The following is a 115,343-nucleotide window of genomic DNA, read 5'->3' on the forward strand; positions in this document are numbered from 1 at the left end:
ATATCCATGATCATCCCAAGGATCAGCAAGATCACGTTGATCATGAGCAAGATCATGATTGGATTGTCTGAAATCGTAACCAGCGCATTGCTGAGCCGCGTGGGGACTTGGTACAGCGCAAGCAGGTAAGCGAATGAGCTGGCGAAGGCGATCAAGATCATCACCATCGACGTCGTGCGGACGGTGCCTGTCAGTGCCTTGATAAACGATTCCCAACTGAGACTGCGGTAAAAGAATGTCGTCAGCAAGATCGCGTAGATCGCGCCAAACGCACCAGATTCTGTGACCGTGAATATGCCAGACAATGTTCCGCCAACGATGATAACCGCTGTCAAAAAGCCGGGGATCGCATCGCCTGCGCTGCGGCCAACTTCACCCCAACCGGGGAATGGTTCGGCTGGGTAGTTGTGTTTGACTGACAGAACATAGGCCGCGATCGCAAGACTGACGCACATGATCATGCCGGGCACAACGCCCGCGAGGAACAGTTTAGATACGGAAAGCCCGCCACCAGCAGCCACGGCAAAGATGATCATGTTGTGGCTCGGCGGGATCACAATCCCGGCGATGGATGATGTAACGGTCACGTTCACCGCAAAATCCGGGCGGTAGCCGCGCTCTTTCATAACAGGCACGAGGATCGAGCCGAGCGCCGAAATATCCGCAACGGCAGAGCCGGAAATGCCGCCAAACAACATGCTTGAGAAAATGTTCACCATCGCAAGGCCACCTTTGACATGACCAACAAGCGCAGAGGCAAGTTTCACCAAGCGCACTGCGATCCCGCCGTGCAACATGATTTCGCCCGCGAGGACAAAGAATGGGATCGCAAGCAATGAGAAGACTGAAACACCAGCGGTCGCGCGCTGGAAGGTGATCAGCATCGGAAAGCCTTCGTACCAGAACGCCGAGGCCGCAGCGATACCCATCGCAAAAGCCACCGGCATGCCGACAACAACGCCAACACCAAATACGAGCAATAGAATAGTCAGGCCCATATCAGGACTCCTGTTTTTCGGGGTGCGGATGCCAGTTGGCATAGGTCAGCAGGCGAATAATGCCGCGGCTGCCTGCGTGAACGACGATAAGCGCGCCACACAGGGTAATTGCAAGGGTCCGGAAACTCTCGGGAACATTAAGCATGGGGATCAGAGAATCCCATCCAAAGCGCATCAATCCAACACCCGCAAAACACATAATGCCGCCGAAAGCTGCGAGGATAAAATCAATCGCGACCATGATAACTTTTTGGACCGAGAAAGGCGCGAGATCGCGAAACAAGGACACGCCAAGATGCGTATCATCACGCACACCCGCAGCGGCACCAAGAAAGGCAATATAGCAAATCAGGATGAGGGCGAGCTGTTCAACCCATGTCGGGGTCACGTTCAGAACATAGCGCCCGAACACCAACCACCCGAAGGTGACGATCAGGACGACCAAGGCTATAGATGCCGTGAAGATGCTGAGCCACTGGACACCCGCCAGAACGGTTTCGCATCGATCAATTATGGATTTGCGATCACTCATGCGCGCGCCTCGCGTTTATTGTTGATTGGTAAGGGTATACAAAACGGCCCGCGTCGATACCGACGCGGGCCGCTTGTGTTTCTCAGTGGCTGTTAGCTGCCGTTACGGATCAGGTTCACCAGATCTGTAAGGTCAGGGTTCGCTTCAAGGAAGCCGTCGTATACTGGCGCCATTGCATCTTGGAATGGCCCTTTGTCAGCGATCGTATTCACGACTGTGCCGCCAGCTTGAACGATTTCCATAGAAGCCGCTTCACGCGCCTGCCACAGTTCACGCTGCAAGATTGCAGAGTTGTGACCAGCTTCTTTCAGGATTTCTTGCTGCTCAGCTGTCAGACCGTCGAAGGTAATCTTGGACATGCACAGACACTCAGGAATGATCAGGTGCTCTGTCAAAGAATAGTAAGATGCAACTTCAAAGTGGCTTGTTGATTCATATGATGGCGGGTTGTTTTCCGCACCATCAACAACGCCAGTCTGGATTGACTGATACACTTCGGCGAATGCCATTGGTGTCGCGTTGCCGTCCATTGATTCAACCATCTGAACGAACAGATCGTTGCTCATCACGCGGATTTTCAGACCTTCTACGTCTGCTGGCGTGTTGATTGGACGTACAGAGTTATAGAAAGACCGTGCGCCAGCATCGTACCAACCGAGCGGCTCAACGCCACGGGCGCGCATGCCTTCAGAGATCGCTTCGCCAACTTCACCGTCCATCATTTCATACATCGCTGGAATGGATGGGAAGATGAATGGCAGTGAAACAACGTTGGCTTCTGGCACTGATGTGCCAAACGGGCCGAGGCTGAATTCGCCAAAGTCGATGACGCCAAGGCGCAGTTGCTCAATCGCGTCAGGCTGGCTACCCAAAACGCCGTTGTGGAATGTTTTTGCGGTCAATTCACCGCCGGTGCGTTCTGCAACTTCGGCTGCGAATGATTCCATCGCGATAGAAACCGGATAGTCTTCAACGTGGATGTTCCAGCCGCGCAGCTCTTCGGCTGAGGCCGCAGTTGCTGCAAGTGCAATGCAGCTGCCAAGAACGGCACTGCGAAGTGTGAATGATGTCGTCATGTGATCCTCCCAGATACAAATATGGTTTGCGCCCCCCACCGAACGGAAAAGAATCCGCCCGATTGCGCCAACAGGTATACTAGTATGCCCTTAGTGAAGCGGTGTCAAACAAACCGTTGCAAAAAAGCGGATTCGCAGCGAAAACCCTTGCTATGCGGTGCCGCGTGCGGGGCGATCGTTCACTTTGGTAAAGATCATTCCATCAAGAAGTTCCGCTAAATCGGGGCGCGCAGAAGGGCCGTTCGAGATCGCAACAATCACAAGGCTACCGTCTGGACGAATCACAAAGACGCCCGGTTCAGCAAAGCGGCGATCCGTTTCGCCGCTTGACAACGGGTCAGACATATAGACGCCAAGCTGCGTCATCTGGGCTTCTGATAGGTCATATCCGATATCAAATGCCCAGCCGAATTCGGCTTGATCAGTCGTAGCTTTTTCAAGTGGGTCGGCTGACACAACCGCGATATCAAACCCTGCATCGGCCCAAGCACCGCGCATGTCGTTCAATGTGTTCAGGTATTTTTTGCAGCGTCCGCAATGCTTGCCACGGTAAACGATAAACAGCGTCCAGTTCTCACGCGGGTCACCAACTGTAAGCGTGCCGCCACCAAGTTTAGAAAATGACATTGGCGCAAGGGTGCTACCCGCGGTTGGCTTTGGTGTTGGCATTTTGATCTACTCCCCGTTTTTCTGATCACTATGCTGAGCCTAGCGAGTCAGTCTCTGGGATACCAGTTCACAAATCCGATCAAAATTCACATTCGCGTTTAGGGCTCAAAATAGTCGGGCTTATCTTTAAAAATCGCATCGATTGTCGCATCAAGCCGTGCCAGGTGAATGCGCCCGATTGCGACAGCCCCTTCGGCATCACCTGCGGATACGTGCTCAGCGATTTTCGTATGATCCTCAAGCAATTCAGGCATCCGATCCTCTTTTGACAGGCTCAGCATACACAGGCGATCAACGTTAGCTTTTTCGGCCGAGATAAGCTCAAACGCAAAGTCGACCTTAGCCGTTTTGCACAGGATGTTATGGAAGGCATAATCAAGCTTGCCAAATTTTTCGTAGCTTCCAGCCTCAACCGCTAGCGCCTGTTGCGCAAGATTCGCGTCAAGCGCCGTCTTCGTGGCGGCTGTGGCATTTTGCGCGGCACGGCGCATGACTTCAGATTCAACGCTCATGCGCACAAACCGCGATTTCGCGATTTCGCGGCGCGAGAAACGTTTCACCTCGGTTGCTTTCTGTGGCTGGATCAGCAACAGCCCCAAATTTGCCAACCGGCTAAACGCATCGCGCACCGGCTGACGTGATACGCCAAATTGGGCCGCGATTTCCGCTTCAGAAATTTTATCTCCGGGCAACATCTCAAGATTGTTGATTGCACTATAGAGCGTCTCGAAGACGACATCGACACTCGTCTTGCGTTCTTTGGTGCGGGCTGTTGCTGTCATCGTCTTGTCCTCCGGTTCGGAAAGGGAATAACTTGAGTTTTAACGATTGGCCAGAGTTTCGCAGGCAGCCACATGCAAAGAAGCGCATATTAACCTACCATTTCGATACCTAGCACAAATATCGCGCACCTCTGGATGCGGGCCTAGTGCAGCCGTTACTTTTTGCTAACTCCAAAATTCCCTCCCAAGAATTTGCGGAGCGGTTGCACCTGACAATCGCCCACACAGCGATACTAGTATGTCACACAATCAAAAGCGAGCCTTCTGTTTTTATGTGCAAAGCTGGAATCGAAAGCGACATTGTTTTGTTACACAAGTTTCATATCTGGGGACGAGAAATTGTTTGACTCACGCTCTGTAATTCCAATATTCATGAAATATGGAATCACTACTTACAGATCGTCTTTCGACCCTCAGCCATCCACAGCGCATGGCGGTATTTCGGTTGCTGATGCGTCGATGTCCAGATGCTTTGCCTGCGGGTGAAATCGCAGCGGTGCTTGACCTCAAACCGAGCACGGCATCGGTCTATCTTTCGGCGTTGACGCAAACACAACTGATCACGCAGCAGCGCAAAGGGACGCAACTGCTTTACTCCGTCAATCTGGCAACGGCACGCGATGTTGTTGCCTGCCTTTTCTTCGATTGCTGTCGCGGGCGGGCAGATCTTTGCCCGCCATCATACTCAGATCTTCTAAATGGGCTTCCCAAAATGACTGACAAAAAATTTAACGTGTTGTTCGTGTGTACGGGCAACTCAGCGCGATCCATCTTTGCCGAAACCATTCTGCGGGATATGGCTGGCGATCGATTCACAGCCTATTCGGCTGGCACGATACATCGGTCTGAACTGAACCCGCTTGCGGTAGAAATGCTTCAGGCGAAAGGTCATGATGTTTTGTCGCTTCGGTCTAAAAATGTAAGCGAATTTCAACAAGACGACGCCCCGCAGATGGATTTTGTTTTTACAGTCTGTGATCAGGCTGCCAACGAAGAATGCCCCACATGGCCCGGTCAACCAATATCAGGGCATTGGGGTATGCCCGACCCGGTAAAGGCTGAAGGCACCGAAGCCGAGAAACGGCTGGTGTTCCATCAGACCTATGGCGCGCTGCATAATCGGTTGCAGTCTTTCACTGCATTGTCACTAGACCTATTGGATCGCGCCGCATTGCAAAAACAAGTCGATGACATCGGCAAACTTGAACAAGAATAGGGCGATCAAAATGGTAACTTACGCGTTAAACGGACTTGGCCGCATGGGCAAGCTGGCCTTGCGCCCGCTGATTGAAAGCGGCGCAGAGATCGCATTTATTAACGATGCGGTGGGCGATCCGGCGATGCACGCGCATTTGTTGGAATTCGATTCAGTGCATGGGCGTTGGCCCGCAAAATTTGCAACAGATGACGGCGCAATCACCATCGACGGCACGCGTATTCCAGTCACAAGCACCCGCAATTTGACCGATCTGCCGCTTGACGGTGTGGATGTGGTGATTGACTGCACCGGCGCATTTAAGACAGAGGCCAAGCTCGCCCCATATTTCGCCGCTGGCGTAAAAAAGGTCGTGGTTTCCGCCCCAGTCAAAGATGGCCCAACCGCGAATATTGTCTATGGCGTCAATGACGACAGCTATGATCCCGCGACCCATAAAATCGTCACCGCCGCAAGCTGCACCACCAACTGTCTTGCGCCAGTGGTAAAAGTACTGCTGGAAGGGATCGGGATCAAACACGGGTCGATCACGACGATCCATGATGTGACGAACACCCAGACCATCGTTGATCGGCCCGCAAAAGATATGCGGCGTGCCCGATCGGCCTTAACCAACCTGATCCCAACTACCACCGGGTCAGCGACTGCAATCACACTGATTTACCCAGAGTTGGCCGGCAAATTAAACGGCCACGCTGTGCGTGTGCCCCTGTTGAATGCATCTATTACTGACTGTGTGTTTGAAATGGCGCGTGAAACCACAGCAGAAGAGGTGAATGCTTTGTTCAAAGCTGCCGCTGAAGGCCCGTTGCAAGGAGTTTTGGGCTATGAAACGCGACCTTTAGTGTCATCGGACTATACCAATGACAAACGCAGCAGCATCATTGATGCGCCATCCACAATGGTGGTGAATGGCACGCAACTGAAAATCTATGCTTGGTATGACAATGAATATGGCTACGCACACCGATTGATTGATGTGGCGCTTATGGTCGGTAGCAAGCTGTGACACGCCCCACCGGATTTGCCGCCTATATGGTTGTGACCGCTGCTTATTGGGCGTTCATGCTGACCGATGGCGCGTTGCGGATGTTGGTGCTTTTGCATTTTCATACGCTCGGATTTTCGCCCGTGCAGCTGGCCTATTTATTCGTGCTGTATGAAATCGCTGGGGTTGTGACCAACCTGTCTGCGGGCTGGATCGCCGCACGGTTTGGGCTGACGGCGACGCTTTATGCGGGTCTAACATTGCAGGTTTTGGCGCTGTTGATGCTGGCGCAGCTGAATCCAGCATGGGGGATCACCGCATCTGTTGTGTTCGTTATGTTGGTTCAAGGCCTCTCTGGCGTCGCCAAAGATCTTGCCAAGATGAGCTCAAAAAGTGCTGTGAAGATCTTGGCACCCAGCGAAGGCGCTGGGCTGTTTCGCTGGGTCGCTGTGCTGACCGGGTCCAAGAACGCGGTGAAAGGTGCGGGGTTTTTGCTGGGCGCTGCGGTGCTGGGGCTATTTGGCTTTGTGCCATCTGTGCTGGTCATGGCGGCAATCTTGTTTGTGATCTTGATCGGTGCTGTGATCGGAATGCCCACAGGCCTGCCCGTTGGGCGAAAAGATGCGAAATTCACCGAAGTTTGGTCCAAAAATCGCAATATCAACTGGCTGAGCGTCGCGCGGATGTTCTTATTCGGCGCGCGCGATGTCTGGTTTGTCGTGGGTATTCCGATCTATTTCTATGCTGTTCTGTCTGACGGCAGCCATGACGGGAACCGCAATGCCTTCTTTATGATCGGCACATTTATGGCAGTTTGGACGATCCTTTACGGGCTTGTCCAAGGGGTTGCACCGCGCATTTTGCGCGCGGCAACAAGGTCTGAAAGCGAAATGCTGGCGCTGGCCAAGCGTTGGGTGGCGATGTTGATCGTGGTTCCCACGCTCTTGGCAGCAATGGTCTGGATCACGCCTACACCATCCAACCCGCTTACCGCGACGATCATCTTGGGCCTGCTGGTATTTGGTGCGATCTTTGCGGTGAATTCATCGCTACATTCTTATCTGATCCTGAATTTCACCGACGCAAAACGTGTCACGATGGACGTCGGATTTTACTATATGGCGAATGCTGCCGGGCGGTTGATCGGAACGGTTTTGTCAGGGCTGACCTATCAAACCGGCGGATTGCCATTGTGTCTTGGCGCCGCCGCCGCAATGATCGGCCTAAGCTGGCTTGGCGTTGCCCAATTGCGCCCCACCCATACCCAAGAGGCGCAAGCATGAATATCTTTGAAAAATACCTGTCGGTCTGGATCGGCTTGGCCATGGTCGGTGGGATTATTCTGGGCAATATCGCGCCGGGTTTGGTCAGCGCGGTCGCGGCGGCAGAATTTGCCAGCGTGAACCTTGTCGTTGCGGTGCTGATCTGGGCGATGGTCTATCCGATGATGGTCGGGGTTGATCCAAAATCGCTACGCGATGTCGCCAAGCAACCGCGCGGGCTATTCATCACCCTCGTGGTCAATTGGCTGATCAAACCGTTCACGATGGCCTTGTTGGCGGTATTGTTTTTCAAAAATATCTTTGCGCCTTGGATCCCAGAAGAAGACGCGATGCAATATATCGCGGGATTGATCTTGTTGGGCGCAGCCCCCTGTACCGCGATGGTTTTTGTCTGGTCGCAACTCACCAAAGGCGATGAGACATATACGCTGCTGCAAGTATCCGTGAACGACCTGATCATGGTCATCGCATTTGCGCCGATTGTTGCGTTCTTGCTGGGGGTAACTGACATCACGGTACCTTGGTCAACGCTGGTCCTGTCCGTTGTACTCTTTATCGCACTTCCACTTATTGCCGGATTGATCACGCGCGCGCGATTGAAATCCGAAACGGCAATCGAAGCGTTTCAAGCCAAGGTGAAACCATATTCCATCGTTGGCTTGATCGTGACAGTGATGATCTTGTTTGGGCTGCAAGGGCAAGTGATCATTGCGAAACCGCTGATCATCGTGCTGATCGCAGTGCCGATTATTCTGCAAAGCTACGGCATTTTTGCGATTGCTTATGCCGCCGCTTTCGCGATGAAAGTCCCGCACCGTATCGCAGCGCCTTGCGCATTGATCGGCACATCAAACTTCTTTGAGCTCGCGGTTGCGGTCGCGATCAGCCTGTTTGGGCTACATTCCGGTGCGGCGCTTGCAACGGTTGTAGGCGTGCTTGTCGAAGTTCCGGTCATGTTAACGCTTGTCGCTTTTGCAAACAGAACCCGCACACGGTTCGCAGCCTGATTTAATTAAAGCTGCCACTATACGTAACGATTTGAGGCCGCGCCTATCTGTGCAACCTCAGCATCGAGCCCATTCTTTTTGTGTGATTCTATCGGTATACTTTTAAATATACTTACGAATACCTTCATCCTAAGTGTGTATTTATTATTATATAATTGAATTCCATTAATCCCTTTTGTAGTTAAAAAATTCGACACTGTATATATTTAAGTCACTGTAATATATACGTGATATTATATTTAGTGACTGCATTATCCATAGAGATACGCCTACTTAAAGTTGTAAAAATTTTTGTTGAGCGATTAGCCTAACTGATATACTAGTATGACATTCAGGCCTTGGGAGGGGGATTGAAATGTCAGCGCAAATCGCCAATCCACCTATGGATATGCCAAGCGCACCGCGCTTGCAGGATTTGCTTGATGGTGTGGCACTTGATGCAACCAAACCGTTGGCCACGCAAATCTATGAATTGCTGCGTGACTTCATTATTTCAATGAAACTCACCCCCGGCTGCGCCCTGTCCGAAAAGGAGATCGGTGCGCTGCTGAACGCCAGTAAAACGCCCGTACGCGAAGCCATCATTCGGCTGGAAGGCACAGGGCTGGTCAATATTGTGCCGCAAAGCGGCACCTATGTCGCACCGCTGAATGTTGAAGGGTATCTTTCAGCCTGCTTCACACGCCTGCACCTTGAAATCGGCGCGGTGCGCGCGGCTGCTGCATCGGAAGGGCGGCACGCATTCGTGCCGATTTTTGACAGCCTTCTGGCCCAACAGCAAACTGCCTGGGACAACGACGACTTTGAAGCGTTCTTTCATCTCGATGAGGCATTGCACAAAGAATTCTTTCGCGCCGCAAAGGTTCCCGAAGTTTGGGAAACCATGCGTCGCACGCAGACAGATGTTTACCGCGTGCGCCATCTGCGACGCATTCGTAATATCCGCAATGGCGCAAAGGTTATCGCGGATCACAAGGCGATTATCGGCGCGATTTTGGACGGCGATGCGGACCGTGCGCAAGCGGCACTGGTAGGACATATTGGTTCGCTTGAAGCGAAGATCAAATCATTGACCGATCAGCCAGAGCTGATGCGCACCATAGAAACACTAAACACAGCGCGCCCGCGTTCGCGGCGCAAAAAAACGAACCTGTCGGGCTCCGAACAGGTCACGGAGGAAGCATGTCAGGCGTCGTACTAGAAAAAATCGTCAAGAAATATGGCGCATTTGAAGTTGTCCATGGAATCGACTTGGAGATCGCATCGCAAGAATTTGTGGTTTTGGTCGGGCCATCGGGCTGCGGCAAATCAACAACCTTACGGATGATCGCTGGGCTTGAAGAGATTTCTGGCGGCACCCTGACAATTGGTGACCGTGTGATGAACCGCGTCGCCCCCAAAGATCGCGATGTCGCGATGGTGTTCCAAAACTATGCGCTTTACCCGCATTTGTCTGTTTCCGAAAACATCGCCTTTGGCCTACGCATTCGCAAAGTCAAAAAGGAAGCGATCGCAGAATCCGTGTCAGATGTTGCGGGCATCTTGGGATTGACTGACTACCTTGATCGTCGCCCGGCCGATCTATCTGGCGGCCAACGTCAACGCGTTGCCATGGGCCGTGCAATCGTTCGCCACCCCGAAGTCTTTTTGTTCGACGAACCACTGTCCAACCTTGATGCCAAGTTGCGTACGCAGATGCGTGCTGAGATCAAACGCCTTCACAAGCGTTTGGGCGTCACCAGCGTTTACGTGACCCATGATCAGGTCGAAGCCATGACATTGGCTGATCGGATTGTCGTCATGTGCGACGGTCGGATCGAGCAAATCGGCACGCCGATGGATCTGTTTAACAACCCGATCAATACTTTTGTCGCGGGCTTTATCGGCTCTCCGCCGATGAACCAAATTGATGCAACGCTGGCCTATGATGCCAACGGACCCTTGGCTGAAATCGATGGTGTCTCTGTCCGGCTACCAGCCATTCCAGGTCTAGAACACAGCGAAGGTCGCAAAATTGTTGTAGGCATGCGCCCCGAACACATGTCGATTGCCCCGATTGATGGCGGCTCAGAATTACCTGTGACGCTTGATCTGATCGAGACACTAGGATCCGAGGCGCTGCTACATACGATGGTGTCTGACAAACCCTTTGTCGCGAAGGCAGAAACCAACGGCAAAGCGATGGAACTCGAAGATGTCACCACGCTGAGCATCGCGGCAAGCGACATCAAAGTCTTTGACGGCGAAACGGGCATGGCCTTTGGCCACCCGGGCCCAGCATAAGGCGGCCCGGATATGGCAGATCACACCAAGAGAATGACCCGGATCGTGGACCATCTACGCGCCAATTGGCAAATTTACGTGCTGTTGGCGCCGACAATTATCTGGTTCTTAGTCTTCTTGTATCGCCCTATGTATGGGCTGCAAATTGCGTTCAAGGACTACAGCGTTTTTCGCGGGATCGAGGGTAGCCCTTGGATTGGGTTTGAACATTTTCACACTTTGTTTGGTAGTGATCAGTTTATTCGGGCGTTAAAAAACACGGTAATTATCAGCATGCTGACGTTGGTGTTTGGATTTCCGATGCCAATCATCTTGGCGCTGATGTTTAACGAGGTTCTGAACCAAACCTACAAGAAGACAGTGCAGACGGTTGTTTACCTGCCGCACTTTATCTCGACCGTGATTATTTCAGGCATTGTGATTACTGCATTTTCGCCGTCTTCGGGCGTGGTCAACACGGTGCTTGATTGGCTGGGTTTTGATAAGATCTATTTCTTGACGAAACCCGAATGGTTCCGTCCGATCTTTATCGGATCGGGAATTTGGCAAGAGGCTGGATTTAGCTCCATCGTGTTTTTGGCCGCCATCGCCGGGGTGAACCCGTCACTGTATGAAAGTGCTGTGGTAGACGGTGCGTCGCGCTGGCAGATGATGTGGAAAATCACCATTCCATCGATCATGCCGACGATCATCATTATGCTGATCATTCGCATCGGTAACCTGCTTGAGGTTGGGTTCGAGCTGATCATTTTGCTGTACCAGCCCGCCACCTACCAAACCGCCGATGTCGTGAACACCTACATCTACCGGCAAGGTTTGCAGGTCGGTCAATATGATCTGGCCGCTGCGGCGGGTCTGTTTAACGCCGTTGTTGCCTTTGTTCTGGTGATGACCGCGAACACAATTTCCAAGCGCTATTCGCGCACATCACTGTGGTAGGGGAATAGAAAATGGCGAACATGAATCTCTATTCGCGCGGTGACAAAGGCTTTGTCATAGCCAACATGATCTTGATCGGGTTGTTCGCGCTGTCAACGCTGTACCCGTTCATCTACATCGCGTCGCTATCGCTTAGCTCTGGGTTTGCGGCGCAGGCGGGAACCGTGGTTTTGACACCGGTTGATGTGACCTTTGCCGCCTATGGCAAGGTTCTGTCAGAACCACAGTTCTGGATATCGTATCGCAATACGTTCATCTACACGATTGGCGGTACAGTGATGAGCCTGATCATCATCATTCCGGGTGCTTATGCGCTATCGCGCCCCCAACTTTACGGTCGCCGTTTTTGGAACCTGATGGTGGCATTCACCATGTGGTTTAACGCGGGACTGATCCCGTTTTTCTTGAACATGCGTGACCTGCACCTGCTGGACAGCTATTTCGGGATCATCATCGCCTTTGCCTGTAACGCGTTTAATATCATCTTGCTGCGGAACTTTTTCGAAAGCATTCCAAGTTCGTTTGAAGAAGCAGCACGCATGGATGGCGCGAACGATTTTCAGGTGCTGCGCAAGGTTTACATCCCGCTGTCTAAACCCGCGATTGCGACCGTCACGCTGTTTTGTATCGTGGCACGCTGGAACGGGTTCTTTTGGGCGATGGTTCTTTTGCAAGACGAACAGAAGATCCCACTACAGGTCTATCTACGCCACGTCATTACTGAACTTTCAGATGACGAACAATTTGCGGCAACACTGATCGACGCACCTTATTCGGTTGATACCGTCACGGCCGCGATTGTTGTCTGCTCCATCATTCCGGTTCTGCTGATCTATCCCTTTGTTCAGAAGTATTTCAATAAAGGCATCCTTTTGGGAGGGGTGAAAGAGTGATCCGGATAACGACGTCCAACGAAACTGCATAATGGGAGGTAACTATGCGTAAAATGAAACTGGCTTCGGCCATCTTGATGACCACGGCGATTGCGCCAGTGGCACATGCAGACGGGCATCTGCAAATTGTGGATGAACCGCTCGAGCTGACGATCCACATGCACTGGCCGCGCGCACAGGGCTATAACGAAGAATACGCCGTTGAATTGGCTGCCCGAGAAATGACGGGGATTCACCTGATTGACGCGACTTCAGGCAAGAACACAACTGACCACAACGAAGCAATCAACCTGCTATTGGCGACTGGCGATCTGCCTGACATCGTTGGCGGCCACCGGATCAAAGATCCTGTAAACCAATACGGTCCTGAAGGCGCGTTTGTGCCGCTGAATGATCTCATCGAAGAACACGCCCCGCACATCAAAGCATTCTTTGACGCGCGCCCTGACATCGCCCAAGCGATTTCGTCGTGGGATGGCAACATGTACTACATCCCTTATCTGCCGGATGGTAAATTCGGCCGCGCTTACTTCATCCGTCAAGACTGGTTGGACACGCTTGGCCTAGAACAGCCGCAGGACGTGAACGAACTTTATGACGTGCTTGTTGCGTTCCGCGACAATGATCCAAACGGCAATGGCCTAAAGGATGAAATCCCTATTTTTCAGCGTCAATGGGAAGAGCTGATCCGCTATGTGACCCTATGGGATGGCCGTTCTAGTGGCTCTGACACCTATCATGACTTTATGGTTGTCGACGGTCAGTTGCAGCACCCTTACGCGACCGAGGGCTACCGCGACGGCATGGCGCATTTGGCAAAATGGTATGCAGAAGGTCTGATCGATCCAGAAATCTTTACGCGTGGGTCCAGTTCACGTGATTATCTGTTGTCTGAAAACCTTGGTGGCATGACCCACGATTGGTTCGCGTCAACTTCAGGTTACAACGCGTCGCTTGAAGGTACGGTCGAAGGCTTTAACTTTGTGCCTTACCTGCCGCCTGCATCTATCAGCGGTGTGCGTATGGAAGAACACCGCCGCATTCCGTTCAAACCCGACGGTTGGGCGATCAGCCACACCAATGAAAACGTCGTTGAGACAATCAAATACTTTGATTTCTTCTTCACTGAAGAAGGCCGTTTGCTGTCGAACTTTGGTGTTGAAGGCGACACATGGAACATGGTCGACGGCGAGCCCGTCTTTACTGACGAAGTTCTGAATGGTGGCATCGCCGTAAACACGCAGATGTACGAAGTCGGCGCACAAATCCAGCGTGGCTACTGGCAGGACTACCGCTATGAGTGGCAATGGACTGCAGAAGCCGCCCGTGAAGGGATTGAGCTTTACGACGCGAATGATCTGCTGATCGACCAGTTCTTGGGCGTGGCGTTCAACGAAGATGAACAGCGCGTCTATGACCGTAACTGGACCCAAATCCAAACCTACATGCTGGAGCGCCAGCAGGCGTGGATCCTGGGTACTGGCGACATCGAATCTGACTGGGATGACTATGTCGCTCAGCTAGACCGCATGGGCTACAACGACGTGATCGAAGTGATGCAAGCCGCGTACACACGTCAATACGGCAACTAAAAACGTTTCCTCCCGGACTGTCCGCCACATGTTGGCGGGCAGTCTAAACCCTCAGAAGACTAGGACGAATTTCGATGGCTACGCGCACCACCCAGGCAGCATATTTGGACGAACCCCGTGCTGGACGGCTCAACATTCAATACGCGCCCGATGGGCAAAGCGTGACCGAAAACCCGCCCCGGTTTACTTGGCTGCCCGTCGTTGCTGACGAGGCACATTATGTCTTGCGTGTCTCTGCTGACCCGACCTTTCCTGCCGCGAAAACCCAGGTATTTACGAATATCGCCTTGAACTTTCTGACCCCAGACACCGTATTCGCACCGGGTAAATATTACTGGTCTTATGCCGTATGGGATGCCGATTCTGAATCCGCGGTCACACAATGGAGCACATCACGCAGTTTCGACGTCGCCCCTGATCTACCTGAAACCGCATTGCCAAACCGGACCGACCGCTATGCGCATGCCGATATGGCCCACCCGCGTCTGTGGCAAAGCCCGTCCGCGCTGAAAGATTTTAAAAAGGCGGTCGCAAAAGATGCAGACCACTGCACATGGTCAACCTTCTATGAAAAATCTGTCCTACCGTGGATGGACCGCCCTGTGATGAAAGAACCCGCAGGTTACCCCAATCATCAACGTGTCGCGCCCATTTGGCGTCAAACCTATATCGACTGCCAAGAATTGATTTATGCGATCCGCCATTTGGCGATTGGCGGGCATGTGACGGATAACCCCGAAATGGTTGCCCGCGCAAAGGAATGGCTGCTTGAGGTCGCAAGCTGGGATCCTGCTGGCGTCACATCGCGCGGCTATACGGATGAATGGGCGTTCCGCGTGACCGATGCTTTGGCTTGGGGGTATGACTGGCTGTATAATGATATGTCTGCGGATGAACGCGATAAGGTGCGCGCTGCGCTGTTGATCCGTACCCGCGAAATTGCCGATCACATCATCAAACACGCGAATATCCATCTGTTCCCATACGATAGCCACGCTGTACGGGCGGTGTCTGCGGTGTTGATCCCCGCAGCGATCGCATTGCTGGACGAAGAACCAGAGGCCCGCGACTGGTTGGATTATTCGATTGAATTCCTATTCACCGTCTATTCGCCTTGGGGAGATGCCGATGGTGGCTGGGCTGAAGGCCCGCACTACTGGATGACAGGTATGGCCTACCTGACCGAGGCGGCAAACCTACTGAAACTGTTCACAGGGATTAACCTTTATAACCGTCCGTTCTTTCAGCACACCGGTGACATGCCGCTTTACACCAAAGCACCTGACACGCGCCGTGCAACGTTCGGCGACGACAGCACGATGGGCGACCTGCCTTGTCTAAAAATCGGCTATAATCTGCGTCAGTTCGCTGGGGTCACGGGCAATGGTGCCTACCAATGGTACTATGACGAAATCAAGCGTAACGATCAGGGCACCGAAATGGCGTTCTATAACTACGGTTGGTGGGATTTCAATTTTGACGAAATGCTGTACCGGACCGATTGGCCCGTTGTTGATGCCGTGCCGCCGTCTGATATTGATAAGCTAAAATTCTTTGAAGGCATTGGTTGGACAGCGATCCAACACCGGATGGATGACCCGGCGCAGCATATCCAGTTCGTGATGAAATCATCGCCATTCGGATCGATCAGCCACAGCCACGGCGATCAAAACGCATTCTGTCTGGCGGCCTACGGCGAAGATCTGGCGGTACAGTCCGGCTATTACGTCGCCTTTAACAGCACCATGCACCAAGAATGGCGCAAACAAACTGTGTCCAAGAATGCGATCTTGATCAACGGTCAGGGGCAATACGCGGGCCGTGATAAAGCCTTACAAATGCAATCCACCGGAAAAATCCTCGCAGCAGAAGAGCGCGAAGATCACATCTATATCAAAGGCGATGCGACACCAGCCTATAAGCTGATCACACCAGAGGTCACCAAGGTCGAACGCGAAGTCTATTTTGTGCGCGACAGCTATTTTGTGATTGTCGATAGCGTTGATGCCTCTGAAGAGGTCGAAATCGAGTGGCGCTTGCATGCCAACAATACCTTTGAAGTGGGCGCAAATTCTTTCCGTAACACGGGCGAACGGGCAGGATTCTACGGGCAGGTCATCTGGTCGGAAGGGACCACGCCAACGATTACCCAAACCACGGGATATCCGGGTGTGGATATGTCCGAAATCAAGGATCAGCACGTTGGCTCCTTTCTTAGCGTAAACTACACAAAATCGCGTCGGCACCGGGTGGCAACATTGCTTGTGCCCTACGCAAATGACGACCCAAAACGGATTTTCCATTTCTTGGATGACCAAGGGTACGACTGCGATCTGTATTTCACCGACGCGGACGAAAATTCGTTCAAAGTCGTCATGAAAAAACTTGCTAGCACGGGCATATAACCCCAAAGGCAGCAGCATAGCGCGGCGTTTCTGGTTTTCAGGAATGCCGCTAATATTTTGAAACTGGAGAGAAAAATGAAACTTCAAGGCAAAACGGCAATCGTCACTGGTGGCGGTCGTGATATCGGGCGCGCATGCGCGCTGGAACTTGCGGCGCAGGGCGCGAATGTTGCGATCAACTACCATTCCAGCTCTGAGGGTGCGGATTCCGCCGTTGCTGAAATTAAGGCTGCGGGCGGCAATGCATTTGCCCTGCAAGGCGACATGACAAGCGAGGCAGACGTCAAAGCACTGGTCGCGAAAACCGTCGCTGAATTTGGCAAGATCGACACCCTGATGCACGTCACAGGCGGCATCGTTGCACGCGTTCAAATGCATGAAATGACGCTCGAGCACTGGAACAAAGTCATGACGTTGAACACCACGTCGTTCATGTTAGCTATTCGCGAATGCCTTCCACATATGGGTGCCGGGTCTTCGATCGTAGCAATGGCGTCCCAAGCTGGTCGTGACGGCGGCGGGCCGGGCTCTAGCGCTTATGCCGCATCAAAAGGTGCGGTCATGACTTTGACGCGCAGCATGGCCAAAGAATTGGGGCCAAACATCCGCGTCAACTCGCTTTGCCCTGGCATGATCGACACTGATTTCCACAATGTGTTTACCAAGCCAGAAGTCCGCACGCATGTTGCAAACGTTACCCCGCTGAAGCGCGAAGGCCTTTCCGAAGACGTCGCCAAAGCTGCTGTGTTCCTCGCATCTGACGAAGCTGCGTTCATTACCGGCACAAACGTTGATATCAACGGCGGAATGCTGTTCTCTTAAGAACGCCACAAACGATTAAAACAGCCCCGTTGCATGGGGCTGTTTTCACCACAGCGGGCCATAGGGCCCTTGGATCTCACTGCAATGCAGTCGCTCACACCCAGTACAGGCACGATCTTGCAGATGGCTTGGCCACTGACGCTAAAGGCGATGATGCTGCACGGCATTATCGTGATTGACGCCTATTTAGTGTCTGGTTTGGGTGAACAGGCGCTTGCGGCAATGGGGTTGGCCGCATCACTCGGGGGGCTGCTGCTCGGCGTGCTTTTTGCCTTTTCAAGTGCGACGCAAATCCGATTGGCGCAAGCCTTTGGGTCGGGCAGGCCGGTGGCGCTCAAGACAGGATTTTACGCAGGTATCATCATTAACCTTGTGATGGCGTCGATTGGGTTGGTCTTGGTGCTGGTCTTTGGTGATCGAATTATCATTGCGTTTGCCCACACCCCAGACATCGCGGCCCAAGCCCAAGCCTATTTGCACGTCTTTCTATTGGTGGTTTTGATAGAAGCCATCGGCCAGTGTCTGGGCAGTTTTTTCAACGGTTGCGGCAATACAAAGGCACCATTCTATAGCTATTTGATCGCCCTTCCTGTGAACGTGGTCGTCAGCGTGGTTCTGATCCATGGGCTTTACGGGTTGCCCGAACTCGGTGTCGTCGGCGCGGCCGTTGGGACCGTCGTTGCCGCTATCGCTCGCACCATTTTTATGGGGGCGCATTTTTTCAATGACACCCGCGGATACCGTGATGTGGCGGGGTGGTTACACGCAACCTTATTGATTTCACTCAAACGGCATCTGAAATTTGCCGCCCCAATTGCGGGCACCTTTGTCAGCATGACGCTGGCGACCAATGTCTGCGCGCTGATCTATGCGAAGATGAGCATCAACGCCTTTGCTGCGATGACGCTTATTGCACCTTGGGTTCAGGTTGCGGGCACCTTTGGGATCGCATGGGCGCAAGCAACGGGCATCACCGTCGCTCAATTGCTTGCCAAAGACACACCAAGCGACGCGCTCGACGAATTTCTAAGCCGCGCGTGGCGCATGGCCTTTGTCGCAGCGGGCGTCGTCTCTATCACTTACCTCATCTTGTGCCTCGCATCTGATCGCATCTATGCAGACCTCCAAGACGAAACCCGCGCGGCCCTATTCAACTTTCTACCTATTTTGCTCGTCTTACCCTTTCCCAAAGGATCAAACGCGATCTGCGGGCAATCGCTGCGGGCGGGCGGCGATACCCTGTATGTGATGCATATTTTCATTGTCGGATCATGGTTGTGCAAAGTGCCGCTAACGGTGCTTTTTGTTGTTTACCTTGAATTACCTGTTTTCTGGGTCTTTTCATTATTCCTCGCCGAAGAGCTCGTCAAATTTCCTTTGTTCCATCTGCGGTTTTACAGCGGCAAATGGAAACTAGGCGGGAAAGACGACTAAGATTTAGAAGCTGCCCTCGGGCCAAGATGGCGTTTACGCAAATTTCATTCTGGCGCTGTAGGTTCATCTCATAGCATGTGCACGCTGTCTGCGCCTGTTCTGTGAATTGGATGCAAGGGACGGATTCTTGAATGCTTACTCTTTCGTCCACGGGCAATCGGGCCGGAACAGCGGTTTGAGGATACAATGTTTCATTACGTAGATCATTCAACGCGCATGCAAACACCCTACGTTCTTTTACTACAAGGGCCGGTCGGTCCCTTTTTCCGCGATCTCCAAAAGGAACTAAATGCGCAGGGGTTTCGGGCCAAGCATGTCACGTTTAACGCAGGTGACGAACTGTTTTCGGCAAGCCAGACGACCCAGCCATTTTCAGGATCACGTGATAACTGGGCGCAATTTCTTGACGCCGAAATGCGTCAGAATTTGCCGGATTTCATTGTGATGTTTGGGTCCATGCGGCCAGCCCATCATATCGCGCGGCAAGTTGCCGCGACCTACGGTGTCCGGGTTATTTGTCTGGAAGAAGGGTATTTAAGGTCCGGATATGTGACATGCGAAATTGGTGGCAACAATGGTAGTTCGCTTTTGTGCCAATGGGCACCCGGTCAAGACTGCGCGGGCGATCATCGCACGCCAGAAACGCCCAGCCACGCCTATCTTAAAATGTGTTTTTGGGCCGCGCTCTATTACCTGCGCCGTGATTTTCGGGCAACCCAGTGCCAGCAATCACTTTTTCATCGCAACCGCGAAGGGGTGTTCCGCCTTGCATACACATGGGCCAGCCATGCCGTGATGCGTGGCATCGCGCGCCAAACCAGTGGCCGTTTGTTACGCAGCCTTCGGGGAAGGCTACGCAAGAATTTCGTATTGGTCATTCTGCAAGTCCCGAGCGATAGCCAGCTTTTGTTCGCAGCACGCGGTTGGTCAAACGAAAAACTAATCCAAGAGACGCTCTCCGTTTTCCGACTCACGCACACCTCAGAAACCCTGATTTTTAAGGTTCATCCACTGGATCGGGAAGCGCAGCAAACCCAACGGCTCATTCAAAGAACTGCACGGGGTCTGGGGATAGAAAGTCAGGTACGCATCCTCAAATCTGGCGCAATTGGCGATATTGCAGCCCATGCGTCGGGCATGATCGTGATCAATTCCACCTCCGCATTTTCGGCATTGCGTCACAATATCCCAATTCTCGCGATGGGCGATGCCATCTATCGTCATGACGCCGTGGTGACAGTGGGAAACAGCCCATATGACATTTGGGAATTCCTGAATGACCGCAGTGTAAAGCCCGCAGATAATGTCGCGATGTTTTTGCGGGCGGTGAAAGCCACGGCCCTTTTACCCGGCGACTTTTATTGCATTACCGGTCGCCATGTCGCGGCCGCCGCGATTGCAGACAAACTCAAACAGGAATTGCAGCAAACATCGCGACCGATACCGGCGGCCATTCGATCAGGCGCGGCCTAATGGGCATCGGCGCAAAATATCACAGGGGCGGCAACGACAACGGTTGTCACCACCGAAATCGACATGACCGCCTTTGCAGTATCGCGGGCGCACAAAATCTAAGGAACTGAATGTCGTACATTGCGAGACCTGATCAAGAAACCACGCCGGGCAACCTTTTTGACGTTGTCCATAAGGCATTAGAAATCGAAGCATCTGCGCTACTAGCCTTGCGCCGATCTCCTCCTCCGCAGCTTTGTGACGCGGCGCGGATGATTCATGCTGTGCGCGGTCCGCTTGTGATCGCCGGTGTCGGTAAAAGCGGCCATATAGGTCAAAAGATATCAGCGACATTTCGATCACTGGGCAAGCAATCCATCTTCCTACACGCCGCCGAAGCGAGCCATGGTGATCTCGGCGCCATTGACGCTGACAGCGTTGTCTTAGTGATCTCAAATTCGGGTGAGACCGCGGAATTGGGCGACTTGCTTGCTTATTGTCACAAATACCGCGTACCGGTGATCGGCATCACCGCAAACGCGCAAAGCACCTTGGGCAAGGCCAGCCAAATTGCGATCCCGCACGGCAATTTGAAAGAGGCTTGTTTGCACGGGCTTGCCCCGACAACATCAACCACTGTGGCTTTAGCTATCGGCGATGCGTTGGCGGTGGGTGTCAGCCACCTGTCCAATATTGCGCCACATGATTTTCACAGGTACCACCCCGGCGGCAAGCTGGGCACGCAATTGCTTAAGGCCGAAGATATTATGCATCGCGGTGACGCCCTGCCGATCGTCGCACCCGATACACAGATGCAAGACGTCGTCATCACAATGTCTAGCAAGGGGTTTGGTGCTGCGATTGTCTGCGAAGGTGATGTACTGATCGGCCTCATTACTGACGGTGATATGCGCCGCAATGTGAACCGGCTCTGGCAATCATGTGCCAAAGATCTGGTTCTTGGTATGCCAATGACAGTTTCGCCGGATATCCCTGCCTCAGCAGCGCTCGCGCTGATGAGCAAACAAGCGATTACAGCGATCTTGGTGGTCGATAGCGCGTCTAAATTATTGGGGCTGCTTCATATTCACGATTGCGTCCGCGCTGACGCCAGCGGGTGATCCGTCATTGTCTTCGCGTTCAGCGACGCCCGGTTGCATAGTGGAATCCATAAATGTTGCGAGCGTGCTTAGGATCGTCTGAGGGTCATTTTGGGGCATCATGAGTTTGAGCCCGCGCGCCATCGCGATCATACCCATCGCAAGTTGACGTGCTGGCGCGCGCAGCTTCAGTTGACGCGCATCAGCGGATTTTTGGACGATATGTGCCATCTTATCCGCTTGTTCATCAAGCAATGCATAGTAGCTTTCTGCAAAAGCCGGATCGCGCAATGCATGTAGACTAATCTCGGCTTCGAGCTGCGCCTTTTCGCTTGATCCACAAATTTCGCGCAACCATTCTGACGCCTCGGTGATCATTTCTGTGGTCGATTTTGAGGTATCTCTGCTCAGAACTTCCATTGACGCGTAAGCGTATTGGAACTGGCTGCGCATGATCTCAAGAACAAGGTCATCTTTGCTTTGAAAATTTGAATAGAAGGCTCCTTGCGTGAACCCCGCCCGCGCGGCGATATCGCGCACGGAAGCGCCAGAGAATCCGTTTTGCGCAATCAATGCGGCGCCAGCCTGAGTAAGGGCGTCGCGTGTTTGTTGTTGCGATATGGCGCGTTTGGATTGCTCTGTCATGGGCGGTCAGATAGCAGTTGTAATCTGAATGATCCAGCGCTATATCGGCCAAATAGCAATTGCTATCTGATGCAGATTGTCGCGCGGATTGCAAAGACCGTGATGATGAAATGGACATACCTATGCGCCGTATTCCAGTATTTGCTTTGTTTGCAGGGCTGTTTTTCACAGCCCCACTTGCCGCAGAAGAACCGCTAATCGTTTCGGTCGTCACCACGCAATCCTCTGTTTCGACCCGAAACATTGCCCTCACAGGCGAGATTGTTGCGCGCGATGCACTTGCCTTGTCATTCCCAAGCGGCGGACGCATCGACAGTATTGATGTGCGCGAAGGCGATGTTGTCGAAGCTGGCGCAATCTTGGTGCGCATTACATCCATTCAGCAAGAACAGGCCCTGCGCGCCGCGCGTGCAGGCGTTTCAACAGCAACAGCAGATCGGGATCAGGCAGACGAAGATTTACGGCGCCAAGAAGCGCTACTCGAACGGGGGGCCACGACCCGCGTGGCCCGTGATGCCGCAGCCGATCAAACCCGCGTCAAAGAGGGCGTACTTGCCCAAGCGCAAGCAGACCTAGAGCTAGCAGAAAAGGCGCTGGAAGATGCCACGATTGTCGCACCGCAAGCGGCCACAGTGACTGCCCGGCTTGCGGAACCCGGACAGGTCGTGGGCGCGGTTCAGCCGGTGGTGGAATTGGCTCTGGGTGGCGCTGTTGATGCCGTGTTTGAAGTGCCCGAAAGCCTCTTTACGGGCACGACCTCGATCAGGGGTGTGTCCCTTGCCCCATTGGATCACCCTGATCAGATTTTTTCTGGCACCGTTCGCGAAGTCTCGCCATTGGTTGACCCTGCGACTGGAACCGTCGCGGTGAAAGTGCAGATCGACGAAAAGCCATCAGGTGTCGAATATGGTGACCCTGTCCGCGGCACCACAACGGAAGCAATTTCCGACCGTATCGTGCTGCCATATCGCGCGATGTCCGCGTCCCAGCTTGGCCCCGCCGTTTGGGTGGTTGATCCTGAAACCAAGCGCGTTTCGTTGCAGCAAATTACGGTGGATCGGTTTGAAACAGGCAATATCCTTGTTTCAGATGGATTGGATAACGGTGTTTTGGTCGTCACGGCGGGCGCGCAGCTTTTGTACCCTGGCCGGCTGGTGCAGGCCCAAGCGGAGACAAGCCAATGAAACGATTAGCACTGTTGATCACATTTGCCGCCCACCCAATGTTCGCAGAAACTGCACCCGCAGCGTCAGATATCGTGTCCGATGTACCGCGCCCGGTGGTGTCGATGCATGTGGGTAACGGCAGCGTCCAAGAGACAGCCTATATCGGCACCGTCGCAGCCGGAAATGAGGTCGCGCTGGGTTTCCCAATTAGCGGCACATTGGTCGAACGCCGTGTAGATTTAGGCGCATTGGTGACCAAAGACGAAATCCTTGCGTCACTTGACCCCAAAGACCTGCAAGCTGAGGTCCGCAGTGCCGAGGCTGGCGTGCTGGTCGCACAGACAAACTTGGGTTCCGCAGAACAGGCATGGGACCGTGCGGTTGAACTTGCCGAACGCGGCGTCGATTCCGAAACCCGCCAAGAGGACGCGCAGCGTACACTTGTTGCCGCGCAAGCCGGGCTTGAACAAGCACAGGCCAACCTTGCGGGTGTACAGGATAAACTTGATCTTGCGGTCCTGCGCGCGCCCCAAGACGGGGTTATAACAGGCGCTTACCAAGAGGTCGGTGCATCGGTGTCACCGGGGCTTGAGGTTTTGCGCCTCGCAAATACGGACGAACGCGAAATTGTCGTGGACATTAGCGAACAAGGCCTCGCAACGCTTGAAATTGGCACAGTTTTTGACGTGGCGCTTGTGGCCAATCCTGAACTGACCACCACTGCGCACCTGACCCGTGTTGATCCCGTCGCGGAAAGCCTCACCCGGAATCGCCGCGCGCATTTGGTGTTGTCAGATGCGCCCGCCGGGTTCCGGTTTGGCGCGCTTGTCCAAGTCCAAGCAATCGGTGACGGCGCGACGCTTATTTCGTTGCCCCTGAGCGCGGTTCTGCATCCTGACGCGGATGCCGCCGTATGGATCGTCGACCGCGACCAGAATGTCGTGAACCTGCGCCAGATCAGTTTAGGCGCGCAATTTGGCGATCACGTCAGGGTGGTATCAGGTATCGAACCCGGCGATGAGGTCGTTTTACGCGGCATTCATTCTTTGCATGAAAATCAAACCATCGGGCGGAGTGTATCGCAATGAACCGTTTTAACCTGTCCGATTGGGCACTATCGCACCGGTCTTTTGTTTGGTTTTTGATGATTGTTTCGGTCGTTGCCGGGGCGATGTCATATGTGAATATTGGCCGTGAAGAAGACCCCAACTTTGCAATCAAAACCATGATTGTTTCTGCCGTATTGCCCGGCGCGGACGTGGAACAGACGCTATCGCAAGTTACCGACCGCATTGAAAAAAAGCTCGAGGAATTGCCAGAGCTTGACTACACGCGCTCGGTGACTGCGGCGGGGCAAGCGATTGTTTACGTTGAACTTCTTGCGTCGACTGATGCCGAAGAATTGCCACGCATTTGGCAACGTGTCCGAAGTATGATGAGCGACATCACTGGTGATTTCCCCGAAGAATTCCTTGGCTTCCAATTCAACGATGACTTTGGCGATGTGTTCGGGAATCTTTATGCCTTCACCTATGACGGTTTCACCCCGCGCGAAGTCCGTGACTATGTCGAATTGGTGCGCCGCGAAATTCAAGGTCTTGATGACGCAGGTAAGGTCGAAATCTACGGGGTGCGCGACGAAGTCATCTATCTCGAAATTTCAACAGAACGGATGGCAGCACTTGGTATTACCCAAGAAACAGTGCAAGCGACGCTTGCTGCGCAAAACGCGATTTTGCCTTCAGGTGTGATCAAGGCCGGGCCTGAACAGGTGCTCGTGCGGATCGACGGGCAATTTGATGACGCCCAAAGCATCGCTGACATTAACCTGCGCGTCGGGGACCAATTTTTCCCGCTCACTGATATTGCCGATATCCACCGTGGATACGAGGACCCGCCCACTGAGCTGTTCCGCTACGAAGGCCAAGAAGCGATTGGTCTGGCCGTCGGCATGCGCGTCGGCGCGAATATTGTCGAATTTGGTGGGGAACTGGACGCGGTGATGGCCCATGCGATCACGCAACTGCCAATAGGGATTGATATCCACCAAGTCGCCAACCAACCCCATGTTGTGAATGGGGCGGTGAACCACTTCCTACAAGCCCTGCTTGAAGCGGTTTTGATCGTCCTCGCCGTTAGCTTTGTCAGCCTTGGTATGCGCGCCGGTTTCGTGGTCGCGCTGACCATTCCATTGGTGCTGGCGATTACATTTGTGATCATGGAATACACCGGCTTTACGTTGCAGCGGATTTCGCTAGGGGCGTTGATCATCGCGTTGGGCTTGCTGGTGGACGACGCCATGATTGCCATTGAAACGATGATGTCACGGCTAGAAAAGGGAGAAAGCCTCGTTAAATCCGCGTCTTACGCCTGGACGTCGATTGCCTTCCCGATGTTGACGGGTACCTTGATCACGATGGCGGGCTTCATTCCGATTGGTCTGAACACCTCAGCGGCGGGCGAATTTACATTTTCGCTCTTTGTTGTGATTTCGGTATCTTTGTCGATCTCATGGGTGGTTGCAGTGCTGTTTGCGCCACTGATTGGCGTAACGTTGTTGAAAGAAAACCTCGGGCATCACGAAGTCAAGCCCGGCCGTTTCCGCCGCGCTTTCCACGTTCTTTTGCGTAGTGCGATGCGGTTCCGCTGGGTCACGATTATCGTGACAATCATCGTGTTCGGCGGATCGATTTATGGGATGCGCTTTGTTGAGCAACAGTTTTTCCCGAACTCAGACAGACCTGAACTGTTGATTGATATGGCCCTGCCGCAAAACACCGCCATCAGCGAAACCCAAGCCCAGCTTGATCGCATTGAATCCTATCTGGAAGATGATGAAAACGTATTGTTCTGGACTTCTTATGTTGGTCGCGGCGCACCACGGTTTATTCTCGCCTTTGACGTGCCGACACCTGGCCCGCACACCGGGCAGATCGTGATCCAAACCCCATCCGTCGAAGCCCGCGACGCGCTACGCGCTAAGATGCAAACCATCGCCGAGACCGAATTTCCCGGCGCTGATATCTTTGTGAAACTTCTTGAAATTGGCCCGCCCGTTGGTCGCCCCGTGCAATATCGGCTGAGCGGTCCAGACCTAGATGTATTGCGTGACCACGCACGCGATTTGGCCGCGGTGTTGGCAACAGATGACCGTTTGACCGGGATTGTGCTTGATTGGAACGAACCTGCACGGGTCGTTCGGATCAATATTTTGCAAGACAAAGCCCGCCAACTTGGGTTGTCGTCAAGCGATATCGCTCAGTCGCTCTACACCATCTATGATGGGAACACAGTTACAGCGCTGCGCGATGATGACTATTTGGTTGATGTCCGCGTACGCGGGAACGCGGCTGATCGGCAATCGGTCGAGGCATTGTCAAACCTGCAATTGTCCACGCCTAGCGGTACAGCGATTCCGTTGCGGTCGATTGCGACCTTTAGTTATGAAACCGAACAGCCCGTGATCCACCAACGCGACCGGATGCCGACAATCACCGTCAAAGCAGCGATTGCCACCAACGACCAACCCGCAACGATTGTCACGCAACTTACGGACCAAATCGCGACCTATAACGATGCGCTCCCGCTTGGCTATAACGCTGTGGTTGGCGGCACCGTCGAAAGCAGCGCTGAAAGCCAAGCCCCAATCGCGGCGGTTGTGCCGATCATGCTGCTGATTATGTTGACGTTGATCATGGTGCAAATGCAGGGATTTCGTTTGGCATTTATCGTGTTCTGTGTCGCGCCTTTGGGACTGATTGGGGTGGTTGCGGCGCTTGTGCCATCTGGTGCCCCGCTTGGCTTTGTCGCGATCTTGGGCGTGTTGGCACTCATGGGGATTTTGATCCGCAACTCGATCATCCTCGTGTCTGAAATCGAAGTTCTGCGCGACAAAGGGCGCAGTGCATGGGACGCGGTATTCGAGGCGAGCGATTCACGGGCACGTCCAATTCTGCTGACGGCCGCCGCAGCCAGCCTCGCGTTGATCCCGATTTCACGCCAAATTTTCTGGGGGCCAATGGCCTATGCGATGATGGGCGGGATCATTGCCGGGACAGTCATTACCCTGGTCTTTGTACCTGCGCTTTATTTGGCGGTATTCCGGGTGAAACGGTAATTTCGCCTGCGACATCACAAGCCTTTCATGCGTTTCAAAACCATGATCTAAAAATGCGCGGGGCGGCGATTTCGCGCCGCGCATTTAGCCAAGGATGACCAGAGATGACCGCGACATTCGTGCAACCCGATACAATTCGCGCTGACTTTTCGGCGGCGATGTCCGCGATGTATCGTTCAGAGGTTCCGGCCTACGGCGACCTGCTTGAAATTGTGCAGGACACCAATTCCGCGACGCTGGATAGCCCTGCCGCTGACATTTTGAACCTGACACCAGACGAAGACACCACACGTATTTCCCAAGAACGCCATGGCGCGATCCGTTTGGGCACAGCGCAAGAATTGGCGATGATGGCGCGGGTTTTTGCGGTGATGGGCATGTTTCCGGTCGGGTATTACGATCTGTCTTCCGCAGCGGTTCCTGTCCATTCGACGGCCTTTCGCCCCAAGACGCGCGCGGCATTGGCCGCCAATCCGTTTCGCGTATTCACATCGCTATTGCGGCTTGAGTTGATCACGGATGAAACCCTGCGCGCGCAGGTCAAAGAGATTTTGGCAAAGCGACAGATTTTCACCAAAGATGCGATTGCCCTGACTGAAAAAGCCGAAGCCAATGGCGGCTTAACCCCGGCAGACGCCACCCAATTTGTTGCCGAGGTGCTGGAAACATTCCGCTGGCATGCGGATGCTTGTGTAGACATCGCAACCTTTGACCAGCTGAACGCGGCGCACCGTTTGATTGCCGATGTTGTGTCGTTCAAGGGACCCCATATTAACCATCTGACCCCGCGCACGCTGGACATTGACGCAGCGCAGTCAGGCATGGTTGCGCGCGGCCTGCCCGCAAAAGCCATCATCGAAGGTCCACCCCGCCGCAAGTGCCCGATTTTGCTGCGCCAGACTTCATTCAAGGCGCTCGAAGAGGTGGTGAATTTCCCTGCTACTGACGGCGGTGCAGCCGTTGGCAGCCATACCGCCCGCTTTGGTGAAATCGAACAGCGCGGCGTTGCGCTGACCCCCAAGGGGCGCGCGCTTTATGATGCAACGCTGGCGTCCGTCCGGGCGCAGATTTTACCTGCTGGCGACGGGTCGAACGCACAGGCCTATATGGATGCGCTTGCAACAGGTTTTGAGGTGTTTCCTGACGATTGGCGGGGGTTGTATGATCAGGGGCTGGCCTATTTCAAATTCATCGTCACAAAACCAGAAGCAAATAAAGACGATCATAGCCCTGCGGCACTTTTGGATGCAGATATTTTGACGCTTAGCCCGATCATCTACGAAGATTTCCTCCCGGTCAGTGCTGCAGGGATTTTCCAATCGAACCTTGGCGATGACGCCGACCAAGACAGCCACAGCGCGTCGAGCCAAGCCACGTTTGAGACCGCGCTTGGTACAGCCGTCGCGGATGAATTTGCGCTCTATCAACAGATCGCAGATGCATCGCTTGCGGATTGTCTGAACCGTTTAAATTAAGTCACACGTCTGCGCACCTGTGCCGGGCGGCCTGGTAAATTCAAGGTCGCATCGCCACGGGGGCTGCGCGCGATAACTTTGCCCTTAGCAACCACCGCAAGCCGGGCAGGGCGCAGACGTAACGCTTCGATCGGGTTTGCAGCATCTAAGACGACCAGCGACGCGACTGCGCCCTTGTGTAACCCGTAATCCTTTAGACCAATAATCGCGGCGTTGGTTTCCGTCACCATCATAAAACAGCGGGCCATTTCGTCAGGGTGGCTCATCTGTGCGACGTGAAGCCCCATAAACGCCACATCAAGCATATCCGCCGTGCCAAGACTGTACCAAGGGTCCAGCACGCAATCTTGCCCCCAGCCAACGCGAATGCCCATCGCCTGCATTTCCTTTACCCGTGTCAGGCCACGCCGTTTGGGAAATGTATCGTGTCGCCCTTGCAGCATGATGTTGATCAGCGGGTTAGGTATCGCGGCAATTTCGGCTTCGGCGATAAGCGGTAACAGCTTAGAAACATAGTAGTTATCCATCGAATGCATGGATGTCAGATGCGAACCGGCGACGCGGCCCTCTAGCCCTAGTCGGGTGGTTTCGAACGCGAGCGTTTCGATATGGCGCGAATTGGGATCATCTGTTTCATCGCAATGAATATCGACCATCAAACCGCGCTCGGCGGCGATTTCGCAAAGATCTTGCAGGCTATCCGCGCCGTCTTGCATGGTGCGTTCAAAATGGGGGATGCCGCCGACGACCTCAACACCCATATCCAACGCACGGATCAGATTTTCGCGGCCATTTGGGGCGCGGTATAACCCGTCTTGTGGAAAGGCGACCAGCTGTAGGTCAATGTAGTCCTTCACCGCGTCTTTCACGGCCAGCATGGCAGTGACGGTGTTCAGGTGGTCGGGGGTGGTATCGACATGACTGCGAATGGCCAGCAACCCCATCGAGGCGGCCCAATCGCAATAGCGCAAGGCACGGGCGATCATTTCGTCCACGGTTGCGATGTCGCGCAGTTCACCCCATAGATTGATGCCCTCTAGCAATGTCCCCGATGCGTTCACCCGTGGTGTCCCATAAGAGAGCGTCGCATCCATATGGAAATGCGGATCAACAAATGGCGGTGATACGAGATCACCGGTCGCATCAATCGTTTCAGCGGCGTCAGCGGTGATATTTGGCGCAATTTCGGCGATCCGGTCGCCGCTAATCGCGATGTCAGACACGGTACCGTCGGGCAGGGTGCCGCCCTTAATCAGTAGATCGAACATTAGCGCTCTCCTTTGTTGAACGGTACCATGAGCGCCGCAGGAACTTCGGCGCGGCGCGACATCACGATCAGCGCGATGATGGACAGAATATAGGGCATCATCAGGAAGACTTGATAGGGTACAACAGCGCCAATGCCCGTTTGTTGCAGACGAATTTGCAGCGCATCAAAGGCTGCAAACAAGATCGCGCCGAACAGGGCCTTGCCCGGGCGCCATGCACCAAAAACCACCAGCGCAATGCAAATCCAACCGCGCCCATTCACCATGTCGAAAAAGAAGCTGTCAAAGGCGGACATGGTAAGAAATGCGCCCCCTACGGCCATACACCCGCTGCCGACCATGACCGCACCCATACGGATGGCTGTGACCGACAGGCCTTGTGCGGCAACCGCAGCGGGGCTTTCGCCTGCCGCGCGCACGGCCAAGCCGAGCGGCGTGCGGTACAATGTAAAAGAGACGACCGCGACCAAAATGAATGCCAAATAGGTCAACGCGGTTTGTTGAAACAACGCAGGGCCAAAGAACGGAATTTCTGAAAGAAATGGGATGTGAAACGGTTGAAATGCGTCAATTTTCGGGGGCGTCGATACCTCTGGTAGCATCACACGATAGGTGTAAAACGTCGCTGACGTGGCAAGCAGCGTCAAACCAATGCCAACCACATGTTGCGACAATCCGAATGGCACAGATAGGATCGAATGGATGCCGCCGAGACCGACGCCGACCAAAAATGCGACACTAACACCGCCCCAAAGCGGTAATCCGGCCCAAACGGCGATCCAGCCAGCAAATGCGCCCGCCACCATAATCCCTTCAATGCCAAGGTTCAAAACACCCGCGCGTTCACAGATTAGTTCGCCCATAGTTGCGAAAATCAGCGGCGATGCGATACGAATAGCCGCTGCCCAAAACGCGGCTGAGGTCAGGATTTCGAACAGCTCCATCAGTCTCTCCGCACACGAAATTTAGTCAGTAAAATAGCAAGCACCATGCATAAGAGCGCAGTGGCGAGCATGATATCGGCAAGGTAGCTGGGCACGCCAATTGCGCGGCTCATACTGTCAGCGCCCACAAAAATCGCGGCGACGAACAGGGCGGCGACGACAACCCCCAGCGGATGCAAAAGCGCGAGCATCGCAACGACGATCCCGGTGTAACCAAACCCCGGCGATAGATCGAGCGTGAGCGAACCTTTCAATCCCGCGACTTCAGAAAACCCAGCGAGCGCGGCCAAGCCACCCGATAGCAACGCTGTTTTTAGGATAACTTTGGTGACGGGAATACCCGCAAATCGCGCGGCCTCGGCGTTTTGACCGACGGCCCGCATTTCAAAACCAAGCGTGGTTTTTGCATCAATAATCCAAACGATGGCCGCCGCAATCAACGCCAATGCAAATCCCCAATGCAGGCGCAGCCCATCAACGATACGCGGCAGCCGCGCTTCTGGGGTCAGCCGTGCGGATTTGGGCCACCCCATGCCCATCGGGTCTTTGAGCGGTCCTTCAAGAAGATAGGACACAAACAGCAAAAAGATGAAGTTGAACAAGAGCGTGGTCACGACCTCATCGACGCCCAATCGGGTCTTGAGCAGGGCGGGGACCAAGAGCAAGAACGCGCCAGCCATCATCGCAGCAAGCGCCATAATCGTTAACAATGCTGGTGCAGGCAGTTGCAACGCGCCTGTGCCCAGAACCGCAACGACAACAGCGCCCGCGTATAATTGCGCCTCTGCGCCGATGTTCCACAGCTTTGCACGAAAGGCGACGGCGATCGCAAGCCCGGTGAAGATAAGCGGTGTGGCGCGATTTAGCGTCTCTAATAAGGCGAATTTTGATCCGAATGCGCCGACCAAGATTTGTCCTAACACAGCCATTGGGTTGCCTCCGGCAATCATGGCGAGCAGCGATGCGATCAAAATCGTGGCGGCAATTGCGAGTGCAGGTAGGGTTAATCGCCGCGCGAGGCTTGGGTTTGCAATCGGTTCAAGCCGCATGGTCGCACCCTTCAAACCCGTCGCCCGCCATCCACACGCCAAGCTGTTCTGGCTGCATGGTCCCGCGTGCGAATTCAGGGCTGAGCCGCCCATCGCTGATCACATGGATCACGTCTGACAGGCGCATAATTTCGTCAAGGTCCTCAGAGATAAGCAAGACCGCAGCCCCAGCATCGCGTGCGGCCGCCAACCGTCCGTGGACATAGTTTACCGCGCCAATATCCAGCCCGCGCACGGGTTGATTGGCAAGAATAATGCGCGGTGCGTTTTCTAACACCCGCCCCAAGATCAGCTTTTGCATATTCCCGCCAGACAGCAGCCGAATGCGTGAATCGGGGCCGGAACACCGCACATCATATGTTTCAATCAAACTTTCCGCATGGGCTTTGGCCTTGCGCCAATTCATCCAGCCGCGTTTTGAAAATTGGGTCGCGTAGGTCTCTAAGATGGTATTTTCGGTCAGATCGAAATCTGCAATCGTCCCGGTCTTGTGGCGATCTTCAGGGATACGCGCGATCCCTTGGCCGATGGCGTTGCGCGGTGACCATGTGGCGACCGTGTTGCCGGCGATTTCAAACTGACCAGATTGCGGCGTCACCAAACCTGAAATCAAATCCGAAAGCGCGGCTTGCCCATTCCCTGAGACGCCTGCCAGTCCGGTGATTTGTCCGGCCCGCAGCGCAAGGTTCGCGTGGCGCAATCCCGGAGCGGTGCCGATGGATGGTGTCGAGAGATCAGAAAGCGTTAATAAAGCCGCGCCTGGCGTTGCAGGGGCAAGATCTGGGGCGCTGGTTTCTGCGCCAACCATCAATGCTGATAATTCAGCACGATCAGTGTCTAATGTTGCCCTTTCGGCGACCAATTTGCCGTGTCGCAAGACCAATACCCGGTTTGAGATGGCCATCACCTCATGCAGTTTGTGCGAAATGAACACGATAGAGAGTCCAAGATTGATTGCGGTCCGCAAGGTCGCAAACAGCGCGTCAGTTTCTTGCGGAGTCAGCACTGCGGTGGGTTCGTCCAAAATCAGAATACGGGCGTCACGGTAGAGCGCTTTGAGGATTTCAACGCGCTGACGTTCACCAACCGTCAATGCCCCGATCTTGGCGTCTGGGTCGACCTTCAGTTGGAACTCTTCGGATAGGGCGCGAATTTTTGCCTTAGCCGCTCCTGCACGCAATCGGGGGGCATGGAGCGGTTGTGCGCCCAACACGATATTTTCCCAAACTGTCAGATTCTCAGCGAGCGTGAAATGCTGGTGAACCATGCCCACGCCTGCATCCAGCGCCGCGCGCGGGTTGCCGGGTGGTAACAGGTTGCCAAAGACCGTGACGGTGCCTTCGTCGGCGGTATATTGGCCAAATAGGATATTCATCAACGTGGTTTTACCCGCGCCGTTTTCGCCCAAAAGTGCGATAACCTCGCCCTTGGCGAGATCAAAAGTCACCGCCTCATTGGCGGTGACTGACCCAAATCGTTTGGTGATATTTTGCAGGCGCAGAACGGGTTGCGCCGATTCTACGCCTGACATTTATGACGACTTTGGCTCTTCGTCGTTGATCACGACGGTATATGATCCGTCTTTGATCCCCGCTTCGCGCGCGGCCACCAGATCAAGTGCTTCTTGCGGAATTTTACCTTCGAAAGTGCCGAATGGGGCCAAGTAGCAACCACCCATATTCATGAACGAATAGGTGCCATAGTCGGCAGCGGTGAATGTGCCTGCCTGCACAGCCGCAATTGCGGCATCCATTGTGGGTCCAAAGTCCCAAATCGCCGAGGCAACGACCGTTTCAGGATAGTCAGCTTGCGTGTCGATGACATTCCCAATCGCAAGCACGCCTTTTTCCTGTGCCGCGTCCGACACGCCAAAGCGTTCCGCGTAAAGCATATCAGCGCCGTTTTCGATCATTGCAAAGGCGGTCTCTTTCGCCTTGGGTGGATCAAACCATGATCCGATGAAGGACACTTGGAAAGTGACGTCAGGGTTCATTTCAGCGGCGCCAGCCATGAATGCGTGCATCAGACGGTTTACTTCGGGGATCGGGAAGCCGCCAACCATGCCGATATTGCCGGTTTCAGACATGGCACCTGCGACGATGCCAGACAGGTAAGCAGCGTCTTGGATGTAGTTATCAAAGACCGACAGGTTTGGCAGGGCTGGGTCTTCTTTGAACGATGACCCCATCAAGAATGCGACGTTAGGGTATTCGGCAGCAACTTCGCGCGCTTCGGCTTCGGCGCCAAAGATTTCGCCGACGATCATGTCATAACCCGCTTCGGCGTATTCACGCATGACGCGCGGATAGTCGGTGTTGGCGGTGTTTTCAGAATAGGTGTATTCGATGTCGCCGCGATCTTGGGCGGCAAGGGCAGCGACATGGATGCGGCTGACCCATTGTTGTTCGACTGGAACGGTGTAGATGCCAGCGACCTTAATCGGGTCTTGGGCAAACAAGGCGGTTGGCGCAGAGAGTGCGGAAACCGACAGAGCGCCCAGCGCCGTTGTGGTTAGAAACCGGCGGCGCGTTGGCTGCGGCACTTTGACGTGGCTCGTCATGATAAATGTCCCTTTTGATGCGAAAATTTCTAGACCAATTGGTCAAAATGAAGGTCCATTGGTCAAACGCAAACATGGCACACGCATTTAGGATATGAGTCAATGATTAATCGTTGAGCATAAATATGGGATCTGCCACTAATTGTTGCAGTTCGCTCGATTGACCTCACAACCTACGCTGGTGCGCATTGGCTTCAATCAATTCTGGATGGGTGTCACGAACCTGTGCGAGCACCTTCAAAATCCGCGCGAGATGCTTGCGCAATTCCTTTTCGGCGCGGTCGGCATCACGGTTTCTGATGCAATCCATAATCTCGACGTGGTCGTCCAGCGCGGATTGCGCCCCAATCGTCAGCGAAAGATATCGCAGCCGATCAAGGTGGACCTTTTGGTCGTGGATAATCACCCAAGCTTTGGGGTGCCCGGCGATGTCGCAAATAAGCTCGTGAAAACTGTCATCAAGTCGGTGAAACTCGATTTTGTCATTGGTTTGAAGGGCTTCATCTTGCGCCGCAACAAGCGCGTTGAGTTTTGCAATATCATCATCGGTCACGCGATCAATGGCCGTGCGCAAGCATTCGACCTCTAATGCACAACGAATGAACCGCGCGTCAAAGAGCGCTTGGGGTGAAATATAGGTGACCGTCGTGGCACGCTGTGGTCGGATCAGCATAAAACCTAGTTCTGAAAGACGGTAGAATGCGTCACGGACCGGCTGGCGCGACACCCCAAGGCTGCGTGCGATTTCAGCCTCGGATACTTTGGCGCCCGGCGCCAATTCCAGCGTGACGATCTTCGAATAAAGCGCATGAAAAACCTGATCAGTCGCAGTGGCCGCGGGCGTGAGAGTTAGTGAATTGTGCGCGCTCATCTCATATTCCAGTTTGACCTATCTGCCAGACTAGCATATTAGAAGATCAGAGGTATCTCAAGACCTTTCGGGAGGACTCCATATGCCATTGACCGACCCAGACCGCCTGTTTCCGGTGGAGCCTTCGGTGCGCAAACACGCACGCGACCTATACGAAGGCATCGCGGCTTTGCCGATTATCAGCCCACACGGCCATTGTGATCCCAGCTGGTTTGCTAAAAACGACCCCTTTCCGGATCCAGCGCAATTGCTTGTTGTACCGGACCACTATGTTTTTCGGATGCTCGTATCCCAAGGTGTTCCCATGGGTGATTTGGGCGTGCCACGCGCAGATAGCGCTGTAATAGAGACTGATCCGCGTCAAATCTGGCGCCGTTTCGCGCAGAACTATCACTTGCTGCGCGGCACCCCGTCGGCAATGTGGTTGGACCATTCGTTTGAACATGTCTTTGGCATTGATGAACGGCTGAACGCAGATACAGCGGATAGCTATTACGATCACATCGATGCGCAACTGGCGCAAGACAGCTTTCGGCCCCGTGCCTTGTTTGATCGTTTCGGGATTGAAGTTTTGGCGACCACCGAAAGCGCGCTTGATGACTTGAACTGGCACAAAATGACAGCAGACAGCGATTGGAACGGGCGGGTAGTGACAACCTATCGCCCTGACAATGTGGTTGATCCGGACTTCGAAGGTTTTGCGGAAAACGTCGCGCAGCTTGGTGGGCTCACGGGTGAAGACACGTCTACATGGGATGGGTATTTGCGCGCCCACCGCGCGCGGCGCGCCTTTTTCAAAGCACATGGCGCGACTGCGAGCGACCACGGCCATGCGACAGCCCGGACCGAAGACTTACCGCAAGCGCAGGCCGCAGCGTTATTTGCAAAGACCCTTGCCGGGACATGTACCACTGACGAGGCAGACGCATTCCGTGGTCAGATGCTGACTGAAATGGCCCGGATGAGCCTTGATGACGGGTTGGTTTTGCAGATCCATCCAGGATCGTTCCGTAACCACTCCGCTGACGTCTTCGCAAATTTTGGCCGCGACAAGGGCTTCGATATCCCAACCCAAACAAATTACGTGCAGGCGCTTAAACCGCTTTTGGACGCGGTTGGGATGGAACCGAGCCTGACCATCATAATTTTCACGCTTGATGAAACCAGCTATAGCCGCGAGCTCGCGCCGCTTGCGGGGGCTTATCCGGCGTTGCGCCTTGGTCCGCCCTGGTGGTTCCATGACAGTTATGAAGGCATCAAACGGTTCCGCGAAGCCACCACCGAAACCGCCGGGTTCTATAACACCGTCGGCTTCAACGACGATACCCGCGCGTTCTGCTCCATTCCCGCCCGCCATGATGTCGCTCGCCGGTCTGATTGCGCCTATTTGGCCAATTTGGTTGTCACCGGGCGGATCAATTTGGCCGATGCGCATGAGGTCGCACACGACCTTGCCTACGGCCTTGCCAAACACGCTTACAAGCTTTGAAGGAGATCAAAATGATCAAGAGTTTCCCAATTATCCAAGCCGACACGGGTGTTACCCGTCAGGTGCTTTCTGACAGTCCCGAATTGATGATTGTTGCTTTTACGTTTGATGAAGGTGGCGAAGGCAAGCTTCATAACCACCCGCATGTACAATCCACATATGTGGAAAGCGGCGAGTTCATGTTCTCCGTTGATGGGGTCGAGACCAAGGTTGGCCCCGGCGATAGCTTTGTGATCCCAACACAGGCGGTTCACGGTTGTCGCTGCCTCTCTGCGGGCCGTCTGATCGATGCGTTCACCCCACGCCGCGACGATTTTCTCTAATTTAGGACGGTCCCCATGCTCAAAACTGAAACACGTTATGCAATTGACCCGGTCGCGGCCAAAAGCTTTGGTACCGAAGCGCTCCGCAATCATTTTCGCGTCGGCGATCTGTTCGCCGATGATGAAATTCGCATGATCTATACCCATTATGACCGCTTAATCGTCGGCTCTGCCGTGCCAACCAATGGCCCTCTCACGCTGACCGCGATGGCTGAAACAGGCACTAAAGCGTTTCTTGAACGGCGTGAAATAGGTGTTTTGAACGTCGGTGCTGCGGGTGATGTCACGGTAGATGGGGAAACCTATACCCTTGAAAAAGGCGAAATTCTTTACATCGGCATGGGCAGCGGTGCGGTGACGTTTTCTGGCGCCGGGCGTTTCTATATCTTGTCTGCACCCGCCCATCGCAGCTTCCCGACCACACATATCAAAGAATCAGACGCCCGCCGGATCGAATTGGGATCGCCCGAGCAGGCAAATGAACGCGTGATTATTCAACTGCTGCACCCTGACGTTTGCAAAAGCTGCCAGCTGCTGATGGGTTACACAAAGTTCAAACAAGGCTCTGTCTGGAACACAATGCCAACCCACGTGCATGACCGCCGGATGGAAGCCTATCTTTATTTCGACGTCGACGCTGATCAGCGCATTTTTCACATCATGGGCGAACCGGACGAAACCCGCCACATGGTGATCGCCAATGAAGAAGCCATCATTTCGCCACCGTGGTCTGTCCACTGCGGTGTTGGCACCGGGTCGTATTCTTTCTGCTGGGCGATGGCGGGCGACAACGTTGATTTCACCGACATGGATATGGTCGCGATGGGGGATTTGCGGTGAACCCGTTTGATCTGACAGGCAAACGCGCACTTGTGACAGGTGCCAATACCGGCATTGGACAAGCGATTGCCATCGCCTTGGGCAACGCTGGCGCCAAAGTGATCTGCGCGGGCAGGTCCGGCATGGATGAAACTTTAGCGCAGGTCCCAAACGGAACGGCGTTGCAGCTTGATTTCGCAGATCCGATGGCCGCCCGGGATGTATTCACTGATCAACATATCGATATCTTAGTGAATAACGCTGGCATCATCCGCCGCGATGATAGTGTCGACTTTTCCGAAACCGATTGGGATGACGTCATGGACGTAAACCTTAAGGCCGTGTTTTTCACCTGTCAGGCCTTTGCCAAAGCGGCACTTTCGCGCGGAACCGGCGGTAAGATCGTCAACATTGCATCATTGCTGTCATTCCAAGGGGGCATTCGTGTGCCGTCCTATACCGCGTCCAAACATGGCGTTGCGGGTCTAACAAAATTGATGGCGAACGAATGGGCCGCAAAAGGGATCAACGTGAACGCATTGGCACCCGGCTATATCGCGACCAATAATACTGCCGCGCTGCGCGCCGACAACGACCGCAACAAAGCGATTCTTGATCGGATTCCAGCAGGGCAATGGGGCGATCCATCTGACATGGGGGGTGCTGCCGTGTTCCTAGCTTCTTCCGCCGCGAATTATGTGCACGGTGCCGTTCTTAACGTCGATGGAGGCTGGCTTGCCCGCTAATCCGACCCTGATAAGATCAAACGCCCCCCGGCCCAAGGTTGGCATAGTCCATCTTGGGCCGGGTGCGTTTTTTCGTGCCTTTGGCGCGCCCTTCACATCAGAGGCGGTTGCGCAATCGGGTGGTGATTGGGGCATCCTGACGGTCAGCCTGCGCAGCCCCGACATCCGCGACAGGTTAAAGCCGCAGGATTGCGCCTATACTTCGGTGACGCTCGCGCCGGATGGGGCAGAATATGCAGTGGTCGAAGTGATCAACGACATTCTGGTTGCCCCTGAAAACCCACCTGCTGTTTTGGACGCGATGGCGGACCCGGCGGTGAAAATCGTCTCGCTAACAATCACCGAAAAGGGCTATTGCTCTAACCCTGCTACTGGCGGTCTGCTGCTGGATCACCCCGATATTGCGCATGATTTGGCGCACCCAAGCACCCCGAAATCCGCAATTGGTTATATCTTCCATGCGCTGAACCTGCGCCGTTTGGCGGGCGTCGCGCCATTCACGGTGTTGTCTTGCGATAATCTTCCCAATAACGGCCCGCTGACCCGCGCAGTTGTGCTTGATTTCGCGCGCGCATTTGACACTGATCTTGCCCGTTGGATCGCCATAAATTGTCGTTTCCCGGCCACCATGGTTGACCGGATTACCCCCGCAACGACCCAAGCGGACATTGATGCATTGGCTGCGGCCCAAGGGTATGTGGACAACGCTTGCGTGATGCATGAACCGTTTCGCCAATGGGTGATCACAGACGATTTTGTCGATGGTGAACGCCCTGATTGGGGGGCCGTCGGTGCGCAATTGGTCAGCGATGTTGAAACGTTTGAATTGATGAAGCTGCGCTGCCTGAATGGCACACATTCCGCGCTGGCTTATCTGGGGTATCTCGCGGGGCATGAAACGATTTCAGAAACCGTGGCCGACCCTGACTTTGCGCGTTTTATCAAGACCCTCTGGGAGGATGAAATCATCCCAACCTTACCCCAACCCGAGGGCGAAGACCTAAACGCATATGCGCAAAGCCTTCTGACGCGCTATCAAAACCCAGCCATTCGTCACAAGACGTGGCAGATTGCAATGGATGGCTCGCAAAAGCTTCCGCAACGGTTGCTTGGCACAATCGCGGATAATTTGGATGCTGGGCGTGATATTGCAGGGCTTTCTTTGGCGGTTGCCGGGTGGATGCGTTATGTCGGGGGCGTCGACGAAAAGGGCGCGCCGATTGACGTCAAAGACCCGCTGGTCGCGCAATTGCGTGCGGCTTATGAAGGTCATGACACCCCTGAATCTAAAGTCGCGGCACTTTTGGCAATCCGTGATGTTTTCCCAGCCGATCTGGCCAAGAATGCGACCTTCCGCGCGGCAGTGACGGGGGCATTCACGCAGCTTAGCGCAAATGGCGCGCGCGCAACCGTCCAAGGAATGGTCTGATGCAAGAGACGTGGCGCTGGTACGGGGCACTTGATAAAATCACACTGGCTGATGTGGCGCAAACGGCCGCGACAGGCATTGTGAATGCCTTGCATGAAATCCCTTATGGTGAGGTCTGGAAAGCAGAGCAAATCAGTGCGCGCGCGGGCGAAATTCGCGCTGCCGGATTTGATTGGTCTGTTGTGGAAAGCCTGCCCATTCACGAACGGATCAAACGTGGCGAAGGCGACCTGACGCAGCTTTTCGCGAATTACCGACAATCCATGGCCAATCTGGCCGCCGCTGGTGTGCAGGTGGTTTGCTACAACTTCATGCCGCTTTTGGACTGGACGCGCACCGATCTAGCGGCACCAGTCGCGCGCGGCGGGACATGTCTGCGGTTTGAAGCCTACCGCATGGCCGCGTTTGAAATTCATATGTTGGGCCGCACCGCTGCCGAAGACGATTATCCAGAAGACGTACGCAAACGTGCCGCCATATGGTTCCAGAGGTCCAGCCACGCCGACCGGGATTCACTGTTACACGCAATCATGTCGGGGCTTCCCGGTGCCTATGACCGCTATGATGTCGATGGGCTGAAACAGGCACTAACGCTGTATGATGGGTTTGATCGTGCGGCATTGCGGGCGAACTACAAACGGTTCCTTGACGAAGTAATTCCCGCCGCCGAAGAACTGGGCATGCGGTTTTGCGTACACCCTGATGATCCGCCACGCGATATTTTGGGTCTGCCGCGTATTGTATCTAATGCGGATGATATTGATTGGATCATGTCCTCGGTGGACAGCAATGCCAATGGTCTGACGCTTTGTTCGGGATCGTTAGGCGCGAACCCGGCCAACGATGTGCCTGCAATTGCGGCGGCCCACGCCGACCGCATCCACTTTGCGCACTTGCGTAACGTGCGCAAAGACCCTGACGGCGCATTTGAAGAGGCCGCGCATTTGGAAGGCGACACCGATATGGTCGCGTTGATCAAGGTGCTGCTATCCGAAGAAAATCGGCGTCGTAACGCAGGCCTTTCCGACCATAATATCCCATTTCGCCCAGATCATGGACATGAGCTATTGACGGATATCGGGCAAGGCGCCTTTCCCGGCTATCCGATGATTGGACGGTTACGTGGGCTTGCAGAGCTGCGCGGCGTCATCTCGGCGCTGTCGCATGGTGTTTAGCTGCGAGCAGCGCTAAAAGGACCTGACTGTGGGCAAAAAACGCCCGCGCCCTTAATGAATATGAGGTCTCAGGTGACAGCTACCAGCTCATCCGGCGCAGAGTTGCGCGGTGCAAAAATTGCGATTGTTGGCGTAGGTAAAATCGCCGTTGATCAACATATTCCAGCCATCGCTGGTCTTGAGGCCTTTGAACTTGCCGCGACGGCCAGCCGCGCAGGCGGCGTTGAAGGCATTGAAAACTATGCCGATATCACGGGGCTTTTGGCGGCCCATCCCGATATTCCCGCCCTGTCACTGTGTATTCCACCGGTTCCGCGTTACGACATCGCAGTAAAATCGCTGATGGCGGGCAAGCATACGATGCTTGAAAAACCGCCGGGTGCGACCGTGAGCGAAGTGCGCAAGCTTGAAAAGCTTGCGCAGGCCAAAGGCGTCACATTGTTTGCTACATGGCATTCGCGCTATGCAGACGGGGTTGCTGCCGCACGCGCATGGTTGTCCGACCGCAAGATCACATCGGTGCAGATTGATTGGAAAGAAGACGTGCGCCGCTGGCATCCAGGCCAAGAATGGGTCTGGCAGCCCGGCGGTTTGGGTGTGTTTGATCCGGGCATTAATGCGCTTTCGATCATGACTGAAATATTGCCGAACCCGGTACATCTAACTGCGGCTGAGCTATTTTTTCCCAAAAATCGCGCCACGCCAATTGCCGCAAACCTGAATTTCGTTGGCCCCGCTGGAATGGCGGTCAAGGCTGATTTTGATTGGCGCCAAGAAGGTGAACAATCGTGGAATATCACGGTTGAAACCACCGAAGGTCTGCTACGGCTCACCGATGGTGGGGCTAAACTATCAATCAATGGTGTGGATCAAACCTTGCCGGATGTCGGTGAATACCCCGGCCTATATCACAGATTTGCGGAACTGATCGAAACCGGAAAGTCTGATGTCGATATCAGCCCGCTGTTGCATGTCGCAGACGCGTTCATGGTGGGTGATCGCAAAACGGTTGATGCTTTTCACGACTAATCAAAGCCATATGGCTTCGATCTGACCGGTACGAAACCCGAATAAATCTATTGCCTACATGTGCATGCGGTTCTTACAATCGTTTTATAGACTCAATTAATTATACGCATCTCATTGGATTTGGAAATCAGCATGAATAGATCACGCCTTGCCGCTTTCGCGGCCTTCTTATGCATGGCCGCTACAGTAGCCGCAGCACAATCACCATGTCATTTGACCAAACCAGATCGTCTTGCGGGTTTTTCTTCATTGGACGCAATGATGTTTGTGGACCTTCCCGACCCAATTGCAACCCGCGCAACATCCACAGTCGAAAGCAGTTTTGTGGACCAAGTTACCCGCGAGGAAATTTCCGCATTTTCGAAAACTTGGTGCGAAATCGGCCTACAAACGATGGTCGTCGACTTTGAAGTACCGGTCGAAGACGACGCCGTAAAAAGCATCCTGACACGTGCCGTTTATATTTGGGATACACAGATGGACCCGGTCGGTTGGCGTCTAGATGCTTTAGGCGAACGGCAGCTTTGTGCGCGGGGCGACGATCCTTTTGCCGAAATTTGTCCTTAAGAAAACACAGCACTGGAACCATTTTATGATTACGCAACATTTCTTCCGCGCGTCACGTAACGCGTATTCAATTCTATTTTTGGCAACACCAACGTTCGCCCAAGACGTTTTAGCCCAACCCTTGATGTCAGAGCCTTATGTGGCCGAAAACGCCCAAACCGCGATGGATGAAATCAAGGGGCGCTGGGACGCGGCACAGCAAGAACAACAAGACAGATTTGCCGCATTTTCGGGTGACTATACTGATTTTGTGCGGTCTGATCCCATCCTACAGAATGTAACTTGGCCCTATGAAGAATGTACGGATCTGATCAGCTTGATCCCGCCCCCATTAGAGGGTTGGGGGGTACGCAGTGACGCCCCGTTTACCAAAAACCCCATCGAGGATGAGCGCGCCGAATTTGGCCTCGTGACTTATAATGCGGATATCCCGACGAATGCTCCTGCGTTTTTTGGCAGCGAAGACAGCGTGTCAATTTCGCTCAGCGCATCTGCGGACAATCTGGTAATGTGGAACATGATGTACGGCGAACCCGCAATGCGCGAGACGATGTATGTGCCCGGCCCTTACAACTATCCGGTTAGCAACATGGATGGGAGCGTCCTGCTTGGCGACGTTTTGGTGCGGATCTCTGCGACGGATGAAACCGACGCGCAACTGTATCTTGAGACGATGATTGGCTGCGCAATTTCGGGTGGGATGATCGCAGAAGGGATCGATGTCGCAACACTACGCGACCTGCCATAGCAGCGCGATTAGACCAAGTGCACTGTAGGTTGGGTCGCGGCGAGCATTTGCTGCAATTGTGTTGCGGCCTGTATTTCCAGCGGGCAGTCGCCCGGTAGAACCAAGTCAAATACGGGCGCGATCACCTGGCTAGAATCACCATTGCGCCCAGCGCTGTGGTAGAGTTTAGCCAAATCGATTGCAGCCCGTATTTCCCAAAGCGTGCCGCCGCCTAACTGTGCCAACGTGATCGCCGTTTTAAGGTGATCTTCTGCGCGCTCCATATCGTGTTCGGCAATCGCAAAGCTGGCACGCAAGCGATGTATATCGGGCAACCAGCTTTTCTCTCCGGTTTCGTTCATCAAGCTTTCAGCGTCATCGGCAAGTCCCTTTGCATCTTCCACAAGGCCAAGCGCCAGTGCGCGCCGTGCGGCGACCACACGATTGCCCGGGACCAGTAGGCGGATACCGACATCAAGCATTTTTGCTTCGGCTTTGCGGAAAGCATCAAGCCCCATCACGTCCCCATCTACCATCCTTAACAATGCATATGTCGCTTCGGCCCACAGGTGCGAGGACGCGACGTTGTGTTCATTGATAAGCGGTCGCAAGATGCTCAAATGGCGCCTTTCAGCGGTGACATCATTGGCCACATGGGCGCAAATTACAAAAAGACCAAGCATGGCACAGGTTGTGTTCGTATGCCCTATAATCCGTGCCCGATCTTCTGCGTTCGCACGATAGACGTTGGCACGTTGGGTTTGGCCCCGAAACGTCGCCCCGAGTGATTGATAGATTTGCAGCCCAACAATCGGGTCATGACCAAAGCGGGCCGCAAGGTTTTCGCTCGCGACTTGTTCGCTCAGTGCTTCGGCTTCATCGAGATAAGGTTGCGCGTCTATAAAACGTCCCATCTTAAGGCGACCGATCGCAGCTAACCTTTTCGCGACAAGAAGCTGCGCGGTATCCCCGGATACTTCGGCCAATCCCTTAAGCTCATCCGCCCGGGCAACACTCGTTTCAAGCCGGCCTCGGAAATAGCTGCTCATCAAGAGGCCGTAGATAATATCCCCACGCAGGGGCGTTTCGCCAACTTTGTCGGCCATGTCCAATGCTTCTTCGAGTGTCGCGACGGCCTCGTCTGACCAAAGGCCTTTGCCAGGAGAAAGCGCTACAAACAACTGCACTTTGAGCGCAATCGCGGTTGTCAACGCTGCCTTATCGTTTTTCGCGGCCTTAGGCGCATTCAACGCGATCGCGCGGCGCACATGCGTCTCGCCTTCTTTATAGGCTGGGCGCGAAATGGCGGCTTTCCCCGCAGCCTGCCAGAGCGTGATGGCGCGATCAGTGAGCCGCGCAGCTTCAGCGTGGGTCGCTAAAAGCTCGGGGGCTGTGTCGGGTTCTGCCTCGAGTGCCGTAAGAATGCGTTTATGAAACACTGTTCGGCGTTCTTTGACTAGACTTTCATAGGCTGCGTCGCGCACCAACGCGTGTTTGAATATATATTGCGCCTGCGGAGCAATCCCACGTCGGTGGATCAACTCTGCGGCGACCAACTGGTCGAACGCATCGTCTAATTCAACCTCAGGAACTTCGCAGATTTGGGTCATCAGTTGATGGCTGAACGCGCGCCCGACACAAGCGGCGATTTGCGCAATTTCTTTAATTGGGGTCAGGCGATCAAGCCGCGCCATCAAACTGTCTTGAAGCGTCGCAGGTATCGCAAAATCACCAAGTGAATCGTTGACCTGATAGCCACTTTCATCTTCCGTGAGCGCCCCGGATTCAAGAATTGCCTTTGTAAGTTCTTCAATAAACAAGGGCACGCCATCAGTGCGGCGCACGATAATATTCATGATCTTTTCTGGCAGGGGTTTCTCGCCGGTCAGCTTTGCCACAATCGCGTAGGTCATTCCCTTGGTCAGGCGGTTAAGCTGTAGCCGCGTTATATTGGGAACGGGTCCAAAATCATGGTCGAACGGGGGGCGGGCGGTAGCCAAGATCATAATGCGTTGGCCCGGCAGCGCAGCAAGAATAAAGTCCAACAACTCTAGCGATGTTGGATCAATCCAATGCATGTCTTCGAAAATCAATAGCACCGGCTTTCTTCGGGCCATGCGCAGCAGTATTTCGACCAAAGCCTGCATCATGTGGGCGCGTTGCTGCGCCGGTGTTCCGTCGGTTTCGCCATAACGCGCGCTTCCGTCGAGCCCAAGAAGAAGTGCGATCACCCCATGGGTCGTCGGGGAACCGTTAAAGAGCGCTTCAATCTTATCAAGGCGATCTTCGGTGGTGTCCTCTGCTGTGAACCCCGCTGCGTCGCTAAGCTGTTGGACAAATGGGTAAAATGCACTTTCGGTGTGATACGGCGAGCATTGATAAATCAGCCGTGTGTGATCATCTGCAAGGCTCGCGTCCATTACCGCTTGGACAGTGCGCGATTTGCCGATACCGGCCTCACCGCTCAACAGGACCATTTGCCCCTGCCCAGTCTGCGCATGTGCCCAGCCCTTCAAGACGGTTTCAATCTCGTTTTCGCGCCCAACAATTGGGATCAGCGATCCGGTTCTGCGCGCTTCAAACCTACTTTTCGCGCTGGTTTCGCCTTCCACTACAAACGCCTCGATTGGGCGACCGATTCCCTTCAGGTCATGTGCGCCAAGCGACGTAATTTTGAAAGTTGCGCCCAAAAGCGGCAGCATTTCACCGGGTATCACCAGCTGATTGGGTTCGGCCACTGATTGCAATCGCGCCGCCAAATTGGGGGTTTCTCCAATCGCTGCAGCCTCTTGCCGCGCGCCGCCCCCGGTGAGGTCGCCGACAACAACGACCCCGGACGCGATACCCACCCGCGACGCAAGCGCCGCACCATCAGGGGTGGTGATTTGTTTAGTTGCCTCGATGATCGCCAGGCCCGCGCGCACAGCCCTGTCTGTGTCGTCTTCGTTCGCATGGGGCCAGCCAAAATAGCACAGCATGCCATCCCCCAAAAGAGTGGCAACAAACCCCGCATATGCGTCAACGACGCTCGCAACGGCTTGCTGATATTGGGTGATGACCTCGCGCATATCTTCGGCGTCCAACCGCATGACCATTTCAGTCGACCCGACAAGATCAACGAACATAACGGTCAGGTGCCGTCGCTCGGCAGAAGTGGCGAGCGGTATTTTAGCGTCTTCGCGCAATTGATTTGGTTGACTTACGACGGCGGCCCGAGTGATCGCACCCCAGATTTTTCGGCGGGGGCCTAAGGGCAGGCCAAGTTCTTTGAGGTCTCCTTCAAGCAGTTCAGGCAAAGTGTCGACATCGATCTCTGCCTCTTCAAAGACCTTCGCATATCTCTGCAGCCCAATGTCAGCCAACCAATTTTCAATGCCTGACATCGCAGTCAATTCTCCAAAGCACTATTGGTCTTACCCACATAGGCCATTTTCTAAGTACCTCTTGGTTTCCTAACACATGGAAGATACGCAAACTAGTTTTCTGATAGCGCTCACGGTCAAGAATTGACGGCGCCTTCAAAACGCGAACGATCATGATGCATTGTTGCGAAATCGCGCTCGCTGAGAGTTTGACCAAAACGTTAATTTGTGCAAGGCTTTGCGCAACAAAGTAATTATTTGGGAACCATTATGACTGATAACAACGATACAAAAAGCCTTGAGATGCGTGTCTCCGATTTGGAAGACAAGTTAGGCTGCGGAAACTTCACCGAAGCAGAGCTTGCAGCATACCACAAGGTTGCTGCCGCATTGGGAGCATGTATGACATCTGCGAACGCGTGCATGGGGGCGTGTATGCCTGCCGCAGGCGCTTGCATGGGGTCTGGCGCGTGTATGAACACGGCTTGCATGCCTGCCTCTGGCGCATGCATGGGTGCCGGGGCATGTATGACATCAGGAGCGTGCATGCCGGCAGCTGGCGCATGTATGGGATCGGGCGCGTGTATGACCTCTTCTGTAGGCGCATGTATGAACATGGCTTGCATGCCTGCCTCTGGCGCTTGCATGGGTGCCGGGGCATGTATGACATCTGCCAACGCTTGTATGGGGGCATGTATGCCTGCCGCTGGCGCGTGTATGGGTGCTTGCATGCCCGCCACAGGTCCCGCTGACGATAAAAAATCAGACGACGATTAATCTTCATCGCCGTATTGCATCAAACTTGGCCTGCTGATTTCAGCGGGCCAAAATATGTGAGGCGCTGTTCATTCTAGGCCTAAAAGATTTGATGCGGGGCAAGAAATAAATGCAGCTTCACAAACCTATGCTGCCAGCGTGTTTTTTGCATTGGACAGACCCGGCGCGCACAAATGATGATGACGTCTTTCGGATTGTGTCATGGCGGCGTAACTTGACGCTCAAGGGGAAGTCGTTTCAAGCCTTCGAGGAGAGTGTTTTACCGCTGCTGACCGGCGCGTTCACCGTTGATCAGATATGCGAAAAAGTTGCTCATGTGTTTCAAAAGGATGATGTTGTGGCATCACTCAATATGCTTGCTGCGCAAGGGATTGTAGTAGAAGGGGACGACCATCAGCCACACCAGGCGCCGCAACTTGGTTGGCTTGGCGAAGCCGCCCCAGCAGGCCGCGCAGCCCAGCACAAATTGACTGATGCGCATGTGGTGATCGTGGGGGCCGGATCACACGGGGCGGTGACCGCGCGGGCGCTGGTCGCGGCGGGTATTGGCAGGCTAACAATTGTCGATCCTGCGCCTGTTGCCACGGCTGATCTATATTTTTCTGGCAGCTACAAGCCCGACGACATTGGTGAAAACCGCGCAGAAACGCTGGCATCGGCGTTGGCACAAAACGATGGCACGACCACGTTGACCGCCGTTGGATCCCGCCCCGCCGACGTCACCGCGATGAAGCAGCACGTTGAGGGCGCGTCGCTGGTCCTATGCTGCGTTGAATCGGGAGAACTGAACCTCGCGCTTCTGCTCAACCTTGCATGCAGGGAATCGCGAGTGCCGTGGATAGCCGCAGCGCTTGAAGGCACCGAACTCGTTGTTGGACCGGGGTTTTTCCACACCGCAAATGCGCCGTGCTATATGTGTTGGCGGCTGCGCGAAATTGCCGGGGCGACGAACCCGCAATCGCGATTTGCCGTTGAACAATATCTTGACCGTTTGCGCACAGACCTGTCTGGGCGGCGCGAAAACCTTGCACCCTCTGCAGATATTGTTGGCGGCATGCTATCCGCCGAAGCCTTGACTTGGTTGACTGGGGTCAGTGCGCCGAACCTTGATGGGCGCTTTATCGTGGTTGGCTTGCCCGGCCTGCGGATGGAAAAACACATGGTGTTACGCAAGCCCGGCTGCCCCGTTTGCAGTGGCGATCAGGGCGGCACGCAATGAATGATCGCGTTGATGCTGCAAAGTTGACCGAAGCATTGGCGAGCCGCCGTTGCGGGATCGTAACCGACCTATCCCCACAAGCACGTGGCCCCGAAGAACCCAGCCCGCCGCATCTGTGGAACGCGACACTCACAAATTACAATTTTCAGACTGTGCCGCTCGCGATGCGCCTCACCGGGGGCAAAGGGTTGACCGAAGAGGCTGCGAAACTTGCCGCGCTGGGCGAAGCGATGGAACGCTATTCGGCCTTTCACTGGGACCCATCCCGCCTGCATGTTAGGCCAGCGTCAGACACTGCGATTACCCCGCCGGAATCTGTGCTGTATTCTGCCGATCAATACGCTGCCGGGTTGCCCTATCAACCGTGGTCACCGACAAGTCAAACAAGCTGGATCACGGGAACGGAGCTCCCCTCTGGCGCTGCGGTCGACATGCCCGCATCGCTGGTTTATTTGGTAGGTCCGCCGCCAAATCCAGCGGATTATTTCACCGCTGTGACGTCAAATGGGCTGGCTGCGGGTCGGGATTTACCCCATGCGATCTTGGGCGGGCTGAACGAGGTGATCGAGCGCGATGCGTTTATGATCACGTGGTTGAACCGGCTCTCGGCCACCACAATCGAAACCCCGCAAAGCGGTTGCAACGCCGCGCAAATCATCCGCCATTATGATCGGTTCGGGGTCAAAGTCAGGCTCTTGTCGCTTTATACCGACCAAGCCCCCTATGTGATCATGGCCATCGCAGAAGAGCCAAGCGGCTACCGTTTGGTGGGGTTAGGCTGTGATATCGACCCGGCAGCGGCCGTTGATAAAGCAATGTTTGAGCTGTGCCAACTGCGCCCCGGAATGGCCGCGCGGATGCATGGGAACGATTATCAAACCCGGCTAAAATCCTATACAGATGTGCAAACCATTGATGACCACCCGCTTTTTCACGCAATCCCTGCCCACGCGGATGAATTTGATTTTCTGACCCAAGCGGGCGCAACCGTGACGTTAGACGCCCTGCCGCGACCTTCGTACGCGACAAACCAAGAGGCGCTTACGTTAACAGTAGACACCGCCGTGAAAACGGGTGCACGCGTGGCCTATGCCGATATTACGGCGCCCGATATTGCGCCACTTGGGCCACGGGTTGTGCGGGTGATCGCGACCGGGATGCAGCCCATCCACTTTGGGCACGACCAAGGCAGGTTTGGGGGCGCGCGTCTGTACGATGCGCCTGTGACTTGGGGGTTGCGTGATACCCCACTGACCGAAGCCGAGCTTAACCCATGCCCGCATCCGTTGGCCTAGCATGTGAGCAGTGACATTAACGATACCACCGGTCTTTCGCGCTTGTTTCACCTGAATTCGGAGCCATGGGTCAACGAAAATCTGCGCCCAAACGCGCCGTTTTCGCAAGAGACCAAAAACGACCCAAACGCTGCGCGCATTGCCTTGCCGGATACCGCTGCTGGGACCATTGATCGACTTGCCTCCGCACGTAGATCAACGCGCGCCTTTGCCGATACGCCGCTTGCCTTGCATGATTTCGCGGCATTGCTGCGCGCCGGGTACAAAACGCTTGGGCCCGATAAAATGGAGGGTGGCATGCAAGCCCTGCGGCGCCCGGTGCCATCGGCGGGCGGGTTATATCCGCTAGAGATTTATGCGCTGGTTCGGAACGTCGACGGGCTTGCCAAGGGAATTTACCACTACGACAGCAAGGCGGACGATCTTGAGATCGTGCACGAGGGGCCATGGGAAAGTCAGGCGCGTGATGCGTTCTTGACGTGGTCATTTGTCGCCGAAGCACCCGTTGTTTTGTGCATTGGGGCCGTGTTCGCGCGGACGCAGCGCAAATACGGACCACGCGGATACCGGTATATCCTGATCGAAGCCGGGCATGTCACCCAAAACCTGTGTTTAGCCGCGACAGATATGACGCTATCAAGCCTCTGCTTAGGCGGATATTCCGATAGCGTGCTGAATGATCTCATTGGTTTGGATGGCCTGACAGAGGCAATCATCTACGCGGTCGGGCTCGGGGCCGCCGCGCATAGCGACTAGCGATAGTGCCCTCTGGATAAGCTGTCGCAGGTTTGCAACGGTTGTCAATTTGCTGATTTCCCTCTCTTGCAGGTGTAATGATCTTGATGAATTGGATGCCGTACCAAGGCAGCTACGCATTCGCTCAGCCCCCTAAATTGCCACCTAGGGGAATGAGTAATGAAAAACCTGAGATTAACGACGTGTATTTTGCTTGGCATGGGGCCTGCCAGCCTTTCTGCCCAAGATACAGCAGCAACTGACAATGCTTCAGACGCGCCATTTATGCTGGGCCGCATTTTGCTATCAACAGCATTGAACCCGGAAGCAGAAGACGGCGTGTCCGTCACCAGCGAGGGCCTCGCGCTCGCGAATCCAGCCGATCTATCTGAACTTTTTGTGGCAGAACCAACGCTAGCTGTCGGTAGTTCAATTCCGATGTCACAAAAACTGTATGTGAACGGCATCGAAGAAAACAACCTTGCGATATCGATTGATGGCGCGCGCCAAAACAACCGTGTGTTCCACCACAACACAACGACCCTAATTGATCCGTCACTGCTACAAGCAGTCAGCATTGATCCGGGCGTAGCCCCTGCAGACGCAGGCCCCGGCGCGCTTGCTGGTGCGCTCGACTATGAAACACGCGATGTTTCCGATCTATTGGATACAGGCGACAATTTTGGCGGTGCATACAAACTTGAATATGCATCTAACGGTGACATCCTTACCAACAGCCTGACGCTACTTGGCCGTGAAGGCGGTCTCGAAGTGCTTGCGTTCGCGCGCTACGCGACGGGTGACAACCGTGTCGATGGTAACGGCGACGAGATCGTGGGTTCCAGCACCGAACTCCTGAGCCTGTTGGGCAAAGTTGCTTACGAGAGCGAAGAAGGGCACCGCTTCGAATTCTCGATGGAGGATATCGGCGATGACGCCGCGCGCCCTTACCGGGCAAATATCGGTGCGATCGTTGGCGACACGCGTCCAGAAACACGGACCTATGACCTGACACGCACAAATTACAGCATTGAATACACAAACACCCGCGCGACAGGGCTTTGGGATCCATACGTCCGCTTGTCATACAGTGGCACGGAGCTGATCAATGATGAATATGATCTATCTACAGAGCAATACGCGTATGGTGAAACCACGAGCGTGAACGGCGAGATTTCAAATAAATTTGCCCTGGCGAATGGCGACGTGAACGTCGGCGTCGACTTCTTTAGTGATGAGGCGTCATACGAATTCCTCTACGCGCTCTACCCATCTTACGATGATGCTGGGCAAGAAGAACTGGTGAATGTTGGGCTGTTTGCACAGCTTCGCCTGGAGCCGACAGATCGGACCCGTTTGTCAACTGGGTTTCGTGCCGATTTTCAAGACTTCACTGGTATTGATGGATCAACCCAATCTACCGAAGGCCTTTCTTTCAATGCCTCAGGTGAGGTTGATTTGAACGACCGTCTGACAATTGGCGCAGGATACTCACAGGTTTGGGGCGGAATCGCGCTCGCTGAAAACTACATCATGAATTCGGCATGGGACTATTCAACCGACGACATCGAAGATGTCACTTCTGAAAACCTATATGTTGCCGCGACTTACGCAACAGACAGATGGGCGATCGACGGTAAAGTATTCTCAACCGATATTGATGATTCTCGCGCGGCGACATGGGGTGGCGGCCCTGCGCTGACGGCAGATGTATCATCGACTGGCTATGAAATTGGGTTTTCAACGAATTGGGATAGCGGTTTCTTCCGGATTGGTTATGCAAATATCGAAACAGAGGTGAATGATGAAGCCGCGGATTCCTACACTGGGAACTACCTGACAATCCCGATGGGCGAAATTATCTCGTTGCAGACAGCACATGAATTCGCAAATGGCGTTGTATTTGGTGGCGATGCGGAAATCGCGCTTGACTACAGCGGTGCTGCTTCGGGCGTAACGATTGCTGGATATACGGTTGTAAACACGTTCGTTGAATACGAACCGGAACGTATCGAAGGGCTCAGCCTGCGTGCGGAGATCAACAACCTGTTTGATGAGCAATATGTTGCGCGGGCAACGTACGGGCAGGATTTCGATACTGTCGAGCCGCTCTATGAAACAGGCCAATCCCTAAGATTGTCTGCAGAACTGACGTTCTAAACCAAACGAACGCCCTTTTTGCACCATAATGGTGCGAGAAGGGCACAACTCGCGCCGGAAATACATTGAAAACCTAGCTTTTGCAGGTACGTTCTTAGCGTGGATTGACAATTCTGACTATTTCACTAAGAAAATAGCTGAACCTACTGCATCGACAGTCAGTTCCAAAGACAGACACACCCATACGCAGGGGCGACAGGATGCAAAAAAGTAGACCTGATACAGATTTCACACCGGGCCCTTATCCTCAGGTAACGCGGCAGCGGGTCAATGCGTTTGAAATTCTAGACGCGGCATATGTCGCGGATGGGATGCCCATTGAATGGATCTTGGATCATGCAAAACGATGCAAAGAGTCCAGCAAATGAATGCACCGGTAACCCCCACGGATTTAAAATCATTGCCAACATACGCCGCGCGTGAACTCACCGCCGGTGGGGATTTGGCGCAGATTGTGCTCGACACACAGGTGTATACCCTGCGGATTACCCGTGCTGGCAAATTGATCTTAACGAAATAGCCGTCGGTCTCCGCACCTATTTCTGCGATGCCATTTGCGGCAACACAAACGGTATTTTGTCAGTTGCCTGCGGCGCAGTATTTACCCTAACGTTGCAGTTATAGGCATAAGACAGGTGATCCGCGTTTAAGACAGTTGCGGGATCGTCTTGGACAAGCGCTTTGCCGTCTTTCATCAGCAGGACGCTATCAGCGAACATGGCTGTCAGGTTAAGATCATGCATGACGACAACCACACTGCCGCCCGCATCCGCGAACTGGCGTGCGATAGTCATCACATCTAACTGATGCCCAATATCAAGCGCCGACACAGGTTCATCCAAAAACAGCCATGATGCCGTCCCGTCGCGGATCGGTTCCCAGACTTGCACCAAAACCCGTGCAAGCTGACAGCGCTGTTGTTCGCCCCCAGATAAGGCGTGATAAAACCGCCCTTCGAAACCCGACAATCCCACATAGTCCAACGCGCGATTGGGCAATGTTTCATCGGCTGCGTCCAGCCCTGCCAGCAGGCCAAGGCGCACGACCTCTAGCACGGTAAACGGAAACGCAAGACCTGCCGATTGCGATAGCACTGCGCGGCGGGCGGCAAGTACCTGTGCCGGAATCTGCGCCACATCTTGGCCGTCGATGCTGACCTGACCCTCATAGCTTAGCTCTCCGGTCATCGCCTTAAGCAGCGTCGTTTTGCCAGACCCGTTTGGCCCAACAATCGCCGTCACCTGCCCCGCCGCTGCGGTAAAGTTAACGCCTTTGAGAATGGGTGTTTTGCCCATTTCGATGTGAATATTCGTCGCGATTAACATCGTTACATATCCAAGATGTTGCGGTTGCGGAGCAAGATGAACAAAAAGAACGGCCCGCCGATCGTTGCGGTCACGATCCCGATTGGCAGCTCGCTTGGCGCGACGATGGTGCGCGATATGATATCTGCCCCGAGAAGCAATGCGCCCCCCAACAAGGCTGAGGCTGGCAGCAGGTATCTGTGGCTTGGCCCGATCAACAACCGCAAAAGATGCGGCACCACAATCCCGACAAAGCCGATCCCGCCAGATACGGCCACCGCCGCGCCCGTTGCACCCGCAACGGTCAAAATTGCGATGTTTTTCATCCGTTGCACGGGAATACCCAGATGTCCGGCAGTGGCCTCTCCCAAGGTCAGCGCATCAAGCCCGCGTGTCAGAAATGGCAATGCAGCCATTGATAATACGATCAGCGGCCCGGCGATCATAAGCTTGTTCCACGTCGCCCCGGCCAATGACCCCAGCCCCCAAAAAGTCAGATCGCGCAGCTGTTGATCGTCCGCGAGATAGATCATCATACCGGAAATGGCGCCAGCTAACGCGCCCATCGCAATACCCGCCAAAAGCATCACCGCAACCGATGTACGGCCACCCGATGTCGCGACCCGGTACAATAGGATTGTGGTCAGCCACCCACCGATAAAGGCGGCAATCGACACGGTGTAATTACCCGTCATCGCGGCGAGCGCCGGGGGCAACAGCCCACCCAGAACAATTGCAAGAATGGCGCCCAAGCTGGCCCCAGCGCTGACGCCGACCAGCCCCGGATCAGCAAGCGGGTTGCGGAACAGCCCTTGCATCACCGCGCCGGACACCGCCAAAGACGCCCCAATCAACGCACCTAAGACGGTGCGTGGTGCACGGATATCAAACAAGATAATATGATCGCGCGCACTGATGGTCTCGCCAGATGCCCATGACACTAGGGCCTTGAGCAACGATGTGCCCGAGGCACCGAACGTCAGGCTTGCGACCATCATCAAACCTAGTGCGGCCGCACAAAACCATATGACAGCGATTGCGCGCGACCGACGATCACCGGCGTGGCGTGGCGCATGTGATCGCGCGGATTCTGAATTCACATCGATGGCGACCATGATTTAGCTAGCCCCGTAAATCTCATCATGCAGCAAGACCGCCGCTTCGGGGGTGCGTGGCCCAAACCCCAACAAAAGCAGCCCATCAATTCGCACAATTGATTGGGTTTGCGCGGCGGGTGTGGTGGAAATCGCCGGGTGCGCCCAAAGTTCGGCATCCAACGCCGCGTGATCGCCCTCGCGGTCCATCATGACAATGACATCAGGGTTGGCGAGGGTGATGGCCTCGTCTGTGAGGGGCTTGTAGCCTTCAAAGGCCGAGATTGCGTTCACGCCACCAGCCAATTTAATGATCCCATCTGCCGCGGTGTTCCCACCAGAGGCCGTGATCCGCCCGCCCTGCATGGACAAAATGAACATAACACGGGCTGGCGTCTCTGTTTCGGTTTCCAAAGCCGCGAATTGCGCATCGGTATCAGCGGCCAAAGCGGCCCCCTTTTCGGGAACGCCAAGTGCTTGGGCGACGGCAAGGATTTTGGTGCTGACTGCGGCGCGATCAAACCCATCTGGGATCGTGATAAACGGGATATTGGCGCCGCGCATGACATCAATGGTTTCGACTGGCCCGCTGCCTTCTTCTGCGATGATCAATGTGGGATCGACGGATAAAATTCCTTCTGGTGATAATGCACGCATGTAACCAACATTGGGCAATGCTTCTGCACTGCTTGGGTAGCTCGACGTTGTGTCGCGCGCGATCAGGCGGTCCTGTTCACCAAGTTCATAGATGATTTCGGTGATAGAACCACCGATCGACAAGACACGTTCATCAGCGTGACCGGCAAGAGGGAGCGCGCAGATCAAAGCGGCATGTACGGTGAGCTTTTTAAAGTGTGACAACATGTTTTATGCGTCCTCTGTGTGGAGCTTTGGCAAGGTCTGAATCAAATCAAGGAAAGCCCCTGTGTGATCGACCTTGTCGCTCTCTTTGCGGCGACCAAACATCTGCAAGATCAATGCGCCTTCTTCGTCAAAAGCCTCGATAGAAATTGCCGGGCCACGTTTGGTCGGTTTTTCGACGGCCCAAACTTCGGCCACGTGATCCGTGCGCAGATGAAGATTAAAGCCCGGATCCAAGATGTTTTGCCACGGGCCCATTGGTTTGATCTTGTTGATCTGACCTGTGTGGATCTGGATGCAACCTTGGTTGCCAACAAACAGCATGATTTCCGTGTCGCTATCGCCCAATGCGACAATCGCATCATTCAATGCCCAAGGCGCGAGCGGCGTGACAAATGGTGCGCCAGCAACACGGTAAGCGCCAAGGCGGTTCATCCCCATCTTTGAGACAAGCCGCAAAAACTGGTGCGTATCCGTTAGTTTTGCCCACTCAGTTCTAAGCGCTTCTGCTTTGGACTGGTTGATTTTAGCGGCTTCGGCGGGTCCGCGTGCCTGCAAGTCGAGCGTTTCGACCGGGTCACCTTTTGACAGGTTCTTTACCAATGCCTCCCACGCTGTCAGATCAGTGTCTTCGCGCGCGTAAACCTTGTGAACAGCATCCCCAGCGGCATCAAAGAACTGCAAGGACCGGCGTACGCCAGATTCTGTTTCGGTCACATCAGCGAACCCGTGGAACCAATGGCGTCCAAACATGCGCATATCAATATCATCATTGATCACCATCGACGCATGCGGCCCGCCGCGATAGTTTTCATAGATACCTGTCTTTTCATGCACTGCGCTGGCGTTGCGCGTTAACGCCATTACGGCGCCAACAGTATTAAGCGCTGGCATGACCTCGTCCAAATTCGCAGAGATTGGTGTCGCGCCTTGGGCGGCCAGCAATGCCGCCTCGCCTATCCCAAGCATATTTGAAATATCGCGCGCGCGTTTTTTTGGATGTTCAGCAAGATGAGATCGAATCGCGTCAGGCGACATTTGCATAGCCATGTTCATAGGACAGGTCCTTTGTAGAGCAGAATTATAAAGGGGTTTGCTGGCGATCACGGCTGGCAAGAGTGCTCAAAATATTTGCGCACGCTGTTACTTGACTGTTTTTATCAGATTAAATAGAAGCGGCAAGAGAATACAACACTTTCTAGCAAGCCATCGAAATTTCCTCGGCCAGCAACTGAAAAATTGCAACTTTGTTGATCGGGAAACGAACATGACGCTCTCTACGCGCGCCCTTATGGGTGCTACAATTATATCCTCTCTTGCACATCCGGCGTTGGCTCAGACAACGTCAGACGAAAACGTCACCGCGCTAAGCACAATTGTTTTGGGTGCCGGTTTGGTCGATGGTGTCGCCATCGATACGCCGCAAGCTGTTACGGTCGTCACGCAAGAAGAAATTGACCGCGCACAAGCAACGACCGTTGGCGAACTTTTTGATCTCGTGCCGGGCGTGCAAGCAATTGGGTCAGGCCGGGTCGCGGGTGAATCGTTCAACATCCGCGGAATCGGTGAATTGGCATCCTCTGATGAATCGCGCATCATCACGACAGTCGACGGCGCGATCAAATTCTACGAGCAATACCGCCTAGGATCGTTCTTTTCTGACCCCGCACTTTACCGTCAGGTCGAAGTTCTGCGCGGGCCAGCGTCTTCAACCCTGTACGGTTCGGGTGCTCTGGGCGGTGTGATCAACTTTGAAACAAAAGACGCGTCAGATTTCTTGGAAAACACCGACCAAGCCCTGCGAACACAACTTTCATACAGCAGTAACGCTGAAGAAATGATGGCTTCTGCCATCTTCGCAAAACGGTTCACTGAGAACTTTGAAACGCTATTTGCTCTGAACTACCGCACCGCAGGGAACTATTCCGACGGCGACGGGAATGAGATTGCGGGGTCCGAATTTGATGCTATTTCCGGGCTTGTAAAATCACGTCTGACCTTTGGTGATGACGGCGCGCAGGCGTTGACGATGTCATATACACGTTGGGACAGTGATCTTGATGATACGGAATACTCGCAAACCGGCACCTCTGGGTTTGGGACAGTCGACCGGGAAATCATCGATGATACGCTTGCTATTCGGTATGAAAATCCCGTCTTGGGGAATGACCTTATCAATCTAGACGTCGTATTAAGCTATTCGAACACGCAAGTTGAGCAATCAGATTCATCCGCACCGTTCGGGCCTTGCGTCACAGCATCATTGTTCTGTGATTCAGAATACGGCTACGAAACAACAAGCCTAAAAGTCGAAAACACAGCGACACTTGGTGGTGCAAGTTACGATGCATATATCACCACAGGCGTGCAGTTATCGCATCTTGAACGTGTTGCAACAACTGTTGCAGGCGATCTGGGGTATCACCCAGAAGGCACAGACGACAAAATTGGTGTCTACGCCCAAGGTGAATTCATCTTCAATGATCGCCTGACAATCATCCCCGGTATGCGCGCGGACTTCATTGCGCTCGAAGCCTCCAGCGATTTGGGGTCTACCGACGCGGACGAGGTTGCTGTCTCTCCTAAATTGGCAGCGCACTATGAAATCAACGACACTTATGCGGTCTTTGGGTCCATTGCCCACACAGAACGCGCGCCAACAATCGATGAGATTTTTTCGTATGATGATAGCGATGGCGAAACTTACAGTCTCGACCTGACCACTGAAACAGCAAACAGTGCGGAATTCGGCGTCAGCGCTTCGTATCGTGATCTGTTCGGCGGTGCGAATGCAATGGATGTAAAAGCCACGTTCTTCTATTCAGAAATAGATGATCTAATTGCGCGCGATAGCACTGCTGGAACGCCGTATTACGAAAACATCGATTCATCCAAGATTTATGGGCTTGAGCTCGAGGTCGCATTTGAAGCGGATCGCATGTTTATGCGTGCTGCATATTCCGATGTGCGCGGCGAAGACCAATCAACTGGCGAAACGCTGACTTCTATTCCAGCACGCAACTTGAACCTGATGGTCGGCGGCCGCGATCAAAGCCGTGGCATTGAATACGGCTGGAATGGCGGGTTCTTCGACGAAATTAGCTATGGCGCGGGCGACGATTATGCCAGCTACGCAGTTCACGATCTATTTTTTGACTGGAGCCCCCAACACGGTGCCCTGCAAGGCGTCAAAGCTGGCCTGCGCGTCAACAATGTTCTCGATACCCAATACGAAAATTCACTGGCCGGAGATCCGGGCGAAGGCCGGTCATATGAAATTAGCTTGGCCCGTACATTTGAGTTTTAGATGAATACAAAACTTTCCAAACTTGGACCTGCTTTGGCTGCTGCTTTCCTCGTGGTGACGCCAGATATGGTCCTTGGACAAGAGGGGGCTGCCCAAGCAGCCCCCTCAATTTCCGTTGAAATGAACCAAATCCAGCAACACGAAGGTGCGTGTCAGTTAACCTTTATGCTGCGCAATACCTTGGAGACGAACATCGCGACGCTGGTGTTCGAAACGGTGCTGCTGACCAAAGACGGGGCAGTTAACCGTCTGACCCTTTTTGATATGCGTGATGTTCCATCTGGCACACCACGCGTGCGTCAGTTCAATGTGCCAGCTTTGGCCTGTGACGATCTTGGGCAAGTCCTGATCAACGGTGTTGCGGAATGCTCTGGCAGCGAACTCGACGCACAAACCTGCGCGCAGGCATTGCGGTTTTCGTCCCGTATTGAGGTGGAGATTTTAGGGTGAATATTGTGGAACTCATGACGGTCCAAATCAGCGCAATCTACGAATTGGGTGGGCCCGTTGTTATCTTAATGATGGTTCTATCCGTGTTGTCGCTGGCGGTCATCTTGTGGAAACTTTGGCAATTTACGCGCCTCGGCGTGGGACGGAATGTACAGATTTCCCAAGCCATTATTTCGTGGGATGCCGGCGATGAAGACAACGCCGCGCAAGCCCTATCAAAAAGCAAAAACGCATTGGCGGATGTCCTGAAAACGCGGCAGGTCAACGGGCCAAAAACACGCGTCGAAGCCAAGGCAAGCGCGCATTTGGCGCGGCTCGAATCTGGCTTCCGTATTCTGGATAGTATCGCGCAAATTGCACCACTTTTAGGTTTGTTCGGGACTGTTTTGGGTATGATCAACGCGTTTCAGGCCCTGCAAGAAGCTGGCAATTCGGTCGATCCCTCTTTGCTCGCCGGTGGTATCTGGGTTGCCCTTCTCACCACAGCGGCGGGTCTTGCTGTCGCGATGCCGACGTCGCTTGTGCTGACGTTTTTTGACAGCCGTGTCGCGCGTGAACGGGTGCTGGCCGAAAGCGCAATCGAGTCAAAATTTGCGGCGCGGGCTGCGTAATTTGTTATGGCAATCAGCGGAACAAAAACACGTCGAAAACACATCTCGATGACGTCATTGATTGATGTGATCTTCTTGTTGCTGTTGTTTTTCATGCTCAGCTCAACCTTTACCCGGTTTGCTGAAATTCCATTGACAGGCGCATCTGCGGGTCAAGGTGCTGCCTCGGCAGAAACGCCGCCACTGTTTGTACGCCTTTTCGAAGAACAGGTCGAATTGAACGGGACATCCTATGCAATTGACGAATTTAGCGCACAGATTTCTCAAATGGAAATTAAAAAGGGACAACAGCTTTTGATCGCCCTAGATGATACTGTCACATCCCAACGGCTTGTTGACCTGCTTGTCGTTTTGGCCGCGCAACCCGACCTGACCGTCGTTGTGCTCGAGTAACTGATGCCCCTATCAGCCAAGCCCCGTCGCGCGCAATCAGAGCCAACAATCGCCTTGATCAACATCGTCTTTTTGATGCTGATCTTTTTTATGATTGCGGGTGCATTGGCACCAACGCTGGATGATGAAATCAAATTGATTGCGACGGATAATCTGGACGGGCGCGCGCCGCCGAATACGGCAGTTCTGCGCGAAGATGGGGCGCTGTATTTACGCGGTGAAGCCGTGACGGTTGAACAGGCTGTTGCCGCATCTGAAGCGGGCGAAAACGGGCGCGATATTCGGTTGGTTGCAGATCGCGCCGTGCCAGCAAACCTATTGATGGAACGGGTCGGGGAATTGCGGGCAGCGGGCGCAACCTCGGTCTGGCTTGTCACCGAACGAGGGCTTGAATGATGTCGCCGCGGATCTCTGCCCTAGTCTTTTTGTTGGTGTCTGCGGGTGTTCACCTTGGGTCAATGCAAGCCATTGCTGTGCCCGATGCAACCCTGTCGGCAGCCAGTCCGCCCGCGGCACTTGTATCATACGGGAACAGTTTTGCCGATATGGTGATGGGCAGCCCCGAAACCACCCCAGAGGTCATCGATGCAATAGAAGCGGAACAGACCGAAAGCCCGGCGCCCGCCGAGCCGACCGAACCCCTACAACCAGAGGCAAACGAAGCAACAGCCGAGCCGTTAACCCCAGATGCGCCCATCCTTGACCCGGTCGAGGTCACAACTGGCCCAGTTGATATACGCGTCGCTGTCGCCCCATCGACAGTGACAGCAGCCCCAGCCGCTGTGCCAATCACACTTAGCGCGATAGAGCCGGTCGAGATTACAAATTCGCAGCCAGAGCTTTTGGAAGCATTGCCAGATGTCCAAGTTAACGACGCAAGTCTAGCGACAACGCGCCCAACCCCACGTCCAAGCGATCTTGGTCAAGCAGTCGCATCCGGAAATGCCAACCAAGACGCGCGCCGTGGTGCTGACACCGGAACCGAACAAGTCAGCCAGCAAGTCCAACACAGCGGCCAAGGACAACAAGTTGACGAAGTCGCCATCCAAGCCGCCCGAGAAGCAGCGGCAAATTACGGAAACACCGTCATGCGCAAGATCAGTCGTACGCGGCAGGAAAGAATACGCGCACGCGGAACGGCAATTGTTCAGTTTCACATCGCGGCATCAGGGCAGCTTGGATCGATAGGGATCGCGCAAAGCTCTGGGGACGCAAGCTTAGACAGCGCCGCTTTGAACCACATCCGCCGCTCCGCCCCGTTTCCGACCCCGCCAGCTGGGGCCGGAACGTCATTTACGATCCCGATCGAATGGCGTTAGCGCTAACCAGTTTTTTAACCTTGACGCACCTCCACAAACCTTTCAGAAAAACCGCGATGGTTTCCAGCCGTCGAACATGCGGCTGGAATGAAAAGGGAATACGGTGAGGAAGAGCGAAAACGCGCTGAATCCGTGACTGCCCCCGCAACTGTGAGCGGTGAGTGACCCCGATGAACACCACTGAGCCTATGGCTCGGGAAGGTTCGGGAAAACGCTGACCCGCAAGTCAGGAGACCTGCCATCAGGCGGCATTAAGCCGTTACTGCAACTCAACCCGGACGGGGTGTCTGGAACGGAGACTATGATGGCAACACGGAAAACCCCGTGCTTTAAAACATGTCTGCCCCGCGCCCTGCATATGCGCGGAGGGCGATATGAACGTGCGTCAAAGCCGTAGCGGCCATTTACCTGCGACTTCTCTTCAGATCATTCGAAAATTAACCGTTTTATATGAATGCGTTACCGGTTTCATTAAGGCCGTTGGATATGTTGTTTTTGTAGACAACCTAATTCGGAGCCGTCGCGTATTGCCAATTGCAACAGATCAACATATGAAAATTGTTATATTATCACGTATTCAATCAGATGCTGAACTGGAGACGTTCCATGCGACCCACAAAAATCGACCTCACCCATTATGAAACCGGCTAGTCTTGCCGTAAATGAGGTAAGTTGGGCACCTCATAAATCGGATCAGCCAGTGCTGCACCCCACCTCATTCAGTGTGGATGCAGGGCGCGTGTTGGGGGTTGTCGGGCCGAATGGGGCGGGTAAATCGACCCTATTGCGGCTTTTATACCGTTTCCAAAAACCGCAAATGGGGCAAGTGCGCGTTGGCGGCCAAGATATTTGGGCAATGAATGCCCGAGACAGCGCGAAACAAGTCGCAGCCGTTCTACAAGAGCAAGCCTCTGCCTTTGGGTTGACTGTCCGCGAGATTGTCCGCCTTGGCCGTACACCGCATCGGTCGGGTTTTGCGGCATCTGGGGCGGGGGATGAACAGATCGTTCATGCCGTCTTAGAAAAGCTGAGCTTGCATCCTTTGGCAGATCGCAATTTTGGCACCCTGTCAGGCGGAGAACGGCAACGGGTGATGGTGGCACGGGCCTTGGCCCAAGAGCCGCAGGTCTTGATCCTTGATGAGCCAACAAACCATCTGGATGTGCGTCACCAACTAGAGGTGGTGTCACTGATCCAAAACCTTGGCCTCACCATTGTGGTGTCCTTGCACGATCTCAATATGGCGGCCGGGGTGTGCGACGATGTTTTGGTGCTCAAAGACGGGCATCCGCAGGGCTTTGGCCCACCGCAAACGCTTTTGACAGACGCCCTTGTCTCTCACACGTTTCGTGTTGCTGCGCAGCGCGAACAGCTTGCCCCGAGTGGGGCATCACATTTTTCATTTTCACTTCCCAACGAAACAGAACCTCAATGATGAAACTCACTCTTACCACTTTGGCAGCACTTTCCATAGCTGGTGCCGCAGCGGCACAAACGACGGTGCAAAGCTGCAACCGCGAAGTCACATTTGACGCGCCGCCACAGGCTGCCATTTCCAATGACGTCAACCTGACTGAAATGATGCTGGTGCTTGGGCTGGCAGATCGCATGGTCGGCTACACCGGTATTTCCGGCTGGAAAACGCTGAATGAAAACATGACCGCTGGCATCGAAGAACTGCCCGAGCTTTCATCACAATACCCGTCCAAAGAAGTTCTGATTGGCGCTGATGCTGATTTCTATTTTGCGGGTTGGAACTATGGCATGAAGGTCGGCGGCGAAGTGACGCCCGAAACATTGGAACCTTTTGGCATTCAAGTTTATGAGCTGACCGAAAGCTGCATTCACATCGGTGAAAAAGACGCGGCCTCTATGGACGATATGTACAACGATCTGCGCAATCTCGGTGCGATCTTTGATGTTTCAAATCGCGCAGAGGTCTTGATCGAAAACTACCAGATCGATCTTGAAGACTTTCTATCCGATCAACCCGTTTTGGACGAAGCCCCACGGGTGTTTGTCTATGACAGCGGCGAAGATGTGCCATTTACGGCGGGGCAATACGCCATGCCAAACGCGCTGATCGAAGCGGCTGGCGGGACCAACATTATGAATGACCTTGATAAAAGCTGGGCAACTGTGGGCTGGGAAGCTGTCGTTGAACGCAACCCCGAAATCATCGTGATCGTGAACTATGGCGAAGTCACAGCGGACCAGAAACGCGCATTCATGATGTCGAATCCTGCCTTTGCGGATATCGACGCTGTGCGCAACGACCGCTTTGTTGTGCTTGAATATGTCGAAGCAACACCCGGCCCACGCAACATCGCAGCCGTCAAGACGCTTGCCGCAGCGTTCCGCGCGGAATGATCTGAGATGATGACGACGCAGCAATCGCCCGCCAATCCGTCACAATCTTATGGGCCGTGGATTATCGGTCTTATGGGGGTTTTGATCCTGATTGGATCATTGGCGACTGCTGTGAGCGTCGGAGCGATTGCCGTTCCGCTTGAAACGGTTTGGGGCGTTTTGATCAATAAGATAACCCCAGACACAATTCCCCAAGACTGGTCGCGGGGCCGTGAAGCCATCGTGTGGGATATTCGGTTCCCACGGGCAATCCTCGCGAGCTTTGTCGGTGCGGGTTTAGCGATGGTCGGTGCAAGCCTGCAAGCCGTCACACGCAATCCGCTCGCTGATCCGCATTTGCTGGGGATCTCGGCTGGCGGGGCATTCGGCGCGATTTTAGCGCTACTACATACAGGGTTGTTTTTTGGCTTGCTGACGGTGCCGCTCTTGGCCTTCGCAGGGTCGCTTGGGGCGACATTGATTGTTCTGGCCGTCTCGCAATTTGCTTCCGCCACCAGCGCCGACCGATTGGTATTGGCCGGCGTTGCGGTGTCATTCATCGTGATGTCTGCGGCAAATGTATTGATTTTCTTAGGCGATCCACGGGCCACGCATACCGTGGTGTTTTGGATGTTGGGGGGGCTTGGTCTCGCTCAATGGGATCAGCTGATCTATCCGGCAGTGATTCTATTTGGCTGCGGGGCGTATCTGTGGCTAAAATCCGATACGCTTAACGCGATGACCATCGGTGATGAAACTGCGACGACATTGGGTATTCCGGTTGCGCGCTTTCGGTTGACGGTCTTTGTCATCGGGGCTTTGATCACGGGGGTCATGGTCGCGTTTTCGGGCATTATTGGGTTCGTAGGCCTTATGGTTCCGCATATCGTTCGCCTTTTGGTGGGCGGCGATTATCGGCGGCTTTTGCCTATTTCAGCGCTATGTGGTGCCGTATTTCTTGTCTGGGCGGACATTATCGCGCGCACGATCATGGCCCCAGACGATATGCCGATTGGGATCGTCACTGGATTAATCGGCGGGCTTTTCTTTGTCTGGCTGCTGCGACGACGGACCTAAAAAGCGCCGAGTGGATTTCTTCCAGATAGTGTGTAGCCTATACACAGGATGCAGTCAGCTAGGGGCAAAGACCACCATGCAAGCAAGCTTTACCGTGAACGGCACAGTGCGATCTGTGGATGTTCCAGAGGATATGCCGCTCTTGTGGATACTTCGTGACGAAATTGGGCTGATGGGCACAAAATACGGCTGTGGCATTGCGCAATGCGGCGCCTGTACCGTGCATCTGGATGGGATGGCCGTGCGATCCTGTCAGGTGCGCGCCTACGAATTAGACGGGGCTGAAATCACCACGATTGAGGGCTTGGGCACGCCCGAAGCGCAGCATCCGGTGCAAGAAGCATGGATCGAAACACAAGTGGCGCAATGTGGTTACTGCCAATCAGGGCAGATTATGCAAGCCGCGTCGATGTTGGCGAACAACCCAAACCCAAGCGATGATGAAATCGATGCTGTGATGTCGGGGAACCTGTGTCGCTGCGGGACGTACCCGCGCATCCGCGAAGCGATCCGGCTGGCCATTCAAAAGCAGGGGGCTTGATCGATGGGTAAACTGCGCACGCTTACACGCCGCACGTTTTTGGTTGGATCAACTGCAGTTGCTGGCGGCGTCGCCTTTGGCATTTACCGCGCCAAAGCGCCTTTTGAAAATCCGAATCTTGCAGGGCTGCCCGAAGGCGCCGCGAGCTTTAATCCATGGGTCATTATCGACGCTGAAAAAATAACGCTCATCGCGCCGCACGCCGATAAGGGTCAAGGTGTCTTTTCCGCGCAAGCGGCGATGATTGTCGAAGAATTGGATATTGAACTGGATCAGGTCGAAATCAGTTTTGGCACACCTGACAAAGCCTATATGAATGGCGCGCTTACCGACGCTATGGTGCCGTTTCCGCAATATGATTATGGGAAAGTCGCCGAAGGGGCGCGGCGTTTTGCAGGCGGTGTCGTGCGTGCTGCCTTGCCGATCATGGGAACTGGCGGGTCCTCGGCCATGCCTGATAGCTACGATAAACTGCGCGAAGCGGGTGCCGTCGCACGTGAAACGCTTAAAGCCGCAGCATCGCAACAGGCTGGCGTGCCAATTGAAGGTTTGCGAACAGAAAATGGGGCGGTTTGGCTACCCGACGGCACGGCGCTAACCTACACATCGCTTTCGGCTGCCGCTGCCCAAATAGAGCCCGTCACAAATGTAACGCTACGCGATCCATCGCAATGGCGTATTCTGGGCAAACCGATGGAACGGGTTGATATTGTTGCCAAGTCAACGGGCACATTGCCTTACGGTGTCGACCATAAAACGGACGGGATGCTATTTGCGACGGTCAAGGTAAACCCCCGTCAAGGCGGCGTATTAATCAGTCACGACGCCACTGCGGCGCTTGCGATGGAGGGCGTTGTCGACGTCTTTGAAATCACAGGCGGCATTTCTGTCGTCGCCAATAATACATGGACGGCCATACAAGCCGCCAATGCGATCACCTGTGAATGGGGCGAAGCGACCTACCCGCCAGAACAAGACGCGCATTGGACTGCGCTTTCGGCGAGTTTCACGGATGATAGGCTGAACGCCGAAGCCCGCAATGTTGGCGATGTTGACGCAGCGCCAGGCGCAGAGGTGATCGCGGAATACAGATCCCCATACGTCGCCCATGCGCCGTTAGAGCCGTTGAACGCCACGATTCTCGTGTCTGATGATCGCGTTGACGTCTGGACCGGGCACCAATTACAAATGTTTGCGGTAGATATGGTCGCCAAAATCACTGGCGTGGACAGGGACAACGTGCATCTACACAATCAGTTCATCGGCGGCAGCTTTGGGCATCGGTTGGAATTCGATTATCTGAAACAAGCGGCAGAAATTGCTATGAAAATGCGCGGCACACCTGTCAAAATGACCTACTCCCGCGAAGAAGATTTCGCCCATGATTTTCCGCGCCATATCACGATGGGCCGCGGGATTGGGAAACACGAGAACGGCAAAGTCACCGCGCTTGATGTGCAAATTGCGGGGCAGTCGGTGATGACTTCGCAGATGTCACGCATTGGATTCAGCCTACCCGGCCCGGATACGCAATTGCATGAAGGGGCGTGGGATTACCCCAACCTGAATCTGCCCAATATTCGGGTACGGTCGTATAAAGAAACCGGGCTTGCGCCCGTATCGTCATGGCGGTCGGTTGGCGCAGCGCCAAACGGTTTTATCTATGACACGCTGCTTGATGAAACGATCCACGCTGCGGGTGCTGACCCGCTGATGGAACGGATCCGGCTGATGGGACATGATGTATCGGTCAAAGTGCTCGAAACCGTGGGCGAAATGTGTGGCTGGAATGGGCATGACTTGGGCGCTGGGCGCGGGCGCGGCGTTGCCTATGTGTTTTCCTTTGGGGTTCCCGTCGCAACGGTTGTTGAGGTCACGCAAACAGAACGAGGTATCCGTTTGGATGAAGTTTGGGTTGCCGCTGATGTTGGTCAGGTGATTGACCCGGTTAACCTTGAAAACCTTGCGCAGGGTGGCACATTGTTTGGTCTGGGGCATGCAATGAATTGCGAAATAACTTATTCTGACGGGATGGCGCAGCAAAGCAACTATCACGCACATGAGTCGATGCGCCTGTATCAAGCACCCAAAGTCAATTTCACCGCGTTAGAGAACAATCCGAAAATCAAAGGTTTTGGTGAACCGCCCGTTCCCCCAGCGGCCCCGGCGTTGGGCAATGCGATTTTTGCAGCGACTGGGCAGCGGATACGTGAATTGCCGTTCAATAAACATATTGATTTCGTCTAAGGAGCCCCCAAAATGCAGACTCTATTCCGCGTTTTTGTGACTGTTTTTGTGTGTATTCTCGGCACGATATCTTGGGCTGATGGCGATGCACCTGCGACAATTTCTGCGCCTGCGGCTGGCTCTGTCACACTAGCCGAAGGGCTTGCCGCGTTTGATCGCGTCTACGAGGTCGTGAACCATCCGCGTTGCGCCAATTGCCATACGGGGCCAGATAATGTTCCGATGTGGTATGGCGGCAGCGAAGGCCCAGCGCGACCCCATGGGATGAATATCAACGCAGGCCAAAGCCGCATTGGTGTCGAAACTTTGATCTGTTCGACCTGTCACCGCACATCTACAGACCTGCGCAGCGCGCCACATGCCCCGCCGCGTGCTGGGTTGGATTGGCAGCTTGCGCCGGTTGAATTCGAATGGTTTGGCAAAACACCGGCCGAGGTCTGCGCCCAATTGTCAGACCCTGACCGAAATGGCGGGCGCGATTGGATGGGCCTCGCGGAACATTTGGTTGATGACGCGGGACATTACGGTTTTGTGCTTTGGGGGTGGAACCCGGGCGGCGGGCGTGACCCAGCGCCTTATTCACTGCAAGCGCATGTGGACGACGTTCTGATCTGGGGCGTCGCCGGTCAACCCTGCCCCGCAGAATAAGGATGTGACATGACACGACAGGAACGCAAATACACTGCGGCGGCCGCCCTGCTGTTCGCTTCCGCTGCGCTGCACCTTCCCATAGCAGGGATCGATTTTGGCGCATTCGGCATACAAATGATTGTTGCCGCGCTGCTTTGGACTGTTCTGGGCTTGGGCCTGCTACGCTATTGGCGTTGGTGCGCTTATATTGCGCTTTTTGGTATGTTATATGGTGTCTCCGCCGCGCTTTTTGGCGCCATGGATGCGATAGGGTTAGTGTCGATCTTGTTTTGGGCCATTGTCGCCATCGACGCGCTTGCCGCGGCAATCTTGTTTGGCTTGCTATGGGCCCCGCACCCTAAGAGACCAACCTAGCCACGTACGAATTGGACATGGTGGCTCGTAGGTACAAATTGATTTGTTAACTTTTGATCTGTACTCTGCGCCGATCAGGCCAAGAAGCGTGGTCAGTCACACTTTGGCCAAGTTCTTCGATAATAGACGCTCTTTAAATGACGTGGGTTTGTGAATCACCAACGGGCCACGTCCTTGCGCGTTCAACGAACGTTGGTAATTTGGGAGGTATTGAATGAAATTGGTTCTAGTGGCGGGCGTTGTCGCATTGACGGGGCTGACCTTTTTTTCGGCTACACAGACGTTGCCCTTGGCAGATAGTCCTGACCTATCAGAGGCGTTGCAAACCGAAAGCGAAGCGCTTGAAGCGGCGCGCGTGGCGCTTGATGAACAATCGGAAATGTTCGAAAATGCGCTTTCCGATCTATCAGCCGAAAACCTCGCTTTGGCGGCTGCAAACGGTGACCTGACTGACCGCATGACGGCTTTGGATGCGCAAATGCAAGATGCGGTCGCGTCGCAAATGACAATTGCGTCCCTTGAAAGCGCAAACGCCGACGTGACCCATCGGATCACTGATCTAGAAACGCGTTTAGCCCAGTCGGATTCAGAACTTGTTGCGGCTAACGAACAGGTCGCACAACTGCTTGAGGCCGAGAGCACGGGTGACGTCGCAAGCGCGATCGCAGAGCTTGAAAGTCGGGTATCCGCTTTGACAAGCGAAAACACCGACCTCAGCGATGCGCTTGTGAAGCGCGACGATGTGATTTCCGGCTTGATGGCGAGTGCAGATCCGTCAGGTATGAGCGTCGTGACAACCTGTCAAGAACAGACAGATGCGCTGCTTGCAGACACTCGGGTCAGTTTTGAAACCGGCACCACATTCACCGAAGATTCAGTCTTGCTGCTTGAACAAATCGCGATGGTTGCAATTGACTGTGCGGGCGATGGTCTGATGCTAGGGATTGAAGGGCACACTGATGGCGCGGATGATTTTGCGAGCAACCTGTTGCTCAGTGATGCTCAGGCCAAAGCCGTGGTTGATTTCCTCGCAGAGCGCGGCGTGCCGACGCTGGCCATGCGCTCAGTTGGTTTTGGCGACCGCGAGCCTAGCACGGGCGAAGAGCAAACCCAAAATCAACGGATTCTCTTTGACTGGAAGCAAGGTTAACCCCCGCTCAACAACGCTATTTTAAGTTTGGAAAACGCATGTTCACACCTATGATCCAAATACTTCTCTACCTTTCAGCCACGTTTGTTTTGGGCTTCGCTTTGGGTTGGCTTCTTTGGAAGTTCAGCAACACAGAGCAAGCAGATGCACAATCGACGGAAACGGAATACTGGATGGATCGTCTTGATCAGGCGCGCAACGAGCGCGACCTTCTCGAGACAAAAATCGCAGCTCTTTCGCGCGAAAAAGAAAACCTGACAAAACGCCTGAAAGCTGCTGGATAGAAGCGACCGCGGCTATTATGAATTGGCGCGTTTGTCTGCTTGATGTTCGTCTTCGATCAGCCCAATTTTCCAGTACCCAGAGATATAGGTATCTTCTTTGGGTACGCCGCGCCCGTTGATGATTTCCGCGCGTAGGGCTTTGATCATGCCACTTTCCCCGGCGATGCATGTTTGAACCCGGCCCGTGAAATCCGGTAGCGATGCAATGCGATCAACACATTGCGTCACCGGCTGATGTGGATCGGGGTGGGTAATCCAATGCACGGCGACCCCATCCGGTGCATCCACTTCTTGGCGGTCGTCGTCTGACGTGATTTCCAAAAAGGCCAAACCTGTCGCATCACGCGGCATAGCTTCAAGGGTTGCTGCGGCAACGGGTAAAGCCGACATGTCAGCCGCGATCACGTAAGTGTCGGCATAGAATTCCTTCAGCTTAATTGGGCCAGGCCCTGCAAATCCTGCGACATCCCCAACCACACAGCGCCGCGCCCAAGCTGATGCGGGCCCGGCATCACCGTGATCCACGAAATCGATATCAATTTCCTTCAATTCGGGGCGCAGATGACGAATCGTATAGGTGCGCACCGTGGGTCGTGGGCCTACTTCCAGCTGATTTACAAATGCATCTTCGGCTTGGCCAACTTCAGGGATGAACAGCTTAAAATGTGCGCCTTCGATCCCGGCCTCAAGACCTTGCATCCAATCAGACGTACAAGTAACGCGGATCATATTTGGGGTAATCCAGGATTTTGCAGAAACATGCATAACGCGCGGGGTGCGCTTAGGAGGCGTGGTCATTGCTGTTCTTTCTTAATGGGCTGGGCTTAATGCCAGTTATTCCGAGCAATCGGCTCGGCCCGCAATAACTGACAGATTTTATCAGAAAAGAAAAGAGGCACCGGGTGATCAACTTGCAACGTTTTTGCAAGGTGTTTACCTAGGTATGGAGAACAGTTGGCGGATTTATCATTTCACATTAAAGGCCGATCAACGTAACGCAGCTTTGTTGCACTCATGTGGAATTTCTATGAAAAACGATGCGCAAGTAGTTTCAGACATTTACGGCTTTTCGCTTTGGTCGGATGGACTGGTAGATGTCACAGACAGAGGTGATCTGGCCCTGCGCAACCCAAGTGATGACACGCCGCCTGTATCGCTTCCGCAGGTTATGGATGCGCTTGCGCAGCGGGGTATTTCTGCACCGATTCAACTGCGTGTACAGCCGTTTTTAGATCGTTCGCTTGCTCGGCTACATGACGCGTTTTCTGATGCCTTCCGAGAGACCAAATACCGCGGCGTCTACCGCGGGGTATTCCCTGTTAAGGTCAACCAACAATCCGATGTCATTGAACGACTTACCGAAGCAGGGCGCGCCTATCATTTTGGTCTTGAGGTCGGTTCAAAACCCGAGTTGCTGATCGCACTTGCCCAATCACTTTCACCCGAGGCTTTGTTGATTTGCAACGGGGCCAAAGATGCGGCGTTTATCCATTTGGCGATTTTGTCGCAAAAACTGGGGTTCAACACGATTATCGTGCTCGAAAGCCTGTACGAGTTTGAGATCGTGTATCGGATTGCGCAGGAATTGGACGTGCGCCCAACGCTGGGCGTGCGGATCAAACTGACCGAGACCGTGACGGGCAAATGGCAGGCATCATCCGGCGACCGATCCGTATTCGGGCTGAGCGCGCTGGACGTGGTCAAGCTGACAGCCCGCCTAGAAGAAACCGGATTTATGGATTGCCTGGTGTTGCAGCACACGCATTTGGGCTCGCAGGTGCCAAATATTATGGATGTGCGCCGCGCCGCCACCGAAGCCTGCCGGTTTTATGTTGAATTGTCACGCATGGGCGCGCCGTTACAACATCTTGATTTGGGCGGCGGATTGGGGATCGATTATACAGGCGAACGGCGCCCGGATGAAAATTCGGTCAACTACACAGTCAATGAATACTGCGCCAATCTGGTCGAAACCGTTCGCTATGCGATGGATGACGCGGGAATTGAGCACCCAACCATTGTCACCGAAAGCGGACGGTTTGTCGTCGCGCAATCGGCGATATTTGTGTTCAATATTTTGGGTGCAACGCTTTATGACAATTTGGAAAAAGTCGAAGTCCAAGAAGGCGACCACCATCTGCTCAGCGATCTATTGGCCGTTGAAGCGTATATCGATGGGCCACGCCTGCAAGAAGCGCTGAACGACGCGATTTATTACCGCGACGAAATCCGCGCGCTGTTCCGACGCGGGCAGATTGACCTGCAACTTCTGGCACGGGCCGAACAAGCATTCCTCTATCTGTTGTCCCGCTTCAAAGCTGCTTCAAAGCTTGAAGAAAATGCCGGACAGATTGATGAGCAACTGACCGGGTTCGTCGATTATTATCATGGCAATTTCTCGTTGTTCCAATCGTTACCGGATGTCTGGGCGATTGACCAACTGCATCCAATCATGCCGCTGCAGCGTTTGGACGAAGAGCCTACGCGTAGTGCCATTTTGACCGATATCACCTGTGATAGTGACGGGAAAATTGATCAATTCGTGCTGGCGGACGGAACCGCAGGGGCGCTGCCCGTTCACGAACTGCGCGACGGTGAAGATTACTATATTGGTGTCTTTTTTGTCGGAGCCTATCAGGAAACCCTAGGTGATTTGCACAACCTGTTTGGGGACCCGAACGTTGTGACCATTTCGCTTGATGGCGAGGGTGGCTTTGACATTGAACATGAAACCGAAGGCGACACCATTGCGCAAGTCTTGTCCTATGTGGAATATGACCCGCAAGATTGCCTTTCTACGTTCCGCAAGACTGTTGAAAAAGCGGTGAAGGCGGGCAAGGTGAACGCGGCAGAGCGCCGCACGATGATTGCCGCATATAAAGATAGCCTTGCCGGGTCGACCTATTTCGGCACCGACAGTTGAAGATAGCAAAGGATCAAAACATGGAAAAAGTTCTGGTTGTGGGCGCGGGCGGTGTTGGTGCCGTAGCCGTTGTCAAAATGGCGATGCACCCTGAGATATTCAAAGAAATCACATTGGCCAGTCGGACCAAATCCAAATGTGACGACATCGCTGCAAACGTCAAAACCCGCACAGGCGTGACGATTAAGACCGCAGCACTTGATGCAATGGATGTAGCCGCCACTGTTGCGCTTATCAAAGAAACAGGCGCAGAACTGGTCGTGAACCTTGCGTTGCCTTATCAGGATTTGGTCTTGATGGATGCTTGCCTTGAGGCAGGTGTGCACTATCTGGACACAGCAAACTACGAACCCGAGGATGAAGCCAAGTTCGAATACCATTGGCAATGGGCCTATCAGGAACGCTTTGAAAAAGCGGGTCTAACTGCCGTGTTAGGGTCTGGTTTTGATCCGGGCGTGACCTCTATCTTTGCGACATGGATCCGCAAGCACAAGCTGGACGGCATTCGTCTGATTGATGTTTTGGATTGCAACGGTGGCGATAATGGCAAGGCGTTTGCAACCAACTTTAACCCCGAAATCAACATTCGCGAAGTGACCGCTGTCGCGCGCCACTGGGAAAACGGTGATTGGGTCGAAACCGCCGCGATGTCGCATAAGGTTGCGTTCGATTTCCCCGCTGTGGGCGAAAAGAACATGTATCTGATGTACCACGAAGAACTGGAAAGCATGAAAACGCATTTCCCCGAAGTGGAACGCGCGCGGTTCTGGATGACCTTTGGCGATGCTTACATTAACCACGTTACTGTGCTGCAAAACATTGGCATGACCCGGATTGATCCGGTGACCTATGAAGGCCAAGAAATCATCCCGCTACAATTCCTAAAGGCGGTTTTGCCTGATCCCAGCGATCTGGGTGCGCTGACCAAGGGCAAAACATGTATCGGTGACATCATCACCGGCCCATCCGGCGACGGTGAAAGGACCTATTACATCTATAACATCTGCGACCACGAAGAGTGTTTCGCCGAAGTCGGCAGTCAAGCCGTGGCTTATACCACGGGCGTGCCTGCGATGATCGGGGCTGCGATGATGTTGAAAGGTATTTGGCTCAAGCCCGGCGTATGGAACACCGAACAGCTCGACCCGGATGCATTTATGGAAATGCTCACCAGCAATGGTCTGCCTTGGCAGATTGTTGAACTTGACGGGCACCCAGAGTTCTAGGCTGACAATGGATATCGAAAAGCTTTCGCGTGCGAGTTTTGCGCAGTTTGACCTGACACGCGTGCCATCGCCTTGCTTTGTGGTGGACGCGGTCGCGATTGAACGCAACCTGCGCATTCTTGCGGATGTCGCGGAGCAATCGGGTGCGCATATTCTCTTGGCGCTCAAGGCTTTTTCGATGTTTGCGACGGCACCGTTGGTGGATAAATACCTCTCGGGCGTTTGCGCGTCGGGCCTTTACGAGGCCCGGCTTGGGCGCGAAAAATATATGGGTGCGGTAACCACCTATTGCGCGGGATTCAAAGCACAGGATCTTGATGAAATCATTCATCTATCCGACCACCTGATCTTTAACACACCCAGCCAACACCAACGGTTCGCAGGGCAGGTGCAAGCCGCGCGCGCAGCGGGCGAGACGATTAGCCTTGGCTTGCGTATCAACCCTGAACATTCCGAAGGCTGGACCGCAAAATATGACCCGGCTGCGCCATGTTCGCGGCTCGGCACCCCGATATCACAGATGACGGCGGCTGATCTTGATGGCATCGACGGCTTGCATATGCATACGCTGTGCGAACAGGGGTTTGCGCCACTCAAACGGACGTGGGACGCGGTCGAAGAGCGCCTTGGCCCTTGGTTAAAGGGGATGAAATGGCTGAACCTAGGTGGCGGGCATCACATTACCAAGCCCGATTATGACCGGGCCGGGTTGATCGCTTTGGTCAAGCATATCAAAGAAATCTACGACATTGATGTCTATCTTGAACCCGGCGAGGCCTGCGCGCTGCACGCTGGGATTCTTGTGGGTGAAGTGCTGGATGTCACCGAAAATGACATGCCTTTGGCAATTGTTGATATTTCGGCCACTTGTCATATGCCCGACGTAATCGAAGCACCGTATCGGCCCGAGTTACTGGGCGAGGTCACAGATGGCGTCACCTATCGCCTTGGTGGGCCATCGTGTTTAGCGGGCGACGTGATCGGCGATTACGCCCCCGCACATCCGCTCAGCCCCGGTGACCGGATCGCGTTTCTGGATCAAGCACATTATTCGATGGTCAAAACCAACACATTTAACGGTGTGCCGTTGCCTGCAATTGCGCTTTGGAATTCGGACACGGATGACCTGCGCATGATCCGTGAATTTACGTATGATGATTTTGTGGAGCGGCTGTCATGACATATTTTTTGGAAGGTGAGCTATCCGCGTCTGAGCGCGACCCACAGACCGCCAAATTCCGGGTGATCCCGGTGCCGCTGGAACGGACTGTATCCTATGGGGCAGGGACCGCAGACGGACCTGATGCGATATTGGAAGCCAGCGTCGAATTAGAACGCCTGTTTCGCAACGCAGAACCCTGCAAACACGGGATCGTCACCGATGATTATGTTGACTGTACTGGCCCCTTGCCCGACGTGATGGAACGCATTGCGGGACGGACCGAAATGGCCGTGAAAGCTGGCGCTGTGCCCGTTACATTGGGCGGAGAACATGCGCTTTCATATGGTGCGGTGCGCGGTGTTGTGCGTGGATTGGGCCGCGATGTTGGCATTGTGCAAATCGATGCGCATGCAGATCTGCGTAAAGCTTACCAAGGTGAACGACATTCGCATGCATCCGTCATGCAGCTCTTGGCCGAGGAAGACGGGATACGGATCGCCCAGTTTGGCGTGCGTGCGCTTTGTACCGAAGAGGCAAACCGGCGCGCCGATTGCGGCATCTTCTACCGTGACGCCGAAGAGCTGGTGACGCAAAACATCAGCGCAGTCGACCTGCCCGCTGATTTCCCGCAAGATATTTACGTCAGCTTTGATGTGGACGGGCTGGACCCGTCGATCTTGCCCGCGACAGGCACACCCGTGCCCGGTGGGCTCGGTTATTACCAAGCGCTAAATTTGGTGCGTCACGCGTTGAAAGGGCGGCGGCTGGTTGGCTTTGACGTGGTCGAACTCGCCCCACGCAAAGACAGCGCCGTATCCGATTTCACGACAGCGCAGATCACATATGCCATCATGGAAATGGCGGATAGTTGAATTGCGTTCGTGACCCTCGCCAACTCGCGGGCATATGTTAAGGTAGCAAGCATGACCCCTGACGTATTTGGGGACACCTATTAGGCTGGCGAGGTTACAAATGGTGCAGAAGGAACGCCGCGTTTTTCAAAGGGAAACTGCAGATGCGCGCAGGCAGTCGCTGATAGAAGCAACGTTAGATGTGATCGGTGACCTTGGCTTTAATGGCGCGACGGTCCGTGAAATCACCAAACGTGCGAACGTCACCCAAGGCCTTGTGAGGCATCATTTCTCGTCTAAAGATCAGCTTCTGAATGCGGCTTATGCCTATCATATGTCGCAGATGACCGAACTGTCTTTGTATCCGGAAGTGCCTGAAGAGGCCACCGCAGTTTCCCGTTTAGCTGCGACCGTGCACGCCAGTTTGACCGCTCCAGTAATGAGCGAGCGCAACCTGACGCTTTGGGCGTCATTTCTAGGCAAGCTACGTAAAGAAACCTATATCCGTGAAACACACGAACGGACCTATCTCCAATTTTGCGATGGGCTGTCCGCACAAATTGCAGCGGCCCTACAAGAGGTAAACCGCTCCCCCGATCCGACCCGCTGCCGACAATTGGCCATCAGCTGTAACGCGATGATTGACGGCTTGTGGATCGAAGGTGCTGCGCTGCACTCAAGGTTTGAACCCGAGGAGGTCGTTAAATTGGGCCTACATAACATCGGTGTGTTGCTGGGTTTAGATTTAGAGGCGGCACTAACGTCATAGACGTTTTGTTTGTTTGTTGTTTCCGAAATGGTCACATAATGGAATTATGCTCAATTAGTGGGCGGTTTGAATTTCGACTGAAAGCCGTACTCTAATGTGATTGTTGCAACTTTAGATGACTGGATGACCTGCGGAAGACGGTATGTAAGCGATTGTAAGTTAATGGTTAAAATCATCAATGGGCTCGAATTACGGCACTCAATTTTGTTACAATTACTTAAAATACAAGCATTCGCTTCGTGCAGACGATTGATCCCGAAACACCTTATCAGTTGTTATTTTTCAAAACCCTATACTATACGTTTGTATAACACTTGAAACAGACGCCGAACACGCACGATGGAGAGAGAGTATGGTATCTGATGGGGCTGCGGTGCCTAAGGCGATTATGGTCAATGACCTACATAAATCGTTTGGCACGTTAGAAGTTCTGAAGGGCGTCTCGCTGGTTGCTGAGAAAGGCGATGTCGTTGCGATTATTGGTGGGAGTGGATCGGGAAAATCGACGATGCTACGCTGCATCAACTTCCTTGAGACACCTTCATCGGGTGAAATTTCGATTACTGGCGAAGTGATTGAAATGAAGCCTGATGGATCACCACACAATCAAAAACAAATCGAAAAGATGCGCAGTCGCGTGGCCATGGTTTTCCAGTCCTTTAATCTTTGGTCGCATCGCACAATTCTAGAGAACATGATCGAAGTACCTGTTCATGTTCTGAAGGTCCCCAAAGCTGAAGCCATCGCAAAGGCGCGCGAGCTGCTGGCGCGCGTTGGACTGGCAGACAAAGAGGATTCCTATCCAGCATTTCTATCTGGGGGACAACAACAGCGCGCTGCGATAGCCCGCGCATTGGCTGTCGACCCCGAAGTGATGTTATTTGATGAACCAACTAGTGCGCTCGACCCTGAATTAGTCGGCGAGGTGTTGGGCGTGATCCGTGATCTTGCCGCCGAAGGGCGCACCATGATCCTTGTCACCCATGAGATGAAGTTTGCCCGCGAGGTCGCGAACAAAATCGTCTATCTTTACGAAGGCCGGATCGAAGAACACGGCACCCCTGCAGAAATATTCGGCGCACCTAAATCAGAGCGGCTTAAGCAGTTTTTGCAATCTGTCACTTAAGCCCCAACGACATTCAACAAGGAGAAAACAATGAAACTGAATACGATTTTTACCTCTGGCGCACTGGCCTTTGGCATCACAGTTTTGGCTGGTTCTGTTACGGCTGAAACAATCAAAGTTGGCATTGCCGCAGAACCATACCCACCCTTCGCATCGTTGAATTCTGCGGGCGAATGGGAAGGTTGGGAAATCGAAATGATCGGTGCGATTTGCACTGCGGCAGAACTGGATTGCGAAATCACACCTGTCTCCTGGGACGGCATTATCCCATCCCTTACAGGTCAACAGATCGATGCCATCATGGCGTCCATGTCCATCACCGAAGAGCGTATGCAGGTCATCGATTTCAGCGATAAATACTACAACACACCGGCTGTGATCATGGCCGATAGCTCATTGGATATCGAACCGACTGCAGAAGGTTTGGCCGGAAAAATCTTGGGTGTTCAAGCCTCGACCATTCACCAAACTTACGCACAGGCACATTTCCCGGATACGGAACTGCGCATTTACCAAACCCAAGACGAAGCCAATCAAGACCTTTTCTCAGGTCGGATCGACGCGACCCAAGCGGATAGCATCGCGCTGGATGCATTTTTGTCAGAATCGGGCGGATCATGCTGCACAATCATCGGTGCAGTTGCGCCAGACGATGAAATTCTTGGGCTGGGCGCGGGCGTTGGTTTGCGCCAGGGCGAAGATGAGCTGAAAGCAGCCTTTAACGCAGGCATCGCGAAAGTCCTCGAAGACGGGACATATGAAGAAATCACCGCACGGTATTTCGCAAGTTCAATCTACTAAGCTGAGGGTTTCGGACGTTGGAGACTGTTATTGATGCATTGGGATTGACTGACAGTTTCCAACTTCTGTCGCTTTCGCCGCCGGGGTGGGGCATGAACCTGCTCCGGGGGCTCGCTAATTCTGTCAAGATCGCGGTCGGCGCCTATCTACTTGGCCTTGTGATTGGGCTGTTTGGCGCCTACGGCAAGCTGAATGGTGGGCCGATAACGCGTGATTTACTGGCAATCTACACAACCGTCGTGCGGGCGGTTCCCGAACTTGTTTTGATCTTAATCCTCTACTTTGTAGGCACTGATTTGATCAATAAGGCTTCCAGCGCCTTGGGCTATGGGCGCGTTGAAATCAGCGGCGTTGCGGCGGGTATCGGTGTTTTAGGTGTTGTGCAGGGCGCATATGCGACTGAAATTTTGCGCGGCGCGATTAAAGCTATTCCTGTCGGTCAAATAGAGGCGGCCCGCGCCTTTGGTATGCCGGCGATGATGATGATGCGGCGGGTCACAATCCCTGCGATGTTGTCTTTTGCCATCCCCGGCCTCGCAAACCTTTGGCTAATCGCTACCAAAGATACCGCGCTTTTGGCGGTTGTGGGTTTCAGTGAACTGACCCTCGAAACCCGTCAAGCCGCAAGCAGTACCCGCGCATATATGACCTTCTTTTTGGCGGCCGGCGGTCTTTATTTGATTATGACACTGATTTCGACGTTCGCATTTTCACGCATTGAAAAATGGGCAAGACGCGGCGAACGTCCGATGAGCGGGGATGCGAAATGAACAGCCTGCGATCACTATTGGTGCCGCACCGTATCGTGATGATGGTGCTATTTGCAGCGTTTGTCCTGTGGTGCGCGCTGTCCATGCGCTGGGATTGGTTGCCGAAATATCTGCCTCTTGCGATCGAAGGTATCGGCAACACGTTGTTGTTGCTTGCTGTATCCTTGGTCGTTGGGTTTCTACTGGCGGTCCCCATCGGCTTTGCTCAAGCATTTGGCCCGTTCTATCTGGCATGGCCTGCCCGCATTTTTTGCACTGTTATTCGCGGCACACCGCTATTGTTGCAAATTTGGCTGATTTACTACGGGCTCGGATCCTTGTTCCCGCAAATTGAAGGCATTCGCGATAGCGTGTTCTGGCCCTATCTGCGGTCCGCATGGCCCTATGCGTTTGTAGCTTTGACGCTATCAGTTGCAGGCTATGAAGGTGAGGTCATGCGCGGCGCGCTCAAGGGTGTGAACCGCGGGCAATTAGAAGCAGCGCGCGCCTTTGGCATGCCGCGCTTTATGTTGTTCCGGCGGGTTTGGTTGCCATTAGCCATCCGCGACGTTTTGCCAACATTAGGTGGTGAAGCTGTCTTGCAGCTTAAGGCGACCCCCTTGGTTGCAACGATCACAATTGTCGAAATCTATTCAGTCGCTTCACGGGTCCGCCAAGATACGTTTATCGTGTATGAGCCGCTGTTGCTGCTAGCCGTGGTCTATATGATTATAGCTGCAATCCTATCGTCGGCGTTTAAGTTCGTAGAAAACCAAGTCCCTTCACGCCGCTAAATACCTACTCTTTCAAAAGGACTGCCCACCGTGCCTATCATCAACAGGATCGCCGAATTCGCCGCGGATATGACCGCTTGGCGCAGGCATCTGCACGCGCACCCCGAATTGGGCCTAGAATGTCATGAAACGGCAAAGTTCGTCGTGGATCGTTTACGTGAGTTTGGCGTCGATGAAATACACGAAGGCATCGCAACTTCCGGCTTGGTCGCCATTATCAACGGGCGTGAAGATGGCAGGACTATTGGACTGCGTGCCGATATGGATGCTTTGCCCATGGATGAACATACTGGGCTTGATTACGCATCGACAATTCCGGGCCGGATGCACGCCTGCGGCCATGATGGGCATACTACAATGCTATTGGGCGCTGCGCGGTACCTTGCAGAAACAAGGAACTTTAAGGGCCGCGTCGCCCTGATTTTCCAACCTGCTGAGGAAGATCAGGGCGGCGGCGAAATCATGGTCAATGAAGGCATGATGGACCGGTTTTCGATTGCCGAGGTTTACGCGCTTCATTGTGCCCCGGGCATGGATATCGGTGCATTTGAAACAACACCCGGGCCAATCATGGCGGCCGTAGATACCTTACACATTTATATCAAAGGGAAGGGCGGCCATGGGGCGATGCCACATGAAACGGCTGACCCTGTTGTTGCTGCCGTTGGGATTGCGAATGCGATCCAAACTATTGTCAGCCGCAATCACCATGCAAATCAAGATTTGGTTGTTTCTGTCACGCAGATCCACACAGGATCCGCCGATAACATTATTCCCGACACGGCCTATATCAATGGCACCGTGCGTAGCTTCGATACGGATGTGCAGCAGATGGTCGCTCGCCGGCTGCAAACCATCGTAGACGGCCATGCCGCTGCATACGAAGTCGAAGCCACATTGGAATTCGAACTGGGCTATCCGGCGACAATTAACGACCCGGATCGGGCCGCCTTTGCCGCAGACGTCGCCCGCGAGATCGCAGTTTCCGTGAATGACCAACGCCCCCGCGATATGGGCGCAGAGGATTTTTCTTATATGCTGCGCGAACGCCCCGGCGCCTATCTGTTTGTAGGCAACGGAAATAGCGCCGCTTGGCACCATTCCGAATTCAATTTTGATGACACGGCATCCCCTTATGGGGCGTCGTTTTTCGCGCGGCTGATCGAACGGGCTTTGCCGATCGGGTAAATCTGCCCTTTAAAACCGGAGCGACAGGCAGGACATACCGCCGTCCAGCTTGGCGCATTCGGAATTGTTGATTTCGACAACTTTATACCCGTTTTCTTGCAGCATGGTGGCGGTTTTCGGAAAACCAGCGGGCATCAGCACAAGTTCATTGAACCGGATCGTATTGGCGGCGGCGTCTTCGCCGGCGGCTGTATTCAGGACGTTGTACCCATCAAAACAGCCTGAATCTTCAAGCCGCTTTGTCGATAGGATCGTTTCGCCGTCCAGCAAAGAACAATCAGATTTGAAATGCAGCACACCGTTAGGCGTGACGACTTCGGTCAGCTTGTGGCCCCAAGGATCCACAATCGCCCGCAGTTCCGCGATGCCCATGGCGTCGGTGCGGTCGGACCGCCCCACAAAAATTTCGCGCGGAGTCACCAGAATATCACCACCATCGGCATGACCTTTGCTGATCTCACGCATGTCATCATAGCAGGCGCGCAACACAGGGGCCATTTCAACAGTTTCTCCCATGCGCGATGGTGCGCCAGGTCGCATCAACACGGCCCCTTGTGGCAGGCAAAGCGCGGTATCTTCGACAAAAACACCATCTGGATAGTCAGCAAGCGGGTCCAGTTCGATCACCTCTGCGCCAGTACTTTTAAGCGTTGCGACGTAATGGGCGTGATCGCGCAACATCTGGTCCAGATCCGGCGTGCCGATATCTGTCGCCCGCAGACCTTCGGTGATACTGGCAGAGGGGCGTCGCGTAATCGCACGGCTAAATTCGTAGGTCGGGTTTTTCATCGTCATCTTTGTTTGTGGTGGTGATTGATCTTGAATTGCATACTATACACTTGTATAGCAAAGTCAATATTCTCATAGAAATGCTAGCCTATCATGACCCAGAAAAAAACAATCGGTGAAGTTCTTGTGGATTTGCTTGAACGGCGTGGTGTCGATACGATATTTGGCATCCCCGGTGTGCATACGGTCGAAATGTACCGCGGTCTTGAACGGTCCAGTATTAGACATATTACACCGCGCCACGAAATAAGCGCTGGGTTCATGGCCGACGGCTATGCGCGCGCTTCGGGCAAACCGGGTGTGTGTTTACTGATTACAGGGCCGGGTCTAACCAATGCAATTTCTGCAATGGCACAGGCGCGTGCAGATTCGATTCCAATGTTGATCATTTCTGGTGTGAACCCTGTGGCAACGCATGGCCAAGAGCTCGGGCATTTGCACGAATTGCCGGACCAAATCGGCATGATGCGCAGCATCGCACTGTTTACCCAGACGGTTCATTCTGGCGGCGATCTAGAGCCTGTTTTGGATCGTGCATTTGCCGCAATGACAGCCGGACGTCCTGGTCCCGTGCATATTGAAATCCCGTTGGACGTGATGTCAGAAATAGTCGCGGTCCCGAAACCAAGGGTCGTACAGGTGTCCCGGCGCTTGCCGTTGCCAGAGGATATCGCGCGCGCCGCCGACATCTTAAAAGAGGCAAAGCGGCCCATTCTGTTGGTTGGTGGTGGGGCAGTTGCAGCAGAATCGTCGGTTCAAACACTTGCAGAACAATTGGATGCGCCTGTTGTCACAACAATAAATGGACGCGGTATTCTGGGTGGCCACCCGCTTGAGGTGCCCGCAAGCCCCAGTTTGGCACCTGTGCGGGAAATGTTGGCGGATGCTGATGTCGTTTTGGCCATTGGTACGCAGTTTGGGCCAACAGATTATGACTTGAACTGCGACGGGGGCTTGCCCGCACTTCAGAAAGTCATCCGTGTCGATGTTGACCCGTTGCAAGCCACACGCGGTGCCCTGCCGGATCTGACTGTTATTGGCGATGCAAGCGCCGCATTAACCGCAATCACCGCGGAAATTGAAACACCTAAAGACTGCGACGGCGTGGCCCGCGCAAAATCGGCACGCACCGCAGCGCTGACCAGTCTTGGGCCTGCGTACCAAACCGGGGTCGCCTTGATCAAATCCATCGGTGACGCGTTGCCCGGTTGCTTGCTTGTCGGGGATTCAACGCAGCTGGTGTACGCCGGGAACTGCTATGCCGATATCGCCAAACCGCGTGGATGGTTCAATTCATCTGTCGGCTATGGGTCGCTTGGCTATGGGCCACCTGCGGCCATTGGTGCCAGCCTTGCGCAGCCTGACGCCCCAGTCGTTTGCATCACGGGCGATGGTGGGTTTCAGTTTTGCCTGTCTGAACTGGGCACTGCGATGGATGAAAATACACCAGTCATTTTCCTTGTCTGGAACAATGGCGGCTATCAAGAAATCGAAAGCTACATGGTCAGCGCGGATGTCGCGCCCATTGGTGTCACCCCGACCCCGCCAGATTTTGTGACATTGGCTGCTGCTTATGGCATGGGTGCCGAAACCATCACCGATATTGCGGATTTAGTCCCTGCCATCAAACGCGCACATGCCTTAGGCCAGCCGTATCTGATCGACTTCAAAACCCCGTAACGCCACCGCTGACCACCGAAAGAACTTATCATGAAATACGCTAGCATCACCAAACGGCTCGAAGGTCTGGGCGGGGCGAAATGGCAGGTCCACCTCGACGCAAAAAAGCTGGCGGATGCGGGGCAGGACATCATTCTGATGACCATCGGCGAACCCGATGTCGATGTCCCTGTGGAACTGCGCAGTGCCGCGATTGATGGCATCCACGCGGGCCGCACTAAATACTCAGATGGGCAGGGCGAAGAAACCCTGCGCGAGGCGCTTGGTGAATATTACACAAAACGCAGCAAGGCGCCGATTGGACCGGAAAACATTCTATGTGTTCCGGGCACACAAACCGCGCTGTACACTGCATTCGCCGGTCTTGTTGAGGCTGGGGATGAGGTTCTGGTCGGCGATCCGATGTATGCAACTTACGAAGCTGTCGTGCGGGCCAGCGGGGCCGACATGGTGCCCGTTCCATTGCGGCCAGAGCACGGGTTTCGGATGCAAGCCACCGATATAGCCGCATGTATTACCCCACGCACCCGTGCGGTTTTATTGACAACCCCGCATAACCCAACAGGCGCGATTCTAACCCGTGATGACATCGCCGCCATCGGGGCTTTGGCCCAGCAGCATGATTTCTGGATTATTTCGGATGAGGTCTACTCCGAAATGATTTTCGAAGGTGAAACCTTTGCCTCGCCCTTGGATTTTGCGGATCTACGCGAAAGGGTCGTTGCGGTTTCTTCTATCTCTAAGTCGCACGCGGCCCCCGGATTCCGTAGCGGGTGGTGCGTGGCCAGCGCCAAAACAATTTCAGCCATCTTGCCCGTGGCAGAGGCCATGCTTTTCGGCAATCAACCATTCATCGCAGACATGACCGTGCACGCCGTGCGCGAAGGGTCATCTGTCGCGGCGGGCATGCGGACACGTTTTGCCGCAAGGGCCGCGCGGATGGACGAAGTTTTGGGGAATAACCAAACTTGCCTCAAGGTCCACCGCCCGCAGGCCGGAATGTTTGGCATGATCGATGTGTCGGGAACAGGGTTTGACGGAGAGGCCTTCGCACTGGCCCTGCTGGATGCACAAGGGGTGGCCGTCATGCCCGGAAGCTCCTTTGGGGATAGCTTGCAAGATTGGGTCCGGGTTGCTTTGACCATTGACGACGAAACGTTCGAAACAGCCTTACAGCGCATCAAGGCTTTTGTTTCCGGTTAAGGGTTTCCCCGAAACCTAGGCACATAAGGTAAGAACTTTGACGTTATCACTGGCAAATATTAGAAGTTTTTAAAAAATTTCATGAAACTGGTGTTATCGGTGGGTCAGCGAGGCTTGAACGGAGTCGCTTTTTGGTATACCGCCGCATACAAATAGCGTGCGCGGTCGAAACATGTCCCATTTTGCCGCCCAAGCACCCAACAGATATGATAGGATAGCCAATGAGCTTGTATAGCGATTACCTAGCTGAAATCGAAACCCGCAAAGAGCAAGGGCTGCACCCGAAACCAATTGATGACGCGGCTTTGACGCTAGAAATTATCGCGCAGATCAAAGATGTCGATCACGCGCATCGCGCCGATTCATTGCACTATTTCATCTACAACACACTGCCCGGCACCACGAACGCGGCTGGCGCAAAGGCGCAATTCCTCAAAGAGATCATTCTGGGGCAGGCAGCGGTTGCCGAAATCACCCCAACCTATGCATTTGAGCTGCTGTCACACATGAAGGGCGGCCCTTCTGTTGAGGTCTTGATCGATCTCGCCCTTGGCGATGATCTGGATTTGGCTGGACAAGCTGCTGACGTGCTGAAGACACAAGTGTTCCTTTACGAGGCTGACACCGACCGTCTGAAAGCTGCGCATGAGGCGCAAAACCCCATCGCGACTGACATCATCAAAAGCTACCTACAAGCCGAGTTCTTTACAAAGTTGCCCGAGATTGATGAAGAAGTAAAAGTTGTCACCTATGTTGCAGCAGAGGGCGATATTTCGACAGACCTTTTGTCGCCGGGCAACCAAGCACACTCGCGTGCGGACCGTGAATTGCACGGCAAATGCCTGATCGACGAAGCTGCGCAAAAGCACATCGAAGAACTGAAAGTGCAGCACCCTGACGCGCGCGTCATGCTGATCGCTGAAAAAGGCACAATGGGTGTTGGCTCGTCGCGGATGTCTGGTGTGAACAACGTGGCCCTTTGGACCGGGAAACAGGCGTCACCCTATGTGCCATTTGTGAATTATGCCCCCGTTGTTGCAGGGACCAACGGTATTTCACCGATCTTCCTGACAACTGTTGGCGTGACCGGTGGTATCGGTGTGGATCTGAAAAACTGGGTCAAGAAAGTTGATGAAGACGGTAACCCTGTTCTGAATAACGATGGCGACGCCATTCTTGAGCAAAAATATTCGGTCGACACAGGCACTGTTCTGAAAATCAACACCAAAGAAAAAGCGCTTTATAGTGAAGATGGGGAAAAACTGGTCGATATGGCCGCGTCATTTACCCCGCAAAAGATGGAGTTCATGAAGGCTGGCAGTTCATATGCCATCGTCTTTGGTAAGAAGCTTCAGACATTTGCTGCTGAAACGCTTGGTGTCGAAGCACCGCTGGTCTTTGCACCGTCCAAAGAAATCAGCAATGATGACCAAGGTCTTACCGCCGTTGAAAAGATCTTTAACGCAAACGCGCGCGGCGTGACGCCGGGTGCTGTTTTGCACGCAGGTTCGGATGTGCGCGTTGGCGTGAATATCGTGGGTTCGCAAGACACCACCGGCCTGATGACGATGCAAGAGCTCGAAGCGATGGCCGCGATGACCGTGTCACCATCTGTTGACGGGGCCTATCAGTCGGGCTGCCACACGGCGTCAGTCTGGGATATCAAAGCGCAGGAAAACACCCCACGTCTGATGAAATTCATGAACGATTTTGGTCTGGTCACTGGGCGTGATCCCAAAGGGGTCTATCACGCGATGACCGACGTGATCCACAAGGTGCTGAACGATCTAACGGTTAGCGATTGGGATGTGATCATCGGCGGTGACAGCCACACACGTATGTCTAAGGGCGTCGCTTTTGGTGCTGATTCTGGCACTGTTGCGCTGGCGCTAGCGACAGGTGAATCCTCTATGCCGATCCCAGAATCGGTGAAGGTGACATTCAAAGGCGCAATGGCCGACCACATGGATTTCCGCGATGTTGTGCACGCGACGCAAGCGCAGATGTTGGAACAACACGGCGATAACGTCTTCCAAGGCCGCGTGATCGAGGTCCACATCGGCACATTGCTGGCAGACCAAGCGTTCACCTTTACGGATTGGACCGCTGAAATGAAAGCGAAAGCCTCTGTCTGTATCTCTGATGATGATACGCTGATCGGCTCATTGGAGCTGGCGAAATCACGTATCCAAATCATGATCGACAAAGGTATGGAGCATGAAAATGGCATGCTGGCCGGGCTGATCGCAAAGGCGGATCAACGGATTGCAGAAATCCGTTCTGGTGAAAAACCTGCGCTGCAACCTGACAGTAACGCAAAATACTTTGCCGAAGTTGTGGTTGATCTGGATGCGATCGTTGAGCCAATGATCGCGGATCCTGATGTCAATAACATCGACGTTTCCAAGCGCTATACGCACGACACGATCCGCCCGATTTCCTACTATAAGGCTGAAAAAGAGGTCGATCTTGGCTTTGTCGGGTCTTGCATGGTTCACAAAGGCGACATCAAAATTGTCGCGCAAATGCTCCGCAACCTCGAAGCAGAGCAAGGCAAGGTTGCCTTTCAAGCGCCGCTTGTTGTGGCCGCACCAACCTACAACATCATTGATGAGTTGAAGGAAGAAGGCGACTGGGAAATCCTGCAAAAATACAGTGGGTTCGAATTCGACGACGCCGCGCCAAAGGTTACGGCCCGCACGGATTACGAAAACATTCTGTATCTTGAACGCCCCGGCTGTAACCTGTGCATGGGGAACCAAGAAAAAGCGGCGAAAGGGGATACAGTCCTCGCGACATCGACGCGCTTGTTCCAAGGCCGGGTTGTTGCTGATTCAACTGAGAAAAAAGGTGAATCACTGCTCGCGTCTACTCCGGTTGTTGTGCTTTCCGCGATCTTGGGCCGCACCCCGACATTGGCAGAGTATAAAACCGCTGTGGCAGGCATCGATCTGACAAAGTTCGCACCACCTAAGAAGGCGCCACTCGACGCGCTTTCAGCGCACTTCTAAAGGCGCTGCACCTTATATCCAACAAAGAAAGGGCCCCGCTTATTTAGCGGGGCTTTTTTATGATCTGGCGGATAACGCTGATTTTAACATGCTGGACGCAAGAAACGTTAGCGCGGCGACACAAACGATTGACGGCCCAGCTGGCGTATCCAGCACATAGGCTGCGCGTAATCCAACGACCGTCGACAGCATACCGATTGCGCCCGCGGCAACAGCCATACCTTCGGGCGTTCGCGACAACGGTCTTGCCGCGGCGGCTGGGATGATCAGTAACGCCGCGATCAGCAACACCCCGACGACTTTAATCGCGACGGCAACCGTAATCGCCAAGGCTACAGTCAACACAAGCTGTTCGCGTTTGGGATTAATTTCACTGGCATAGGCCAAGTCTTCGTTCAGCGTCGATGTGAGCAAGGCAGACCAGCGCCACCCGATCAGCAGCACGACAAGCAAAGCACCGCTCCAGATCACGCTAAGATCGCCACGCGAAACCGCAAGGATATCACCAAACAGATAGGACATCAGATCAATGCGTATGCCCGATAAAAACGACACCGCGACCAAACCGAACGCAAGGGCCGAATGCGCCAAGACGCCCAAAAGCGTATCCATCGCATAGCCGCGCCCGGACAGCAGGTTGACGGTTAAGGCCATTATCAATGCAACTGCCATTGCGCCTATGAAAACAGACATTGAAAACGCCAATGATAGCGCCACACCAAGAATGGCTGCATGCGCGGTTGCATCGCCAAAATAGGCCATGCGCCGCCAGACCACAAAACATCCCAACGGTGCAGCCGCAATCGCGACGCCGATACCCGCAAGGGCCGCGCGGACCATAAAATCATCAAGCATTATTCGGCGGCCTCTGCGTGGTCATGGTTATGATCGTGGTCATGCTGATAAAGCGCCAATGCGCCCCTGGTCCCTGTCCCGAACAGCGCCCGGTATTCGGGGGCAGAGGCAACCACCGCAGGGGTTCCTTCGCAGCAGACGTGCCCGTTCAGGCAAATCACCCGGTCAGAGGCGCTCATGACCACGTGCAATTCGTGGCTAATCATCAAAACGGCGCAGCCGGTTTCCTGCCTTACAGCTTCGATCTGTTGGTAAAATGACGCCGACCCGCGTTGATCCAGCCCCTGCGTCGCCTCGTCCAAGAGTAACAAATCAGGATTCCCAATCAGGGCGCGCGCCAGCAAGACCCGTTGAAACTGCCCGCCTGAAAGCTGTGAAAGTTGCGATTTGGACAGGTTTGGCACGCCCGCTTGTGTTAGGGCAGCCTCGATATCTTGGGCCGTAACGCTGTGTGGGAGATTAAGAAACCGCGTCACCGTCATCGGCAGGGTTTCGTCAATATGCAGCTTTTGCGGCACATAGCCGATTTTGACATCAGCCCCACGAGACACTTTGCCCTGCGCAGGTTTTACCGCACCGATGATTGCGCGTAAAAGGCTTGTTTTCCCAGACCCGTTTGGACCAACAATCGTGACGATTTCGCCCTTCGCAACACCAAGCGAAACATGCGACAAAACCGTTCGGGCGCCGTAGCGGACGCTCAGACCTTCAACGTTTACAAGGTTCATCGCTAGTCAGCCTTTTCGACACAGGCGGGGCAAATCCCCTCGGCTTCGACCGTGGTATGTTCGATTTGAAACCCGGTCGTGCGAGCGGCATCTTCAAGCGCGCCCTTCGCAGGCGAAGACTGTGTTTCAGCCACGGCATCGCACAGCCGGCATATCATAAACGCAGGTGTATGCGCATGTTCAGGGTCTGTGCAGGCGGTAAATGCGTTCATCCGTTCAATTTTATGGGCAAACCCGTGCAGCACAAGAAAATCCAACGCACGGTAGGCGACGGGGGGCTGCGACCCAAACCCATCTTCTTTCAGGCGATCAAGAATCGCATATGCGCCAAGTGCGCGGTGTTCTTGTAGCAAGATTTCGAGCACTTTACGCCGCACAGGGGTAAAACGCAGCGCTTCCTGCTTACAGCGTGCTTCGGCGACAGCCAGCGCATCGCTCACACATATAGTATGATCGTGATCTGAAAAACCTGAGGGGTCACCATATGTGCCGCTCTGCGCGGGCTCTCTTGTCATGCTATAACATTTCATTTACGTGGATGATTAATGTAATAAAATCACACGGAGACCCCGATGTCCAGAAAGCTTCTTTCTCTCTCACTCACTGCCGCGTTGATGGGCGGAACGGCATATGCTGATGTTCCCAAAGTTGCCGTTGATATCGCACCGGTGCATTCACTGGTCTCTCGGGTCATGGATGGTGTCGGCGCTCCTAACCTCGTGGTTCAACTGGGTGCAAGCCCGCATGAATACAGCCTGCGCCCATCCGAAGCGCGCGCATTGCAAGAAGCTGATGTCGTGTTTTGGGTCAGCGCAGGGCTGACACCCTGGCTGGCGGACACAATCGAAACGCTCTCGTCGGACGCTTCTGTTACAGAACTGCTGGAAACCGACGGTACGGTTGAGCTGGAATTCCGTGAAAACGCGCTGTTTGAGAAACACGATCACAGCGACCATGATGAGCATGAAGAAGAACATGACGATCATGATGATCACGACGAGCATGAGGAAGAGCATGACGACCACGATGATCACGACGAACATGAGGAAGAGCATGACGACCACGATGATCACGACGAGCATGAAGAAGAACATGACGGCCACGATGATCACGACGAGCATGAAGAAGAACATGACGGCCACGATGACCATGATGATCACGGCCATGGTGCTCATGATCCGCATGCATGGCTATCGCCAAACAATGCTATGAACTGGCTGAATGTAATCGCAGGTCAGCTCTCTGCAGCGGACCCAGAAAACGCTGGCGAGTATTTTGCAAATGCGGCTGCGGGTCGTGCGGAAATCGAAGCCGTCATAGGCGAAGTAAATGCAACGCTTGCCCCTGTGCGCGGCGAAAAATTCATCGTGTTCCATGACGCATACCAATACTTCGAAAACGACTTCGATTTTCCTGCGGCTGGCGCCATTTCGATCGGCGATGCCTCTGATCCAAGTCCCGCACGCATTGCCGAAATCCAAGCACGGGTCGCGGACGAAGGGATCGATTGTGTCCTCGCAGAGCCGCAATTCAACCCCGGCCTCGTCGCAACTGTTCTCGAAGGCAGCCAAGCGCATACTGGTATCATCGATCCGCTTGGGGCTGACCTAGAACTGGGCGCAGATTTTTACCCCCAGCTGATCAAAAACCTCGCGGCGTCTCTGGCTGCCTGTCAATAACTTTCAAAGTTCTCAAACCAGCCGTACCCCTATGTATGGCTGGTTTTTGCTTTTTATTGTGTCGGCTTACTTCTTCCCAAAAGTGGCTTGGCATGTAGTGAAGCAACTCCGCTGCTTTGTCATCAACCCAGTCTCGCTTGTCGTTGTGTGACCTCCCAGACTTTGGTGCCGAGGGTGTCGGTTGCGAAGATTGGCCGCCCGATGTGATCGGTTCTGACAAAATACAGTTGCCCTGCGTCGACCACAGCGACCACCATCCCATCGGCCAAGATATATTCGCGGATCAACGTGCTGGTGAAGGTGCTTTCATCATAGTCATATTCCGCAATCCGGTTGCCTGCCTCGTCGTGGATGGCAAGGCCCTTTTAATAGAAAAAATGTGAGGTACACCACATTCCGAAGTAGAACCACAATGCAGTTTGTGCTCCTATAGCGAACCTAAGAAATGGGCTTCTAACAAGGATAATTTGTAATATTGTAGTAAAAGTGAGCGCAATTACTCCAAGTAGGGCCCAAATATTGCTAACAACAGCGAGAAGCGGAGACAATAACACAAATGTAAGCGCAAATATGGACTTTCCAAGCTCATTGACACCGAAACCCTTCGAAAGGGATATATAAATCAACAGGAGCAAAAATGAGCCACAAAAACCTAGAAGTAACTCTATGACGAGTGTTTTGGGTTTAAACATCATATCGGGTTTTCTCTCTTATCGACAGGAACGAGTAGTTGAACACTGCGCCCATTCCCGATGCCTTTTGTCGTCGTAGTATCTCCTTGATTCATTGTAGGCATCCCATCCTTCTTCCCACACGCCGCCGCTATCGTCAAAAATGTGGTTCCATGGGTCAGAAGCTGGATACTGGTCTGGTGTACCACCGTAAAGACCATATTCATGACAGCCTTCTTCAACGAGGTTATCGTTTTCATCATAAAAGCACTCACCAACGGGGTCATCCGGAGTAGGGTCTCGATCCTCTAAGTATCCGTCATATCCGCAGTGAAATACACTGGACCTACCGACATATGGTTTCCAGTTGGGGGTGACGCTGGGCATGAAAGAGTCAGCCCCCTCCGGTCAATATACCGCCCCGGGTTTTGCGTCACATACCCGTACACACTCGCCCCATCGATCAGCCCGAGTGGGTCGGCTTGGATGTACCGCCCTGTCGTCGGATCGTAGTCGCGCATCCAGTTTTGGTGGAGGCCTGTCTCGGATTGGAACCATTGGCCGGGGAAGCGGAGGTCGGAGTTGGCTCCGGTAGAAGTCTGTACGCCACCGAAGGGGAGGTATGACGCTTCCCACACCACCGCACCCAGATCATCTGTCGCAAACACAGGTAGTCCGATGTGGTCGGTACGCACGAAGTAGAGCGCGCCGCCTTCGACCACGGCCACAACCATCCCATCCGCCCAGATATATTCGCGGATCAGAGTGCTGGTGAGCGCGCTTTCATCGTAGTCGTATTCCGCAATCCGGTTGCCCGCTGCGTCATGCACGGCGTGGTTTGTTTGGCCCACCTGCGTGAGCCTGCGAATGACTTCCTGGCCAAGGAAGTTGTATTCATATTCGGCGCACAACACCGTTGATCGCGAAGGTCGCCATCCGTCCGGGGAGTGTGGTGTCTCAGCGCTTGCGCTTCGACCCAACCACCCCAATTCAGGTGCGCCAAAAGTAGTGAGAAGGCCCTAGTCTTATTACTTCAGAGTAAAAAAGTAATCCGTACGAAAAATTTCCGCCAATTTGTCGTCTTCGAAGGTTAAACGTATCGCTATAACGTCGTCAGTTCGTGTAAAATCCCAATGATTGTATGATATGAGCCACTCATATCCAGTGCTGTTACGAAATTCATCATACTGGTCCAGTTCTACAAGGTATGGGTGCTGACTGGCTTGGTTACGTCGCGGTGAATCCACCACGCTGTCCAATGGATTATGGATAAATGCTGCTCTGATATATCGCTCAAGGACATCGACACTGTCACCAACCGATACATTTAACTCTACAAGATTAGGGTTTCCATAGAAGGGACTTATCCAAGAAACCCGACCGTCAATTATTTCGACTCGCGTACTGACACCGAAACCTTGAAGACGTATGGCCTCCTTTGTCATAAGTTCAGATAGTCGTGACAAATCATCAGCGGTCACGGTTATCCTGTCTGGGCTAAAGACGCCTAACATTGAGATGTTATCTTTCGCAGTTAAAGTGCGTAATACTGCATCCTTGCTTTGGCCTATGTGTAGATCAAAATATGTACCGGAACGGACTGTTTTTTTGTGCATTATTGCAAAAGCGGACAAGGTAATTGCAATAAATGCTAAACATACTACCAAAATTTTTAACGTCTTTTTCAATATTTCTATTCCTAGTTTGGACTAGCGTTTTCATGCCACGATCCAGTTTCTGGGACCGAACCACCTGCATCACGAATAGCCTGTGCAGTGGCCGTGTTCGAGTTTTGCCCTCCCGAACCATTCTCATACGGAACTTGGGAATAACTGCGCCCAATTTGCTGCGCCAATCGATCAAAATCGCAGATACTCATCCCCAGTGGCGGCGAAATAAGGTTCTTTATAATATACCTTTACGTAAAAGTACGCCCCCCCCCGTTCCTTTGTGAAGCCCCAATAAAATAATTGCGGTCAACAGTATTAACCTCAGTAGTACCAGTTAGGTCAAATCTGTTTGTTCTAACTGCAAGTGAGACCTGCTGAACGATACCGTCTTCATCTCCTACCATTTCACAATCGCAGGGATATTCTTCTTCAATAAGAAACGTCGTACAATATTGTCGTCATGTGCCAACTATGGCTTTGTCTGAAATCTCCCGATTAGCAGAACCAACGACCCTTGATATTTGGGGCTTCCAAGTTGCCGTCGATGCCAAGGGTCACCGCTCTTCCAAAAGGTGTGAAGTCAGGCTGTCGCTTCAATCATAAACCCGATCAAAATGACCAGCAGCATATTTTGGTGCGCTGTTTGTCCGATAACGTCAATCGGACATAGGACGAGGGCGGCGACAACTTCAGGTCCTCTTGGTCCGTCCAAGCTATCGATTATCCAAGCATTTATTCCCTAGGCTAACATCGCGTTTTAATACACTAGGTCACGTACCAAGCCATGCCAATTCTCCAAGTTATTGTCTCGCAGAACACGCGTCATAGATCGGCCATCACACGGGCTAAAGCCACTGTCTTGCGCCGCGAAAATGTCGAACCAATTTTCAATAGTATTATCATCCAGAATATGCGCTCCGAATATTGAATGATCCTGCAGGCCGTCACAGGCATTACAAATCAAGACGCGGCGCGCGCTCAATGCTTCTATTGCAACTAGCCCGTATGCTTCCCACCTTGACGGCATGGCCACGGCATCGACCATGCGATATGCATCCTGCGGGTCAGGCGCGAAGCCTTTGAACTGGATACGCGCGTCACCTTTTGCCAAAGCCCGCAACGTTGTTTCCTCGTCGCCTTCACCAAAGAAACAAAGGCGGAGATCTGGGTTTTTTGTTTGACGAAATGCTTTGATTAGCGTGTCAAAACCCTTTTGCCGGTCAAAACGACCAATTGCGCCAAAGATGCGGATGGGGCCGGAACGATCAGGGATTTCTGCAAAGGGTTGCAAATCGACATAGGATTGGATCACCCGCAACTTGGCGTCAGCCACCAGCCCCTGCATACGCAGCCAGTTTGCTTGTCCATTGCTGACGGCCACGACCCGATCAAACAACGAAAACGAACGGCGCAATAATGTATAGAAACGACCTGTTCGGGCTACGTTATGGGTTACGAACGCAGCCGTGTAGCTATGTTCGACGTGGACTATCTTGGTGAGCGGATGGCACGTCCGCAACGCGATGAGCGCCGGCAAAGTCCGCCAACTGATCGAAAGGTGAGAGACAATAATATCCGCGTGGATCTTGCGGAATGAAATTGCGCCACGCGCCACCTTCAGCATTTTGTGGCAAGCATGTTCTGCAAGTTCGGATGATCCGGTAATATGATCCAAAACACGCATGACACCGCCGGCCGTCGTGTCATCAATTAAATGAACGACACGTGGTTTTTTCATGTCAAACATCACGCCAACCCCGCGCTTAGTGCCATCATACCTCGGATCGTTCGAGGACCAGCCATCCGCATTGCGACGACAGCCGCATAAGTCACCAGCGACTTCCTTGGTTCTTCAATAAAGGGCCTATACGATGTCTGAAGCCATGCATCTGCCAGCATTCGTGCCTTCGAAAGATCCAAATCGCTGACGGCGCGTCGGCAGAGATATCGCAATTGATAGGCCCGTGCCGCATTAACATGTTTTGCAAAAAAATCAGGGGAAATTGGCGTTAGCTTTGCAACCATCCGTTCCCACGCGGCCAGTTGGTTATCGGTGCTGGCGGAAAGTCCACCTGCATTGATGCGGTATTTTGTGAGCAGTCCTGGAACGCCGACGATGGTCCAATCGGTAGTCAATGCGATCCGCAGCCAGCACTCGATATCCTCAGATTGCCGGAATGTTTCGTCAAAATACCAGTCGCGGCTGGCTTCATGCGCAGGGCGATACGCGATCTCATCAAACACGGCTTTGCGTATGACTGGCGCAGAGCCATTTCCGATTGGATTGCGCTTCAAAACATGCTCTGGATCAACCCCGCGTAGCCGCGGCTTTTGTGCCAGGCGCATTGGGCGCCCATTATCATCAATCAACTGTGAGCCGGAAAAGCTGATGCCGACATGCGGATTAGCTTGCAGATGCCTGACATGTGTTTCCAGCTTCTGAGGATCCCAAAGGTCATCCGCATCACAAAACCCGATAAAGCGCCCATGGGCTGCTGCAATTCCGGTGTTGCGCGCGCCTGCCAGCCCACGGTTGGGCTGCCGTATGATCCGCAGGCGGGGGTCCCCTGTGAAAGATTGCGCAATCGCCAGGGTGCCATCAGACGACCCGTCATCGACAACGACGATTTCGAAATGGTTATAGGTCTGGGCCAAAAGGGCTTTCAGCGTATCTGGTAGGGTTCGTGATACATTGAATGCGGGAACGACAATTGTTGCTAGGGTCATAGGATGATCCTTCAATTACTGAGAAAACAGGGCGTGTGAAAGACGGCGCGGCAAAACCAGATTGCCAAGCGCGCCAATAAAGGTGAGCGCGCCGCGCCTTGGCGGGGTCAAGAATCCAGAAGGGCTTTGAAGTAATCCCGCGATGGCAAAACCGAACGCAACCCGCCGGGCCAGACCAAGCCGAAGGGCCCGGCGTGCCAAATATCTCAGATGGACGGCTTGCGAACGCTTTGTGGCCGAAAAGCCAAGGTTTTTCGCTGTATCCAACGCCCGCCGCCGGCCCGCCTGCATCGCGCCTAGGTCAGCGGAAAGCCCCGTTGGGTTGGTTCGATACCAAGTGTGAAAGGTATCAAGTCCGATAATCTGCATGCCTTGCCCAACCACACGGATAAGCCATTCGAGGTCTTCGTTGTGAACAATTGAAGGATCAAAACCACCGGTTTGAACAAAGCAGGTCTTGCGAATGCTAAGGTTGGACATGGTGCAAACAGGATTTTCTCCAAGCAACCGATCAATGGACAAAGGACCCGTCGGAACGGTAGAGAAAACACGGGCGGTCTGCGGATCACTCACAAAGAACGCAATTTTTCCAAAGGCGCCGTGAGTTTTTGTATCATCAAACGCACCAGCTAAATCCGCCAACTTTTCCGGCGCCCAAATGTCGTCAGCGTCACAAAACGCGATGATGTCTCCGCTCGATAGATGTTGCGCACCAAGGTTACGCGCCTCGCTAGGGCCCTTGCGCAGGTTGTAGGCCAGCTTAATCCGATTATCCCGTTTCGCGGCGTCAGCAATCAAATCAGTGGTCAGATCAGTGGACCCATCGTCGACGCAGATTATCTCCCAATCGGAAAAGGTTTGCGCTTGAATGCTGTCCAAAGTTTTAACCAGCGTGTTGGCGGCGTTGTAGCAGGGAATGACGATTGAAAATCGCGGCATGATTAAGCTCCTTTGGGTTGTGGGCCAAGATTGGCCAGGATGACGGGAAAGGACGCGGCAAACATCAAGACAAAGCTGGCCACGGCGTATCCCGTTGCGACCGTTTGCAAGCCAAGTGGAGCCAGCATCACCGTGTTCACGGACAGGCCAAGGGTCAACGCCACGGTGCTCCATAGTTCGGTTTGCGGGCGGTTTTCGCTGCGCAGCCAGCCGGCAGCTGCCGACCAAAGCGTGGTGGGGATCGCAACAAGGCAAAGTACTGAAACGATCCCGGCGACCTGATCCCAACCATCTCCAAACAGAATTGGAACATAGACAGGTGCCAGCAACGATTGCAGTAAAACGATCGGGGAGATCATTCCGAGGCTAAGCCACATGCTTTGACGCAGGGCGGTCGCTTTATCAGCAGCTTGGCTGAGGTATGGAAAAAGGACCGTTGAAAACGCGGTCGAGAAAGCGTTCGAAAGACTTAGACCTGCGTTAAACGCCATGAAGTACAGACCAAGTGCTTCGGCCCCCATCATCGCTCCTACAATGATCTTATCTACTTGCAGGCGCAGGGCCTTTACGACCTCAACACCCAAGACGGCCCAACCAAATGTTACGAACGGGCGCAGCGGGGCAAGCCCTGCAGATTTGTCGCGTGTCCACGGGTGCAAACGACGCATGGACACCAACCAAATTGGAGCGCAAAGCAGGCGGGGTAAAACAAGTGCGAGCGCTGATGGCCACAGCACAACAAGGGCAACCGAGGTCAAGTTCGCGCCAACAACCTGTGCGCCTGAAATCGCGGCGGTTGCCCGCATCTTGCCCGCGCGCATGGCCAGCGCGGCCTGCACCAGCCCAGCGGGCATGAACAAATATTCGGCGGCGAGAACGGCAATCAGTGCGAACAGCATGGCGCTTCCACCCGCCAGATACAGCGTTGCGCCGATGCCCATTTGCACCACAAATAGTCCGATGCACCACATCCAGAAAATCCGGTGGGCCGTTGCACATGTGGCCTCAAGATCATCTGATCGTGCACAGATGATGCGCTGTCCGACGCCGTTCTCGGTGATGGCTTTCAAGATGTCTCCGGCAGCAAATGCAGCAGCTGCCAAACCGATTTCCTTAAGATCCAAGGTGCGCGCGACCGCGACAACAACCAGTAGGCGCGACGCCTTGGCGGCAACTTCCGATGCGCCATAAGCCATCAGATGATGTGCGAGTGTTTTCGTGGTCCATGTCATTTGGGCATCGCCTCTTGCGTCTGTGCCCTTTGATATCGGGCGTCACTCCACGCGTCGCCGTCCTGTAAGGCGAGGCACGAGGGGCAATCGTGTAGAGCTATATCCTTTCGGATAGTTCACGTAGTGATTGCGCAGTGGACGCTTTCGATTTGTTGGCTTATCAATGATCAAGCCATTGGTTTTTTGGGGATCATGTTGCCGTTTCGAGCATCTCACAGACTTGTTTTCTTATGCGTTCTTGTGACCGGCTGCGCCAGCTACGACGTTCCGGACAATCTAGAACCCGTCGCCGTTGGTGATGGGTATCAGGCGCAGTACAGAGACATCGATGTGTCACGCGATAACGCGGATTTCTTGCGCTCGGCCACAATAAACGCAAGCAAATGCCTGCCATATCAAAGCGAGCTGGATTCTGCCGGGTCAGGCAGTAAAGGCGGCGGCTTTGCCGCAAGTATTTTGAGCGGTGAACGCCTAACGCGCAATGATCTGGTTGATATCCGGGTTGGGGACGACGAAACCTTCAATGGCAAATACGTCATTTCTCGCGACGGCACATTGAAGCTTCCATTTTTGCGCCCCATTCGCGCCCAAGGGCGCACAACCGATCAGATCGAAGATGATATCGCCAGCCAATTGTTAAGCGAAGATTTTTATACTGACAGGCCACGCATTTCAGCCCGCGTCGCGGATTTTGCCTCTGTCACTGTAGGCGTGTCCGGCGCCGTATTTGAGCCCCATTCGGTTGAAATTGGTGGTGTGTCTGGTGATCAAGCCGACGGCCGGCGTCAAGACGCGCTTGGTGCATCTAGCGAGGCCAGAAATCTGTCTGCTGCGTTGCGCGCCGCCGGCGGCGTTCGCCCAGATGCAGACATTTCTGCGGTCGAGGTGCGACGCGGTGGAACGTTATATAAGCTGGATATGCGCGGCGTTTTTAGCGGGGAAAACCTTGTCGACATTATGCTTTTGACCGGCGACGAAATTCGGGTGCCCAGCAGACAGTGTTTTCAAGAAGATTTGATGCGGCCAAGCCCGATAAGCCCACCTGGTATCAGCCTATTTCTATCCAACCTCACACAGCCTGCCACGAATAACGCGGCATCCGCGATTGGCCAAACGGTGCGTCAAGTTCCTTATGGCACGCGGTATTTGCAAGCTGTCGTTGACAGCAATTGCGTCGGCGGATCACGCGGTACCAGCGCAGACCGATCATCGGTGCTGTTTTCGCGCAATCCGGTGACCGGTGTGTCGGTTGTTATCGAACGTGATATTGAGGATCTGCTAAGGCGTGCAGATCGCGACGATTTCGATCCCTATTTGCTGCCGGGCGACGCCTTGGCCTGTTACGACAGTGCGGTTACCAACATTGCCGAAATAGGCAGGGTGATTGGGGTCGTTGCTGCCGCTGCGTTAGTGAATCAATAGCCATTAGAAGGATGATTGCGACACATCCCAAATAGGGCCAAGTGCTGCGATGGCTTTGCTCATATCATCAAGCCGCTCTTCTTTGGCCGCATTTTCAACGTCGATCAACGCCGAACGGTAGTCTGTGGCGCCGAAAGTTGCAGCGCTACCCGCCACTTTGTGTGCCCGTTTCGCAATCTCGGATAGGTCCATGCCTGTTTCGGTCGCTAACCAGCTGTGCAAGACCATCACTTCGTCGACGAAACGCGCCCGCAATCGAGTATATTTGTCTTCACCGATGAGATCACGCATCTCGCTTGCATGCGAAGACGTCAGTGCTCTGTGGCCATCCTCAAGTATTTCCGCAAGAAATCTGTGAACTATATTTCGGAGCGCGTCACGCGACAGCGGTTTCGTTAGAATGGCATTCATTCCGTCCTTAAGAAAATCCGCTTGTTCAGTGGCTAAAGCGTTTGCCGTCAGGGCGACGATTGGTGTGTTTGCACAAACCCCTCCACCGGAACGAATAGCTCGCGTAGCGGTGCGCCCATCCATGATTGGCATACTGACATCCATCAAGATTAGGTCGAATGGGTAGTCATGTGCGATTTCTACGGCTGCTGCTCCGTCATGGACCTCTGAGGTGAGCTGGCCATCTTTTCGCAGCATTTCCCGGGTGACGGTCCGGTTAATTTCATTGTCTTCAACAATCAGAATATGAAAACCTGTTTCAGGAAGTTCGGCTATCTGGATTGGGGCCGGTTCATCGACAGGTGCGGCCTGTCTCATTGGCAAATGTAGGCTAAATGTGCTGCCAACCCCAACCTCACTGTCAACCGATATGCTACCGCCCATCGCTGTCGCGAAACGACGCGCAATACTGAGTCCCAAACCCGTGCCGCCCACAACCCTGTCATAGGCGGTTGTTCCAGTGACAAAATCATCAAAAATACGGCCCTTCAAATCTTCATCAATGCCTTGACCCGTATCAGTAACTTGAAAGTCGACATCGACATTATCGCCGTCCCCGTGCCTTGCGTTGATCATGATCGAGACACTTCCGCCACGGGTGAATTTGACCGCGTTCCCAATGAGGTTCATCAATATGTGCTGAAGCCGCTCAGGGTCCGACAGCACCCAATTCGCGGGTTCGCCGGTCCAACCCCATGTCAGTGTTGTGCTATTTGTCGTCGCCGTTCCGCTTTGACTGTCGACAATTTCTTGAACCAAGTTGGCAAGGTTTAACGGCACCTGCCGCAACTGAAGCCGACCCACATCGTAACGCGTGATGTCCAAAACGTCTGAGACGTGACGCAATAGCAGATCGCCAGATGTTTCCATATTGCGGATGTAACGTAACTGATGTCCGTTCAGTTTTGTATCTTGGATCAGGTTCAGGTTGCCCAATAGGCCATTCAGCGGGGTCCTGATTTCATGGCTCATTGTTGCCAGAAACTCTGTTTTCAGACGGTCCGCAGCCAAGGCCCGATCGCGGGCCGATATCAGCTCTTTTTCCGCTTCGACGCTTGCGGAAATGTCCCGGAGGAACGCGATGAAGATTTCGCCGTCATCCGTGCGCGCACTTTGAATTGCCAGCTCAACAGGGAAGATATCGCCGTTGGCGCGCTTGGCCTCTAGCTTTACACGCCCTTTGCCGACCACGTGCTTTTCGCCGCCGTCGCGCATGCGTTTCATTCCCGCGTCATGGGCATCGACTAAATGTTCCGGGATGATAAGCGGGCCCAATTCCTTTCCCAAAACATCCCGAGACTTATGACCAAAGATGGTTTCTGCGGCCGCGTTAAATGCGACGATGCGGCCAGCGTTGTCACTGACGATCACACCGTCAAGGGACGTTTGAATGACAGTGTTCATACGATCTGCTGTATCCAAAGTCTCGCGCTCTCGGACTGTGTTTTGGATGTTCAGGCGCCGCAGATAATAGACGGCGAAACCCATGACTGTCACAAGAATCGCCATCAATGCAGCGACTTGAAACAGGGTTCCAGCAAAGGTTTGGCGCCGCGCGTCCGATTCACTCGCAAAGAAATCCAGAGCAGAATTGGCAATTGTGCGAACAAGTGGGCGGGTCTGTTCGGCATACTCTGATATGTCGCCCAACGCCGCACGCAACGTCGCATCATCGCTGTCGATCAATGGCACTGTGCGATCCAAAAAGGTCTGCACTTCTAATAGCGCCGTTTCATAATCTTCCAAAGTGCGCAGGCGGGCATACACAGACGCCGATTGTAGTGTCTGAATTCGACTGAAAAAGACATCGAACCTTTGGCGCATTTGGATAAAATCGCCGCGTTCGTTGGCTTTTGCCTCGGATAGTTTTTTGGTGAATTCGAGAAATTCGACTTCGGCCTGAGAAAGAGTCCAATGAACGTTGTCGGAACCCGCAGACTCTAACTGACGCAAATCGCGGGCGACGTTTATACTCAAAAATATAATGGCGATGATGAACATCACACTGGCGACCGTCAGATAGACAGACTTGAATAAATGATTTTCCGTTTGATTGGGTTTCACGACGATCACCTCAAAGGTGCAGCCCTGACGCTATTGAACGATTTCAATGCGGTCGAGTTGCCAGATGCTACGCGAATAGATCACTTCTGACCGGTAGTCAGCACTCGCGTCATAAGGATAGACGATCCACAACGGGCCTTTTTCGCGCACAGACATCGTGTCGCCGTTCAGCAAGTAAGCCACGATTGGGCCGCCAACGACGGCATCGGTCACAGGAATTTCTACGGTATAGTTATTGATTGCGGTCGCAAGAACGGTCCCATTGGTCACCTCTAGGCGTTCGAGCAATGCCTGCAGCGCGACCCCTTCAAATATCTGTTCACCTTCCGTCCAGATCGTTGTGGTCTCGATGGTCACAGGGTCAAACGACATCAACATTTCCAAATCAAATTGAGCTGTGTCATCCACATTCACCGCCCCAATATCTCCACTCACCGTCAAGACGACAGTTTGTGTTGGCGTTTGCAGTTCGTCGGCCGCTATAGGCGCCGAAGTTGTACAGACGGCGACGAAGGCGAAAAAGGCAGCGCGTAAAAGGCGGGGCATAGCAAGTATCCTGATGAGTATCTCGCGAGGAGTGTGCCACAGAAATCTTACAAACGCATCAAACCAAAAGGATAGCCACCTACCCGAACGGATAGGTGGCCCCGCGTCACGCGACAGCTTGCAGGCTTTCCTGACGCGCCCTGAGGAACTTTTCATAGTCCAAGCGCAGTTCTGGCCGATCAAGCGCATAGACAGTCGTCGCCTGAACAAACCCCTGAATGGATCCGCAATCGAATCGTTCCCCGGCAAAGCGGAAACCGGTGACCCCGGCATCGGCTAGGTCGGCATTGATAGCGTCGGTTAATTGCAGCTCCCCACCGGCACCGGGGCCCTGAACAGCCAGGCGGTCAAAGACTGATGGTTGCAGAATATATCGCCCAACAACGGCAAGGGTTGATGGCGCCACATCCGGGCGTGGTTTTTCGACCATACCACGGGCAGTGGCCAACTGACCGCGCTGATGATCGACGTCCAGCACGCCATAGGATGATGTTTGTGCGCGGGGCACGTCCATCGTTGCAACCATATGCCCGCCCGTCTGTGCATGCGCATCGACCATTTGGGCCAAGGCACCGCGTGGTGCGCGGATGACGTCATCGGGCAACAGAACGGCAAATGGTTCGTTACCGACGGCGCGTTGGGCAAGCTTGACCGCATGTCCAAGGCCCCGGGGTTGATCCTGTCGAATGAAACTAAGCGTCCCTTCGGGCATTCGGGTTTGGCCAAGGGCGGCAAGCGCTGCTGTCTTGCCGTTCTTTTTCAAGCGCAGTTCAAGCGCTGCCGCAGTATCAAAGTAATCTTCCAATGCGCCTTTACCAGCCGCCGTGACAAAGATGAATTCTTCGATGCCCGCCTGCCGGGCTTCATCGACGGCATATTGAATAAGCGGGCGATCAACGAGGGGAAGCATTTCCTTGGGCACTGATTTGGTGGCGGGCAAAAAACGTGTGCCAAGACCGGCGACGGGGAAAACAGCTTTGCGGATATGTGTCACGGGATTGTCCTTTCGATAACGAAAATTTGGAGGGTTCAGTAGGCGCCGCGGCCCGAGATGACGGCGCGAAACGTCATGAGTATGAGGATGAAATCGAGCGCAATTGTGCGGTGCGCGGCATAGGCAAGGTCCATCTCAATCATTTTGTTAAACTCGACATCAGCCCGACCTGAGACTTGCCAGACGCCTGTGATGCCTGGCTTGACCGCCAGCCGACCAAAGGCCCGGCTTGGGTATTTTGCGACTTCGCTTGGCAATGCGGGTCGCGGGCCGACAATCGACATCTCTCCACGCAGGACGTTGATGATCTGGGGTAGTTCGTCGATCGATGCCCGACGAATGAATCGCCCAACACGCGTGATGCGCGGATCGCTGCGTGCCTTAAAACAAATCCCCTCACGGTCAGAGTTTTCTTCGACCTCTGCCCGCAAAGTCTCTGCATCTTGGCGCATTGACCTGAATTTCAGCATCGAGAAGGATTTTCCTTTTTTTCCGACACGCGATTGACGAAATAGCGCCGGGCCCTTGCTATCTAACTTGATGGCAAGGGCGGTCGCTGCAAAAATAGGGGCAAGAGCGATAAGCGCAAAGCTGGCGATGCTCACGTCCATGATTCGGCTTGCGATCAAACGGTTTGGTGTACGTTTAAAGGCGTCTTTCGCAGCCCGGGCAAGGAAGGCGATATTCCCGTAAAGATACCGCTTGGCCATCCGCTTGGGTTCCATCGCTAGGCGCCAAACCCATTCGATCTTTGCTTTTTGAACTGGACCTGGTGCCCGCTTTACGTTGCCTGCAAGGAAATCTAGTGCGGCACCGACACCCAGACACAATGGGGCATGAAGTTTGTCCGCATGGCGATCAATCCACATCTCTTGCACCGGAACGCCCATGGCTACAATAACAATATCAGCGCCGCTTGCGTTGATATCTGCGATGACCTCGGTTGGATTAACGGCCCCCTTAAATCCATCACGCGTCCCTGCGACCATGAGGTGCGGAATGGCCGCACGCAGTTTTTCAGCGGCGACCGCTGCAGTGCCGGGTGTTCCGCCAAACAGGTAAACGGACTTTCCCATATCTGCAGCGCGCTGCATTAAGGCAGGTACAAGATCGGTGCCGTTGAGGTTAGCGGTCAATGTATGACCGGTCATCTTACCTGCCAGCTCTACCCCGATCCCGTCAGGTAACAAAACCTCTGCCCGGCGGACTGCGGCTGCATAAGCCCGGTCCTTTGCCATGACGTTGCAGCAATGGGCATTTATAAAAAACGCCCGCCGACGGCCCGGTGCAAGCAACGCATCAATAGCTGTCGTCTGGTCCGCATCAACCAATGTCAGATCAAGCGCTGGCAAATAACTTGTTTTGGTACCATTGCGTGTTGTGATTGGGGCGGCAGCGATAAAGTCGAAGTCAGTGTGTTTCATTGAGACGATCCCGAAGTTCATTTGCGATTGCCCTAAGGTTGAGGGACAAGTGCAAACGGCTCAACGAAGCGACAGGACAGTTCTTTGGGTCAGAAGAGATCAGGATGGGGCCGTTGGATCAGGTTTTAACGCAAATGATACGGATTCTATCCTTTTGCATACATAATATCGCCATAATAGTGGGTGAAGTTCAGGGCCGATCGCGTACATAGTGTTCGCGTTTGGGTAGTGTGCCGTCGAAAGGACATCGTTTGAGAGTATTAATTGCAGATGATCATGATCTATTGCGTGATACCTTAGTTTTGTTCTTGGAAAGCGAAGACGGAATAGAGGTAGAGGCCGTTGGCGATCTTGACGCAGCGCATGCTCGGATCGCTGATGACGATACATATGATCTCGTCTTGCTTGACTATAACATGCCCGGCATGAACGGATTGGACGGGTTGACCCGAACTTTGGCTTTGGAAGGTGATCAGCGCGTTGCGCTGATATCCGGCGAGGCGACCCGCGATATTGCAGAGCAAGCTCTAGAGGCAGGTGCGGCAGGATTTGTACCCAAGACCTTGCCAGCAAAATCGATGATCAATGCAGTCAGATTTATGGCCATGGGCGAACAATATGCCCCCATTGATTTTATGACTGCCGTTGACGATGCGCCGGTAAACCCCTTGGCCGAAAAATTGACGATCAGAGAATTGGAGGTCCTCAAAGGGTTAACGGAAGGAAAATCAAACAAGGAAATCGCGCGCGATTTGGATATTACCGAGCCCACAGTCAAGCTTCACATGAAGACGTTGTTCCGAAAAGTCGAGGTATCAAACCGGACCCAAGCAGCACTTGTTGCGCGCGAAGCAGGGCTTTTCTGATCTACCCTTTCGGATAGGTCATCGGCCAAAGGTGACTGTGTTTGCGGCTTTTGCGCCCAAGATAGTTAGCAGCCAATAAGATAACGTCATGGGACAAGGAGCAAGCCCATGACTGCACAAACCATACCACCACTCACGGCTCCGGCCACTGGTAAACATCCCAGTCGGCTACGGCGTGTGATTGTGGGCGGCAGACTTAGCGATCTTGGGCGACTGCCCCGCTATGTTGCGTTTGCGCTCCTTGGCGGAGTGGCCATTTGGGGCCCTATCACGGGCTACCTGAAGACTGCTCCGCTTTCTTATAAATCCAGCAGTTCATTGATCTTGCCCGGTTCAGGCGCATCGGCATCGATGAATCTGAATGGGATCGGACAGGCGTCCTCCTATGCCAACTCCGCATTTGCTAGCAATGCGGTCAGTCCCACCGAGACGTACAAACGGTTGCTCAGCGCGAATCGTATCCTGGTGGCCGCTGCTGATGCATTGGAAATCAGCCAAGCCGAGCTTGGCAAACCACGCGTCAGCTTGGTCGATCAAACAAGCCTAATCCACGTTGAATTGACCGGAGGCAGCCCGATTGAGGCGCAAGAGCGTGGCGAAGCCATACTGGTCGCGTTCTTTGCTGAACTGGACGCATTGCGCGCTGATGAACAACAGACACGCGAAGATAGCAGTCTTGGCGTTATCCAAGATTACCGGCAATCCGTCGCAGCCACCCGTACTGACATCGCAAACTTGCAGTCTGACACCGGGCTTATCTCTGTCGATCAATACGAGGCGCTTTTGGCGCAGCAAACCGTGCTTGAAGCGCAGGTGCGTGCCCAAGAAGCCGTCGTCAGCGAAAAGCGGGCATCGGTCAGAATGTTGGAACAAAATTTGGGTATTCAAGCAGGTATTGCCGCCACGACGCTGAAGCTTTTTGCAAATGAGGAATATACCAACCTGATCGCAGAAGCTGCGGTACAGGCGGCCACATTCGCTGAGGCAACAGCGCACTATGGCGCACAGCACCCAACAGTCACCGATGCGCGCCGCTCCCAACATCAGGCACAAGAAGCGGCGGCTGTTCATGCAGCGGTTTTAACCGGCCTTGACATCACACAAATTTCCAACCTCGACCTTGCTCCCGATGGAGCAAGAGCAGCGCTTTTGTCTCAACTTGTCGACATGAACGCGAGCTATGCTGGTGCGGCCGATCAACTGGCAACGCTGCGCACGCAATTGGCCGCCGAAGTCGATCGCCTTGCCAGCATCGCACCTGCGGCAGCCAAGTTACAGGATTTGCAACGCGATTTTTCTGTGGCTGAGGCGGTCTTCGCCTCGGCTATCGCACGCACCCAGACCACCAAATCGGACGTCTACGCATCTTACCCTCTTGTCCAAACGCTGGAAAATCCTTCTCTGCCCGATGCACCGTCATCGCCAAATCGTAATTTGGCCTTGGCCGCAGGCGTTGCTGCGACCTTCATGATGTTGATGGGGTTGGCGCTGGGGTGGATGCGTCTTGCGATTATAAACCGCCTTCTTAGCAAGCCAAATGGTGGCGCGTGATCGATCTGAACCCAGTTGAGCGGCTCATTTATAAGACGCTTACCCTCACTTGGGCGTTTTATGCAATTGGTGCGCTTTATGTTGTGGGTCCGATCCTTGCGTGGGTATTGGGCGTTATTGCAATCCTGTCGCTTTACTTGGGCCCGGCCATCCGGATCGATCTGCGGGCAACAGGGGCAATTCCACCGGTTGTTTGGGGGTGGGTTGGCGGTATGGCGGTCATGCTTGTCTCACTTTGGGTTGGGCACCTTGACTGGGGGATGGGGCTGAAACAGACGATCAAGTCCTCCATTGGGTGGGCCAAGGGGTGGGCATTGCTGGCGCTGTTCCCACTTGCGGGTGCGGTCTTACCAATCCGACGTGAGGTGCTGATCCGCGGGCAATGCGTGATTGGTTTGTTCACCTTGCTCATTGCACCTGTGTTGCTTGCTGCGCCGTACATTGGCTTGCCGGAAAGAGTATTTACATCCCCGCTCAAGGCGATTGGCGGCCCCGGCCCAGAGTATTTCAGCGTCTACTTCTTTACATTTGACCCATCGAGCTGGACGCCACGCTGGCAATTCTATGCGCCTTGGTCGCCCTTCGCGGCGCTGCTCGGGGTCGTCATGATCTTGTTCGCGTTAGAAGAAAAGGAGATCAAATGGCGCAGCTTTGGAATAGCCGCCGGGACATTGATGATCTTCGCCTCAAAGTCACGCATGGGTTTGGTCGGCTTGGTCGCCTGCACAATTGGTCCACGGATGTTGCCATTGATCCTGAAAGGCTGGATGTGGCAGGTTGTCGCTGGTTTGACCGCATCGCTTGCGGTCATTGGAACAGCACTGGCTGCTGCCGCGATGGACGCTATTGCAGCCTTCAAGGGCGCGCGCGCCGACAGCACGCGCGTCAGAGAAGCCTTGCAAAGGATCGCCGGCGAACGTTGGTATAACGACGCATTTTGGTTTGGGCATGGCAGGGTGCAGCCGGGATCACACGCTGTCGAATATATGCCCATCGGCAGCCACCACACATGGTGGGGGTTGCTATTTGTCAAAGGGCTGGTTGGGATGCTGGCCCTGCTCCTGCCGTTCGTCTGGCAAACATGCATCGCATTGATCGATGCCGCAAAAGGACCGCGCGGCCGGTTGCCGCTTGGAATCATGATGACGCTGACGTTGTTGTCATTTGGCGAGAACATTGAGATCGAAGCATATATGCTATGGCCAGGACTGGTTGTTTTAGGCATTCACGCAAGAGAATGTGCATCAAACTAAGTGGTCAACGCGGAGCAAACTCGCCGTTGTGCAATTTGACTAATTACGCATGAAGATCGAAATCTGTTTCAGGAGCAGCTTGATCCAAACGCTTAAAGTCCAAAGTTGGTCGTCAGGGAACACGTCGGATAATTTGACATGGCACGTTCGTGTTATTCAATAACTGATATCTGTTCAACGAGCTCAATCATCACTTAAAGCGCCTTTGTTTGCTCTGGTGTGTCGGCTGGTCGCTGCAATTCCACACTCAGATATTCGTACTTCTGCGCGCAATACGCATGCCCACCGCAAGATTTCGCAAGAGTCTCAAATGGCATTCGCCATACAGGGAGCGATACGTGAAAGCGACGATGCCACTTCGCACCCATCTGTTGATCCATCAGGCCACCACGGCTAACGCTGGAATCAATGGCATAGACGAAGGCCGCGATTTCGATCAGATCAAGAGCAACATCCGGCAATCCCACAACAAGGCTCTTGCGAATGTGCCCACGTTCTGCCATCTCCGCTTTGAGCAGTTGAGACAACATAGGTGTAGCGGCCTCAAACGCTGGTACGGTAATGGTTGATGGTTTCCAGGGCTACGGTCTCTTAGAAGCATCGGATCGAGATGGTGGACCGATTGCGCGTGCGTTTTGCAACGCACACGCCCGTCGCTACTTTGTAGAGGCCCAAAAGGCTGCTCCATCCGATACCGCGCAAATCATCATAAATAAATATGTCGAAATATATCGGCGAGACAAGGAAACCTACGGGCTTCCACCACAGGTTCGACGAGAATTGCGCCAGCAAGAGCTTCGACCACTATTTGATGATCTTACAAGATATCTGGAAGAGATTGTGCCTAGTATGGATCGAGGCAGCAGACTGTATAAAGCCATCGCGTATTTCATGCGTCACCGCAAAGGCCTAACGCTGTTCCTTGATGACGGCCGTCTGGAAATTGACAACAACATGGTCGAGAACACCATTCGATCTATCGCATTATTGAGAAAAAACGCGCTCTTTGCCGGTTCAGAAGGCGGAGGCAGGGCCTGGGCTTTTTTCGCCAGTCTTGTTGGAACCTGCAAGCTGAACGGAGTGGAGCCATGGGCATATTTCAGTTGGCTATTTGAGAAAATCGAACAGGGTTTTCCTGTTGCACGGTACCGTGAGCTCTTGCCATGGCATTGCCCGAAGGGGCGGTTTGAAAAATAGAAATTTGGCTAAAAGCGGCGGAAACCGGAAGTTCACTGCAGCTGCGACTTAAACACAACATATCTCAGTAAGCAGATGTTATATTTGCTCCCTGGGTAGATCAGATCAGCTTAGCTTAGCTGGCGGGAAGTAGGCATTGGCTGTGCAAAGGAAGTTTCCCGTCCTAAGCTTGGAGAGCGGATCGCTGTATAAACTTCATCTAGTTTAGCAGTCATATTCGTGGTTGGCCCGAATTCAAAAAATACTTGAGTTCTTTTTGGGCCTAAAAGCAGAAAAAGCTGTCAACTATTACGTACATTGGCCTAGTATAATTAGATATTGCGTGATTTTGGATGAGATACAGTCAGGGTAGTTTCAAGACTTGGTAAAAACGGTGAAAGTTAAGGGTAGCGCAGCGGGGCAATATCTAGGGTACGCTCTGCAACCCGTCCGGCTTTTTTTATCATCTCCTGTCTTGCCCGACAGATGCAGAAGTTGGCCTGGAATATGCGGATGATGTATCTGTTCACAATTCTGATGGCTTTACTTTGGTCGAACAATGCAAGAGCGCATTGAAATCCAACCCTATTTCAGATTGGGCAGAAGACCTTTGGAAGACTTTTCATCTTTGGATCGATAACGCCAACGATGGTGTTTTTGATCCAACCAAAACCCGCTTTCAACTCTACGTCACCCCCGCCAAAACCGGAACGTTTGCGCAGCAACTGAGTGATCTTAAGAGCGAAGATGAGATCAAAGCGCTGTTGGAGGAAATCGCCAAGCGCCGCAAAAAGGTCTCCTCCTCTAGCAAAAGTGCAGAACACCTTGATGCGGTTTTTGCGGCTGACCAAAAGCTCGTTGTCCAAATCATCCAAAACTTCAAACTCATCACAGAGGACCAAGACCCGCTCTCGCCCATTTATGAGCATCTGGATGCCACTGTTTCCAAAGAAACCCTCGAAAAAGCATGCAGCTACGGTATTGGGGATTCAATGGATCGTATCGAAAAGGCGGTAAAGAACGGTTCTGCTCCGCTCATTTTCGCTCAACAATTTCGTACGACCTTCAGGGCATTCGTTAACAAATACGACGCTACCAATGTACTGCATTCCTTGGCCGACCAACCCGATGACGCCGTTGTCCAAAATACACTGTCGCGCGCACCGCCCTTCGTTCAGCAACTCAAACTGATTGAGGCCGATATTGAGACGACCACACGTGCAGCCAGTGATTATCTTCGCTCTTCGGCAGATCGTACAAAATGGGCAGCCGACGGCCTCATATTTGAAGACAGCGTTGAAGAGTACCGGGACACGCTAAAACAACGCCATGGGCACGTTCGAGGAGAAGTCGATCTTACACATGGGACAATGGAGCCACCGAAACGAGGCCTTCTTGTTTATTACAAGTGTTGCCAAGCCACACCAATCCCATTGGAGGGGAGAGTTGTCCCTATTCATTTCATGACAGGTTCCTTGAACGATTTGGCAAATCGTAACGAAATCGGTTGGCACCCTGACTACGTCGCACTCATGCAGCAGGAGCCGGAAGAATGACGGCAGAAACAGCAAATACTGCCGCTCTTACGGAAATTGACAAAGTGCAGAACCCAGCCTTGGGCGCATGGCTGCTTTGGGAATATGGCCGTCGCTACCAAACGACCACCTCCTCAGCACCGAGCCACTTTTTGCTATTTTTCCTCGTACTGCCGATTTGCTTACATCGGCCGACACTCGATGCTGTCAACAGCACACAAGAAAGGTCTGGGCTGGGCAAGTTTTGCGAGAAGCTCGGAAGCAAACGCGAAGAGCTTTTGGCAATTCACGAACGCGCGCTCAAGTTGCGCGCCTTAACCCTCAGCTCCATTTCTTTTGGCATCAGAGCGGGTCTGTTTGACATGAATTACAACACCGGCGTCATGCGCGCCCTCGAACACAAAGCGCCCAAGCCACCCGAGCGCGTCAAGCCCCATGCCAAAGGTGCTGTAAAACTAGGTGCATGGTTTGAAGCCATCGATGCCGTCAACGTATTTACTGCCCTAAAGGTCGAACTCTAATGCAATTCCAGATCAAAAAAATCATACTCTGGCCACGCAAGAACTTCGAAAAGCGAGAGATCGACTTTGAAGAAGGCCAGGTCAATGTCATCAGTGGGGCGTCTAAGACGGGCAAGTCTGCGGTCATTCCGATCATTGACTACTGTCTGTGCGCCAATAAATGCGCCATCCCTGTCGGTGTCATCCGCGAAGAATGCGAGTGGTTCGGGGTTCTGATAAGCAGTGTTGAGGGCGAAAAACTTTTCGCGCGGCGTGAACCAGGCGATCAAAAACAAACCGGCGATATGTTTTTCCTTGAAGGCGATGATCTTGAAATACCCGAAAGGATCGAGGCTAAGAACGCCACCGTTGACCAAGCGAAAACTGTCCTCAACCGACTGTCGGGATTATCATCGCTCGGCATGAACCCTCACTCGGAGGGATACAGTTCAAATCGTACAGGATTTCGGGATTTGATGGCATTCACCTTTCAGCCACAAAACATCGTTGCCAACCCGGACGTGCTCTTCTTTAAGGCTGACACCACAGAACATCGCGAAAAACTCAAATCGATCTTTCCATACATTCTGAATGCGGTCACGCAGCAAACCTTGGCAGATCGCTGGGAACTTGATCGCCTGCAGAAAAGTCTCAAGCAGAAGGAAGCTGCGATGAAAGCAGCTGCCAGTTCGGTCCAGACATGGATGGCTGAAGCGACTAGCTGGATTCAGCAGGCACGCGAACTTGGGTTGATTGAATTGGAACGGGATAGCCCAGCCCTATGGCCGGATATTCTCGACCTGCTCACACAAATTGCTGGCTCCAACTCGAGGCAGGCCAGAACATCAGTTCAAGCCATCAATGGAGCACTTAAAGAACTTACAGAACTCCAAAACGCAGAAGCTGCAGAGGCAACTTTCCTGACCACACAACGGCAGCGCCTGCTGGAAATCCGTCGTCTCATCGAAAGCAGCAAAACATACGGCGATGCGATGTTTATTCAGCGGGATCGCCTTGCTGTGTCCGGCTGGATCCGGGACTTGTCGACGGAATCTGCCGACGCTTTGTCTGCCATTTCACCGGATGGTTCCGATCACTTGGACCAACTCTGTTCAGCGCTTGAAGGATTGGAACTAGAGGTTCAGTCACAGGCAACAATCTCGGACAAGCTCGACAAGGAACAATTGCGTCTTCGCTCCGTGGCAGAAGAAAGCATCAGCCGACTCAACGGCATACGAACACAAATCCGAGAGCTGGAGCGCCGATCAGAAGAAGCGCGCGCTGAGATCTATCGGGCAGACCAAATTGAGCGGTATCTTGGTCGGTTGGAGCAGGCAATTTCACTCTATGAACGCACTGGAGAAGACGCCGAGCTCACC

General features: G+C 53.7%; 103 protein-coding genes and 1 riboswitch (2 of these 104 cut by a window edge). Of the genes, 70 read left to right on the forward strand and 33 right to left on the reverse strand.

What is annotated here, in order from left to right; all coding sequences use genetic code 11:
• From Yoon_RS11110 to Yoon_RS11130, 5 genes are all read right to left on the reverse strand, one after another.
• Nucleotides 1-998, reverse strand: the 5' portion of a protein-coding gene (locus Yoon_RS11110; RefSeq protein ID WP_238112293.1) for a TRAP transporter large permease. The gene continues 280 nt to the left of window position 1, outside the view; only the first 998 of its 1,278 coding nucleotides appear in the window; it begins with the start codon at nucleotides 996-998; the stop codon falls past the left edge of the window.
• Nucleotide 999: 1 nt separating this feature from the next.
• Nucleotides 1,000-1,530: a TRAP transporter small permease gene (locus tag Yoon_RS11115; RefSeq protein WP_238112294.1), complete on the reverse strand. Its 531-nt coding sequence runs from the start codon at nucleotides 1,528-1,530 to the stop codon at nucleotides 1,000-1,002.
• Nucleotides 1,531-1,622: 92 nt separating this feature from the next.
• Nucleotides 1,623-2,606 carry a TRAP transporter substrate-binding protein gene (locus Yoon_RS11120; RefSeq protein ID WP_238112295.1) on the reverse strand — a complete coding sequence of 328 codons (984 nt, stop codon included), beginning with the start codon at nucleotides 2,604-2,606 and terminating at the stop codon, nucleotides 1,623-1,625.
• Between the two features lie 150 nt (nucleotides 2,607-2,756).
• Entirely contained in the window at nucleotides 2,757-3,275 is a 519-nt protein-coding gene (locus Yoon_RS11125; protein WP_238112296.1) for a redoxin domain-containing protein, read from the reverse strand.
• Between the two features lie 98 nt (nucleotides 3,276-3,373).
• Complete coding sequence (locus Yoon_RS11130; protein WP_238112297.1) at nucleotides 3,374-4,057, reverse strand: GntR family transcriptional regulator; 684 nt, start codon at nucleotides 4,055-4,057, stop codon at nucleotides 3,374-3,376.
• A 379-nt stretch (nucleotides 4,058-4,436) separates the two neighbouring features.
• Here Yoon_RS11130 and Yoon_RS11135 point away from each other — a divergent pair, with 379 nt between their 5' ends.
• The 14 genes from Yoon_RS11135 (at nucleotide 4,437) to Yoon_RS11200 (ending at nucleotide 21,492) form a co-directional block, all read left to right on the forward strand.
• The gene (locus Yoon_RS11135) at nucleotides 4,437-5,273 is read left to right on the forward strand and encodes a helix-turn-helix domain-containing protein (protein ID WP_238112298.1); all 837 of its coding nucleotides are present in this window, start codon (nucleotides 4,437-4,439) and stop codon (nucleotides 5,271-5,273) included.
• Nucleotides 5,274-5,283: 10 nt separating this feature from the next.
• Nucleotides 5,284-6,282, forward strand: coding sequence for an ArsJ-associated glyceraldehyde-3-phosphate dehydrogenase (locus tag Yoon_RS11140; protein WP_238112300.1), 999 nt, complete (start codon nucleotides 5,284-5,286; stop codon nucleotides 6,280-6,282).
• The gene (arsJ, locus tag Yoon_RS11145) at nucleotides 6,279-7,544 is read left to right on the forward strand and encodes an organoarsenical effux MFS transporter ArsJ (RefSeq protein ID WP_238112301.1); all 1,266 of its coding nucleotides are present in this window, start codon (nucleotides 6,279-6,281) and stop codon (nucleotides 7,542-7,544) included. Before Yoon_RS11140 ends, arsJ begins: the two co-directional genes overlap by 4 nt.
• Nucleotides 7,541-8,551 carry an ACR3 family arsenite efflux transporter gene (arsB, locus tag Yoon_RS11150; protein WP_238112302.1) on the forward strand — a complete coding sequence of 337 codons (1,011 nt, stop codon included), beginning with the start codon at nucleotides 7,541-7,543 and terminating at the stop codon, nucleotides 8,549-8,551. Before arsJ ends, arsB begins: the two co-directional genes overlap by 4 nt.
• A 355-nt stretch (nucleotides 8,552-8,906) precedes the next feature.
• On the forward strand, nucleotides 8,907-9,752 hold the full coding sequence (locus Yoon_RS11155) for a GntR family transcriptional regulator (RefSeq protein WP_238112303.1): 846 nt from the start codon (nucleotides 8,907-8,909) through the stop codon (nucleotides 9,750-9,752).
• The gene (locus tag Yoon_RS11160; RefSeq protein WP_238112304.1) at nucleotides 9,734-10,834 is read left to right on the forward strand and encodes an ABC transporter ATP-binding protein; all 1,101 of its coding nucleotides are present in this window, start codon (nucleotides 9,734-9,736) and stop codon (nucleotides 10,832-10,834) included. Before Yoon_RS11155 ends, Yoon_RS11160 begins: the two co-directional genes overlap by 19 nt.
• A gap of 12 nt (nucleotides 10,835-10,846) precedes the next feature.
• Complete coding sequence (locus tag Yoon_RS11165; protein WP_238112305.1) at nucleotides 10,847-11,773, forward strand: sugar ABC transporter permease; 927 nt, start codon at nucleotides 10,847-10,849, stop codon at nucleotides 11,771-11,773.
• 11 nt (nucleotides 11,774-11,784) lie between these two features.
• Nucleotides 11,785-12,666 carry a carbohydrate ABC transporter permease gene (locus tag Yoon_RS11170; RefSeq protein ID WP_238112306.1) on the forward strand — a complete coding sequence of 294 codons (882 nt, stop codon included), beginning with the start codon at nucleotides 11,785-11,787 and terminating at the stop codon, nucleotides 12,664-12,666.
• A gap of 44 nt (nucleotides 12,667-12,710) precedes the next feature.
• Complete coding sequence (locus Yoon_RS11175) at nucleotides 12,711-14,258, forward strand: extracellular solute-binding protein (protein ID WP_238112307.1); 1,548 nt, start codon at nucleotides 12,711-12,713, stop codon at nucleotides 14,256-14,258.
• A gap of 74 nt (nucleotides 14,259-14,332) precedes the next feature.
• Entirely contained in the window at nucleotides 14,333-16,663 is a 2,331-nt protein-coding gene (locus tag Yoon_RS11180) for a DUF4962 domain-containing protein (RefSeq protein ID WP_238112308.1), read from the forward strand.
• A gap of 75 nt (nucleotides 16,664-16,738) precedes the next feature.
• Nucleotides 16,739-17,485 (forward strand): SDR family NAD(P)-dependent oxidoreductase, encoded by a 747-nt coding sequence (locus tag Yoon_RS11185; protein WP_238112309.1) that lies wholly within the window; start codon nucleotides 16,739-16,741, stop codon nucleotides 17,483-17,485.
• 84 nt (nucleotides 17,486-17,569) lie between these two features.
• Nucleotides 17,570-18,919: an MATE family efflux transporter gene (locus tag Yoon_RS11190; protein WP_238112310.1), complete on the forward strand. Its 1,350-nt coding sequence runs from the start codon at nucleotides 17,570-17,572 to the stop codon at nucleotides 18,917-18,919.
• Nucleotides 18,920-19,105: 186 nt separating this feature from the next.
• A complete protein-coding gene (locus Yoon_RS11195) occupies nucleotides 19,106-20,392 on the forward strand; it encodes a hypothetical protein (protein WP_238112311.1) in 1,287 nt (428 codons plus the stop codon).
• Nucleotides 20,393-20,502: 110 nt separating this feature from the next.
• Nucleotides 20,503-21,492, forward strand: coding sequence for an SIS domain-containing protein (locus Yoon_RS11200; RefSeq protein ID WP_238112312.1), 990 nt, complete (start codon nucleotides 20,503-20,505; stop codon nucleotides 21,490-21,492).
• Here the strand turns inward: Yoon_RS11200 and Yoon_RS11205 are convergent.
• Nucleotides 21,439-22,116, reverse strand: a complete 678-nt coding sequence (locus Yoon_RS11205) for a TetR/AcrR family transcriptional regulator (protein WP_238112313.1) — start codon at nucleotides 22,114-22,116, stop codon at nucleotides 21,439-21,441. The genes Yoon_RS11200 and Yoon_RS11205 overlap by 54 nt on opposite strands.
• Nucleotides 22,117-22,238: 122 nt before the next feature.
• On the opposite strand from Yoon_RS11205, the gene Yoon_RS11210 reads away from it, so the two are divergent.
• The 4 genes from Yoon_RS11210 (at nucleotide 22,239) to Yoon_RS11225 (ending at nucleotide 28,874) form a co-directional block, all read left to right on the forward strand.
• Nucleotides 22,239-23,300, forward strand: coding sequence for an efflux RND transporter periplasmic adaptor subunit (locus tag Yoon_RS11210; RefSeq protein ID WP_238112314.1), 1,062 nt, complete (start codon nucleotides 22,239-22,241; stop codon nucleotides 23,298-23,300).
• Nucleotides 23,297-24,370, forward strand: coding sequence for an efflux RND transporter periplasmic adaptor subunit (locus Yoon_RS11215; RefSeq protein ID WP_238112316.1), 1,074 nt, complete (start codon nucleotides 23,297-23,299; stop codon nucleotides 24,368-24,370). The genes Yoon_RS11210 and Yoon_RS11215 overlap by 4 nt, the downstream gene beginning before the upstream one ends.
• On the forward strand, nucleotides 24,367-27,399 hold the full coding sequence (locus tag Yoon_RS11220; protein ID WP_238112317.1) for an efflux RND transporter permease subunit: 3,033 nt from the start codon (nucleotides 24,367-24,369) through the stop codon (nucleotides 27,397-27,399). The genes Yoon_RS11215 and Yoon_RS11220 overlap by 4 nt, the downstream gene beginning before the upstream one ends.
• A 104-nt stretch (nucleotides 27,400-27,503) precedes the next feature.
• The gene (locus tag Yoon_RS11225; RefSeq protein WP_238112318.1) at nucleotides 27,504-28,874 is read left to right on the forward strand and encodes a VOC family protein; all 1,371 of its coding nucleotides are present in this window, start codon (nucleotides 27,504-27,506) and stop codon (nucleotides 28,872-28,874) included.
• Here Yoon_RS11225 and Yoon_RS11230 read toward each other — a convergent pair.
• From Yoon_RS11230 to Yoon_RS11255, 6 genes are all read right to left on the reverse strand, one after another.
• Complete coding sequence (locus Yoon_RS11230; protein ID WP_238112319.1) at nucleotides 28,871-30,142, reverse strand: amidohydrolase family protein; 1,272 nt, start codon at nucleotides 30,140-30,142, stop codon at nucleotides 28,871-28,873. The two genes, Yoon_RS11225 and Yoon_RS11230, sit on opposite strands and share 4 nt — an antisense overlap.
• The gene (locus Yoon_RS11235) at nucleotides 30,142-31,086 is read right to left on the reverse strand and encodes an ABC transporter permease (protein WP_238112320.1); all 945 of its coding nucleotides are present in this window, start codon (nucleotides 31,084-31,086) and stop codon (nucleotides 30,142-30,144) included. Before Yoon_RS11235 ends, Yoon_RS11230 begins: the two co-directional genes overlap by 1 nt.
• Entirely contained in the window at nucleotides 31,086-32,135 is a 1,050-nt protein-coding gene (locus Yoon_RS11240; RefSeq protein ID WP_238112321.1) for an ABC transporter permease, read from the reverse strand. The genes Yoon_RS11235 and Yoon_RS11240 overlap by 1 nt, the downstream gene beginning before the upstream one ends.
• On the reverse strand, nucleotides 32,125-33,666 hold the full coding sequence (locus tag Yoon_RS11245) for an ABC transporter ATP-binding protein (RefSeq protein WP_238112322.1): 1,542 nt from the start codon (nucleotides 33,664-33,666) through the stop codon (nucleotides 32,125-32,127). Before Yoon_RS11245 ends, Yoon_RS11240 begins: the two co-directional genes overlap by 11 nt.
• Nucleotides 33,667-34,695 (reverse strand): BMP family protein, encoded by a 1,029-nt coding sequence (locus Yoon_RS11250; protein ID WP_238112323.1) that lies wholly within the window; start codon nucleotides 34,693-34,695, stop codon nucleotides 33,667-33,669. It lies immediately after the preceding gene.
• 166 nt (nucleotides 34,696-34,861) lie between these two features.
• The gene (locus Yoon_RS11255) at nucleotides 34,862-35,566 is read right to left on the reverse strand and encodes a GntR family transcriptional regulator (protein WP_238112324.1); all 705 of its coding nucleotides are present in this window, start codon (nucleotides 35,564-35,566) and stop codon (nucleotides 34,862-34,864) included.
• 82 nt (nucleotides 35,567-35,648) lie between these two features.
• Here Yoon_RS11255 and uxaC point away from each other — a divergent pair, with 82 nt between their 5' ends.
• The 9 genes from uxaC (at nucleotide 35,649) to Yoon_RS11300 (ending at nucleotide 43,891) form a co-directional block, all read left to right on the forward strand.
• A complete protein-coding gene (gene uxaC, locus Yoon_RS11260; RefSeq protein ID WP_238112325.1) occupies nucleotides 35,649-37,055 on the forward strand; it encodes a glucuronate isomerase in 1,407 nt (468 codons plus the stop codon).
• 11 nt (nucleotides 37,056-37,066) lie between these two features.
• Entirely contained in the window at nucleotides 37,067-37,378 is a 312-nt protein-coding gene (locus Yoon_RS11265; RefSeq protein ID WP_238112326.1) for a cupin domain-containing protein, read from the forward strand.
• A gap of 15 nt (nucleotides 37,379-37,393) precedes the next feature.
• Complete coding sequence (gene kduI / locus Yoon_RS11270) at nucleotides 37,394-38,218, forward strand: 5-dehydro-4-deoxy-D-glucuronate isomerase (protein WP_238112327.1); 825 nt, start codon at nucleotides 37,394-37,396, stop codon at nucleotides 38,216-38,218.
• Entirely contained in the window at nucleotides 38,215-38,943 is a 729-nt protein-coding gene (gene kduD / locus Yoon_RS11275) for a 2-dehydro-3-deoxy-D-gluconate 5-dehydrogenase KduD (protein WP_238112328.1), read from the forward strand. The genes kduI and kduD overlap by 4 nt, the downstream gene beginning before the upstream one ends.
• Nucleotides 38,921-40,372, forward strand: coding sequence for a mannitol dehydrogenase family protein (locus Yoon_RS11280; RefSeq protein ID WP_238112645.1), 1,452 nt, complete (start codon nucleotides 38,921-38,923; stop codon nucleotides 40,370-40,372). Before kduD ends, Yoon_RS11280 begins: the two co-directional genes overlap by 23 nt.
• Nucleotides 40,372-41,547 (forward strand): mannonate dehydratase, encoded by a 1,176-nt coding sequence (uxuA, locus tag Yoon_RS11285; protein ID WP_238112329.1) that lies wholly within the window; start codon nucleotides 40,372-40,374, stop codon nucleotides 41,545-41,547. The genes Yoon_RS11280 and uxuA overlap by 1 nt, the downstream gene beginning before the upstream one ends.
• 72 nt (nucleotides 41,548-41,619) lie before the next feature.
• On the forward strand, nucleotides 41,620-42,576 hold the full coding sequence (locus tag Yoon_RS11290; RefSeq protein ID WP_370642158.1) for a Gfo/Idh/MocA family protein: 957 nt from the start codon (nucleotides 41,620-41,622) through the stop codon (nucleotides 42,574-42,576).
• Nucleotides 42,577-42,708: 132 nt separating this feature from the next.
• Nucleotides 42,709-43,143, forward strand: a complete 435-nt coding sequence (locus Yoon_RS11295) for a hypothetical protein (RefSeq protein ID WP_238112330.1) — start codon at nucleotides 42,709-42,711, stop codon at nucleotides 43,141-43,143.
• 25 nt (nucleotides 43,144-43,168) lie between these two features.
• Nucleotides 43,169-43,891 carry a hypothetical protein gene (locus Yoon_RS11300; RefSeq protein WP_238112331.1) on the forward strand — a complete coding sequence of 241 codons (723 nt, stop codon included), beginning with the start codon at nucleotides 43,169-43,171 and terminating at the stop codon, nucleotides 43,889-43,891.
• 8 nt (nucleotides 43,892-43,899) lie between these two features.
• Here Yoon_RS11300 and Yoon_RS11305 read toward each other — a convergent pair whose 3' ends face one another.
• Nucleotides 43,900-47,253: an AAA family ATPase gene (locus Yoon_RS11305; RefSeq protein ID WP_238112333.1), complete on the reverse strand. Its 3,354-nt coding sequence runs from the start codon at nucleotides 47,251-47,253 to the stop codon at nucleotides 43,900-43,902.
• A gap of 249 nt (nucleotides 47,254-47,502) precedes the next feature.
• On the opposite strand from Yoon_RS11305, the gene Yoon_RS11310 reads away from it, so the two are divergent.
• The 6 genes from Yoon_RS11310 to hemP all read left to right on the forward strand — a co-directional run bounded on the left by Yoon_RS11310 (nucleotide 47,503) and on the right by hemP (nucleotide 53,938).
• Nucleotides 47,503-48,009, forward strand: a complete 507-nt coding sequence (locus Yoon_RS11310) for a hypothetical protein (RefSeq protein WP_238112335.1) — start codon at nucleotides 47,503-47,505, stop codon at nucleotides 48,007-48,009.
• Between the two features lie 109 nt (nucleotides 48,010-48,118).
• A complete protein-coding gene (locus tag Yoon_RS11315; protein WP_238112336.1) occupies nucleotides 48,119-49,228 on the forward strand; it encodes a TOMM precursor leader peptide-binding protein in 1,110 nt (369 codons plus the stop codon).
• Complete coding sequence (locus Yoon_RS11320) at nucleotides 49,225-50,523, forward strand: YcaO-like family protein (RefSeq protein ID WP_238112337.1); 1,299 nt, start codon at nucleotides 49,225-49,227, stop codon at nucleotides 50,521-50,523. Before Yoon_RS11315 ends, Yoon_RS11320 begins: the two co-directional genes overlap by 4 nt.
• A gap of 3 nt (nucleotides 50,524-50,526) precedes the next feature.
• On the forward strand, nucleotides 50,527-51,279 hold the full coding sequence (locus Yoon_RS11325) for a SagB/ThcOx family dehydrogenase (protein WP_238112338.1): 753 nt from the start codon (nucleotides 50,527-50,529) through the stop codon (nucleotides 51,277-51,279).
• A 159-nt stretch (nucleotides 51,280-51,438) separates the two neighbouring features.
• On the forward strand, nucleotides 51,439-53,418 hold the full coding sequence (locus tag Yoon_RS11330) for a TonB-dependent receptor plug domain-containing protein (RefSeq protein WP_238112339.1): 1,980 nt from the start codon (nucleotides 51,439-51,441) through the stop codon (nucleotides 53,416-53,418).
• Nucleotides 53,419-53,782: 364 nt separating this feature from the next.
• Nucleotides 53,783-53,938: a hemin uptake protein HemP gene (gene hemP / locus Yoon_RS11335; protein ID WP_238112340.1), complete on the forward strand. Its 156-nt coding sequence runs from the start codon at nucleotides 53,783-53,785 to the stop codon at nucleotides 53,936-53,938.
• Between the two features lie 16 nt (nucleotides 53,939-53,954).
• On the opposite strand, the gene Yoon_RS11340 is transcribed toward hemP, so the two are convergent.
• The 4 genes from Yoon_RS11340 to Yoon_RS11355 are packed head-to-tail and all read right to left on the reverse strand — an operon-like array spanning nucleotide 53,955 to nucleotide 57,733.
• Nucleotides 53,955-54,743 (reverse strand): heme ABC transporter ATP-binding protein, encoded by a 789-nt coding sequence (locus Yoon_RS11340; protein WP_238112341.1) that lies wholly within the window; start codon nucleotides 54,741-54,743, stop codon nucleotides 53,955-53,957.
• Nucleotides 54,744-54,745: 2 nt separating this feature from the next.
• A complete protein-coding gene (locus tag Yoon_RS11345) occupies nucleotides 54,746-55,837 on the reverse strand; it encodes an iron ABC transporter permease (protein WP_238112342.1) in 1,092 nt (363 codons plus the stop codon).
• A gap of 3 nt (nucleotides 55,838-55,840) precedes the next feature.
• Nucleotides 55,841-56,680 carry a hemin ABC transporter substrate-binding protein gene (locus Yoon_RS11350; protein ID WP_238112344.1) on the reverse strand — a complete coding sequence of 280 codons (840 nt, stop codon included), beginning with the start codon at nucleotides 56,678-56,680 and terminating at the stop codon, nucleotides 55,841-55,843.
• Nucleotides 56,681-56,683: 3 nt separating this feature from the next.
• The gene (locus tag Yoon_RS11355) at nucleotides 56,684-57,733 is read right to left on the reverse strand and encodes a hemin-degrading factor (RefSeq protein ID WP_238112345.1); all 1,050 of its coding nucleotides are present in this window, start codon (nucleotides 57,731-57,733) and stop codon (nucleotides 56,684-56,686) included.
• 211 nt (nucleotides 57,734-57,944) lie between these two features.
• On the opposite strand from Yoon_RS11355, the gene Yoon_RS11360 reads away from it, so the two are divergent.
• The 15 genes from Yoon_RS11360 to Yoon_RS11430 all read left to right on the forward strand — a co-directional run bounded on the left by Yoon_RS11360 (nucleotide 57,945) and on the right by Yoon_RS11430 (nucleotide 71,410).
• Nucleotides 57,945-59,984, forward strand: coding sequence for a TonB-dependent receptor domain-containing protein (locus tag Yoon_RS11360; protein WP_238112346.1), 2,040 nt, complete (start codon nucleotides 57,945-57,947; stop codon nucleotides 59,982-59,984).
• Nucleotides 59,985-60,434: a hypothetical protein gene (locus tag Yoon_RS11365; protein WP_238112347.1), complete on the forward strand. Its 450-nt coding sequence runs from the start codon at nucleotides 59,985-59,987 to the stop codon at nucleotides 60,432-60,434.
• A 14-nt stretch (nucleotides 60,435-60,448) separates the two neighbouring features.
• A complete protein-coding gene (locus Yoon_RS11370) occupies nucleotides 60,449-61,045 on the forward strand; it encodes a MotA/TolQ/ExbB proton channel family protein (RefSeq protein WP_238112647.1) in 597 nt (198 codons plus the stop codon).
• A 6-nt stretch (nucleotides 61,046-61,051) separates the two neighbouring features.
• The gene (locus tag Yoon_RS11375; RefSeq protein WP_255698807.1) at nucleotides 61,052-61,438 is read left to right on the forward strand and encodes a biopolymer transporter ExbD; all 387 of its coding nucleotides are present in this window, start codon (nucleotides 61,052-61,054) and stop codon (nucleotides 61,436-61,438) included.
• A 3-nt stretch (nucleotides 61,439-61,441) separates the two neighbouring features.
• Entirely contained in the window at nucleotides 61,442-61,834 is a 393-nt protein-coding gene (locus Yoon_RS11380) for a biopolymer transporter ExbD (RefSeq protein WP_238112349.1), read from the forward strand.
• Nucleotides 61,831-62,757: an energy transducer TonB gene (locus tag Yoon_RS11385; RefSeq protein ID WP_238112350.1), complete on the forward strand. Its 927-nt coding sequence runs from the start codon at nucleotides 61,831-61,833 to the stop codon at nucleotides 62,755-62,757. The genes Yoon_RS11380 and Yoon_RS11385 overlap by 4 nt, the downstream gene beginning before the upstream one ends.
• 40 nt (nucleotides 62,758-62,797) lie before the next feature.
• Nucleotides 62,798-63,015, forward strand: a riboswitch (cobalamin riboswitch).
• Between the two features lie 379 nt (nucleotides 63,016-63,394).
• Nucleotides 63,395-64,192, forward strand: a complete 798-nt coding sequence (locus Yoon_RS11390) for an ABC transporter ATP-binding protein (protein ID WP_238112351.1) — start codon at nucleotides 63,395-63,397, stop codon at nucleotides 64,190-64,192.
• Nucleotides 64,192-65,127: an ABC transporter substrate-binding protein gene (locus tag Yoon_RS11395; protein ID WP_238112648.1), complete on the forward strand. Its 936-nt coding sequence runs from the start codon at nucleotides 64,192-64,194 to the stop codon at nucleotides 65,125-65,127. Before Yoon_RS11390 ends, Yoon_RS11395 begins: the two co-directional genes overlap by 1 nt.
• A 6-nt stretch (nucleotides 65,128-65,133) precedes the next feature.
• Nucleotides 65,134-66,183 (forward strand): FecCD family ABC transporter permease, encoded by a 1,050-nt coding sequence (locus Yoon_RS11400; RefSeq protein WP_370642159.1) that lies wholly within the window; start codon nucleotides 65,134-65,136, stop codon nucleotides 66,181-66,183.
• A gap of 76 nt (nucleotides 66,184-66,259) precedes the next feature.
• Nucleotides 66,260-66,724, forward strand: coding sequence for a (2Fe-2S)-binding protein (locus Yoon_RS11405; protein ID WP_238112352.1), 465 nt, complete (start codon nucleotides 66,260-66,262; stop codon nucleotides 66,722-66,724).
• 3 nt (nucleotides 66,725-66,727) lie between these two features.
• On the forward strand, nucleotides 66,728-68,971 hold the full coding sequence (locus Yoon_RS11410) for a molybdopterin cofactor-binding domain-containing protein (RefSeq protein WP_238112353.1): 2,244 nt from the start codon (nucleotides 66,728-66,730) through the stop codon (nucleotides 68,969-68,971).
• Nucleotides 68,972-68,983: 12 nt separating this feature from the next.
• The gene (locus tag Yoon_RS11415) at nucleotides 68,984-69,619 is read left to right on the forward strand and encodes a hypothetical protein (RefSeq protein ID WP_238112354.1); all 636 of its coding nucleotides are present in this window, start codon (nucleotides 68,984-68,986) and stop codon (nucleotides 69,617-69,619) included.
• A 9-nt stretch (nucleotides 69,620-69,628) separates the two neighbouring features.
• Entirely contained in the window at nucleotides 69,629-69,976 is a 348-nt protein-coding gene (locus Yoon_RS11420; RefSeq protein WP_238112355.1) for a hypothetical protein, read from the forward strand.
• Between the two features lie 214 nt (nucleotides 69,977-70,190).
• Complete coding sequence (locus tag Yoon_RS11425; protein ID WP_238112356.1) at nucleotides 70,191-71,126, forward strand: OmpA family protein; 936 nt, start codon at nucleotides 70,191-70,193, stop codon at nucleotides 71,124-71,126.
• Nucleotides 71,127-71,164: 38 nt separating this feature from the next.
• On the forward strand, nucleotides 71,165-71,410 hold the full coding sequence (locus Yoon_RS11430; RefSeq protein WP_238112357.1) for a hypothetical protein: 246 nt from the start codon (nucleotides 71,165-71,167) through the stop codon (nucleotides 71,408-71,410).
• A gap of 15 nt (nucleotides 71,411-71,425) precedes the next feature.
• On the opposite strand, the gene Yoon_RS11435 is transcribed toward Yoon_RS11430, so the two are convergent.
• The gene (locus Yoon_RS11435; RefSeq protein ID WP_238112358.1) at nucleotides 71,426-72,208 is read right to left on the reverse strand and encodes a siderophore-interacting protein; all 783 of its coding nucleotides are present in this window, start codon (nucleotides 72,206-72,208) and stop codon (nucleotides 71,426-71,428) included.
• 229 nt (nucleotides 72,209-72,437) lie between these two features.
• On the opposite strand from Yoon_RS11435, the gene speA reads away from it, so the two are divergent.
• The 10 genes from speA to Yoon_RS11485 all read left to right on the forward strand — a co-directional run bounded on the left by speA (nucleotide 72,438) and on the right by Yoon_RS11485 (nucleotide 82,999).
• Nucleotides 72,438-74,333 carry a biosynthetic arginine decarboxylase gene (gene speA, locus Yoon_RS11440; RefSeq protein WP_238112359.1) on the forward strand — a complete coding sequence of 632 codons (1,896 nt, stop codon included), beginning with the start codon at nucleotides 72,438-72,440 and terminating at the stop codon, nucleotides 74,331-74,333.
• A 20-nt stretch (nucleotides 74,334-74,353) separates the two neighbouring features.
• Nucleotides 74,354-75,559 (forward strand): saccharopine dehydrogenase family protein, encoded by a 1,206-nt coding sequence (locus tag Yoon_RS11445; RefSeq protein ID WP_238112360.1) that lies wholly within the window; start codon nucleotides 74,354-74,356, stop codon nucleotides 75,557-75,559.
• Nucleotides 75,560-75,566: 7 nt separating this feature from the next.
• Complete coding sequence (gene nspC / locus Yoon_RS11450) at nucleotides 75,567-76,739, forward strand: carboxynorspermidine decarboxylase (RefSeq protein ID WP_238112361.1); 1,173 nt, start codon at nucleotides 75,567-75,569, stop codon at nucleotides 76,737-76,739.
• Entirely contained in the window at nucleotides 76,736-77,593 is an 858-nt protein-coding gene (gene speB / locus Yoon_RS11455) for an agmatinase (RefSeq protein WP_238112362.1), read from the forward strand. Before nspC ends, speB begins: the two co-directional genes overlap by 4 nt.
• 100 nt (nucleotides 77,594-77,693) lie before the next feature.
• The gene (locus Yoon_RS11460; RefSeq protein ID WP_238112363.1) at nucleotides 77,694-78,341 is read left to right on the forward strand and encodes a TetR/AcrR family transcriptional regulator; all 648 of its coding nucleotides are present in this window, start codon (nucleotides 77,694-77,696) and stop codon (nucleotides 78,339-78,341) included.
• Between the two features lie 352 nt (nucleotides 78,342-78,693).
• Nucleotides 78,694-79,467 (forward strand): ABC transporter ATP-binding protein, encoded by a 774-nt coding sequence (locus Yoon_RS11465; RefSeq protein WP_238112364.1) that lies wholly within the window; start codon nucleotides 78,694-78,696, stop codon nucleotides 79,465-79,467.
• Between the two features lie 30 nt (nucleotides 79,468-79,497).
• Nucleotides 79,498-80,268 (forward strand): transporter substrate-binding domain-containing protein, encoded by a 771-nt coding sequence (locus tag Yoon_RS11470; protein ID WP_238112365.1) that lies wholly within the window; start codon nucleotides 79,498-79,500, stop codon nucleotides 80,266-80,268.
• Nucleotides 80,269-80,285: 17 nt separating this feature from the next.
• Entirely contained in the window at nucleotides 80,286-81,038 is a 753-nt protein-coding gene (locus Yoon_RS11475) for an ABC transporter permease (RefSeq protein ID WP_238112366.1), read from the forward strand.
• On the forward strand, nucleotides 81,035-81,811 hold the full coding sequence (locus Yoon_RS11480; RefSeq protein ID WP_238112367.1) for an ABC transporter permease: 777 nt from the start codon (nucleotides 81,035-81,037) through the stop codon (nucleotides 81,809-81,811). The genes Yoon_RS11475 and Yoon_RS11480 overlap by 4 nt, the downstream gene beginning before the upstream one ends.
• Before the next feature lie 30 nt (nucleotides 81,812-81,841).
• Nucleotides 81,842-82,999, forward strand: a complete 1,158-nt coding sequence (locus Yoon_RS11485) for a M20 aminoacylase family protein (RefSeq protein ID WP_238112369.1) — start codon at nucleotides 81,842-81,844, stop codon at nucleotides 82,997-82,999.
• 9 nt (nucleotides 83,000-83,008) lie between these two features.
• On the opposite strand, the gene Yoon_RS11490 is transcribed toward Yoon_RS11485, so the two are convergent.
• A complete protein-coding gene (locus Yoon_RS11490) occupies nucleotides 83,009-83,788 on the reverse strand; it encodes a dimethylarginine dimethylaminohydrolase family protein (RefSeq protein ID WP_238112370.1) in 780 nt (259 codons plus the stop codon).
• Between the two features lie 93 nt (nucleotides 83,789-83,881).
• Here Yoon_RS11490 and Yoon_RS11495 point away from each other — a divergent pair, with 93 nt between their 5' ends.
• The 3 genes from Yoon_RS11495 (at nucleotide 83,882) to Yoon_RS11505 (ending at nucleotide 89,682) form a co-directional block, all read left to right on the forward strand.
• A complete protein-coding gene (locus Yoon_RS11495; protein WP_238112371.1) occupies nucleotides 83,882-85,468 on the forward strand; it encodes a 5-guanidino-2-oxopentanoate decarboxylase in 1,587 nt (528 codons plus the stop codon).
• Between the two features lie 30 nt (nucleotides 85,469-85,498).
• The gene (locus Yoon_RS11500; RefSeq protein WP_238112372.1) at nucleotides 85,499-86,671 is read left to right on the forward strand and encodes a pyridoxal phosphate-dependent aminotransferase; all 1,173 of its coding nucleotides are present in this window, start codon (nucleotides 85,499-85,501) and stop codon (nucleotides 86,669-86,671) included.
• 221 nt (nucleotides 86,672-86,892) lie between these two features.
• Entirely contained in the window at nucleotides 86,893-89,682 is a 2,790-nt protein-coding gene (locus tag Yoon_RS11505) for a bifunctional aconitate hydratase 2/2-methylisocitrate dehydratase (protein WP_238112373.1), read from the forward strand.
• A gap of 57 nt (nucleotides 89,683-89,739) precedes the next feature.
• Here Yoon_RS11505 and Yoon_RS11510 read toward each other — a convergent pair whose 3' ends face one another.
• From Yoon_RS11510 to Yoon_RS11520, 3 genes are read right to left on the reverse strand one after another with little or no spacing between them, the layout of a single operon-like run.
• Nucleotides 89,740-90,537 carry a metal ABC transporter permease gene (locus Yoon_RS11510; protein WP_238112374.1) on the reverse strand — a complete coding sequence of 266 codons (798 nt, stop codon included), beginning with the start codon at nucleotides 90,535-90,537 and terminating at the stop codon, nucleotides 89,740-89,742.
• Nucleotides 90,537-91,265, reverse strand: a complete 729-nt coding sequence (locus tag Yoon_RS11515) for a metal ABC transporter ATP-binding protein (RefSeq protein ID WP_238112375.1) — start codon at nucleotides 91,263-91,265, stop codon at nucleotides 90,537-90,539. Before Yoon_RS11515 ends, Yoon_RS11510 begins: the two co-directional genes overlap by 1 nt.
• Nucleotides 91,266-91,267: 2 nt before the next feature.
• On the reverse strand, nucleotides 91,268-91,780 hold the full coding sequence (locus tag Yoon_RS11520) for a transcriptional repressor (RefSeq protein WP_238112376.1): 513 nt from the start codon (nucleotides 91,778-91,780) through the stop codon (nucleotides 91,268-91,270).
• Between the two features lie 57 nt (nucleotides 91,781-91,837).
• Between Yoon_RS11520 and Yoon_RS11525 the strand changes: the two genes are divergently transcribed.
• Nucleotides 91,838-92,944: a zinc ABC transporter substrate-binding protein gene (locus Yoon_RS11525; RefSeq protein WP_238112377.1), complete on the forward strand. Its 1,107-nt coding sequence runs from the start codon at nucleotides 91,838-91,840 to the stop codon at nucleotides 92,942-92,944.
• A gap of 979 nt (nucleotides 92,945-93,923) precedes the next feature.
• Here the strand turns inward: Yoon_RS11525 and Yoon_RS11530 are convergent.
• From Yoon_RS11530 to Yoon_RS11555, 6 genes are all read right to left on the reverse strand, one after another.
• Complete coding sequence (locus tag Yoon_RS11530) at nucleotides 93,924-94,466, reverse strand: RHS repeat-associated core domain-containing protein (protein ID WP_238112378.1); 543 nt, start codon at nucleotides 94,464-94,466, stop codon at nucleotides 93,924-93,926.
• A gap of 177 nt (nucleotides 94,467-94,643) precedes the next feature.
• Complete coding sequence (locus Yoon_RS11535) at nucleotides 94,644-95,303, reverse strand: hypothetical protein (protein WP_238112379.1); 660 nt, start codon at nucleotides 95,301-95,303, stop codon at nucleotides 94,644-94,646.
• Between the two features lie 739 nt (nucleotides 95,304-96,042).
• Nucleotides 96,043-97,023 carry a glycosyltransferase gene (locus tag Yoon_RS11540; RefSeq protein WP_238112380.1) on the reverse strand — a complete coding sequence of 327 codons (981 nt, stop codon included), beginning with the start codon at nucleotides 97,021-97,023 and terminating at the stop codon, nucleotides 96,043-96,045.
• Nucleotides 97,024-97,031: 8 nt separating this feature from the next.
• Nucleotides 97,032-98,012: a glycosyltransferase family A protein gene (locus Yoon_RS11545; RefSeq protein ID WP_238112381.1), complete on the reverse strand. Its 981-nt coding sequence runs from the start codon at nucleotides 98,010-98,012 to the stop codon at nucleotides 97,032-97,034.
• A gap of 15 nt (nucleotides 98,013-98,027) precedes the next feature.
• Nucleotides 98,028-98,951, reverse strand: a complete 924-nt coding sequence (locus Yoon_RS11550) for a glycosyltransferase family 2 protein (protein WP_238112382.1) — start codon at nucleotides 98,949-98,951, stop codon at nucleotides 98,028-98,030.
• Between the two features lie 2 nt (nucleotides 98,952-98,953).
• Nucleotides 98,954-100,183: an oligosaccharide flippase family protein gene (locus Yoon_RS11555; RefSeq protein WP_238112383.1), complete on the reverse strand. Its 1,230-nt coding sequence runs from the start codon at nucleotides 100,181-100,183 to the stop codon at nucleotides 98,954-98,956.
• A gap of 240 nt (nucleotides 100,184-100,423) precedes the next feature.
• On the opposite strand from Yoon_RS11555, the gene Yoon_RS11560 reads away from it, so the two are divergent.
• The gene (locus Yoon_RS11560; RefSeq protein ID WP_238112384.1) at nucleotides 100,424-101,605 is read left to right on the forward strand and encodes a polysaccharide biosynthesis/export family protein; all 1,182 of its coding nucleotides are present in this window, start codon (nucleotides 100,424-100,426) and stop codon (nucleotides 101,603-101,605) included.
• Nucleotides 101,606-101,608: 3 nt separating this feature from the next.
• Here the strand turns inward: Yoon_RS11560 and Yoon_RS11565 are convergent, their stop codons facing one another.
• From Yoon_RS11565 to Yoon_RS11580, 4 genes are all read right to left on the reverse strand, one after another.
• Entirely contained in the window at nucleotides 101,609-104,119 is a 2,511-nt protein-coding gene (locus Yoon_RS11565) for an ATP-binding protein (protein WP_238112385.1), read from the reverse strand.
• A gap of 30 nt (nucleotides 104,120-104,149) precedes the next feature.
• Nucleotides 104,150-104,665: a molybdopterin-dependent oxidoreductase gene (locus Yoon_RS11570; protein ID WP_238112387.1), complete on the reverse strand. Its 516-nt coding sequence runs from the start codon at nucleotides 104,663-104,665 to the stop codon at nucleotides 104,150-104,152.
• A 106-nt stretch (nucleotides 104,666-104,771) separates the two neighbouring features.
• Nucleotides 104,772-105,659: a UTP--glucose-1-phosphate uridylyltransferase gene (locus tag Yoon_RS11575; protein ID WP_238112388.1), complete on the reverse strand. Its 888-nt coding sequence runs from the start codon at nucleotides 105,657-105,659 to the stop codon at nucleotides 104,772-104,774.
• A 35-nt stretch (nucleotides 105,660-105,694) separates the two neighbouring features.
• A complete protein-coding gene (locus tag Yoon_RS11580; RefSeq protein ID WP_238112389.1) occupies nucleotides 105,695-107,083 on the reverse strand; it encodes a WecB/TagA/CpsF family glycosyltransferase in 1,389 nt (462 codons plus the stop codon).
• 251 nt (nucleotides 107,084-107,334) lie between these two features.
• On the opposite strand from Yoon_RS11580, the gene Yoon_RS11585 reads away from it, so the two are divergent.
• From Yoon_RS11585 to Yoon_RS11595, 3 genes are all read left to right on the forward strand, one after another.
• Entirely contained in the window at nucleotides 107,335-107,949 is a 615-nt protein-coding gene (locus Yoon_RS11585; RefSeq protein ID WP_238112390.1) for a response regulator transcription factor, read from the forward strand.
• A 108-nt stretch (nucleotides 107,950-108,057) separates the two neighbouring features.
• A complete protein-coding gene (locus tag Yoon_RS11590) occupies nucleotides 108,058-109,500 on the forward strand; it encodes a hypothetical protein (protein WP_238112391.1) in 1,443 nt (480 codons plus the stop codon).
• Nucleotides 109,497-110,753 carry an O-antigen ligase domain-containing protein gene (locus Yoon_RS11595; protein WP_238112392.1) on the forward strand — a complete coding sequence of 419 codons (1,257 nt, stop codon included), beginning with the start codon at nucleotides 109,497-109,499 and terminating at the stop codon, nucleotides 110,751-110,753. Before Yoon_RS11590 ends, Yoon_RS11595 begins: the two co-directional genes overlap by 4 nt.
• Before the next feature lie 194 nt (nucleotides 110,754-110,947).
• On the opposite strand, the gene Yoon_RS11600 is transcribed toward Yoon_RS11595, so the two are convergent.
• Nucleotides 110,948-111,283 (reverse strand): hypothetical protein, encoded by a 336-nt coding sequence (locus Yoon_RS11600; RefSeq protein WP_238112393.1) that lies wholly within the window; start codon nucleotides 111,281-111,283, stop codon nucleotides 110,948-110,950.
• Between the two features lie 31 nt (nucleotides 111,284-111,314).
• Here Yoon_RS11600 and Yoon_RS11605 point away from each other — a divergent pair, with 31 nt between their 5' ends.
• The 4 genes from Yoon_RS11605 to Yoon_RS11620 all read left to right on the forward strand — a co-directional run.
• Nucleotides 111,315-111,950, forward strand: coding sequence for a transposase (locus Yoon_RS11605; RefSeq protein ID WP_238112394.1), 636 nt, complete (start codon nucleotides 111,315-111,317; stop codon nucleotides 111,948-111,950).
• A 551-nt stretch (nucleotides 111,951-112,501) separates the two neighbouring features.
• Nucleotides 112,502-113,485, forward strand: coding sequence for an ABC-three component system protein (locus tag Yoon_RS11610; protein ID WP_238112395.1), 984 nt, complete (start codon nucleotides 112,502-112,504; stop codon nucleotides 113,483-113,485).
• Complete coding sequence (locus Yoon_RS11615; RefSeq protein ID WP_238112397.1) at nucleotides 113,482-113,985, forward strand: three component ABC system middle component; 504 nt, start codon at nucleotides 113,482-113,484, stop codon at nucleotides 113,983-113,985. The genes Yoon_RS11610 and Yoon_RS11615 overlap by 4 nt, the downstream gene beginning before the upstream one ends.
• Nucleotides 113,985-115,343, forward strand: the 5' portion of a protein-coding gene (locus Yoon_RS11620; protein ID WP_238112398.1) for a DUF3732 domain-containing protein. It continues 609 nt past the right edge of the window; the window shows 1,359 of its 1,968 coding nt (coding positions 1-1,359); it begins with the start codon at nucleotides 113,985-113,987; the stop codon falls past the right edge of the window. Before Yoon_RS11615 ends, Yoon_RS11620 begins: the two co-directional genes overlap by 1 nt.

This window comes from Yoonia sp. I 8.24, from assembly GCF_022096995.1.
GTDB lineage: Bacteria > Pseudomonadota > Alphaproteobacteria > Rhodobacterales > Rhodobacteraceae > Yoonia.

Excerpts from the sequence above, each read along its gene's own strand:
- Yoon_RS11160 (WP_238112304.1), top strand. The coding sequence starts at position 9,734 with ATGTCAGGCGTCGTACTAGAAAAAATCGTCAAGAAATATGGCGCATTT.
- arsB (WP_238112302.1), top strand. The coding sequence starts at position 7,541 with ATGAATATCTTTGAAAAATACCTGTCGGTCTGGATCGGCTTGGCCATG.
- Yoon_RS11410 (WP_238112353.1), top strand. The coding sequence starts at position 66,728 with ATGGGTAAACTGCGCACGCTTACACGCCGCACGTTTTTGGTTGGATCA.
- Yoon_RS11375 (WP_255698807.1), top strand. The coding sequence starts at position 61,052 with ATGGCAATCAGCGGAACAAAAACACGTCGAAAACACATCTCGATGACG.
- Yoon_RS11250 (WP_238112323.1), bottom strand. The coding sequence starts at position 34,695 with ATGACGAGCCACGTCAAAGTGCCGCAGCCAACGCGCCGCCGGTTTCTA.
- Yoon_RS11520 (WP_238112376.1), bottom strand. The coding sequence starts at position 91,780 with ATGACAAGAGAGCCCGCGCAGAGCGGCACATATGGTGACCCCTCAGGT.
- Yoon_RS11165 (WP_238112305.1), top strand. The coding sequence starts at position 10,847 with ATGGCAGATCACACCAAGAGAATGACCCGGATCGTGGACCATCTACGC.
- Yoon_RS11280 (WP_238112645.1), top strand. The coding sequence starts at position 38,921 with ATGGAGGCTGGCTTGCCCGCTAATCCGACCCTGATAAGATCAAACGCC.
- Yoon_RS11235 (WP_238112320.1), bottom strand. The coding sequence starts at position 31,086 with ATGGAGCTGTTCGAAATCCTGACCTCAGCCGCGTTTTGGGCAGCGGCT.
- Yoon_RS11185 (WP_238112309.1), top strand. The coding sequence starts at position 16,739 with ATGAAACTTCAAGGCAAAACGGCAATCGTCACTGGTGGCGGTCGTGAT.
- Yoon_RS11125 (WP_238112296.1), bottom strand. The coding sequence starts at position 3,275 with ATGCCAACACCAAAGCCAACCGCGGGTAGCACCCTTGCGCCAATGTCA.
- Yoon_RS11305 (WP_238112333.1), bottom strand. The coding sequence starts at position 47,253 with ATGTCAGGCATTGAAAATTGGTTGGCTGACATTGGGCTGCAGAGATAT.
- speB (WP_238112362.1), top strand. The coding sequence starts at position 76,736 with ATGACATATTTTTTGGAAGGTGAGCTATCCGCGTCTGAGCGCGACCCA.
- Yoon_RS11195 (WP_238112311.1), top strand. The coding sequence starts at position 19,106 with ATGTTTCATTACGTAGATCATTCAACGCGCATGCAAACACCCTACGTT.
- Yoon_RS11545 (WP_238112381.1), bottom strand. The coding sequence starts at position 98,012 with ATGACCCTAGCAACAATTGTCGTTCCCGCATTCAATGTATCACGAACC.
- Yoon_RS11470 (WP_238112365.1), top strand. The coding sequence starts at position 79,498 with ATGAAACTGAATACGATTTTTACCTCTGGCGCACTGGCCTTTGGCATC.
- Yoon_RS11295 (WP_238112330.1), top strand. The coding sequence starts at position 42,709 with ATGAATAGATCACGCCTTGCCGCTTTCGCGGCCTTCTTATGCATGGCC.
- Yoon_RS11590 (WP_238112391.1), top strand. The coding sequence starts at position 108,058 with ATGACTGCACAAACCATACCACCACTCACGGCTCCGGCCACTGGTAAA.
- Yoon_RS11315 (WP_238112336.1), top strand. The coding sequence starts at position 48,119 with ATGCAGCTTCACAAACCTATGCTGCCAGCGTGTTTTTTGCATTGGACA.
- Yoon_RS11175 (WP_238112307.1), top strand. The coding sequence starts at position 12,711 with ATGCGTAAAATGAAACTGGCTTCGGCCATCTTGATGACCACGGCGATT.
- Yoon_RS11390 (WP_238112351.1), top strand. The coding sequence starts at position 63,395 with ATGAAACCGGCTAGTCTTGCCGTAAATGAGGTAAGTTGGGCACCTCAT.
- Yoon_RS11350 (WP_238112344.1), bottom strand. The coding sequence starts at position 56,680 with ATGTTGTCACACTTTAAAAAGCTCACCGTACATGCCGCTTTGATCTGC.
- Yoon_RS11445 (WP_238112360.1), top strand. The coding sequence starts at position 74,354 with ATGGAAAAAGTTCTGGTTGTGGGCGCGGGCGGTGTTGGTGCCGTAGCC.
- Yoon_RS11500 (WP_238112372.1), top strand. The coding sequence starts at position 85,499 with ATGAAATACGCTAGCATCACCAAACGGCTCGAAGGTCTGGGCGGGGCG.
- Yoon_RS11525 (WP_238112377.1), top strand. The coding sequence starts at position 91,838 with ATGTCCAGAAAGCTTCTTTCTCTCTCACTCACTGCCGCGTTGATGGGC.
- Yoon_RS11135 (WP_238112298.1), top strand. The coding sequence starts at position 4,437 with ATGGAATCACTACTTACAGATCGTCTTTCGACCCTCAGCCATCCACAG.
- Yoon_RS11240 (WP_238112321.1), bottom strand. The coding sequence starts at position 32,135 with ATGCGGCTTGAACCGATTGCAAACCCAAGCCTCGCGCGGCGATTAACC.
- Yoon_RS11495 (WP_238112371.1), top strand. The coding sequence starts at position 83,882 with ATGACCCAGAAAAAAACAATCGGTGAAGTTCTTGTGGATTTGCTTGAA.
- Yoon_RS11155 (WP_238112303.1), top strand. The coding sequence starts at position 8,907 with ATGTCAGCGCAAATCGCCAATCCACCTATGGATATGCCAAGCGCACCG.
- Yoon_RS11480 (WP_238112367.1), top strand. The coding sequence starts at position 81,035 with ATGAACAGCCTGCGATCACTATTGGTGCCGCACCGTATCGTGATGATG.
- Yoon_RS11210 (WP_238112314.1), top strand. The coding sequence starts at position 22,239 with ATGCGCCGTATTCCAGTATTTGCTTTGTTTGCAGGGCTGTTTTTCACA.
- Yoon_RS11180 (WP_238112308.1), top strand. The coding sequence starts at position 14,333 with ATGGCTACGCGCACCACCCAGGCAGCATATTTGGACGAACCCCGTGCT.
- Yoon_RS11570 (WP_238112387.1), bottom strand. The coding sequence starts at position 104,665 with ATGCCCCGCCTTTTACGCGCTGCCTTTTTCGCCTTCGTCGCCGTCTGT.
- Yoon_RS11415 (WP_238112354.1), top strand. The coding sequence starts at position 68,984 with ATGCAGACTCTATTCCGCGTTTTTGTGACTGTTTTTGTGTGTATTCTC.
- Yoon_RS11230 (WP_238112319.1), bottom strand. The coding sequence starts at position 30,142 with ATGTTCGATCTACTGATTAAGGGCGGCACCCTGCCCGACGGTACCGTG.
- kduI (WP_238112327.1), top strand. The coding sequence starts at position 37,394 with ATGCTCAAAACTGAAACACGTTATGCAATTGACCCGGTCGCGGCCAAA.
- Yoon_RS11220 (WP_238112317.1), top strand. The coding sequence starts at position 24,367 with ATGAACCGTTTTAACCTGTCCGATTGGGCACTATCGCACCGGTCTTTT.
- Yoon_RS11340 (WP_238112341.1), bottom strand. The coding sequence starts at position 54,743 with ATGTTAATCGCGACGAATATTCACATCGAAATGGGCAAAACACCCATT.
- Yoon_RS11330 (WP_238112339.1), top strand. The coding sequence starts at position 51,439 with ATGAAAAACCTGAGATTAACGACGTGTATTTTGCTTGGCATGGGGCCT.
- Yoon_RS11245 (WP_238112322.1), bottom strand. The coding sequence starts at position 33,666 with ATGTCAGGCGTAGAATCGGCGCAACCCGTTCTGCGCCTGCAAAATATC.
- Yoon_RS11265 (WP_238112326.1), top strand. The coding sequence starts at position 37,067 with ATGATCAAGAGTTTCCCAATTATCCAAGCCGACACGGGTGTTACCCGT.
- Yoon_RS11115 (WP_238112294.1), bottom strand. The coding sequence starts at position 1,530 with ATGAGTGATCGCAAATCCATAATTGATCGATGCGAAACCGTTCTGGCG.
- Yoon_RS11120 (WP_238112295.1), bottom strand. The coding sequence starts at position 2,606 with ATGACGACATCATTCACACTTCGCAGTGCCGTTCTTGGCAGCTGCATT.
- uxaC (WP_238112325.1), top strand. The coding sequence starts at position 35,649 with ATGCCATTGACCGACCCAGACCGCCTGTTTCCGGTGGAGCCTTCGGTG.
- Yoon_RS11515 (WP_238112375.1), bottom strand. The coding sequence starts at position 91,265 with ATGAACCTTGTAAACGTTGAAGGTCTGAGCGTCCGCTACGGCGCCCGA.
- Yoon_RS11215 (WP_238112316.1), top strand. The coding sequence starts at position 23,297 with ATGAAACGATTAGCACTGTTGATCACATTTGCCGCCCACCCAATGTTC.
- speA (WP_238112359.1), top strand. The coding sequence starts at position 72,438 with ATGAAAAACGATGCGCAAGTAGTTTCAGACATTTACGGCTTTTCGCTT.
- Yoon_RS11430 (WP_238112357.1), top strand. The coding sequence starts at position 71,165 with ATGTTCACACCTATGATCCAAATACTTCTCTACCTTTCAGCCACGTTT.
- Yoon_RS11370 (WP_238112647.1), top strand. The coding sequence starts at position 60,449 with ATGACGGTCCAAATCAGCGCAATCTACGAATTGGGTGGGCCCGTTGTT.
- Yoon_RS11490 (WP_238112370.1), bottom strand. The coding sequence starts at position 83,788 with ATGAAAAACCCGACCTACGAATTTAGCCGTGCGATTACGCGACGCCCC.
- Yoon_RS11385 (WP_238112350.1), top strand. The coding sequence starts at position 61,831 with ATGATGTCGCCGCGGATCTCTGCCCTAGTCTTTTTGTTGGTGTCTGCG.
- Yoon_RS11200 (WP_238112312.1), top strand. The coding sequence starts at position 20,503 with ATGTCGTACATTGCGAGACCTGATCAAGAAACCACGCCGGGCAACCTT.
- Yoon_RS11510 (WP_238112374.1), bottom strand. The coding sequence starts at position 90,537 with ATGCTTGATGATTTTATGGTCCGCGCGGCCCTTGCGGGTATCGGCGTC.
- uxuA (WP_238112329.1), top strand. The coding sequence starts at position 40,372 with ATGCAAGAGACGTGGCGCTGGTACGGGGCACTTGATAAAATCACACTG.
- Yoon_RS11225 (WP_238112318.1), top strand. The coding sequence starts at position 27,504 with ATGACCGCGACATTCGTGCAACCCGATACAATTCGCGCTGACTTTTCG.
- Yoon_RS11580 (WP_238112389.1), bottom strand. The coding sequence starts at position 107,083 with ATGAAACACACTGACTTCGACTTTATCGCTGCCGCCCCAATCACAACA.
- Yoon_RS11355 (WP_238112345.1), bottom strand. The coding sequence starts at position 57,733 with ATGAACATGGCTATGCAAATGTCGCCTGACGCGATTCGATCTCATCTT.
- Yoon_RS11380 (WP_238112349.1), top strand. The coding sequence starts at position 61,442 with ATGCCCCTATCAGCCAAGCCCCGTCGCGCGCAATCAGAGCCAACAATC.
- Yoon_RS11300 (WP_238112331.1), top strand. The coding sequence starts at position 43,169 with ATGATTACGCAACATTTCTTCCGCGCGTCACGTAACGCGTATTCAATT.
- Yoon_RS11435 (WP_238112358.1), bottom strand. The coding sequence starts at position 72,208 with ATGACCACGCCTCCTAAGCGCACCCCGCGCGTTATGCATGTTTCTGCA.
- Yoon_RS11465 (WP_238112364.1), top strand. The coding sequence starts at position 78,694 with ATGGTATCTGATGGGGCTGCGGTGCCTAAGGCGATTATGGTCAATGAC.
- nspC (WP_238112361.1), top strand. The coding sequence starts at position 75,567 with ATGGATATCGAAAAGCTTTCGCGTGCGAGTTTTGCGCAGTTTGACCTG.
- Yoon_RS11170 (WP_238112306.1), top strand. The coding sequence starts at position 11,785 with ATGGCGAACATGAATCTCTATTCGCGCGGTGACAAAGGCTTTGTCATA.
- Yoon_RS11425 (WP_238112356.1), top strand. The coding sequence starts at position 70,191 with ATGAAATTGGTTCTAGTGGCGGGCGTTGTCGCATTGACGGGGCTGACC.
- Yoon_RS11460 (WP_238112363.1), top strand. The coding sequence starts at position 77,694 with ATGGTGCAGAAGGAACGCCGCGTTTTTCAAAGGGAAACTGCAGATGCG.
- Yoon_RS11310 (WP_238112335.1), top strand. The coding sequence starts at position 47,503 with ATGACTGATAACAACGATACAAAAAGCCTTGAGATGCGTGTCTCCGAT.
- Yoon_RS11395 (WP_238112648.1), top strand. The coding sequence starts at position 64,192 with ATGAAACTCACTCTTACCACTTTGGCAGCACTTTCCATAGCTGGTGCC.
- Yoon_RS11400 (WP_370642159.1), top strand. The coding sequence starts at position 65,134 with ATGATGACGACGCAGCAATCGCCCGCCAATCCGTCACAATCTTATGGG.
- Yoon_RS11615 (WP_238112397.1), top strand. The coding sequence starts at position 113,482 with ATGACGGCAGAAACAGCAAATACTGCCGCTCTTACGGAAATTGACAAA.
- Yoon_RS11405 (WP_238112352.1), top strand. The coding sequence starts at position 66,260 with ATGCAAGCAAGCTTTACCGTGAACGGCACAGTGCGATCTGTGGATGTT.
- Yoon_RS11555 (WP_238112383.1), bottom strand. The coding sequence starts at position 100,183 with ATGACATGGACCACGAAAACACTCGCACATCATCTGATGGCTTATGGC.
- Yoon_RS11320 (WP_238112337.1), top strand. The coding sequence starts at position 49,225 with ATGAATGATCGCGTTGATGCTGCAAAGTTGACCGAAGCATTGGCGAGC.
- Yoon_RS11550 (WP_238112382.1), bottom strand. The coding sequence starts at position 98,951 with ATGCCGCGATTTTCAATCGTCATTCCCTGCTACAACGCCGCCAACACG.
- Yoon_RS11605 (WP_238112394.1), top strand. The coding sequence starts at position 111,315 with ATGGTTGATGGTTTCCAGGGCTACGGTCTCTTAGAAGCATCGGATCGA.
- Yoon_RS11255 (WP_238112324.1), bottom strand. The coding sequence starts at position 35,566 with ATGAGCGCGCACAATTCACTAACTCTCACGCCCGCGGCCACTGCGACT.
- Yoon_RS11600 (WP_238112393.1), bottom strand. The coding sequence starts at position 111,283 with ATGTTGTCTCAACTGCTCAAAGCGGAGATGGCAGAACGTGGGCACATT.
- Yoon_RS11540 (WP_238112380.1), bottom strand. The coding sequence starts at position 97,023 with ATGAAAAAACCACGTGTCGTTCATTTAATTGATGACACGACGGCCGGC.
- Yoon_RS11205 (WP_238112313.1), bottom strand. The coding sequence starts at position 22,116 with ATGACAGAGCAATCCAAACGCGCCATATCGCAACAACAAACACGCGAC.
- hemP (WP_238112340.1), top strand. The coding sequence starts at position 53,783 with ATGAATGCACCGGTAACCCCCACGGATTTAAAATCATTGCCAACATAC.
- Yoon_RS11130 (WP_238112297.1), bottom strand. The coding sequence starts at position 4,057 with ATGACAGCAACAGCCCGCACCAAAGAACGCAAGACGAGTGTCGATGTC.
- Yoon_RS11365 (WP_238112347.1), top strand. The coding sequence starts at position 59,985 with ATGAATACAAAACTTTCCAAACTTGGACCTGCTTTGGCTGCTGCTTTC.
- Yoon_RS11190 (WP_238112310.1), top strand. The coding sequence starts at position 17,570 with ATGCAGTCGCTCACACCCAGTACAGGCACGATCTTGCAGATGGCTTGG.
- Yoon_RS11140 (WP_238112300.1), top strand. The coding sequence starts at position 5,284 with ATGGTAACTTACGCGTTAAACGGACTTGGCCGCATGGGCAAGCTGGCC.
- Yoon_RS11345 (WP_238112342.1), bottom strand. The coding sequence starts at position 55,837 with ATGGTCGCCATCGATGTGAATTCAGAATCCGCGCGATCACATGCGCCA.
- Yoon_RS11420 (WP_238112355.1), top strand. The coding sequence starts at position 69,629 with ATGACACGACAGGAACGCAAATACACTGCGGCGGCCGCCCTGCTGTTC.
- Yoon_RS11360 (WP_238112346.1), top strand. The coding sequence starts at position 57,945 with ATGACGCTCTCTACGCGCGCCCTTATGGGTGCTACAATTATATCCTCT.
- Yoon_RS11505 (WP_238112373.1), top strand. The coding sequence starts at position 86,893 with ATGAGCTTGTATAGCGATTACCTAGCTGAAATCGAAACCCGCAAAGAG.